General features: G+C 70.3%; 73 protein-coding genes and 5 pseudogenes (2 of these 78 cut by a window edge). 37 read left to right on the forward strand and 41 right to left on the reverse strand.

Annotated elements, in window-relative coordinates; genetic code table 11:
* From FRAAL_RS11110 to FRAAL_RS11150, 9 genes are all read left to right on the forward strand, one after another.
* Positions 1–489: the 3' end of an amino acid adenylation domain-containing protein gene (locus FRAAL_RS11110; RefSeq protein ID WP_041939149.1), read on the forward strand. It extends 1,098 nt beyond the left edge of the window; 489 of the gene's 1,587 nt are visible here — the last part of the coding sequence; the start codon falls outside the window, past its left edge; its stop codon occupies positions 487–489.
* Between the two features lie 30 nt (positions 490–519).
* The gene (locus FRAAL_RS11115) at positions 520–753 is read left to right on the forward strand and encodes a phosphopantetheine-binding protein (protein WP_083866762.1); all 234 of its coding nucleotides are present in this window, start codon (positions 520–522) and stop codon (positions 751–753) included.
* A 110-nt stretch (positions 754–863) separates the two neighbouring features.
* Complete coding sequence (locus FRAAL_RS11120) at positions 864–2,051, forward strand: NAD(P)/FAD-dependent oxidoreductase (protein WP_041939150.1); 1,188 nt, start codon at positions 864–866, stop codon at positions 2,049–2,051.
* Between the two features lie 44 nt (positions 2,052–2,095).
* Positions 2,096–9,865 carry a non-ribosomal peptide synthetase gene (locus FRAAL_RS11125; protein WP_041939151.1) on the forward strand — a complete coding sequence of 2,590 codons (7,770 nt, stop codon included), beginning with the start codon at positions 2,096–2,098 and terminating at the stop codon, positions 9,863–9,865.
* A gap of 5 nt (positions 9,866–9,870) precedes the next feature.
* On the forward strand, positions 9,871–17,769 hold the full coding sequence (locus FRAAL_RS11130; RefSeq protein WP_011603703.1) for a non-ribosomal peptide synthetase: 7,899 nt from the start codon (positions 9,871–9,873) through the stop codon (positions 17,767–17,769).
* A gap of 5 nt (positions 17,770–17,774) precedes the next feature.
* Positions 17,775–22,736: a non-ribosomal peptide synthetase gene (locus FRAAL_RS11135; protein ID WP_041939152.1), complete on the forward strand. Its 4,962-nt coding sequence runs from the start codon at positions 17,775–17,777 to the stop codon at positions 22,734–22,736.
* Positions 22,737–22,834: 98 nt separating this feature from the next.
* Positions 22,835–23,596 (forward strand): thioesterase II family protein, encoded by a 762-nt coding sequence (locus FRAAL_RS11140; RefSeq protein ID WP_231861698.1) that lies wholly within the window; start codon positions 22,835–22,837, stop codon positions 23,594–23,596.
* Between the two features lie 85 nt (positions 23,597–23,681).
* Complete coding sequence (locus tag FRAAL_RS11145; RefSeq protein WP_041939153.1) at positions 23,682–24,620, forward strand: daunorubicin resistance protein DrrA family ABC transporter ATP-binding protein; 939 nt, start codon at positions 23,682–23,684, stop codon at positions 24,618–24,620.
* Positions 24,617–25,378 (forward strand): ABC transporter permease, encoded by a 762-nt coding sequence (locus FRAAL_RS11150; protein ID WP_011603707.1) that lies wholly within the window; start codon positions 24,617–24,619, stop codon positions 25,376–25,378. The genes FRAAL_RS11145 and FRAAL_RS11150 overlap by 4 nt, the downstream gene beginning before the upstream one ends.
* 487 nt (positions 25,379–25,865) lie before the next feature.
* On the opposite strand, the gene FRAAL_RS11160 is transcribed toward FRAAL_RS11150, so the two are convergent.
* The 3 genes from FRAAL_RS11160 to FRAAL_RS11170 form a co-directional block, all read right to left on the reverse strand.
* Positions 25,866–26,129 carry a hypothetical protein gene (locus FRAAL_RS11160; protein ID WP_041939155.1) on the reverse strand — a complete coding sequence of 88 codons (264 nt, stop codon included), beginning with the start codon at positions 26,127–26,129 and terminating at the stop codon, positions 25,866–25,868.
* A 710-nt stretch (positions 26,130–26,839) separates the two neighbouring features.
* Positions 26,840–27,766, reverse strand: a complete 927-nt coding sequence (locus FRAAL_RS11165) for a phytanoyl-CoA dioxygenase family protein (protein WP_011603711.1) — start codon at positions 27,764–27,766, stop codon at positions 26,840–26,842.
* A 76-nt stretch (positions 27,767–27,842) separates the two neighbouring features.
* On the reverse strand, positions 27,843–28,679 hold the full coding sequence (locus tag FRAAL_RS11170) for a putative nonproteinogenic amino acid hydroxylase (protein ID WP_011603712.1): 837 nt from the start codon (positions 28,677–28,679) through the stop codon (positions 27,843–27,845).
* 369 nt (positions 28,680–29,048) lie between these two features.
* Here FRAAL_RS11170 and FRAAL_RS11175 point away from each other — a divergent pair, with 369 nt between their 5' ends.
* The 11 genes from FRAAL_RS11175 to FRAAL_RS11225 all read left to right on the forward strand — a co-directional run bounded on the left by FRAAL_RS11175 (position 29,049) and on the right by FRAAL_RS11225 (position 58,093).
* The gene (locus FRAAL_RS11175; RefSeq protein WP_041939156.1) at positions 29,049–29,366 is read left to right on the forward strand and encodes a phosphopantetheine-binding protein; all 318 of its coding nucleotides are present in this window, start codon (positions 29,049–29,051) and stop codon (positions 29,364–29,366) included.
* Positions 29,357–30,604 (forward strand): cytochrome P450, encoded by a 1,248-nt coding sequence (locus tag FRAAL_RS11180; RefSeq protein WP_011603715.1) that lies wholly within the window; start codon positions 29,357–29,359, stop codon positions 30,602–30,604. Before FRAAL_RS11175 ends, FRAAL_RS11180 begins: the two co-directional genes overlap by 10 nt.
* Complete coding sequence (locus FRAAL_RS11185; protein ID WP_041939157.1) at positions 30,601–31,356, forward strand: thioesterase II family protein; 756 nt, start codon at positions 30,601–30,603, stop codon at positions 31,354–31,356. Before FRAAL_RS11180 ends, FRAAL_RS11185 begins: the two co-directional genes overlap by 4 nt.
* Before the next feature lie 46 nt (positions 31,357–31,402).
* Positions 31,403–34,606: a type I polyketide synthase gene (locus tag FRAAL_RS11190; RefSeq protein ID WP_011603717.1), complete on the forward strand. Its 3,204-nt coding sequence runs from the start codon at positions 31,403–31,405 to the stop codon at positions 34,604–34,606.
* A gap of 95 nt (positions 34,607–34,701) precedes the next feature.
* Complete coding sequence (locus FRAAL_RS11195) at positions 34,702–40,368, forward strand: type I polyketide synthase (protein WP_041940411.1); 5,667 nt, start codon at positions 34,702–34,704, stop codon at positions 40,366–40,368.
* A gap of 9 nt (positions 40,369–40,377) precedes the next feature.
* Positions 40,378–47,145 carry a type I polyketide synthase gene (locus FRAAL_RS11200; RefSeq protein WP_011603719.1) on the forward strand — a complete coding sequence of 2,256 codons (6,768 nt, stop codon included), beginning with the start codon at positions 40,378–40,380 and terminating at the stop codon, positions 47,143–47,145.
* Between the two features lies 1 nt (position 47,146).
* Positions 47,147–50,305 carry a type I polyketide synthase gene (locus FRAAL_RS11205; RefSeq protein ID WP_011603720.1) on the forward strand — a complete coding sequence of 1,053 codons (3,159 nt, stop codon included), beginning with the start codon at positions 47,147–47,149 and terminating at the stop codon, positions 50,303–50,305.
* Between the two features lie 210 nt (positions 50,306–50,515).
* Positions 50,516–53,866: an AMP-binding protein gene (locus FRAAL_RS11210; RefSeq protein WP_157892047.1), complete on the forward strand. Its 3,351-nt coding sequence runs from the start codon at positions 50,516–50,518 to the stop codon at positions 53,864–53,866.
* A 58-nt stretch (positions 53,867–53,924) separates the two neighbouring features.
* The gene (locus tag FRAAL_RS11215; RefSeq protein WP_011603722.1) at positions 53,925–55,505 is read left to right on the forward strand and encodes an FAD-dependent monooxygenase; all 1,581 of its coding nucleotides are present in this window, start codon (positions 53,925–53,927) and stop codon (positions 55,503–55,505) included.
* Positions 55,506–55,799: 294 nt separating this feature from the next.
* The gene (locus FRAAL_RS11220; protein WP_011603723.1) at positions 55,800–57,131 is read left to right on the forward strand and encodes a lysine N(6)-hydroxylase/L-ornithine N(5)-oxygenase family protein; all 1,332 of its coding nucleotides are present in this window, start codon (positions 55,800–55,802) and stop codon (positions 57,129–57,131) included.
* Between the two features lie 119 nt (positions 57,132–57,250).
* Positions 57,251–58,093: a DUF4097 family beta strand repeat-containing protein gene (locus FRAAL_RS11225; RefSeq protein ID WP_011603724.1), complete on the forward strand. Its 843-nt coding sequence runs from the start codon at positions 57,251–57,253 to the stop codon at positions 58,091–58,093.
* 237 nt (positions 58,094–58,330) lie between these two features.
* Here the strand turns inward: FRAAL_RS11225 and FRAAL_RS11230 are convergent, their stop codons facing one another.
* The 8 genes and pseudogenes from FRAAL_RS11230 to FRAAL_RS11260 all read right to left on the reverse strand — a co-directional run bounded on the left by FRAAL_RS11230 (position 58,331) and on the right by FRAAL_RS11260 (position 63,760).
* On the reverse strand, positions 58,331–59,128 hold the full coding sequence (locus FRAAL_RS11230) for an alpha/beta fold hydrolase (protein ID WP_011603725.1): 798 nt from the start codon (positions 59,126–59,128) through the stop codon (positions 58,331–58,333).
* 58 nt (positions 59,129–59,186) lie between these two features.
* Positions 59,187–60,044: a pentapeptide repeat-containing protein gene (locus FRAAL_RS11235; RefSeq protein ID WP_011603726.1), complete on the reverse strand. Its 858-nt coding sequence runs from the start codon at positions 60,042–60,044 to the stop codon at positions 59,187–59,189.
* 14 nt (positions 60,045–60,058) lie between these two features.
* Entirely contained in the window at positions 60,059–60,388 is a 330-nt protein-coding gene (locus FRAAL_RS11240; protein WP_011603727.1) for a PadR family transcriptional regulator, read from the reverse strand.
* A 331-nt stretch (positions 60,389–60,719) separates the two neighbouring features.
* Positions 60,720–61,166: pseudogene (locus FRAAL_RS11250) on the reverse strand (prephenate dehydrogenase); the annotation flags it as partial.
* Between the two features lie 678 nt (positions 61,167–61,844).
* Positions 61,845–62,003 carry a hypothetical protein gene (locus FRAAL_RS33525; protein ID WP_162137443.1) on the reverse strand — a complete coding sequence of 53 codons (159 nt, stop codon included), beginning with the start codon at positions 62,001–62,003 and terminating at the stop codon, positions 61,845–61,847.
* Positions 62,004–62,067: 64 nt separating this feature from the next.
* Positions 62,068–62,280 (reverse strand): annotated as a pseudogene (locus FRAAL_RS31580) (IS6 family transposase); the annotation flags it as partial.
* Positions 62,280–62,717: a recombinase family protein gene (locus FRAAL_RS34800; RefSeq protein ID WP_011603733.1), complete on the reverse strand. Its 438-nt coding sequence runs from the start codon at positions 62,715–62,717 to the stop codon at positions 62,280–62,282. The pseudogene FRAAL_RS31580 and the gene FRAAL_RS34800, both read right to left, overlap by 1 nt.
* Positions 62,718–62,995: 278 nt before the next feature.
* The gene (locus FRAAL_RS11260) at positions 62,996–63,760 is read right to left on the reverse strand and encodes a hypothetical protein (protein ID WP_041939160.1); all 765 of its coding nucleotides are present in this window, start codon (positions 63,758–63,760) and stop codon (positions 62,996–62,998) included.
* Positions 63,761–64,611: 851 nt separating this feature from the next.
* Here FRAAL_RS11260 and FRAAL_RS31590 point away from each other — a divergent pair.
* A pseudogene (locus FRAAL_RS31590) lies at positions 64,612–65,170 on the forward strand (potassium-transporting ATPase subunit KdpA).
* Between the two features lie 201 nt (positions 65,171–65,371).
* Here FRAAL_RS31590 and mftF read toward each other — a convergent pair.
* The 4 genes from mftF to FRAAL_RS11280 all read right to left on the reverse strand — a co-directional run bounded on the left by mftF (position 65,372) and on the right by FRAAL_RS11280 (position 69,786).
* Positions 65,372–66,790, reverse strand: coding sequence for a mycofactocin biosynthesis glycosyltransferase MftF (gene mftF / locus FRAAL_RS11265; protein ID WP_050997085.1), 1,419 nt, complete (start codon positions 66,788–66,790; stop codon positions 65,372–65,374).
* A gap of 103 nt (positions 66,791–66,893) precedes the next feature.
* Complete coding sequence (locus FRAAL_RS11270; protein WP_050997086.1) at positions 66,894–67,580, reverse strand: class I SAM-dependent methyltransferase; 687 nt, start codon at positions 67,578–67,580, stop codon at positions 66,894–66,896.
* A 96-nt stretch (positions 67,581–67,676) separates the two neighbouring features.
* Entirely contained in the window at positions 67,677–68,516 is an 840-nt protein-coding gene (locus FRAAL_RS11275) for an NAD-dependent epimerase/dehydratase family protein (protein WP_041939161.1), read from the reverse strand.
* Between the two features lie 61 nt (positions 68,517–68,577).
* Entirely contained in the window at positions 68,578–69,786 is a 1,209-nt protein-coding gene (locus FRAAL_RS11280; RefSeq protein WP_041939162.1) for a radical SAM protein, read from the reverse strand.
* A 1,027-nt stretch (positions 69,787–70,813) separates the two neighbouring features.
* Between FRAAL_RS11280 and FRAAL_RS11285 the strand changes: the two genes are divergently transcribed.
* From FRAAL_RS11285 to FRAAL_RS11295, 4 genes are all read left to right on the forward strand, one after another.
* Positions 70,814–72,160 carry a KR domain-containing protein gene (locus tag FRAAL_RS11285; RefSeq protein WP_157892049.1) on the forward strand — a complete coding sequence of 449 codons (1,347 nt, stop codon included), beginning with the start codon at positions 70,814–70,816 and terminating at the stop codon, positions 72,158–72,160.
* Entirely contained in the window at positions 72,157–72,948 is a 792-nt protein-coding gene (locus tag FRAAL_RS11290; RefSeq protein WP_011603742.1) for a hypothetical protein, read from the forward strand. The genes FRAAL_RS11285 and FRAAL_RS11290 overlap by 4 nt, the downstream gene beginning before the upstream one ends.
* Before the next feature lie 271 nt (positions 72,949–73,219).
* Entirely contained in the window at positions 73,220–74,416 is a 1,197-nt protein-coding gene (locus FRAAL_RS32915) for a hypothetical protein (RefSeq protein WP_157892050.1), read from the forward strand.
* Positions 74,413–75,267 (forward strand): glycosyltransferase, encoded by an 855-nt coding sequence (locus FRAAL_RS11295; RefSeq protein ID WP_011603744.1) that lies wholly within the window; start codon positions 74,413–74,415, stop codon positions 75,265–75,267. The genes FRAAL_RS32915 and FRAAL_RS11295 overlap by 4 nt, the downstream gene beginning before the upstream one ends.
* A gap of 188 nt (positions 75,268–75,455) precedes the next feature.
* On the opposite strand, the gene FRAAL_RS30345 is transcribed toward FRAAL_RS11295, so the two are convergent.
* The 5 genes from FRAAL_RS30345 to FRAAL_RS36330 all read right to left on the reverse strand — a co-directional run bounded on the left by FRAAL_RS30345 (position 75,456) and on the right by FRAAL_RS36330 (position 78,719).
* Positions 75,456–76,088, reverse strand: a complete 633-nt coding sequence (locus tag FRAAL_RS30345; protein ID WP_050997087.1) for a helix-turn-helix transcriptional regulator — start codon at positions 76,086–76,088, stop codon at positions 75,456–75,458.
* 138 nt (positions 76,089–76,226) lie between these two features.
* Positions 76,227–76,601, reverse strand: coding sequence for a hypothetical protein (locus FRAAL_RS35790; RefSeq protein WP_011603746.1), 375 nt, complete (start codon positions 76,599–76,601; stop codon positions 76,227–76,229).
* On the reverse strand, positions 76,571–76,864 hold the full coding sequence (locus tag FRAAL_RS35795) for a Rossmann-fold NAD(P)-binding domain-containing protein (RefSeq protein WP_011603747.1): 294 nt from the start codon (positions 76,862–76,864) through the stop codon (positions 76,571–76,573). Before FRAAL_RS35795 ends, FRAAL_RS35790 begins: the two co-directional genes overlap by 31 nt.
* A 395-nt stretch (positions 76,865–77,259) precedes the next feature.
* The gene (locus tag FRAAL_RS36325) at positions 77,260–78,495 is read right to left on the reverse strand and encodes an epoxide hydrolase family protein (RefSeq protein ID WP_011603748.1); all 1,236 of its coding nucleotides are present in this window, start codon (positions 78,493–78,495) and stop codon (positions 77,260–77,262) included.
* A complete protein-coding gene (locus tag FRAAL_RS36330; protein WP_011603749.1) occupies positions 78,492–78,719 on the reverse strand; it encodes an SDR family NAD(P)-dependent oxidoreductase in 228 nt (75 codons plus the stop codon). The genes FRAAL_RS36325 and FRAAL_RS36330 overlap by 4 nt, the downstream gene beginning before the upstream one ends.
* 451 nt (positions 78,720–79,170) lie before the next feature.
* On the opposite strand from FRAAL_RS36330, the gene FRAAL_RS30350 reads away from it, so the two are divergent.
* Both FRAAL_RS30350 and FRAAL_RS36070 read left to right on the forward strand, forming a co-directional pair.
* Positions 79,171–79,809, forward strand: a complete 639-nt coding sequence (locus tag FRAAL_RS30350; protein WP_011603751.1) for a MarR family winged helix-turn-helix transcriptional regulator — start codon at positions 79,171–79,173, stop codon at positions 79,807–79,809.
* Positions 79,721–79,984, forward strand: coding sequence for a transposase (locus tag FRAAL_RS36070; protein WP_162137467.1), 264 nt, complete (start codon positions 79,721–79,723; stop codon positions 79,982–79,984). The genes FRAAL_RS30350 and FRAAL_RS36070 overlap by 89 nt, the downstream gene beginning before the upstream one ends.
* Here FRAAL_RS36070 and FRAAL_RS36075 read toward each other — a convergent pair.
* The 9 genes from FRAAL_RS36075 to FRAAL_RS11365 form a co-directional block, all read right to left on the reverse strand.
* Positions 79,921–80,400, reverse strand: a complete 480-nt coding sequence (locus FRAAL_RS36075) for a helix-turn-helix domain-containing protein (RefSeq protein ID WP_083866766.1) — start codon at positions 80,398–80,400, stop codon at positions 79,921–79,923. The genes FRAAL_RS36070 and FRAAL_RS36075 overlap by 64 nt on opposite strands.
* Complete coding sequence (gene clpB / locus FRAAL_RS11330) at positions 80,397–83,024, reverse strand: ATP-dependent chaperone ClpB (RefSeq protein WP_041939163.1); 2,628 nt, start codon at positions 83,022–83,024, stop codon at positions 80,397–80,399. The genes FRAAL_RS36075 and clpB overlap by 4 nt, the downstream gene beginning before the upstream one ends.
* Entirely contained in the window at positions 83,015–83,338 is a 324-nt protein-coding gene (locus tag FRAAL_RS11335) for a chaperone modulator CbpM (RefSeq protein WP_011603755.1), read from the reverse strand. The genes clpB and FRAAL_RS11335 overlap by 10 nt, the downstream gene beginning before the upstream one ends.
* Positions 83,335–84,309, reverse strand: a complete 975-nt coding sequence (locus tag FRAAL_RS11340; RefSeq protein ID WP_011603756.1) for a DnaJ C-terminal domain-containing protein — start codon at positions 84,307–84,309, stop codon at positions 83,335–83,337. Before FRAAL_RS11340 ends, FRAAL_RS11335 begins: the two co-directional genes overlap by 4 nt.
* 1 nt (position 84,310) lies before the next feature.
* Positions 84,311–84,925, reverse strand: coding sequence for a nucleotide exchange factor GrpE (locus FRAAL_RS11345; protein ID WP_041939164.1), 615 nt, complete (start codon positions 84,923–84,925; stop codon positions 84,311–84,313).
* Positions 84,918–86,858 (reverse strand): molecular chaperone DnaK, encoded by a 1,941-nt coding sequence (gene dnaK / locus FRAAL_RS11350; RefSeq protein ID WP_041939165.1) that lies wholly within the window; start codon positions 86,856–86,858, stop codon positions 84,918–84,920. Before dnaK ends, FRAAL_RS11345 begins: the two co-directional genes overlap by 8 nt.
* Positions 86,859–87,048: 190 nt before the next feature.
* Entirely contained in the window at positions 87,049–87,519 is a 471-nt protein-coding gene (locus FRAAL_RS11355) for a YflT domain-containing protein (protein WP_011603759.1), read from the reverse strand.
* Between the two features lie 470 nt (positions 87,520–87,989).
* Complete coding sequence (locus tag FRAAL_RS11360) at positions 87,990–88,430, reverse strand: DUF1931 family protein (protein WP_231861611.1); 441 nt, start codon at positions 88,428–88,430, stop codon at positions 87,990–87,992.
* Between the two features lie 46 nt (positions 88,431–88,476).
* A complete protein-coding gene (locus FRAAL_RS11365; RefSeq protein WP_011603761.1) occupies positions 88,477–88,833 on the reverse strand; it encodes a hypothetical protein in 357 nt (118 codons plus the stop codon).
* A gap of 404 nt (positions 88,834–89,237) precedes the next feature.
* On the opposite strand from FRAAL_RS11365, the gene FRAAL_RS11370 reads away from it, so the two are divergent.
* Positions 89,238–91,169 (forward strand): FAD-dependent oxidoreductase, encoded by a 1,932-nt coding sequence (locus FRAAL_RS11370; protein WP_157892051.1) that lies wholly within the window; start codon positions 89,238–89,240, stop codon positions 91,167–91,169.
* A 132-nt stretch (positions 91,170–91,301) separates the two neighbouring features.
* Positions 91,302–91,727, forward strand: a pseudogene (locus tag FRAAL_RS31610) (SDR family oxidoreductase); the annotation flags it as partial.
* Between the two features lie 166 nt (positions 91,728–91,893).
* Here FRAAL_RS31610 and FRAAL_RS11380 read toward each other — a convergent pair.
* Entirely contained in the window at positions 91,894–93,543 is a 1,650-nt protein-coding gene (locus FRAAL_RS11380) for an AMP-binding protein (RefSeq protein ID WP_063822630.1), read from the reverse strand.
* 403 nt (positions 93,544–93,946) lie between these two features.
* Between FRAAL_RS11380 and FRAAL_RS31615 the strand changes: the two are divergent.
* From FRAAL_RS31615 to FRAAL_RS35545, 3 genes and pseudogenes are all read left to right on the forward strand, one after another.
* A pseudogene (locus tag FRAAL_RS31615) lies at positions 93,947–94,480 on the forward strand (CoA transferase).
* Positions 94,465–94,800, forward strand: a complete 336-nt coding sequence (locus FRAAL_RS35540; RefSeq protein WP_505474303.1) for a CoA transferase — start codon at positions 94,465–94,467, stop codon at positions 94,798–94,800. Before FRAAL_RS31615 ends, FRAAL_RS35540 begins: the two are co-directional and overlap by 16 nt.
* Positions 94,797–95,180, forward strand: coding sequence for a CoA transferase (locus tag FRAAL_RS35545; RefSeq protein WP_256789106.1), 384 nt, complete (start codon positions 94,797–94,799; stop codon positions 95,178–95,180). The genes FRAAL_RS35540 and FRAAL_RS35545 overlap by 4 nt, the downstream gene beginning before the upstream one ends.
* Positions 95,181–95,267: 87 nt before the next feature.
* Here the strand turns inward: FRAAL_RS35545 and FRAAL_RS11395 are convergent, their stop codons facing one another.
* The 11 genes from FRAAL_RS11395 to FRAAL_RS30385 form a co-directional block, all read right to left on the reverse strand.
* Positions 95,268–96,929 (reverse strand): AMP-binding protein, encoded by a 1,662-nt coding sequence (locus tag FRAAL_RS11395; protein WP_011603770.1) that lies wholly within the window; start codon positions 96,927–96,929, stop codon positions 95,268–95,270.
* The gene (locus FRAAL_RS11400; protein ID WP_011603771.1) at positions 96,926–98,131 is read right to left on the reverse strand and encodes an amidohydrolase family protein; all 1,206 of its coding nucleotides are present in this window, start codon (positions 98,129–98,131) and stop codon (positions 96,926–96,928) included. The genes FRAAL_RS11395 and FRAAL_RS11400 overlap by 4 nt, the downstream gene beginning before the upstream one ends.
* Positions 98,132–98,158: 27 nt before the next feature.
* A complete protein-coding gene (locus FRAAL_RS11405; RefSeq protein ID WP_011603772.1) occupies positions 98,159–99,364 on the reverse strand; it encodes a thiolase family protein in 1,206 nt (401 codons plus the stop codon).
* A 23-nt stretch (positions 99,365–99,387) separates the two neighbouring features.
* Positions 99,388–100,503 (reverse strand): serine hydrolase domain-containing protein, encoded by a 1,116-nt coding sequence (locus FRAAL_RS11410; RefSeq protein ID WP_157892052.1) that lies wholly within the window; start codon positions 100,501–100,503, stop codon positions 99,388–99,390.
* The gene (locus FRAAL_RS30375) at positions 100,500–101,405 is read right to left on the reverse strand and encodes an acyl-CoA dehydrogenase family protein (RefSeq protein ID WP_050997091.1); all 906 of its coding nucleotides are present in this window, start codon (positions 101,403–101,405) and stop codon (positions 100,500–100,502) included. Before FRAAL_RS30375 ends, FRAAL_RS11410 begins: the two co-directional genes overlap by 4 nt.
* A gap of 1 nt (position 101,406) precedes the next feature.
* Positions 101,407–102,549 (reverse strand): acyl-CoA dehydrogenase family protein, encoded by a 1,143-nt coding sequence (locus tag FRAAL_RS11420; protein WP_011603775.1) that lies wholly within the window; start codon positions 102,547–102,549, stop codon positions 101,407–101,409.
* 76 nt (positions 102,550–102,625) lie between these two features.
* Complete coding sequence (locus FRAAL_RS11425) at positions 102,626–103,384, reverse strand: ABC transporter ATP-binding protein (RefSeq protein WP_011603776.1); 759 nt, start codon at positions 103,382–103,384, stop codon at positions 102,626–102,628.
* Positions 103,381–106,161 carry a branched-chain amino acid ABC transporter permease/ATP-binding protein gene (locus tag FRAAL_RS11430; RefSeq protein WP_011603777.1) on the reverse strand — a complete coding sequence of 927 codons (2,781 nt, stop codon included), beginning with the start codon at positions 106,159–106,161 and terminating at the stop codon, positions 103,381–103,383. The genes FRAAL_RS11425 and FRAAL_RS11430 overlap by 4 nt, the downstream gene beginning before the upstream one ends.
* A gap of 98 nt (positions 106,162–106,259) precedes the next feature.
* The gene (locus tag FRAAL_RS11435; protein WP_011603778.1) at positions 106,260–107,513 is read right to left on the reverse strand and encodes an ABC transporter substrate-binding protein; all 1,254 of its coding nucleotides are present in this window, start codon (positions 107,511–107,513) and stop codon (positions 106,260–106,262) included.
* Positions 107,514–107,919: 406 nt separating this feature from the next.
* Positions 107,920–109,062 carry an acyl-CoA dehydrogenase family protein gene (locus tag FRAAL_RS11440; RefSeq protein WP_011603779.1) on the reverse strand — a complete coding sequence of 381 codons (1,143 nt, stop codon included), beginning with the start codon at positions 109,060–109,062 and terminating at the stop codon, positions 107,920–107,922.
* Positions 109,063–109,159: 97 nt separating this feature from the next.
* Positions 109,160–109,771 carry a TetR/AcrR family transcriptional regulator gene (locus tag FRAAL_RS30385; protein WP_011603780.1) on the reverse strand — a complete coding sequence of 204 codons (612 nt, stop codon included), beginning with the start codon at positions 109,769–109,771 and terminating at the stop codon, positions 109,160–109,162.
* Positions 109,772–109,859: 88 nt separating this feature from the next.
* On the opposite strand from FRAAL_RS30385, the gene FRAAL_RS11450 reads away from it, so the two are divergent.
* From FRAAL_RS11450 to FRAAL_RS11470, 5 genes are all read left to right on the forward strand, one after another.
* A complete protein-coding gene (locus tag FRAAL_RS11450) occupies positions 109,860–110,684 on the forward strand; it encodes an enoyl-CoA hydratase/isomerase family protein (RefSeq protein ID WP_011603781.1) in 825 nt (274 codons plus the stop codon).
* A gap of 195 nt (positions 110,685–110,879) precedes the next feature.
* Positions 110,880–111,326, forward strand: coding sequence for a Zn-ribbon domain-containing OB-fold protein (locus tag FRAAL_RS11455; protein WP_011603782.1), 447 nt, complete (start codon positions 110,880–110,882; stop codon positions 111,324–111,326).
* A complete protein-coding gene (locus FRAAL_RS11460; RefSeq protein WP_011603783.1) occupies positions 111,326–112,474 on the forward strand; it encodes a thiolase family protein in 1,149 nt (382 codons plus the stop codon). The genes FRAAL_RS11455 and FRAAL_RS11460 overlap by 1 nt, the downstream gene beginning before the upstream one ends.
* A complete protein-coding gene (locus tag FRAAL_RS11465) occupies positions 112,471–114,138 on the forward strand; it encodes an AMP-binding protein (protein WP_011603784.1) in 1,668 nt (555 codons plus the stop codon). The genes FRAAL_RS11460 and FRAAL_RS11465 overlap by 4 nt, the downstream gene beginning before the upstream one ends.
* Positions 114,139–114,230: 92 nt before the next feature.
* Positions 114,231–115,343, forward strand: partial view of an aldehyde dehydrogenase family protein gene (locus tag FRAAL_RS11470; protein ID WP_041939169.1) — the 5' portion only. It continues 366 nt past the right edge of the window; 1,113 of the gene's 1,479 nt are visible here — the first part of the coding sequence; the start codon lies at positions 114,231–114,233; its stop codon lies off the right edge, out of view.

A 115,343-nucleotide genomic window follows, 5' to 3' on the forward strand; every position in this document is an offset into this window, starting at 1 on the left:
GGAACGAGCGTGGGTGCCGGCTACCTGGGTGGTACCGGCCCCGAGTCGGAGCGCTTCACGACCGTCGAGGTCGACGGTGTGGCCCACCGGCTGTACCGCACGGGTGACCGCGGCTATGTGACCGGAGCGGGGGAGCTGGTCGTCGCCGGCCGGTTGGACGCGCAGGTGAAGGTGCGCGGTATGCGCATCGACCCGACCGACATCGAACGTGCGCTCGGCCGGCTGGCCGACGTCAGGCAGGCGGCCGTGGTGGTGGACCGGACCGGTTTGGGTGAGCCCGAGCTGATCGCGTTCATCGTTTCGGAGCGAGACGGTCTCGCCGAGGACGAGGTGCGTGCCCAACTACTCGGGAAACTTCCCAGGAACATGGTGCCCGCCCGGTTCCTCAGCGTCGCGGGTATTCCCCTGAGCCCGCACGGAAAAGTCGACCGGCGGGCGCTGGCGGAGCAGCTCCGGAACGAGCGCGCCGACAACGGCGTGCCGGCGTAGTCGCCGAAGCCGATGAGTGTGAAGGGATCCATGATGATCTCCGACAGCGTGCGCGCCATCTGGTGCCGCGAACTTCGCCTCGATGACCTCTCGGTGGACGACGACTTCTTCTCGCTGGGTGGCCAGTCCGTGATCATGGCCAGGATCCAGGGCGCCTTCATGGAAGAGCTCGGCATCGAGGTCCCGGTCGATCAGATGTTCCTCAACCCGACGGTTGCCTCGATTTCCGCGTACATCGAGTCCATGGACGTGACTGCCGGTTAGGACCGGGCGGCTGCCGGCCTCCCGTGGGCGTCCGGCGGCTTTCTCGACCGCCGGGCGACGCCCGGTCGAGACCATGTCGCGAACCATTAGTGTCTGCTAGGAGAGGCGCCATGTACGACCTCATTGTCATAGGTGCCCGTTGCGCGGGCGCGCCGGCGGCCATGCTGTTCGCCCGGCAGGGATACCGGGTCCTGCTGCTGGAGAAGGCGCAGTTCCCGCGGGACACCCTTTCCTCGCACTACATCCACCAGCCGGGCGTGGCACTGCTCGACCGGTGGGGGCTGCTGGGTGACCTGCGGGACGCGGGCTGCCAGCCGATCGACCAGCAGAGCTACACCGCGCCGGGCGTGCGCCTGGCCGGTTTCTCCCTGCCGGTCGACGGCAACCGGACCACCTACGCCCCCAGGCGGTTCGTGCTCGACCCGATCCTGGCGGCGGGCGCGGTGGCGGCCGGAGTGGAGTTCCGGGAATCCTGCGAGGTCACGGACCTGCTCTTCGACGGCGACCGGGTGGTCGGCGTGCAGTACACCACGCCCGGCGGGGCGGTGGCGACGGACCGGGCCTGGCTGGTCGTCGGCGCGGACGGGATGCGGTCCGTGGTGGCCCGCCGGGCCGGCGCGGGCAACGTCATCGAGCATCCGCGGATGACCTGCACGTACTACAGCTACTGGGCCGGAGTGCCCGCGCACTTCGAGCTGTACGAGCGGCCGGGACGCTGGATCGGTGTGATCCCGACCAACGACGATCTCACCCTGGTCATGACCTATTTCCCGCAGGCGGAGTTCACCAGGGTACGCACCCGGGTGGAGGCGGCCTACCTCGAAGCGGTCCGTGCGACGGCGCCCGCGTTGTACGAGCGTATGGCGGCGGGCCGCCGAGTGGAGCGACTGTACGGCACCGGCCAGCAGGAGAACTACTTCCGCAAGGCTTTCGGCCCCGGCTGGGTACTGCTCGGCGACGCGGTGCACCACAAGGATTCCATTACCGCCCGCGGCATCACCGACGCCTTCATCCAGGCCCGTCTTCTCACCGAGCGCATCGGCCAGGGACTGCACGACGAGGCGGCCCTCGAGGTCGCCCTGAAAGCCTACGAGGAAGATCTGCGCGACGAGTTCCTGAACCTCTACCAGGGTGTGTTGAACGTGGCCGAGCTCAGGCCCGAGGGGCGCACGGAACTGCTGGGAAAACTGGTCGGCCACCAGGAGCTGATCGACCGGTACTTCTCGACGGTGTCGGGCGCGTGCTCCCTCGACGACTTCTACAACGACGAACTCCTCGCCGTGCTCGACCAGAGCTGACTTCCGGGTCACCCTCCGGGTTGACCTGCCGATTTGGAGACACGATGATCCCGTTGTCGTTCGCGCAGCGTCGGCTGTGGTTCGTGGACCGGTTCGAAGGACCGTCGGCGACCTACAACGGCGCTTTTGCCCTCCGACTGACTGGTGACCTGAACGCGGATGCGCTGCAGGCGGCGCTGCGGGATGTCATCGACCGGCACGAGGTTCTCCGTACGGTGATCGTCGAGGGCGACGACGGCGTGCCGCACCAGAGGATCCTTTCCCCCGGCGAGAACCGGTTCGACCTGCCCGTCGCCGAGGTCACCGAACAGCAGCGGGCGGCGGCGGTCGAACAGGTGGCCACCGCGCACTTCGACCTGGCCGCCGACGCCCCGATCCGCGCGAAGCTGCTGCGGTGCGGACCGCGCGAGCACACGCTCGTGCTGGTGGTGCACCACATTGCGCTGGACGGGGAGTCCCTCGGGCCGCTGCTGCGCGACCTCACCACCGCCTACGCAGCCCGCCGGCAGGGCGCGGCCCCCGCGTGGGAGCCGCTTCCGGTGCAGTACGCGGACTATGCGCTGTGGCAGCGGGACGTGCTCGGCGACGAGTCCGACCCGGACAGTCTGGCGGCCCGGCAGCTTGCCTACTGGCGCGAGGCCCTGGCCGATCTCGCCCAGCCGCTGGCCATCCCGACGGATCGGGCGCGTCCCCGGTCGATGACGTCCCGGGGTGGACTGGTCGAGTTCTCCCTCGACGCCGGCCTGACCCGCCTGGTGGAGACGCTGGCGGCCGAGCAGGACACCACGGTGTCGATGGTGATGCAGTCGGCGCTGGCTGTGCTTTTGTACCACCTGGGATGCGGCGACGACGTGCCCCTGGGCGCGCCGATCGCGGGGCGCACCGACGAGGAGCTGCGGGACCTCGTCGGCTTCTTCGTCAACACCTGGGTGCTGCGCGTCGACCTGTCCGGGAATCCGACCTTCCACCAGCTGCTCCAGCGTGTGCGGGAGCGGGCGCTGGCCGCCTACGACAACCAGGACATGCCCTTCGAGCGGCTGGTGGAGCTGCTCAACCCGGACCGCTCCACCGCCTACCACCCGCTCTTCCAGGTGATGCTCGCCTGGCAGGAGCCGCTGGGCCGGCTGGAGTTCGCCGGCCTGGACGTCACGAACGAGACGCTCGAGACCGCGACGGCGAAGTTCGACCTGTTCTTCAACATGATCCCGAACGCCGAGGGCGGGGCGGGCTGCCGCCTGGAGTACTCGACGGACCTGTTCGACCGGGAGACGGTCGAGGATCTCGCGAGCCGGTTCGTCCGGGTGCTGCGTGAGCTCACCGCCGACCCGCGCCGCCGGATCGGCGGCATCGACGTGCTCCACGAGACCGAGTGGGAGCAACTGCGTGCCGGGCTCGACGACAGCGCCGACGCGGCTCGCGACCTCACGATCCCGGCGCTGTTCGAGGCGCAGGTGGCCCGGACCCCCGACGCCGCGGCGGTCGTGTGCGAGGAGCGGACCCTGACCTACCGGCAGCTGGACGAGCGCGCCACCCGCGTCGCCCGTGAGCTCGTCCGGCGCGGCGCCGGGCCGGAGGACCTGGTGATCCTGGCGCTGCCGCGCACCGAGGACCTGGTGGTCGGCCTGCTCGGCATCCTCAAGTCCGGCGCCGGATACCTGCCGCTGGACCCGAAGTACCTGACCGGACGCGTCGACGTCGTGCTGTCCGATGCCGCCGCCCGGTTCGCGGTCACCGACGTCGCGACCTGGCAGGCCCTGCCGCCCAACGACCTCTCGGTCCTCACCCTCGACGACCGCGACGGCTGGGACTCCCGCGGTGACGGTGCGGACGGCGCGGGCCGCGTCCCGCCGCTCGGCCCGGACAACCTGGCGTACGTGATGTACACGTCCGGTTCCACGGGCAGGCCGAAGGCGGTGGCCATCACCCACCGCAGTGTCGTCAACGGGGTGCGGGAACTGGCCCGCGTGCTCAGCCCGTCCGCCGGCTGGCGGATGCTGGCCGGCACCTCGGTGAACTTCGACGTCTCGGTCTTCGAGCTGCTGACCGCCCTGTCCACCGGCGGCACGGCCGAGGTCGTACCGAGCGCCCTGGTCCTGGGCGAGCGCGAGGGCTGGCACGGCCAGGTGATCAGCGCGGTCCCGTCGGTGCTCGGGGAACTGGTCGACCACCTGCCGAGCACGTCTGGCGTGCGTTCGGTGGTCCTCGCCGGCGACCTGCTGCCGACCCGGCTGGTCCGGCAGGTACGCGAGGCCCTTCCCGACGCCCGGATCGTGAACTGCTACGGGCAGAGCGAGAGCTTCTACGCCACGACGTTCTCCCTCGCGGCGTCCGAGCCGTCGCCCCAGGCCGAGGTCGCGCCGATCGGCACCCCGCTGGGAAACATGCGTGCCTACGTGCTGGGCCCGGGACTGGCTCCGGTCCCGCCGGGCGTGGTCGGTGAACTGTACGTGGCGGGACGCTGCCTCGGCCGCGGCTACCACGGCCAGCCGGGCCTGACCGCCGTGCGGTTCGTGGCGAACCCGTGGTGTCACCCGGGCGAGCGCATGTACCGCACGGGTGACCTGGCGCGTCGCGACGCCGACGGCCGGCTGGAGTGCGTCGGTCGCGGCGATGGTCAGGTGAAGGTACGCGGCTTCCGTATCGAGACGGCCGAGGTCGAGGCCGTGTGCGAGCTGCACCTGGGCATCAGCCGGGCGGTGGTGGTCGGCCGGGAGGCGCCCTCGGGTGGCCGGCGGCTGGTCGCGTACGTGGTGCACACCGGCGAGGGTGCCGTCGGTGACGACGGCGCGGGCGGTATCGGCGACGTGGACATGCAGTCCGGGGCGTCGGCGGCGGAACTGCGGCGCTTCCTCGCCGCCCGGCTGCCCGACTACATGGTGCCCTCGGCGTTCGTGGTCGTGGGCGAGCTGCCGTACGGCCCGACCGGCAAGCTCGACCGCTCGGCCCTGCCGGAGCCGGAGTTCGTGGAGGAGGCCTACCGCGCGCCGCGCACCGAGGCGGAGGGGATCATCGCCGCGGCCTACGCGGACGTGCTCGGCGTGGAGCGGGTTGGTATCGACGACGACTTCTTCGCGGCGGGCGGTGACAGCCTGCGGTCGATCCAGGTGGTGGCGCGGGCCCGCGCCCGCGGCCTGGAGGTCACCACGCGGGAGATCTTCGAGGCCCGGACGGCGGCCAGACTCGCGGAGACGGCCCGGGTCCGCGGAGCGCGGGTGCCCGTGCTCGCGGAGGAGCCGGGCGGCGGGATCGGACCGATGCCGCTGCCGCCGGTGGCGCGGCATGTCTTCGGCCACGGCGGTGGGATGAATCGCTTCGCCATGGCGATGGCGCTGGAACTGCCCGCCGACATCGACGCGAGTGAACTGGCCACGACGCTGGACGCCGTGCTCAACCGGCACGACCTGCTGCGCGCGCGGCTGATCGGTGACGACGACCCGACCCTCGTCGTGCCGGCGACCGGCACCGCGCGGGCGGCGGATCTGATCCACCGGGTTGCCTGCGACGGCCGGTGGGACGAGCCGGCGCTGCTGGCGGTGGCGAAGGCCGAGCTGGACGACGCGGTCGGGCGGCTCGACCCGCGGGCCGGGATCATGGCCGCCTTCGTCTGGTTCACCGCGGCGTCGGGTGCGGGTCGGCTGCTCGTGGTGCTGCACCACCTCGTGGTGGACGGGGTGTCGTGGCGCATCCTGATGTCCGACCTCGCCGAGAGCTGGCAGCAGTCGCGTCGCGGCGGCACGTCCGCCCTGCCCCCGGTCGGGACGTCCGCCCGCCGCTGGCTGTCGGCGCTGCAGGCCGAGGCGCTGCGCCCGGCGCGCGCGGCGGAACTCGCCCACTGGCAGGACGTGCTCGCCGTGCCGAACCCCCCGCTCGGCGCGCGGGCGTTCGACCCGGCCGTGGACGTGATGGCCACGGTCGACAGCGTGCGGGTGCGGCTGTCCCCGGAGGTGACCGAGGCGGTTCTGACCACCCTGCCGGCGACGTTCCGGGGCACCGGGACCGACGTGCTGCTGGCGGCGCTCGCCCTCGCGGTGGACAGGTGGCGCGGCGCGCAGCGCGCGACGCTGGTCCGGCTCGAGGGGCATGGCCGCGAGGAGAGCGTGGTGCCCGGGGCGGACCTTTCCCGGACCGTCGGCTGGTTCACCAGCATGTACCCGGCCCGGGTCGACGTGCGCGGGCTGGACCTGGCCGACGTGCTCGCGGGTGGTGCCACCGCCGGCAGGGCGATCAAGCTGGTGAAGGAGCAGCTGCGGGCCATTCCGGACCGGGGGGTGGGATTCGGCCTGCTGCGGTATCTGAACCCGGACACCGCCGCGGCGCTCGCCAACCGTCCGGCGCCGCAGATCGGGTTCAACTACCTGGGCCGCATCTCCGACGCCGACGTGCCCGAGCACCTGCGGGCAGTCGGCTGGGGGCCGGCGTCCTGGTCCACCGAGCTGGTCCCGCAGCCGGATCCGGACCTGCCGGCGCTGTCCGCGCTGGAGGTCAACGCGGTCGCCACGGACGCCGCCGAGGGCAGCCAGTTGCAGGCCGTGCTCATGTTCCCCACCGGGCTGCTGTCCCGGGAACGGGTCGCCGAGCTGGCGCAGCTGTGGGTCGAGGTGCTGCGCGGCATGGCCGCGTACGCCGCCGGCCCCCGGGTGGGCGGGCTGACGCCGTCCGACACCCCGCTGGTCGCGGTGCGCCAGGACGATCTGGAGACCTGGGAGGCACGTTACGGCCGGCTCGCCGGGGTCTGGCCGTTGCCGCCGGCGCAGTCCGGGATCCTCTTCCAGGCGGAGCTCGCCGAGGGCTCCTTCGACGTCTACCACATGCAGTTCGTGCTGCACCTTTCCGGACACGTCGACCCGGCGCGCATGCGCGGGGCCGGGCAGGCTCTCCTGGAGCGCCACCCGAACCTGCGCGCGGCCTTCGTCACCGGGGCCGGCGGCGACCCGGTACAGGTGGTGCCGGAGCACGTCGACATGCCCTGGCAGCACCTCGACCTGACCGGCCGCACCGACGCCGAGCAGGAGGCGGCGCTCGAGCGCTACCTCGCCGAGGACCGCGCCGACCGGCTGGCTCCGACCCGTCCGCCCCTGACCCGGCTGGCGCTGCTCACCACCGGGCCGCAGCGGGCGAAGCTGGTCATCACGGCGCACCACGCCCTGTTCGACGGCTGGTCCTCACCGCTGGTGATCGAGGACCTGATCCGGCTCTACGCGGGTGCGCGGGACCTGCCCCCGGCCCGCGACTACGGCGACTACCTGGCCTGGCTGTCCGCGCAGGACCGGCAGGCCTCCGCCACGGTCTGGGCTGCGGAGCTCGCCGACCTCGACCAGCCGACCCTGGTGGCCGCCCACACCCCCACGCGGGAGACGCCGTCCGCGCTGGGTCGGGTCGAGGTTCCGCTGTCGATCGACAAGGGTCGCGAGCTGGCCAAGCGCGCCGCGGAACTCGGGGTCACGCTGAACACGCTGCTGCAGGCTGCCTGGGCGGTTCTGCTGTCGAAACTGACCGGGCAGAAGGACGTCGTGTTCGGCGCCGCCGTCAACGGTCGCCCCGCGGACCTGCCGGGCTCGGACGCGATGGTCGGCCTGTTCATCAACACCCTGCCGGTCAGGGTGCTGTGCCGGCCGGACCTCAGCCTGGCCGACGTCGTCATCGAGCTGCAGCAGCGGCAGACCGCGCTGCTCGACCACCATCACTACGGGCTCGCCGACATCCAGCGGGGTGTCGGGCTGCCGGCGCTGTTCGACACGATCGTGGTGTTCGAGTCCTTCCCGATCGACCGCGAGGGTCTCGTCGAGGCGAACGACGCCGCCGGATTCACGATTGACGGCATCCGGCCGTTCGCGGGCTCCCACTATCCGCTCACCCTCAATTCCGCCGACCCCTATCTGCGCCTTTCCCTGGACTACCAGAACCACCTCTACGACCGGGTGACGGCGGAGGGGATCGCGGCTCGGTTGGTGCGGGTGTTGGAGGCGTTGGTTGTTGATCCTGGTGTGCGGGTGGGTGCGGTGGATGTGCTGGGGGCTGGGGAGTGGGAGTGGTTGGTGGGTGGGGTTAATGAGACGGGTCGTGGGGTGGTGGGGGGGACGTTGCCGGACGTGTTTGAGGCGCGGGTGGCGTCGGCTCCGGATCGGGTGGCGGTTGTTGGTGAGGGTGTGCGGTTGAGTTATGGGGAGTTGGATCGGCGGGCGAATCAGTTGGCGCATTGGTTGGTGGAGCGGGGTGCGGGTCCGGATCGGGTGGTGGCGGTTCGGGTTCCTCGTTCGGTGGATTTGGTGGTGGCGGTGTATGCGGTGGTGAAGGCGGGGGCTGCGTATGTGCCGGTGGAGGTGGATGCGCCGGTGGATCGGGTTCGGCAGGTGTTGGCGGGTGCGGCGCCGGTGGTTGTGTTGGAGGGGGTGCTTCCGGATGTGTCGGGGTATCCGGTGGTGGCGCCGGAGCGGAGGTTGTTGCCGGATCATGCGGCGTATGTGATTTATACGTCGGGGTCGACGGGTGGGCCGAAGGGTGTGGTGGTGTCGCATCGGTCGATCATGAATCGGTTGGCGTGGGGTGTGGAGTATTTCGGGGTGGGTCCGGATGATCGGGTGTTGTTGAGTACGTCGGCGAGTTTTGATGTGTCGGTGCCGGAGTTCTTTGCGCCGTTGCAGGTGGGTGCGGCTGTGGTGGTGGCGCGTCCGGATGGGCGGCGGGATCCGGGGTATCTGGTGGATTTGGTGCGTCGGGAGGGGGTGACGGGGGCTGATTTTGTTCCGTCGCTGTTGGAGGCATTTGTGGCGGAGCCGGCGGCGCGGGAGTGTGTGAGTCTGCGGTGGGTGGAGGTGGCGGGGGAGGCTTTTGGTGCGGGGTTGGCGAACCGGGTGGTGGAGGTGTTGCCGGGGTGTGGTGTGTTCAATTTGTACGGGCCGACGGAGGCGGCGGTGGAGGTGACGTCGTGGCGGCATGTGGTGGGTGCGGATCGGGTGCCGATCGGGGTGCCGATCTGGAATATGCGGGTGTATGTGCTGGATGCGGGGTTGCGTCCGGTGCCGCCGGGTGTGCCGGGTGAGTTGTATCTGGCGGGCGTGGGGTTGGCGCGGGGTTATCTGGGTCAGGTGGGTTTGACGGCGGGTCGGTTTGTGGCGTGTCCGTTCGGTGGTGTGGGTGAGCGCATGTACCGGACCGGGGATGTGGTGCGGTGGAACTCGGCGGGGCAGGTGGAGTATCTGGGCCGGTCGGATTTCCAGGTGAAGGTTCGTGGGTTCCGTATCGAGCTCGGTGAGATCGAACAGGCCCTGACCTCGCAGCCGGGCATCGGCGGTGCGGTGGCCATCGTCCGGGAGGACCAGGCCGGTAACCAACGCCTGGTCGCCTACGTGGTGGCGGAGGACCAGGCGTCCGTCGGCCAGCCCGACATCGAGGAGGTGACCGACCGGCTCCGCCGGCAGCTGCCGGAGTACATGGTCCCGTCAGTGATCGTGCCGCTCACGGAGTTCCCGACGACACCGAGCGGCAAGGTCGACCGTGCGGCGCTGCCCGCACCCGACCAGTCCGAGGCCGCCGTCGGCCGGGGACCCCGCAACCACAACGAGGAAGTCCTCTGCCGGCTGTTCGCGGAGCTCCTCGGCGTGGCCGAGATAGGTATCGACGCCGATTTCTTCAGCCAGGGCGGATATTCACTGCTCGCCACCAAACTGATCGGTCGCATTCGCAACGAACTCAATGTCGACGTCAAGGTCACCATGGTCTTCAACAATCCGACCGTCGCCGAGCTGGCGACGCGCATCGAGGACCTGGCCACGTCGAAGCGCCCCCGGCTGCGCCAGCTTACCGTACAGGAGTAACGTCGATGATTCCGTTGTCCTTTGCTCAGCGACGGCTTTGGTTTCTCCACCGACTTGAAGGCCCTTCCGCCACCTACAACATCCCGTTCGTGCTTCGGCTGGACGGGTCACTGGATCTGCCCGCCCTGTCCGCGGCGGTGACGGACGTTGTCGCCCGGCACGAGAGCCTGCGCACTCTGATCGTGGAGAGCGCCGACGGCGCACCGGAGCAGCGGGTGCTGCCGCCGGAGCAGGCCGGGCTGACGGTCCGGGTGGTGGACGTCGCCGCGGACGCGGTGGACGCCGCGATCCACGGGGTCGCGTGCGAGGGTTTCGACCTCGACACGGACCTTCCCCTGCGGGCGGTGCTGCTCCGGGTCGCCGCCCAGCACCACGTGCTGGTGTTCGTGTTCCATCACATCGCGGCGGACGGGGCCTCGATGGCGCCGTTCATGCAGGATCTGGTCCGCGCGTACTCCGCCCGTCAGCGCGGGGACGCGCCGGGCTGGACGCCACTTCCGGTGCAGTACAAGGACTACACGCTGTGGCAGCGGCAGCTGCTGGGGGACGAGGCGGACCCCGACAGCATCGCCGCGGCGCAGCTGGCCTACTGGCGGGAGGAACTGGCCGGGGCACCGCAGCCCGTGGTGCTGCCGCTCGACCGGCCGCGACCGACGGCGGCCAGCCATCGCGGCGGTCACGTGTCCTTCGAGCTGGAGCCCGAGCTGCTCACCGGGCTCGGCAAGCTCGCCGCGGAACACGGCGCGACCCCGCCGATGCTCGCCCAGGCGGCGCTCGCCGTGCTGCTGCACCACCTCGGCGCCGGCAACAATCTGACGATCGGCAGTCCGATCGAGGGCCGTGCCGACGAGCAGCTCGGTGATCTGATCGGGTTCTTCGCCAACACCTGGGTGCTGCGTGCCGACCTGTCGCGCAATCCGGCGTTCGGCGAGGTGCTGGACCAGGTCCGGACCCGGGCTCTCGCCGCCTACGACAACCAGGACTATCCGTTCGAGCGGCTGGTCGAACTGCTCAACCCGGACCGCTCCACCGCCTACTCCCCGCTGTTCCAGGTGATGCTGGCCTGGCAGTTCGTGTGGCCGGGCATCGAGATGCCCGGCCTGCGGGTCACACCGGTCCCGACCGGTACCGGCACCGCCAAGTTCGATCTGTTCTTCAACATCGTTCCGCATGCGACCGGGGGCGCGCACGGGCGGTTGGAGTACGCGGCGGAGCTGTTCGACCACGCCACCGCCCAGGCCATCGCGAACCGCTTCGTACGCGTGCTGCGACAGGTGGTCGCGGATCCCGCAGTGCGCGTGGGTGGGGTGAGCGTGCTCACCGACGCCGAGCGGGACCTGCTGGTCGCGAGCGACGAGCCGGCCCGCGAGGGAGCCGCGTCGACGGTGCCGGAACTGCTGCGGGCCCAGGCGTTGCGGACACCGGACGCGACCGCGGTGGTGGCCGGCGACACCATGCTGACCTACCGCGAGCTGGACGTGCGTGCCAGCCGGCTGGCCTCGGTTCTGCGCGAGCGGGGGATCGGGCCGGACGTCCTGGTCGCCGTGGCGTTGCCGCGCTCGGCGGACCTGGTGGTGGCGCTGCTGGGCGTGCTGAGGGCCGGCGGGGCGTACCTGCCGATCGACCCCGCCTACCCGGCCGCGCGCATCGAGCTCCTGCTGACGGCGGGCGAGCCCGCGATGGTGCTGACGAGCGGCGCCGGGGCGGCGGACCTGCCGGCCCACGGCCTGCCGGAGCTGCGGCTGGACGAGCTGCGGCTGGACGAGCCGGGCTTCGCCGAGGCCGGCGCCGCGGCCCAGGGCCCGCACCCACAGCCGGAGAACCTGGCCTACGTGATGTTCACGTCGGGGTCAACCGGCACTCCCCGCGGCGTCGCCGTGACGCACGCCAGTGTGGTCAACGGGGTGCGGGAGCTGCGCCGGGCGGTGGGGGTCGGCCCCGGCTCACGCATGCTCGCCGCGACCTCGGTGAGCTTCGACGTCTCCGTGTTCGAGGTGTTCACCGCGCTCGCCGCGGGCGCGAGCATCGAGATCGTCCGCGACGTGCTCGAACTCGCCGAACGCGACAACTGGTCGGGCAGCACCGTCAGCGCGGTGCCGACGGTGTTCTCGGTCCTGCTGGAGCAGCTCGCCGCCGACGGTCGGCCAGCCCGCCGGCTCGACGTGCAGACCGTGGTGTTCGCCGGGGAACCGCTGTCGACCGACCTGGTCCGACGGCTGCAGGAGGTTCTGCCGCAGGCCCGGGTCGTCAACGCCTACGGGCAGACCGAGAGCTTCTACGCCACGACGTACACGCTCCCGGACCACCCGTCGCTGCTACCCGACCTGGCCGAGGGCGAGGCGACGCCGGTCGGGCGGGCGCTCGCCGGCATGCGCGCCTACGTCCTGGGCCCGGAACTGGCACCCGTGCCGCCCGGCGTGACGGGCGAGCTGTACGTCGGTGGTCTTCTCGCCCGCGGCTACCACCGCGCCGCCGCCGCGACCGCGGCGCGTTTCGTGCCCTGTCCCTTCGGCCCGGCCGGCGCCCGCATGTACCGCACCGGCGACCTGGCCCGGTGGGACCGCGAGGGCCAGCTGACGTACGCGGGGCGTGCCGACACCCAGACGAAGGTCAACGGCATCCGGATCGAGCCGACCGAGATCGAGGCCGTGCTCGCCCGGCATCCCGCGGTCGGCCGCGCGGCGGTGGCCGTACGCGAGGACGCCGCCGGCACCCGACGGCTCGTCGGCTACCTGACGCCGGTCGGCACCACCACCGGCGCGGACGCCGGCGCCGACGCTGGGAACGCGGCCGGCAACGGCGACCTGTGGGCCGGCGCGTCGGCGGCGGAGCTGCGGCGGTTCGTGGCCGAGCGCCTGCCGGACTACCTGGTCCCCGCGCTGTTCGTCGTGCTGGACCGGCTGCCGCTGACCGCGAACGGAAAGCTGGACCGGGCGGCGCTGCCGGAGCCGGAGTTCGCCGGCGCCGAGTACCGCGCGCCCCGCGGCGCGGCGGAACAGGTGCTGGCCCAGGTGTACGCCGAAGTGCTCGACACCGAGCGGATCGGCGTGGATGACGACTTCTTCGCCAGCGGCGGGGACAGCATCCGCTCCATCCAGGTGGTCGCCCGGGCGCGGGCCCGCGGCGTCGAGATCACCACCCGGGAGATCTTCGACAACCGCACGGTCGCCCGGCTTGCGGAGCTGGTCGAGGGACGGGCGGAGCAGGAGCGTCCGACGCTCGCGGAGCTGCCGGGCGGCGGCATCGGGTGGGCGCCGCTGCAGCCGACCGCCGCGCACGTCCTCGCCCTCGGCAGCAGCATCAGCCGGTTCTGCATGTCCGGCCTGGTGCGGATGCCCGCGGGCGTGAACCGCGCGAGTCTGGTCGCGACCCTGCGGGCGGTCGTCCAGCGGCACGACGTGCTACGTGCCCGCCTGGATCGGGTCCGGCCGGGTCTGTGGATCGAGCCCGCGGACAGCGTCGACGTCGACGCCCTGCTGAGGGAGGTCCCCGGCGACGCCGAGGCGGCGGCCGAGCTGGACGCAGCCGCCGGCCGGCTGGACCCGGAGAACGGCGTCATGGCGCAGTTTGTGTGGTTCACCGCAGACGCCGACGCGCACGCGGAGGCGCACGCGGACCGGTTGCTGATCGTGCTGCACCATCTCGTCGTCGACGGCGTGTCGTGGCGCATCCTGCTCCCGGACCTGGCCGCTGCCTGGCAGCGGGTTCGGGACGGCCGCGCCCCGGCCGCGACCGCGGTGGGTACCTCCGTGCGCCGGTGGGCGCACGCGCTGGTCGACGAGGCGGCCACCGCGCGGCGGGTGGCGGAACTGCCGGCGTGGCAGGCCGTGGCGCGCGGGAACGAACCGACGCTCGGTGCGCGGGAGCTGGACCGGGCCCGCGATGTCGCCGCCACCGTCGACACGGTGCGGGTCCAGATACCGGCAGCGGTGACGGAAGTCCTGCTGACCACGGTGCCCACGCTCTTCCGCGGCGGCGTCGACGACGGCCTGCTCGCCGGGTTGGCCCTGGCGCTGGCTTGCTGGCGCCGGTCTCGGGGCGTCGCCGCGTCCTCGACGCTGGTCCGTCTCGAGGGGCACGGCCGCGACGAGCAGATGGTGCCGGGCGCGGACCTGGCCAGCACGATCGGCTGGTTCACCGCGATGTACCCGGTGCGCCTCGACCTCGCCGGCATCGACGTCGCGCAGGCCCTCGCCGGCGGCCCGGCCGCCGGCGCGGCGATCAAGGCGGTCAAGGAGCAGGTACGCGCGGTGCCCGCAGGCGGAATCGGTTACGGCCTGCTGCGCCACCTCAACCCCGACACGGCCGCCGTGCTGGCGGGGGAGCCCGAACCGCAGATCGGCTTCAACTACCTGGGCCGGACCTCCGCCGCGGACGTCCCCGCGGACCTGCGCTCCCTGGGCTGGTCACCGGACACGACCCACCCCGACCTGATCGCCGCGCCCGACGGGGACATGCCGGTGCTGTCCGCGTTGGAGATCAACGCGGTGGCGACCACCACCCCCGCCGGCAGTGAACTGACGGCCTACTTCGGCTTCCCCACCGGCGTGCTCTCCCGGGACGAGGTGACCGAGCTCGCCGGGCTGTGGGTGGACGCGCTGGGCGCCCTGGCTCGGCACGCCGCGACCCCCGACGCGGGTGGGCTGACGCCGACGGACGTGCCTCTGGTCAGCCTGGACCAGCGGGAGATCGACACCTGGGAGAGCCGCTTCGGCCGGCTGGCCGCGGTGTGGCCGGTGACCCCGGCACAGTCGGGGATTCTCTTCCACGTTCTCCTGGCCGGCGGGTCGTTCGACCCGTACCACATCCAGCTGGTGTTCCACCTGGCCGGCAAGGTCGACCCGGCGCGGATGCACCGGGCCGGGCAGGCGCTGCTGGACCGCCATCCGAGCCTGCGCGCGGCGTTCGTCCGGCGGCCGGACGGCGACGTCGTGCAGGTCGTGCCGGAGACGGTGGTGCTGCCCTGGCAGTACCTCGACCTGACCGAGGCCGACCCGGCGAGCCAGAAGGAGACGTTCGCGCGCTTCCTGGCGCAGGACCAGACCACCCACTTCGACGCGGATGACCCGCCGCTGTTCCGGCTGGCGCTCGCGGTCCTCGACCCGGAGCGACCCGAGCTCGTGCTGACCGCCCACCACGTCCTGTACGACGGCTGGTCGACCCCCCTGCTCATGCGGGACCTGCTGCTGCTCTACGCCGCCGACGGCGACCCGTCGGCGTTGCCCGCCACCCGCGACCAGGGCGACTTCTATGCCTGGCTCGGTCGGCAGGACGCGCAGAGCGCGGCCCGGGAGTGGGCGGCGGAGTTCGACGGGTTCGAGACGCCGACGCTGCTCGCGCCCGAGTCCGCCGCCGACACGTCGGACGAGACGGCGGGCGTGGCGGGCGGGGCGGACGACGACGGCGCCCGGGACGAGATCGACGTCGAGCTGGCCGACGACGACGCGCACGCCCTGCGTCGCCTCGCCGCCACCTGGGGCATCACCCTCAACAGCCTGGTCCAGGGCGCCTGGGCGCTCCTGCTCGGCCAGCTCACCGACAGCCAGGACGTGGTGTTCGGCGCCACCGTCTCCGGGCGCCCGCCCGAGCTGTCGCAGGTCGAGTCGATGGTCGGGATGTTCATCAACACCGTGCCCGTGCGGGTCCGGTTCGCACCCGGGGAATCCCTCGCCGAGGTGTTCACCCGACTCGCGCGCCGGCAGGCCGCCCTGGCCGAGCACCACCATCACGGCCTGACGGAGATCACGCGGTCGGTCGGCCTGCAGTCGCTGTTCGACACCCTGGTCGTCTTCGAGTCGTATCCGATCGACCGGGACGCCCTCGACGCCGCCACGGAAGCCGCGGACGGCATCGCCTTCACCGGCCTGCAGCCCTTCGCCGGCAACCACTACCCGCTGTGCCTGCTGGCGGCGGCCGACCCGGAGCTGCAGCTGGTCCTGCAGTACGCGCGCAGCGCCTTCGACGAGGCGACGGTGCGGGGCTACGCGGCCCGGCTCGGCCGCCTCCTGCGGCAGCTGGCGAGCACCCCGGACCTGCTGGTCGCCCAGGTCGACACCCTCGCGCCGGACGAACGCGAACGGCTGCTGACCTGGTTCGACGAGCCGGGTGCCGTGGCCAGCGACGCCACCCTCACCGAGCTCGTCGACGCGCAGGTCGCGCGGACCCCGGACGCCATCGCCCTGGTCGCCGGGGACGAGACGCTGACCTACGCCCAGCTGGACGCGCGGGCCCGGCGGCTCGCCCGCGAGCTGACCGACCGCGGGGTGGGGCCGGAGACCGTGGTGGTCGTGATCCTTCCGCGTACCGCGAACGTGGTCGTGGCCCTGCTGGCCGTGCTGCGGGCGGGTGCCGCCTACCTTCCCGTCCACCCCGGTCACGCCGCCAGCGGCCGGCTGCGGCAGATCCTCGACGGCGCCCGGCCGCACCTGGTGGTGGTTGACGCCGACACCCGCACGCTGTTGCCCTCCGCCGAGATCCCCCGCCTCGTCCTCGACGATGCGCACACGCACCGCGAACCGACGGCCGCGGACCCCGTCCCGGCTACCGGCGCCCGGCCGGCGGCCGGCCCCGACAACCTCGCCTACGTCGTGTACACCTCGGGCTCCACTGGCGTGCCCAAGGGCGTGGGGATCACCCAGCGCACCGTCGTCAACGCCGTGCGGGCTCTGGCCACGCAGGCCGGGATGCGACTCGGACAGCGGGTGCTGCTCGCGGCCTCGGTCGGCTTCGACGTCGCCACCTTCGAGCTGTTCTGCGCGCTCACCACAGGCGGCAGCGTCGAGATCGTGCGCGACGTGCTGTCGCTGGTCGAACGCGACACCTGGGACGTCGACGTGATCTGCTTGGTGCCTTCGGCGCTGGCCGAGCTCGTCGACCAGCTCGGCGGTCGCGTCCGGCCGACGGCCCTCAACATCTCCGGGGAGGTGCTGACCCCCGCTCTGGTGCGGCGGGTGCGCGAGCTCTGGCCGACGGCCCGGCTCATCAACAGCTACGGTCCCAGCGAGACCTTCTACGCCACCGGACATCTGCTCGACCCGGGCCGGTCGTACGCCACCGGCGTGCCCATCGGCGGCCCGTTCCCCGGGCTGCGCGCCTACATCCTCGGCCCGGGCCTCACCCTGCTGCCTGCGGGCACGGCGGGCGAGCTCTACCTGGCCGGAGCCGGTCGTGGCTACCACCGCCGGCCCGCCCTGACCGCGGAACGGTTCGTCGCCGACCCCTACGGCCCGCCCGGCTCCAGGATGTACCGCACCGGTGACCTCGCGCTGCTCACGGCGGACGGCGACCTGCACCACATGGGCCGTATCGACACTCAGGTCAAGATCCGCGGCTACCGCGTCGAGCCGGGCGAGATCGAGGCCGCGCTGACCGCGCATCCCCACCTGCTCCAGGCCGCCGTCGTGGCTCGACGCACCGGCGACACCCACCTGCTGACCGCCTACCTGGTGCCCGCTCCCGGCAAGACCGTCCCGAGCCCCGCCGAGCTGCGTGACCACCTGGGAGAGCGGCTGCCCGACTACATGATTCCCGGCGCCTACGTACCGCTCGACCGGCTGCCCCTGTCGCCCAACGGCAAGCTCGACCACAGGGCGCTGCCCGCACCCGACCTCACGCCCGCCACCGCGTTCCGGGCACCCCGGACAGCCCGCGAGGAGGGCCTGGCACGGGTGTTCGCCGACGTGCTCGGCGTGCCGCGGGTCGGCATCGACGACAGCTTCTTCGCGCTCGGCGGGCACTCCCTGCTCGCCACCCGGCTCATCGGCCGGGCCCGCGCCGAGCTGGGGATCGAGCTACCCATCCGCAAGATCTTCGATCTGCCGACGGTCTCCGCGCTCGCCGCCTGGTCGCAGGAATCGGCCGCGCCGCGTCGCCCCGGTCTCCGCAGAATGCCCGTAGAGGAGTGAGAGCAGTGATTCCGCTGTCGTTTGCGCAACGCCGTATGTGGCTCACGCACCAACTGGAAGGGGGAGCGGAGACCTACAACATCTCGCCGGCGTTCCGGCTGACCGGTCCGCTGGACGCCGACGCCCTCGCCGCGGCGATCCGTGACGTGGTCGACCGGCACGAGATCCTGCGCACCATCTACGTGACGGACGACGACGACGAGCCCGGCCAGTGCATCCTGCCGCTGTCCGAGGCCGAGGTGCGGGTGCCGACCGTCGACGTGGCGCCCGAGGACCTGGCCGACGCCATCGACGAGGTCATCGCCCACCGCTTCGACCTGGCGGTCGAGATCCCGCTGCGGGCCCAGCTGTTTCGCTGCTCCCCACAGGAACACGTCCTGGTCCTCGTCATCCACCACATCGCCTCCGACGGCGTGTCGGGCGCGCCGCTGGCCCGGGACATCGCCCGCGCCTACACCGCCCGCCGGGGTGGCCAGGCTCCGCGGTGGGAGCCACTGCCCGTCCAGTACAAGGACTACGCGCTGTGGCAGCGCGAGCTGCTCGGCGACGCGGCGGATCCGGACAGCCTCGCCGCGACGCAGGTCGAGTACTGGCGCCAGCAGCTGGCTGAGGTGCCGCAGCCGCTGAACCTGCCGCTGGACCGCCCGCGGCCGGTGGAGCGGAACTCGGAGGGCGACACCGTCGACATCCGGGTGGACGCCACGGTCGCGGCCGGACTCCAGCGACTGGCCGACGAGCGCGGCATGACAATGTCGATGGTCATGCAGGCCGCGCTGGCGGTGCTGCTGGCCAGGCTGGGCGCCGGGGACGACGTGACGATCGGCGGTCCGATCGCCGGGCGCACCGACGAGGCGCTGGCCGACCTGGTCGGCTTCTTCGTCAACACCCTCGTGCTGCGGGTGGACCTCTCCGGCGACCCGTCGTTTACCGACCTGCTCGCGCAGGTACGGGAGAAGGCGCTGGCGGGTTACGAACACCAGGACGTGCCGTTCGAAATGCTGGTCGAGCTCATCAATCCTGACCGCTCGGCCGCGTACCAGCCGCTGTTCCAGGTCATGTTCGCCTGGCAGAACTTCGCCAGCCAGGAACTCGAGCTGCCGGGTCTGCGGGTGGAGTTCGAACAGCATCTCACCTCGACCGCGCTGTTCGACCTGTTCTTCAGCATGACCATGGACGACACCGGCGTGCTGCGGGGCGACCTGCAGTACTCGACGCAGCTTTTCGACCGGGTGACGGCGGAGGGGATCGCGGCTCGGTTGGTGCGGGTGTTGGAGGCGTTGGTTGTTGATCCTGGTGTGCGGGTGGGTGCGGTGGATGTGCTGGGGGCTGGGGAGTGGGAGTGGTTGGTGGGTGGGGTTAATGAGACGGGTCGTGGGGTGGTGGGGGGGACGTTGCCGGACGTGTTTGAGGCGCGGGTGGCGTCGGCTCCGGATCGGGTGGCGGTTGTTGGTGAGGGTGTGCGGTTGAGTTATGGGGAGTTGGATCGGCGGGCGAATCAGTTGGCGCATTGGTTGGTGGAGCGGGGTGCGGGTCCGGATCGGGTGGTGGCGGTTCGGGTTCCTCGTTCGGTGGATTTGGTGGTGGCGGTGTATGCGGTGGTGAAGGCGGGGGCTGCGTATGTGCCGGTGGAGGTGGATGCGCCGGTGGATCGGGTTCGGCAGGTGTTGGCGGGTGCGGCGCCGGTGGTTGTGTTGGAGGGGGTGCTTCCGGATGTGTCGGGGTATCCGGTGGTGGCGCCGGAGCGGAGGTTGTTGCCGGATCATGCGGCGTATGTGATTTATACGTCGGGGTCGACGGGTGGGCCGAAGGGTGTGGTGGTGTCGCATCGGTCGATCATGAATCGGTTGGCGTGGGGTGTGGAGTATTTCGGGGTGGGTCCGGATGATCGGGTGTTGTTGAGTACGTCGGCGAGTTTTGATGTGTCGGTGCCGGAGTTCTTTGCGCCGTTGCAGGTGGGTGCGGCTGTGGTGGTGGCGCGTCCGGATGGGCGGCGGGATCCGGGGTATCTGGTGGATTTGGTGCGTCGGGAGGGGGTGACGGGGGCTGATTTTGTTCCGTCGCTGTTGGAGGCATTTGTGGCGGAGCCGGCGGCGCGGGAGTGTGTGAGTCTGCGGTGGGTGGAGGTGGCGGGGGAGGCTTTTGGTGCGGGGTTGGCGAACCGGGTGGTGGAGGTGTTGCCGGGGTGTGGTGTGTTCAATTTGTACGGGCCGACGGAGGCGGCGGTGGAGGTGACGTCGTGGCGGCATGTGGTGGGTGCGGATCGGGTGCCGATCGGGGTGCCGATCTGGAATATGCGGGTGTATGTGCTGGATGCGGGGTTGCGTCCGGTGCCGCCGGGTGTGCCGGGTGAGTTGTATCTGGCGGGCGTGGGGTTGGCGCGGGGTTATCTGGGTCAGGTGGGTTTGACGGCGGGTCGGTTTGTGGCGTGTCCGTTCGGTGGTGTGGGTGAGCGCATGTACCGGACCGGGGATGTGGTGCGGTGGAACTCGGCGGGGCAGGTGGAGTATCTGGGCCGGTCGGATTTCCAGGTGAAGGTTCGTGGGTTCCGTATCGAGCTCGGTGAGATCGAACAGGCCCTGACCTCGCATCCCGGTGTGGCGCAGGCGGCGGTCGTGGTGCGGGAGAACCAGCAGGGCGACAAGCGACTGGTGGGGTACGTCGTGCCCGATCGGAACGCCGCCGTGGCGGACGCCGGCACGCAGGTCGACGAGTGGCGTCAGGTCTACGACGACACGTACGCCGAGTCCGCCGACGAGGAACTCGGCGCGGACTTCCAGCAGTGGGTCTCCACCTACGACGGTGCGCCGATCGCCACCGAGCAGATGCTCCAGTGGCAGGACGCGGCGGTGGCCCAGGTGCTGCGGTTCGCGCCGCGACGGGTACTGGAGATCGGGGTGGGTACCGGTCTGCTGCTCGCCAGGATCGTCCCCGAGGTCGAGGAGTACTGGGGCACCGACATCTCGGCCACGGTCGTCGACCGGGTCCGGGCGCAGGCCGAGCAGGCCGGCTACGGCGACCGTGTGCGGCTCAGCGCGCAGCCCGCCGACGACCTCTCCGGGTTGCCGCGGGCCCGTTTCGACACCGTCGTGCTCAACTCGGTCGTGCAGTACTTCCCGAGCGCCGAGTACCTCGACGAGGTGCTGCGCGCGGCCCTGACGCTGCTGGCGCCGGGCGGTCGGCTGATCCTCGGCGACGTCCGCAACGCGGCGACGCTGCGCCTGCTGCAGACCGCGGTGGCGCAGCACGCGCAGCCGAACGCCGGACCGGCGCAGGTGCGGGCGTTGGTGGAGCAGGCACTGCTCGCCGAGCGGGAGCTCCTGGTCTCTCCGGAGTGGTTCGTCGCGTGGGCGGCGGACCAGCCCGTCCGGGTGGACATCCGCCTGAAGCCGGGACAGGCCCACAACGAGCTGACACGGCACCGCTACGAGGTCGTCCTGCACACCGAACCGGTCGACGTGCTCGACCTGGCCGAGGTGCCGACGGTGCCGTGGGGTCACCAGGTTTCGGATCTCTCCGCCCTGGCCGATCATGTCGCGCGGGCGTGCGGCCCGGTGCGGGTGACCGGAATTCCCAACGCGCGACTCGTGCGGGAGGCCGCCCTGGCGACCTCGGCCGGCGTGCTGAACGAGGCCGTACCCAGTGGGGCGCCGGTCGATCCGCACGAGCTGGCCGCCTGCGCGCAGCGGCACGGCTGGCGGGCGGTCATCACCTGGTCGGGCGAGACCGTCCAGGCCTTCGACGCGATCGTGGTGCCGCGGGGACCGGTCGACTGCGAGGGGTTCGTCTTCAGTAGCCTGACCGGGCGGATCCAGGTCAACGCCCCGGCGCTGGCCACCTCGATCGGCCCGCTGCTGGCAGCCCTTCCCGAGTACCTGCGGCAGCGCCTCCCGGACTACATGGTCCCGGCCGCGGTGGTGCCGCTCTCGGAACTTCCGCTGACTCCCAGCGGCAAGCTCGACCGGCGGGCGCTGCCTTTGGACCACACCACCACGGTGGGCCACCGCGAACCCCGCAACTCCCACGAGGAGAAGCTCTGCGCGCTGTTCTGCGAGCTGCTGGGCCTAGAGCGGGTCGGCATCGACGACGACTTCTTCGTGCTCGGTGGGCACTCGCTGCTGGCCACCCGCCTCAGCGCCCGCATCCGCCGGCACTTCGAGGTCGACATGCCGCTGCGGACAGTCATCCAGTACCCCACCGTGGCCGAACTGGCCGCCCTGGTGCTCATCGGCGGGATCCCTGACGACCACGCCGACTCGCTGGCGGTCGTGCTGCCGCTCAACCGTGACCCCGGCACGGGAAAGCCGCCGGTGTGGTTCTTCCACGGCGGCGGCGGGCTGGGCTGGGCGTACTTCACGTTCGCCCCGTACCTGCGTGACCGGCGGGCCTACGCTCTGCAGTCCCGCGGCTCCAACGGCACGGACGAGGTGGCGGGGTCCGTCGAGGAGATGGTCGAGGACTACCTGAGCCAGATCCGCGCGATCCAGCCGGAGGGTCCTTACCACCTGGTCGGATGGTCCTACGGCGGTCCGCTCGCGCATGCCGTCGCGGAGGCGCTGGACCGACGCGGCTGCGAGGTCGGCCTGGTGGCCATCCTGGACTCCCAGCCGGCGAGCGGGTTCGACCAGCTGGCCGGCTACCAGCCGGTGGCCTACCGCGAGGACGTCGAAGAGATCTTCGGCCAGTTCATGAACACCGACAACATGGAGAGCTTCCTGACCAACATGTCGAAGGTGGGGGCCAACAACCTCTCGAAGATGGCCGAGTTCACCTCGCCCGTCTACCGCGGGGACGTCATCTTCTTCAATGCGAAGCTGGACAAGCCGGAGGGTTCTTGGGGGCCGATGTGGCGGCCGCACGTCCTCGGTTCCATCGAATCGCATGACCTCGACGCCACGCACCACGACCTGCACATGCCGAAGCCCGTGGCCCAGATCTTCGAGGTTCTCGCCGGCAAGTTGACGCAGTGACGCGGCGGTGCCGAGCGGCACCTGACGTCGGATCCACAGATGGTTCGGAACACCTGGTTTGCCGAGCCGTTCACATACTCTGATTGGGGTTGACCGAGGTGAGTGCACCTGACATCTCCGGGCCGGAAACCGGTCGGTCCGCGCTGCTGTGCGTACCGTTCGCGGGCGCTGGTCCTGCCTTTTTCCATCCGTGGCGGGCGCTGACCGCCGACCGGTGGCGAGTGGTTCCGGTCGAACTACCCGGCCGGGAAAGGCGTATTATGGAACCGCCTTTTCGGAATGTCGTCGAGGCGGCCAGGAAGTCGATGGACGACGTCGCCGCGGCGCTCGGCGGCCAGGCCGGCACCGTGGTGTTCGGGCACAGTCTGGGCGCAGTTCTCGCGTACGAGCTGGTGCACCTGCTGAGTGCCCGTGGCGTGCACGTGGAGCGCCTCGTCGTCAGTGGGTCTCCGGGGCCGTGGACGCAGCGCGAGCAACGCGCGACCGGGCTGGACGGCGACGAGTTCCTCGCGCGGGTCGAGGAGTTCGCGGGCTTCCGGCACGAGGCGCTCGACCACCCCGAGATGCGCGAGCTGATTCTTCCCGTCCTGCAGGCCGACTGCGAGATGCACGAGAACTATGTCCCGAGCACCGACGAACCGGTATCGGTGCCCATTCTTTCGATTCGGGGAGGCTCGGACGGCCTGGTCAGCGCGGGACAGGCCCAGGAATGGCAGAAGGCGACCACCGGTGAATTCAGCTACGCGGAGCTGCCGGGCGACCACATGTATCTGGTCGACCAGGCCCGGGCGGTGCTTGACCTCATCGGCGCGGAATCGTTCGGCCGCGCCCCGCGAGGCGGTACTCCGGTCACCTGCTGACCGGGTCGCCACCCCGGCAGCTGTGTCAGTTTTCATGATCGTGCCGTGACGCGTGGATGTCAGGGCAGTGAGGAACGGTGCACCCATGGGAAAAACAGCGATTGCGGTCGCGGGACTCAGCAAGTCCTATGGCGACAAGGTCGTACTCGACGGCATCGACTTCGAGGTCGCCGCGGGCTCGGTCTTCTCGATGCTCGGCCCGAACGGGGCGGGCAAGACGACGACCGTGAACATCCTGGCGACATTGATGAAGGCCGACGCCGGATCGGTGCGCGTCGGCGGGCATGACGTGCTCACCGCGACCCGGCAGGTGCGTTCGGTCATCGGCGTCACCGGCCAGTTCGCCGCGGTGGACGAGCTGCTCTCCGGCCGGGAGAACCTGCAGCTGGTGGCCGACCTGAAGCGGGTGCGGTCCAGCGGCCAGGTGGTCACCCGGCTGCTGGAGCGCTTCGACCTGGTCGACGCGGCCGACAAGCTGGCGGCGACCTACTCCGGCGGCATGCGCCGACGCCTGGACCTCGCGATGACGCTGGTCGGCGACCCGCAGATCATCTTCCTGGACGAACCGACGACCGGCCTGGACCCCCGCAGCCGACGCGCGATGTGGGGGATCGTCCGCGAGATGGTGGCCGACGGGGTCACCATCTTCCTCACCACGCAGTACCTCGACGAGGCCGACCAGCTCGCCGACCAGGTCGTGGTGCTCGATCACGGGCGCATGGTCGCCGCGGGCACGCCGGCCGAGCTCAAGCGCCGTGTCCCCGGCACCCACGTCCGCCTGCGCTTCGACACGCTCGCCGCGCTCGACGGGGCGGCGCGGCTGCTGTCCGGGTCTGTGCGGGACGACCAGGAACTCACCCTGCGGGTGCCCAGCGACGGCGGGTCGCGGTCGCTGCGGGCCCTGCTCGAGAAGCTCGACGAAAACCTGATCAACGCCGAGGAGTTCTCCGTGCACACGCCGGACCTCGACGACGTCTTTCTCGCCCTGACCGGGCGGCCGAAGGTGGAGGCAGTCGCAACATGAGCACACTCTCGATGCCGTTGACCGATTCGACGATCATGCTGCGCCGGAACCTGAAGCACACGCTGCGCAACCCCGTCGTGGTGTTCCAGGCCGTGCTGTTCCCCGCGGTGATCATGTTTCTCTTCGTCCACGTCTTCGGCGGCGCGTTCGACGTCGGTGGGAAGTACATCGACTACGCGACGCCCGGCGTGCTGGTGATGGCCTGCAGCTACGGCCTGGGATCCACCGCGGCGGCCGTGAACTCCGACATGACGAAGGGCATCATCAACCGCTTCAAGGCCATGGACGTGTCCCGCGGGTCGGTGCTCACCGGGCACGTCGTCATCACCACGGTGCGGAGCCTGATGGCGGTCGCGGTCGTCATCGGCGTCGCCTTCGCCATGGGGTTCCGCTCGTCCGCGAGTGCGCTGGACTGGCTCGGCGTGCTCGGCCTTGCCGTTCTGCTCAGCCTGGCCGCCGGCTGGTTCACCGTCGGCCTGGGGCTGGCCGCGAAGACCGCGGAGTCGGCGGGCCTGGCCTCCGTGCCGCTGGTCATGCTGCCCTACATCAGCAGTGCGTTCGTCCCCGCGCACTCGATGGGTGTCGGGGTGCGGCAGTTCGCGCAGTACCAGCCCTTCACTCCCATCATCGAGACGCTGCGGGGGCTGCTGGAGGGCAACCCGTCCAGCAGCCACGCGATCGCGGCCGTCGCCTGGTGCGTCGGATTCGCCCTGATCGGCTACGTGTGGGCCGTCACCACCTTCAACAAGCGAGCATGACCAGCGCGAGATGAGACCAGCTGGTCCGCATCCTCTCCAGAGCCGCCTCGGCGACCCACGGGTTGCCGAGGCGGTGTGCGGTCCGCTCGATCCGGATTGCGTCCGGATGGGAACGGTCCGCCAGCCCAGACATCTCACCGCCCGCCGTGGGGAGTGCCCGAGGTCCGCCGAGGTCCCGGGCGAGACGACGCGGCAGATCACGGCACACCGTACGCAGGGTGGCCGGCCGCGGGCCGGCGCTCGTCAGGGTCGGGGCGGCGCGCGGCGGACGGTGGTGTGGCATCCCGGCGTCGCCAGTTCGTGGGCCCAGGTGCGCGCTGCGCATCGCCCCGCCGAGGCGGTCGTGCTCGGCTCGGCGAGGCGCCGGCAGGGGCCGCCCGAGCCGGCTGCGGCGGTCGGCATGCGCCTGGCGCACTGCGGCGTCCTCCTGCGGAGCGGCGTCCGGGGCCCGCGAGTGTTCCGCACCCACCCCTGCGCCGGCCTCGACTCACCCGGCCGTGTCCGTGCTCGCCCCGCCGGTGACTACCAGGAGCCGCTTCGGCACGGGCGGCACCGTCTCGGCCCGGTCCCGTCGGAGCCGGCCGGCGGGCGTGGACTCCGTCTCGACGCGGCCGCCGGAGCAGGTCGGTGGCGGTACCTGCGGTGTGAGCCGCCCCTGCGCCGCACCGGTGATGCCCGGCTGCCCCTGGCTCGTCGCCGGGATCCACTGTCGCCGGCGCGGCCCGAGCATCTGGAGGGCGGACCATGCCACCGGGGCGGTCAGCCGCGCGCGACGGCCCCCGCCACAGCGGCGTCGTCCGCTTCCGGACCGCGGCCGTGAGCCGTTCCCTCGGTGTCGCGTGCGGGGCTCGGCCGGGCAGGGCGTCGCGCGGATGGATGCCGGTACGGGGGGTCCCGCTGGCCCCGCTGACGGCGGCGAGTGCGCGGCCGGGTGCTCCCAGGGCGCGCAGCAGGCCGTCCACGAGCCGTGCCCGGGTCGGTGGGGCGACCAACCTGGTCGGTTCCGCGGCCAGCTCCGCATCGAGGTCGGGGGCGGTTCCGGCGCCCGAAGCCCTGGGCTGTGACGGGCAGGCGCAGCCCCTCGACGTCGACCACGGGGCTGCCGGGCAGACCAATGACCTGCAGCGCAGCACTGCGCTACAGGTCAGCGGCATTGCACGGCGGAGAAGGTGGCGAACCAGTGTCCGTGGCATGGGCCTGGGCCGCGCGGACGCGGCACGAGACGACCCGGCCTGGCGGCGGCGTGAGACCGGCGAGAAGGTTGCGGGGCCACGGACCCGGCGCCCCGGCCAGTCCGCAGTCGTCCGCGCGCCAGGAACGACGCACGACGCGGACCGCGCGACGGGTGACGCGCGGCCGGGACGGCGGGCGCAGCCGGTCGGCGACGCCCGTCACGCACTCGGCGGCCGGCCGATGACACCGCGTCCCACGGCACGGCGCCGTGGGACCGCGGATCCTCGGTCAGCGTTTGACGGTGCCGTCGCGAAGTCGATCGATCATGTGTCGCGTTGTTTCGATCGGGCTCCGTCCGGGAAGGTCCCGCGCCCGCGGTCGCAGTTTCTCGTTCAGAGCGACCAGATGCTCGTCCCACTCGTCCCGACCGCGAAACGGAATGGTCTCGTCCGGGTGGTAGGGCGGAAAGAGCCGGTAGTTGTTGACACCGCTGTCGGCGGCGCCTCGTACGAGCAGCGGATCGAGGTAGACGCCCTCACTGCTGATACGGGTGCTGGTCGATATGTAGCCGATGTCGAGACCGCACCGCCGCCGGGGGGAAGTGTTTGCCTCGGAGCAGTGCAGCAGGTTCGGGTGGTGAATGGAGACGTCGCCGGGCTGGAGCTCGATGTCCACGACTCCACGCTCCTGGCTCCATTCCCGCACCAGGTCCTCGTTGCAGATGGAGAAGAGCATGTTTGGCTCGTCCGTGCGTGCCGTCGGCTTGTGCAGGGGAAGTACGTGGCTACCGGGGATCATGCGGAGGCAGCCGTTCTTCGTGTTGCTCTCGTCGACGGCCAGCCAGACCGTCAGGGCCTCCATCGGGGACAGCGACCAGTAGGCCCCGTCCTGGTGCCATAGCACGGGCTGGCCGTCGTACGGGGGTTTGCAGATGTAATGGGCGGTGAAGCACGCCAGGTCGGGGCCGAGGAAGTACTCGGCGATGTCCACGAGGAGGGGGTATGAGACCAGGCGGGCCCAGAAGGCGTCGTTGCGGATGAGGGGGTGGTGGAAGTGCTCGGGACGCAGGTCCGGATAGCGCCGGGAGAGCCATTCGACGTGGTCGGCAACCTCGCCCAGGAGATCCTGTGGCACCACGTTGCGGAAAACGGCGAATCCTTGTTCGGCGTACTGGACCGCGGCCTTTTCCAGAACGCCGTCGTCGAGTGCGTCCATGAGTCAGCTCCCTGTGAAGAGTTTCTGGTTCGTGTTTCCGGTCTGGACCTGCGTGGCTGTCGCGGTGCCACGCCGCTCACCAGGCGAACGCCTCGCCGTAGCTCCGCTTCTCGATGCAGTAGGTGCGAAATGCCCGGGCCTTCGCGACGGCGGCCGGGTCGCCGGTGCGTGCGGCGGCCTGCTCGAACCAGTCGAACGCCGCGGCGGCATGCGCGCGCCGGGCGAAGTGCAGCGCGGCGAACCGGCGGAAGTCGTGGCGCATGGAGCCCGTTGCCAGGGCGTTTCCGCAGGTCAGAAGCTCTTCGAGCTCCGTCTCGGTGGGCGCTGGCCGGTCCACGATGTGAATGGGCTCGGTCGCGGGAACGTCGCCGCGGATCTTCACGGGCTCGTCGGAGCCCGCGAAGTCGAGGCACAGCGAGAGCCGCGGGGCGCCGGCGGCGCTGAGGGCCGAGTGCGGATCGGTCGTGTGGATCTGCCATACCTCGCCGCGCCGCAGGTGGTAGACGACGTCGTTCTCGGAGTGCAGGGACTCGGCGGTGGTGCGCAGCGGAATCTGCAGCCTGGTGCCCGGCCGGGCGAACTCGAGAAAGTCGACATGCGGGGCGATGATGCCGTCGCGAAGGCTGAAGATGCGGACCCACTGCAGCCGATCGAGTGGAAAGTGATCGGTCACCAGGGCCATGATCCCGGGTAGCCGGCTGCCTAGTTCCGTGCGGGTCAGCCGGTCGCTGTGTGGGCGGAAGCTGAGGTCGTACTCCGCCCCGCTGCCGTTGGCCAGCGCATGGGCCGACCACGTTCCGAAGGTGAACGCGTCATATTCTCCCTGGTAGTTGTGCTGATCGACGATCGACAGCTCGGAATCAAGGTCGTACGAGTCGATGGGTAGGGTCGCCAGGCGTTGCGACTTAAGCAAGGGATCTCCCTCGATGTCATTCTGGGATCGCGTCCGGGGTGCCGGCAGCCGGCGCTGGTGACCGGTTTGGGGTGGCCGACGTTTCGTCTGGTCGGCTGGCCGGCTCGATTTCTTCCGAGATAGGTCAACCATAGGGCGGGCGACCCCGCCCTACGAGTCGAACGGGGCCGTGCTCGCGCGGCCCTCCTTCATGGGTTGGCAGTGCGCTCGAATGATGTACGTGCCGGCCGTGGCAATGGGATGTGTCTCGCCGGCGGGACACCCGGAGAACCCGGTTCCCGCCGGCTGTGATGGCGGCGAGGATCTGAGCGTGGCCCGCCGAGAGGGTGGGCGGTGACTCCCCTTCGGCGGAGGAAGGAATGACTGAGGATGGAACTGTCGCCGCAGGCCCGTGGAGCGGGCAGGAAGAGTGATGAAGTCATGACGCACACCGCGCACGCGGACGGGATGACGCCCCTGGCAGCGCAGGTCTCGGCGCTGTGGTCGGAATATCTCGACGGTCGTGAGGTGACGGCCGACGATGATTTCTTCGCACTGGGCGGAAACTCGCTCATCGGAATCCGGATTCTCGACCGGGTGACCGTGGACTTCGGCGTGGAGCTGTCCGTGCGCGCCTTCTACATGGCGCAGACGCCCGCGCGGGTCGCCGCGCTCATCGAGCAGGAGAGGAGGCAACCATGCGGCTGAGCCCGGGCGCCGCCAGCGACGTCGACCTCGACCGGCTCGACCTGTTCGACCTCGACCTCTACTCCTCGGGCGATCCGCACGCGATCTGGGAGGTGATGCGGGCCCAGGCGCCGCTGCACCACCAGGTGCTGGCGGACGGCCGGGCGTTCTGGTCGGTGACCCGCTACGACGATGTCCGCGCGGTGCTCGGCGACCACCGCCGATTCACCTCCGAGCGCGGCACCGTCGTCACCCATCTCGGCGAGGACGACCTCACCGCCGGCAAGCTGATGACCTCCACCGACCCGCCGCGGCACACCCAGGTGCGCCGGGCGATCGGCACCCGGCTCACGGCCCGGGCGGTGGCCAGCCGGCAGAACCAGATCCGGCAGGCGATCGTGCGTTTCCTCGAACCTCTCCTCGACGGCGGCACCGACGACCTGGCGGAGCGCGCGCTGCGCCTACCGATGGTCGTCGCGGGCCCGTTGCTGGGGATCCCGGAACGGGACTGGGACGAGCTGGTCCAGTTGACGGCGATGGTGACGGCTCCCTCGGATCCGCACTTCCAGTGCGGCGGCCGGGCCGCGACGCTGGCCATCGCCCACCACGAGATCGTCACCTACGTCACCGACTGGGTGCGGCGGCGGCGCTCTTCGGGGGAGCGGGACGGCAGCCTGCTCGACCATCTGATGAGCGTGCGGGCGGGCGACGCGCCGCTGACGGACGAGGAGATCGCCTACGACGGCTACAGCCTGCTGCTGGGAGCCAACGTCACGACGCCCCACACCATCTCGGGCACGGTGCTCGCGCTCGTCGAGCTGCCCGAGCAGTTCGACAAGGCGCAGGCCGACCCGACGCTGGTGCCCTCGCTGGTGGAGGAGGGCCTGCGATGGACCTCGGCCGCATGCAACTTCATGCGGTACGCGGCGTGCGACACCGAGATCGGCGGCGGCACGGTCCGCAGGGGTGACGCGGTCGTCGCGTGGATCGCGTCGGCGAACCGGGACGAGTCGCGGTTCGCCGACCCGCACGAGTTCGACCTCACCCGCGACGCCAACCGTCATGTCGCCTTCGGGGTCGGGCCGCACTACTGCATCGGTGCGCCGCTGGCACGGCTGACGGCGCAGATCTTCTTCGACGAGCTGCTGGACCGGTGCGCGTCGATCGAGCTCGGCGGCGCGCCCGAGCACCTGCGGTCCTACTTCATCGCCGGGATGACGCACCTTCCCGTCGTCGCGCGGAAGCGGAGGTCGTCATGACATCCGGCGGCACCGCGGCAGTGTCCGCCAGGTCCGTCCCGTCCCGGTGGTTCGTCCGTGGGCCGTCCACCGAGCACGCCTCCCGACTGTTCTGCTTCCCCTACTCCGGCACCGGTGCGTCGGCGTTCAGTTCCTGGCCGGCCGCGCTGGCGCAGGTTGAGGTGTGCCCGCTGCAGTTTCCCGGCCGGGAGAACCGACTGGGTGAACCGCATTACGGCACCTACGAGAACCTGGTCGCCGACCTGGTCAAGGCGTTGCGACAGCGGCTGGACCGACCGTTCGCGTTCTTCGGGCACTGTGCGGGAGCGGTGGTCGCCTACGAGACCGCGCTTCGCCTCGCCGACCTGGGGCTGCCCACACCGGCCTGCCTGTTCGTCTCGGGCCAGGCGGCGCCGCACGAGGTCCCGCGCGACCGGATGCTCGACATGACCGACGACGAGCTGCGCGCCGAGCTGGCGCAGTTCGTGCGCGGCCGGGGGATCGAGCCACGGCCGGACATGATCGAGGTCGGCCTGTCCGTCCTCCTGGGGGATCTCGCGGCCGCACGCGCCTACCGGCGGGACAGGCCGGTCGCCGTGCGCAGCCCCGTCGTCGTCCTGCACTGGCGGGATGACCCGGAGGTGACCCTCGACGAGCTCCAGAGCTGGCACCAGTACTCGGATGCGGTCGACATCCGCATCGTCGACGGCGGTCATCACGATTTCACTCATGCGCCCGACGAACTGCGCTCCCTGCTGACCCGATGGCGATGAGCGCAGTGCTGAGGGCAGCGCCGTCAAGGAGCGGGGAGGAATTCGAATGAGTGGCGCAGCCACCGATATCGCGGTTGTCGGAATGTCCTGCCGTTTCCCCGGTGTGCGTAATCCGGCCGAGTTCTGGCGCCTGCTGGTCGACGGCGGGTCGACGATCGGGCGTCTGCCCGAGCGCCGGGCCCCTGGCCCACAGGCCGGGTCGCACCCGGATGCCGTCACCGTCACCTCGGGGTCGTTCCTCGACTCCGTCGACACCTTCGACGCCGAGTTCTTCTCGATCGGGTCGGCGGAGGCGGCGGCGATGGACCCCGTGCAGCGACTGGGACTGGAGCTCGCCTGGGAGGCCGTGGAGGACGCCCGGATCGCGGCGCCCAACCTCGCCGGCCGGGAGATCGACGTCCTGGTCGGCGCCGCGTCCTCCGGGTACGACGTCCTGCGCCGGCTGACCGGCAGCGACCGGGACGACCACTACGCCGCGATCGGTTCCAGCGGCGCGCTGATCGCGAACCGTATCTCGGGCCTGCTTGACCTGCGCGGCCTGAGTCTCTGCGCGGACTCGGGTCAGTCCTCGTCGCTGGTGTCGTTGGCGTTGGCCTGCGACCGGATCCGCGGTGGTGCGACCGACGCGGCGCTCGTCGGCGGTGTGAACCTGATCGTCGACCCGGAGGCGGGCCTGGGGATTGCGAACCTGGGCGTCCTGTCGCCCGAGGGGCGCTGCAGCCCCTTCGACGAGCGGGCCGGCGGCTACGTCCGGGGTGAGGGCGGGGTCTTCGTGCTGCTGAAGCGGCTCGACCTCGCGCTGGCCGACGGTGATCGCATCTACGCCACGGTCCGCGGCTGGGGAGTCGGCAACGGTGGCGCGTCGGCGCGGATGCCGGATCCAAGCCCGCAGGGTCAGGCGGCGGCCGTGCTGTCCGCCCTGCGCAGCGCGGACGTCGCGTTCGACGGCATCGACTACGTCGAGGCACACGGCACCGGCACCCGACGCGGAGATCCGGCGGAGCTTGCCGGTCTGCGCGAGGTGTTTCGGCAGACCGGCCGCGGGCGCCCGCTGGTGATCGGGTCGGCGAAGGCGAACGTCGGCCACCTGGAGCCGGCCGCGGGCATCGTGGGCTTCGTCAAGGCGGTGCTCTGCCTGCGTCACGCCCACCTGGTCCCGACGCCGAACTTCCGGTCGCCGAACCCGGACGTGGCGGACTTCGACCGGGACTTCGAGGTCCTGTGCGCGGCGCGGCCCTGGCCGGAGGAGGCGGGTCGGCCCAGACGGGCAGGGGTGTCGGCGTTCGGAATGGGCGGCACGGTCGCCCATGTGGTTCTCGACGAGGCGTGCGGGGCGGAGACGACGCCCGGCGGGCCGCGGCCCAGCGGGCAGGTGCCGGACGCGCGCGCCGCGGTCGCCGGTCCGGCCGGCGTGCAGCGGGGCGGGGTGCTGCCCTGGGTGCTCTCGGCCCGGTCGGAACCGGCGCTGCGCGAGCAGGCGGCGCGGCTGCGCGCCTTCGTGGCGGCGGACTCGTCCCTGTCGGACGTCGACGTGGCCGCGTCCCTGGTGTCGACGCGCGCGTTGTTCGAGCACCGGGCGGTGGTGCTCGGCGGCGACCGAGCCCAGCTGCTGGCCGGCCTGGACGGACTGGCCGCGGGCGAGGACTCGGCGTGGGTGGTGCGCGGGGTGGCCGACGCCGCGGCGGGGCCGGTCGTCCTGGTGTTTCCCGGCCAGGGGTCGCAGTGGGAGGGCATGGGCCGGCGGCTGTACGCCGAGTCGAAGGTCTTCGCGCAGGGAATCGACGACTGTGCGCAGGCACTGGCGCCCTGGGTCGACTGGTCGCTGGTGGATGTGGTGACCGGCGCGGACTCCACGCCGTGGCTGGACCGGGTGGACGTCGTCCAGCCGATGCTGTTCGCGCTGATGGTGTCGCTGGCACGGGTGTGGCAGTCCTGGGGAGTGGTGCCCGACGTCGTGGCGGGGCACTCCCAGGGTGAGATGGCGGCCGCGTGCGTCGCGGGTGCGATCCCGCTGGCGGACGCGGCCCGGCTCGTCGTGCTGCGCAGTCAGGCGCTGCGCGTGCTGTCCGGTCTGCGCGGCGGGATGTGCGCGGTCTCGGCGCCCCTGGAGTGGGTGCGCGGCCGGCTGGAGCGGTGGCCCGGTCGGCTCGGCGTGGGCGCGGTGAACGGGCCGTCGTCGGTGGTGGTCTCCGGGGACGGCGCGGCGTTGGACGAGTTCGCCGCCCTGGCCGCCGCCGAGGGCGTGCGGGCGGGGCGGGTCAGGATCGACTACGCGTCGCACTCCCACCATGTGGACAGCGTCCGTGATCAGATGCTGGCGGACACCGCGACTCTGGTGCCCCGCGCCACTGCCGTGGAGTTCCACTCCACGGTGACCGGCGGGCCGCTCGACACGCAAGCCCTCGACGGCTCGTACTGGTACGACAACCTGCGTTCACCAGTGCTGTTCGGTGCGGTGATCGAGCGGCTGATGCGTGAACGCGGCGGCGTGTTCGTCGAGGTCGGCCCGCATCCCCTGCTGACGGTGGCGATGGCGGAGACCGCGGACGCGCTGGTCGCCGCCCCACCCGTGGTGGCCACCCTGCACAAGGACGACCCGGGGGTGAGCCGGATCCTGGAGTCGCTGGCCGAGCTGCACGTGCGGGGAGTGCCGGTGAACTGGGACGCGGTGATCGCCGCGGATCGGCCGCGCCGCGTCGACCTGCCGACCTACCCGTTCCAGCGACGACGTCACTGGCTCACGGCGGGCGAGGACGCCGGCGCCGCCCCTTGCAGCGCCGCAGCTGTCGCCGTGTTCGTGGGCGCGGCGGCGTCCCCGTCGCCGTCCGGGCCGGCGACGCCGGAGCGCTCCGCCGCGGCGGCGGGGCTCGACTCCGAGTCGGCGGTGCTCAGGCTCGTGTGCGCGGAGACGGCGGCGGTACTGGGCCGCCGGGGAGCGGGCCCGACCGGCGCCGAGCTCGCGGCGAGGGCGACGGACACCTTCAAGGATCTCGGGTTCGACTCCGCGATGGCGGTGCGGCTGCGTAACCGGCTCACCGCGGCGGCCGGGGTCCGGCTGTCCGCGACCGCGGCGTTCTCCCATCCCACTCCGCACCTGCTTGGCCGGCACATTCACGCCCTCCTCCAGCCCGCGGAGCCGGACCTCCCGGAAACGCCGCGGGGAGATATCCCGGAAACGGAGGCGGGAGATGTCTCGGAGGCGTGCCGGGACAGTGACCTCTACGAACTGATTGACCGCGGATACGTCTAGTGCCGGTGCCGCGCGCGTGAAGACGGGTGCGCCACCTCTTCGTCAGACACCTCAATTCCTGTCATCTGTTCGTCCTGACCGTCAGGGAGACCGACGTGGAGGAAGTCGACAAGATCCGGTCCTATCTTCGCCGTGCCGTCGGCGACGCGCAGGCGCTGCGCCGACGGGTACACGAACTGGAGGAGGCCGCCCGCGAGCCGATCGCGGTCGTGGGGGTGGGCTGCCGGTTCCCGGGCGGGGTGGCCTCGCCCGAGGACCTGTGGCGCCTGGTGGCCGACGGGGTGGACGCGATGGGTGGCTTCCCACTCGACCGTGGCTGGGACGTCGACGCCGTGTACGACCCGGATCCCGAGGCCCTGGGCAGGACCTACACCCGCTGCGGCGGATTCCTGGCCGACCTCGCGGAGTTCGACGCGGAGTTCTTCGGGATCAGTCCGCGTGAGGCGCTGGCCATGGATCCGCAGCAGCGGCTGATGCTGGAGACGTCGTGGGAGGCGCTGGAGCGGGCGGGGATCGACCCGGCCGCGTTGCGGGGCTCGAACACCGGCGTGTTCACCGGGATCTACGCCGTCGACTACGGCCCGCGGATGGGCGGCGGGGCGGCCGGCGAGGTCGAGGGTTTCGCGATCTCGGGAACGTTCACGAGCGTGGCCTCCGGTCGGGTGGCCTACGTCCTGGGCCTGGAGGGACCCGCGGTGTCGGTGGACACCGCGTGCTCGTCGTCGTTGGTGGCCGTGCACCAGGCCGTGCGGTCCCTGCGTGCGGGGGAGTGCGGGCTGGCACTGGCCGGTGGGGTGTCGGTGCTGCCGACGCCCGGCATGTTCGTGGAACTCGCCCGCCAGCGTGGCCTGTCGGTCGACGGGCGTTGCAAGTCCTTCGCGCAGGCCGCCGACGGAACGGGCTGGGGTGAGGGCGCGGGTGTGCTGGTGCTGGAACGGCTCTCGGACGCCCGGCGGCACGGTCGTCACGTCTGGGCGGTGATCCGGGGTTCGGCGATCAACCAGGACGGGGCTTCCAACGGGCTGACCGCGCCCAGCGAACTGGCGCAGCGGCGGGTCATCCGCGCGGCGCTGGCCGACGCGGGCCTGTCCGGCGCGGACGTGGACGTGGTGGAGGCGCACGGGACGGGCACCGTGCTGGGCGACCCCATCGAGGCGGAGGCGCTGCTGGCCACGTACGGGGAGGACCACGACCGCGCCCGCCCGCTGTGGCTGGGGTCGCTGAAGTCGAACATCGGCCACACGCAGGCGGCCGCCGGCGTCGGCGGAATGATCAAGATGATCATGGCGATGCGCCACGAGGTGCTGCCCAGGACGCTGCACGTCGACCGTCCGACCCCGCACGTGGACTGGTCGACGGGCGTGGTGGAGCTGCTGACCGACGCGCGGAGGTGGCCCGGCGAGTCAGGACGGCCCCGCCGGGCGGGAGTGTCGTCCTTCGGCGTCAGCGGCACCAACGCGCACCTCATCCTCGAACAGCCCCCCGAGCCCGAGCACGTCGCGGCGGGCGTCGAGGCCGGGGCGGGCCCGGTGGCCGCTCCCGCGCAGGTGCCGTGGGTGCTCTCGGCGCGCTCGGAGCAGGCGATGCGCGCGCAGGCACGGCGGCTGCGGGACAGCGTGGCCGCGGGAACGCAGCTGTCGGTCGCGGCGGTGGGGTACTCGCTGGCCACGACGAGAGCCCGCTTCGACCACCGCCAGGTGGTGATCGGCGCGAACCGGGAGGAGCTGCTCGCCGGCCTCACCGCCCTCGCCGAGCACGGCCCGGACGGCGCCACCGCCGCGGCGTCCGCGGTCGCGTCGCCGACGGCCAGGACGGTGTTCGTCTTCCCCGGTCAGGGATCGCAGTGGCTGGGCATGGGCGCGGAGCTCTACGCGTCGTCTCCGGTGTTCGCCGAGCAGATCCGCGCGTGCGCGCAGGCGCTGGGGCCCTGGGTCGACTGGTCGTTGATCGACACCGTGTGCGGTGGGCCGCAGGCCGCCGACCTGGACCGCGTCGACGTCGTCCAGCCGACGCTGTTCGCGGTGATGGTGTCGCTGGACCGCGTCTGGCGGTCGCTGGGCGTGGAACCCGACGCGGTGATCGGTCACTCCCAGGGCGAGATCGCCGCCGCCCACGCCGCGGGCGCCCTGAGCCTCGCGGACGCGACCAGGATCGTCGCGCTGCGTTCCCGCATGTTGGCGAAGGTCGCCGGCGCCGGTGGCATGGCGGGGATCCTGCTGCCCGAACAGCGGGTGCGGAAGCTGCTCGACCGGTGGGATGACCGGATCGTGATCGGCGCCGTCAACGGGCCGAACTCCACCACGGTCTCGGGCGAGGCCGGCGCGGTGCGGGAGCTGGTCGCGCTCTGCGAGGCGCAGGGCGTGCGCGCGCGGTGGATCCCGGCGAGCGTCCCCGGACACTCGCCCCTGGTGGACCAGTTCGCCGACCAGCTCCGTGCCGAGCTCGCCGGGATCACCCCGCTGCCGACGTCGGTGACCTTCCACTCGACGGTCACCGGCGGACCGCACGACACCCGGGAACTCGACGCCGACTACTGGTTTCGCAACCTGCGCGAGCCGGTGCGCTTCCAGTCCACCATGGCCCGTCTGCTGGACGGGGAACGCAGCGCGGTCCTCGAGATCAGCCCCCACCCGCTGCTCGCGCTGAACATCCAGGAGATCCTCGACACCTCGCCCGCGACCGCGGGTCTGGTGGTGGGCACGCTACGCCGGGGCGAGGGTGGGCTGGCGCGGCTGTACCGGTCGGCGGCCGAGGCCTTCGCCGCCGGGGTTCCGGTGGCGTGGGAGGCGGCCTTCGCGGGCTGGGACGGCGGATGGGTGGACCTGCCCACCTACGCCTTCCAACGACGGCGCTACTGGCTGACCACCCCGTCCGAGACCACCGCCCGCGACACCTCGGACCATCCTCTGCTCGACGCGGTGATCGATCTGCCCGGTGACGCGGCGGGCGGCGCCCTGGTGGGCAGCGGACGCCTGTCGCCGCAGCAGCACGCCTGGCTCGCCGACAACCCTGTCCACGGCGCCCTGGTGGTGCCGGCGACGGTGGTGATGGAGCTTGCGCTCTGGGCGGCACGTCGGGCGGGCGCCGAGGTCGTCGACGAGCTCACCCTGGAGGCTCCGCTCGTGCTGTCCCGCGCCGCCGAGCGGGAACTGCGGGTCGTCGTCGACGACGCGGGGGCGTTCAGCGTGCACTCGCGGGCCGAGGGCGAGACCGTGTGGACCCGCAACGCCGTCGGGGTCCTCGGCGCCCCCGGGCCCGGAACCGGCCCGGACCGCGGTGCGGCCGACCTCGCTTCCTGGCCTCCGGCCGGTGCCGTCGAGATGCCCGTGGACGACGCGTTCGCAACGTCGGTCGCGTCGGGCGTGGACGCCGGGGCACGCGGTGTGCGGCGGGCCTGGCAGCGCGGGGACACCGTGTTCGCCGAGGTGGAGCTGCCCCCGCCGCCCTCCACCGGGCAGGGTCGGTTCCAGATCCATCCGGCGCTGCTGCACGCGGCGCTGCTGGCGACCGGCCTCGGACGCCTCGTCGAGGGGTCCGCCGCCGACGGCTGGCTACCAGCGCGCTGTGCGGGGCTTCGCCTGCACGCGGGTGGTCCGGACACGGCCGGTTCGACGGTCCTGCGCGTGCGCCTCGCTCCCACGGGGCAGGCCGGCGACAACCAGCTGTCGGTGGACCTCGCGGACGAGCACGGCGCCGCCGTGGGCGGTGTCGACGCGTTGACCGTGCAACCGGTGGATCGCGACCAGCTGACCGCGTTGAGCTTCGACCGTCGGGACTCCCTGTTCCGGGTCGACTGGTCACCGCTTCCGGTTCCGGTTCCGCCGGCGTCCGCGTCGGCGGGAAACCGGTACGCGGTAGTGGGGGCGCCGCAGCCGGGCGCCGCCTGGCCGCCGCCTGGCGGGGTCCGCGACGCGCAGGCCTACGCCAGCCTCGCGGAGCTCGCCGCGGCCGGCCGGGAGGTGCCCCCCGTCGTCCTGGCGAGCGCGGCGGGTGTGGCCGGCGCCGACGACGCGGGCGACACGCCCGCGGCCGTCGGGCGGGCCGTTCACCAGGTGCTGCGGTGGGTGCAGGACTGGCTCGCTGACGACCGGTTCGCCGATTCGCGCCTGGTCGTCGTGACGCGCGCCGCCATCCAGGACGAGCAGGTGTCCTCTGTCGATCCGGCGGCGACAGCGGTCTGGGGGCTCGTCCGCTCGGCGCAGACCGAGAACCCGGGGCGTTTCGCGCTGGTGGACACGGACGACTCGCCCGCCTCGTGGGCGTGCCTACCGGCGGCGGCCGCCACCGGAGAGCCCCAGCTCAGGATCCGCGCGGGCGCACTGAGCCGCCCCCGTCTGGCGCAGGTGCACCGCGGCACCCAGCCCGGTGGCAGCCGGGACGGGTCGGGCGAGCAGGCCGTCGACGGGCCCGACCTCACGTCCGGGACGGTGTTGATCACCGGTGGCACCAGTGGGTTGGGCGCGCTGCTGGCGCGGCACCTCGTGCGGCGCCACGGAGTGCGCCGGCTGGTGCTGACCAGCCGGCGCGGGCAGCGGGCTCCCGGCGCGAGCGCCCTGCGCGACGAGCTGGTCGGGGCGGGGGCGCACGTCGAGATCGTGGCGTGCGACGTCACGAGTCGGCAGGCCGTCGCCGAGCTGATCGCGGCGGCGCCGCCCGAGTCTCCGTGGACAGCGGTCGTGCACTGCGCGGGCGTGCTGGGCGACGGGGTCGTCGCGGCGCTGACCGGGCAGCAGGTGGACGCGGTGCTGGCGCCGAAGGTGCATGGAGCCTGGCACCTGCACGAGGCGACCCGGCATCTCGACCTGTCGGCGTTCGTGCTGTTCTCCTCGATCGCGGGGGTGCTCGGCACGGCGGGACAGGCCAACTACGCGGCCGCCAACGCGTTCCTCGACGGGCTGGCCCAGGCCCGACGGGCCGAGGGGCTGGCGGCCAGCTCGCTGTGCTGGGGTTTCTGGGCCCAGCGCAGCGAGATGAGCGCCGAACTCGACGAGGTGGACGTCGAACGCCTGGCACGGCAGGGCGTCCTGCCGATGGCCTCGCACGAGGGTCTCGCGTTGTTCGACGCCGCGCTCGCCCTCGACGAGCCGGTTCTGGTACCCGCCCGGCTGCACCTGTCTCCGTCGGATGCGGCGCGGACCGGCGGCGGGCCGCCGCTGCTGCGCGACCTGCTGGGCAGCCCCGGTGCCGGTGCTGGCACCGGCACCGGCGGTCCTGGCGAGCGCGGACCGGCCGACGCCGGCCTGGCCCAGCGGCTGGGCGCGCTGCCGATGGCCGACGCGGAAGCCCCGCTACGCGATGCCGTGCGGGAGCAGACCGCGCTCGTTCTCGGCCACGCCGACGCCGGGCGGATCGGCCCCACCATGGCCTTCAAGGAGCTCGGGATCGACTCACTCACGGCCCTGGAACTGCGGAACCGGCTGATGGCGATCACCGGCCTGACGCTGCCCGCCACGCTTGCCTTCGATCATCCAACCCCGAACGCGGTCGCCGAGTTCCTCAACGTCGGCCTGCATCCGGGCTCCGAGCGGGAGACCGCGGCCGAGAGCCTGGCCCGGGAGATCGAGCATCTCGGCGCCCGGCTGTGGGGCGTCTTCGAAGATCTCGCACCACCTGACCGGACCACCATCACCACCGCGCTCGGTGAGCTGCAGAGCCGGCTGCGCGCGAAGGTCGCCGACTCGTCACCGGTCGGGGTCGTCGACCGGATCAGTTCGGCGTCCGCCCATGAACTGCTCGCGCTGCTCGACCACGAGCTCGGCTAGGGGAGAACGATGACACACGACAACAACGGCGAGGTTCTCGACTACCTCCGGCGAACATCGATCGAGCTGGTCGAGACCCGTCGACGGCTGGGGGAGCTGACGCGGGCCGCCGCCGAACCCATCGCGGTGGTGGGAGTCGCCTGCCGCTTCCCCGGCGCGGTGAACTCACCGGAGGCGCTGTGGAACCTGGTGGCGGCCGGCGAGGACGCGGTGGGGGACTTCCCCGAGGACCGCGGCTGGGACCTGGAGGGGATGTACGACCCGGATCCGAACCGGCCGAACACCTGCTACACCCGCTCCGGCGGGTTCCTGCCCGACGCCGGTGACTTCGACGCGGAGTTCTTCGGGATCAACCCGCGCGAGGCGCTGGCCGCGGACCCGCAGCACCGGCTGCTGCTGGAGACCTCGTGGGAGTCCCTGGAACGCGCGGGTATCGACCCGCACTCGCTGCGGGGAAGCAGCACCGGTGTCTTCGCCGGGCTGGCGTACTTCGGCTATGGAAACCACTTCTTCACGCCTGAGATCATCTCGGGCTACGGGCAGACCGGTTCGCTGCTGAGCGTGGCGTCGGGTCGCATCTCGTACGCGCTCGGCCTGGAGGGACCGGCGGTGTCGACCGACACGGCCTGCTCCTCGTCGCTGGTGGCGGTGCACCAGGCGGTGCAGTCGCTGCGTCAGGGCGAGTGCACGCTCGCTCTGGCCGGGGGTGTCACGGTCGTGGGCACCCCCCAGGTGTTCCGGGAACTCTCGCGTCACCGGGGACTGGCGGTGGACGGCCGGTGCAAGGCCTTCGCCGACGCCGCGGACGGCGCCGGGTTCTCGGAGGGCGTCGGGGTTCTGGTCCTGGAGCGGCTGTCCGACGCGCAGCGCAACGGTCACCGCGTCTGGGCGGTGATCCGCGGGTCGGCGGTCAACCAGGACGGGGCGTCGAACGGCCTGACCGCACCGAACGGTCCGTCGCAGCAACGGGTGATCCGGGCGGCGCTGGCGAACGCCCGGTTGCGAGCCGCGGACGTCGACGTGGTGGAGGCGCACGGGACCGGGACGACGCTCGGCGACCCGATCGAGGCGCAGGCGATCCTGGCGACCTACGGGCAGGACCGGGACGCGGCCGACCCGCTGTGGCTGGGGTCGCTGAAGTCGAACATCGGTCACGCGCAGGCCGCCGCCGGCGTGGGCGGCATCATCAAGATGATCATGGCGATGCGGCACGGGACGATGCCCGCGACCCTGCACGTGGATCGCCCGACGACCCACGTCGACTGGTCGGCCGGTGCCGTGGAGCTGCTGACCGAGGCCAGGCCGTGGCCGAGCACCGACGAGCGGCCCCGGCGGGCGGGTGTCTCCGCCTTCGGCATCAGCGGAACCAACGCGCACGTGATCCTGGAACAGGCCCCCGCGGAGCCCACCGCGCCCACCGCGCCCGACGCGGCCACCCGGCCGGCGGCCGGTCCGGCGCTCGGCGGGGTGGTGCCCTGGGTGGTGTCGGCGCGCTCGGAGCAGGCGCTGCGGGCCCAGGCGGACAAGCTGCGCGACCTCGCCGTGACCCGGCCTGACCTGGACGTCGCCGATGTCGGATGGTCGCTGGTGTCCGGCCGCGCAGGCCTCGACCACCGCGCGGTGGTGCTCGGACGTGACCGCGAGGAGCTGGCCGACGCCCTGCGGTCCCTCGCCGAGGGCACGCCGTCCACCACGGCCGTCCGCGGTGTCGCCGGCGGCCTCGGCGACACCGTGTTCCTTTTCCCGGGGCAGGGGACACGGTGGGCCGGGGCGGCCCGGCCGCTGTACGACACGTTCGACGTCTTCGCCTTCGCCCTCGACGAGGTGTGCGCGCGTTTCGACTCGCACCTGCCCTTCGACCTGCGGTCCCTGCTGCTCGCCGACGAGTGCGCGCCCGAGCTCGCCGGCCGGACCGACCTCGCGCAGCCGGCGTTGTTCGCGCTGCAGGTCAGCCTCTACCGGCTCCTGGTGACCTTCCTCGGGACGCCGGACCGGCTCGTCGGCCACTCGATCGGGGAGATCGCCGCCGCGCACGTGGCCGGAGCCCTGGACCTCGACGACGCGGCGCGACTCGTGGCCGCCCGCGGCCGGATCATGCAGACGCTCGACGAGCAGGGCGCGATGGTGGCGGTGCGTCTCTCCGAGGCCGCGGCGAGCGCCCTGCTCGACGGGTACTGCCGGGTGGGCATCGCCGCCGTGAACGGTCCGGAGTCCGTGGTGCTCTCGGGCAGCCGCGCCGAGGTCGTCGAGCTGCGGGAGCGGCTCGTCGCCGGCGGCACGTCGGCGACGCTGCTCGGCGTCGACCATGCGTTCCACTCGCCGCTCATGGAACCGATCATGGCCACGTTCGAGGCGTCGATCGGCACGCTGCGCCCGGGCAGCCTCTCGATCCCGGTCGTCTCATCCCGCACGGGCCGCGAGATCACGGCGCAGGAGCTGACGTCCCCCGAGCACTGGGTGCGCCACGTGCGGGAACCCGTGCGCTTCTTCGACGCGGTCGAACGCGCCCGCACGGCCGGAGCAGACGTCTTCGTCGACGTCGGCCCCGGTTCGACGGTCGCGGGCATCGTCCGGGAGGCCTGCACCAGCGCCGGCGTGGACGGCGCGGTGGTCCTGTCCACGTCGCGGCGGGACCGCGGCGCGGTGGCGGCGCTCGTCGGCGCGCTGGCCGAGCTGCATGTCCGGGGCGGGGTGGTGGACTGGGCGGCCTGGTTCGGGTCGCGCTGCCAGGTGGACCTCCCGACGTACGCGTTCCAGCGGCGGCGGTACTGGCTGGACTTCCAGGCCGGCGCGGGCACGGCCGACGTCACCGACGCGGGGCTCGACGCGGCCCGGCACCCGCTCCTGGGAGCGGTGGTGGAACACCCCGGCACCGGTGAGGTGGTGTGCACCGACCGGTGGTCCCTGCGCACCCACGGCTGGCTGGCCGATCACGCCGTGTTCGGCGCCGTCGTCCTTCCGGCGACGGCCCACCTGGACCTGGCGCTGTGGGTGGGCGACCTCGTCGGCTGCGCGACGGTGGAGGACCTTTTGCTGGAGGTCCCGTTGCTGCTTCCCGCCACGGGAGACGTGCAGGTGCGGGTCGTCGCCGGTGCGGCGGACGAGGACGGACGCCGCGAGGTGCGGGTGTACTCGCGTGCCGGCACGCAGGCCGGGACGGAGGGCGGCTGGACCCGGCACGCGACGGGGAACCTGGCACCGGCCGCGCCGCCGGGCACCGAGTGGACGCGGGACGCGCGAGCCCTGGCCGTGTGGCCACCGGTCGGCGCGCGGCCGCTCGACATCGACGGACTGCACGACAGCTTCGCGGCCGCGGGCTTCGACTACGGTCCGGCGTTCCGCGGACTACGGGAGGTGTGGCGGCGCGACGACGACCTGTTCGCGACGGCCACGCTGCCGGCGGACGCCGACGGCGCGGCCACCGGCGTCGCCGCCGGTGGGTCGACGGGCGGCCCGGACGGCCAGGGGTTCGTGCTGCATCCGGCACTCATCGACGCGGCACTGCAGACGGTGGTGGCCGGCGGGGTCGTCGAGGTGGGCGAGGAACGGGGATCCATGCCGTTCCAGTGGTCCGGGGTGGAACTGGCAGGACCGTGCGGCCCGCACGTGCGGGTCCGCGTTCGCCCGCTCGGGGAGGGGGCCGTGTCCGTCGTGATCGCAGACGAGCACGGTCGCCCGGTCGCGCACGTCGCGGCGCTGACCTTTCGCCCGGCGGTTGCCGAGCAGGTCCGTGCGGTGCGCGGCGGGCAGGACCGCGCGCTGTTCGCCTTGCAGTGGCGGCCGGTGGAGCCGGCCGAGCCGGCGGCGACCGACCGCGAGCGGTGGGCTGTCGTCGGGGCGAGGCACGGGTTGGCCTCCCGGCTTGTCGGGACGGGTGACGCGCAGGTTGTGTTCCACGAGTCGGTCGACGACCTCCTCGCGCAGCCGGTGGTGCCCCGCCACGTCGTCCTGTGCCTGGACGACCAGCTCGGCGGCCCCCCGGACGTCGGCCTGGACGTCGGCCTGGACGTCGGCCTGGACGTCGGCTCGCGGGTCGGCCGGGACGGAGTCCTGGCCGGCGACCCGGATCCCCTCGCCGCCGTGACGGCCGCGGGCACCCAGGTGCTCGGCTGGGTCCAGCGCTTCCTCGCCGAGGAGTCGCTCGCCGCGTCCACGCTTGTGGTCCTGACCCGGTTCGCCCAGCTCGCCGGCGGATCCCGCGGTGTGGAGAGCCTTCCCGGCGCGTCCGTGTGGGGTCTGCTGCGTTCCGCCCAGACGGAGCATCCCGGCCGGTTCCGACTGGTGGACATCGACGACGCGCCGGCGTCCTGGGAAGGTTTCCCGGACGTGCTGGCCCGCGGTGAGGACCAGCTGGCGGTGCGGGACGGGCGCTGCCTCGCCCCGCACCTGACGTCGGCCGCGCCGCCCACCGGTCTGCTTGAGCCGCCGCCGGCCGGAGCCTGCCGACTGGGCATCACCGACAGGGGGACGCTGGAGAACCTGACCTGGGTGCCCGCGCCCGAGGCGCAGGCCGCGCTGACGAGCGGCCAGGTGCGTCTCGCCGTGCACACCGCCGGGCTCAACTTCCGCGACGTCACGATCGCACTGGGCCTGGTCGACAGGACCGCCCTCGACGCCGGGCTCGGCAGCGAGGGCGCCGGCACGGTGCTGGAGGTCGCGGACGACGTCCGCGACCTCGCGCCCGGCGACCGGGTGATGGGCATCTTCCCCGGTGCGTTCGGCCGGGTCGCCGTGGCGGACCACCGCCTGCTCATGCCGATCCCCGAGGGGTGGAGCTACGCCGAGGCGGCGTCCGTGCCGGGTGCCTTCCTCACCGCCTACTACGCGCTGTTCGAGCTGACCCACCTCACCCGGGGGCAGCGCCTTCTCGTGCACGCCGCGGCGGGCGGGGTCGGGATGGCCGCGGTAGCGCTGGCGAAACACGTCCGTGCCGAGATCTACGCGACTGCGAGCCCGGCCAAGTGGCCCACCCTGCGTGCCCTCGGCCTGGACGACGAGCACCTGGCCTCGTCCCGGGACCTGGCCTTCGTGGACCGGTTCCTGTCGGCCACGGACGGCGCCGGCGTCGACGTCGTCCTGAACTCGCTCGCGCACCACTTCGTCGACGCGTCGCTGCGCGTGCTGCCGGGTGGCGGGCGCTTCCTCGAGATGGGCAAGACCGACATCCGTGCTCCCCACCAGGTGGCCGCCGATCACCCCGGCGTCGGCTACCAGGCGTTCGACCTCTACGAGGCCGGCCCGGACCTGATCCACAAGATGTTCCGGGCCGTCATGGACCTGTTCGCCGACGGACTGGTGCAGCGGGGACCGATCTCCGTCTGGAACATCCGCGACGCCCGCCGGGCGATGCGCGAGATGAGCCAGGGCCGCACCATCGGAAAGGTCGTCTTCGAGGTGGGCGACGGCTTCGGCGGCGGGACGGTCCTGGTCACCGGCGGCACCGGCGGAGTGGGCTCGCTGCTGGCGCGGCACCTCGTCGCCGACCACGGCGTCCGCAGCCTGGTGCTGGCGAGCCGTCGCGGCATGGCGGCCGACGGGGCGGCCGAGCTGGTGGCGGACCTGCGCGGCGCCGGGGCGCTCGTCCAGGTCGCGCGGTGCGACGTGGCGGACCGGGACGAGATGGCGGCGGTGCTCGCCGGCATGCCCCCCGGCTACCCGCTGACGGCGGTCGTGCACGCGGCCGGTGAACTGGCGGACGGCACCGTCGAGTCGCTGTCCGCCCGCGGCCTCGAACGCGCGCTGCGGGCGAAGGTCGGCGGGGCGGTCACTCTGCACGAGCTGGTCCAGGGGCGTCCCCTGTCGGCGTTCGTCCTGTTCTCCGCGCTGGCGGGCACGCTCGGCGTCGCCGGGCAGGCCAACTACGCGGCGGCGAACGGGTTCCTGGACGGCCTGGCCGCGCGACGCCGGGCCGCGGGACTCGTCGCAGTCTCGTTGTGCTGGGGCTGGTGGGAGCAGCGCAGCGGCATGACCGGGGGACTGGGCCAGGCCGACTTCGCCCGCATCCAGCGTCTGGGTGTCGCCGCGATGCCGACGGCGCAGGCACTGGCGTTGTTCGACGCCGCCAGCACCCACGACAACCCGGTCCTCGTCCCGGCCCGGCTGGACGTCGCGGCGCTGCGCGAACGGCCCGACGGTGAGGTGCCGGCGCTGCTGCGACACCTCGTCGAGGCCAGCCGGCCGTCGCGTGGCCGCACCGCCGGGACCGGCAGGAGCCAGCCGCCCGCCGCGCTCGCCCTGACGGCCAGGTTGAGCACGCTTCCGGACGACGAGGGCCGCGCCGCCGTGCTGGACTGGGTCCGCGAGGAGGTCGCCGTCGTCCTCGGACATGCCGGCGGGACGGCCGTCGCCGCCGACCAGGCGTTCACCGATCTCGGGTTCGACTCGCTGACGTCGATCGAACTGTGCAACCGCCTGTCCGCCACGACCGGCCTGCGCCTGCCCTCGACCCTCGTCTTCAACTATCCGACGCCGCGTGAGCTGGGCGAGGAGGTCCTCGGCAGGGTGCGCGACGCGCAGGGCGCCCATCCGGGTGCGCAGCGGGCCGCGGACCCGAGCCCGACCTCGCCGGCGGACGAGGAGATCCGTGCGGTGCTGCGCACCGTCCCGATCGACCGGCTGCGCGAGGCCGGCGTCCTGGACCTGGTTCTCGAATGCGCGGACCCGGTTCGGACGGGCGCGGCCGACCCGACGACGCAGGCGTCCACCGACCCGGAGGGACGTGGGGCGATGTCCCTGGCGGCTCTCGTCGACCTGGTGCTAGAGGAAGGCAACGCGTGACATGAGCGACTCCACGCAACAGACGACGGACGACGCCCGGCGGGTCGAGCGGGCGCTGCGCACGCTGCTGGTGGAACGGGACCGTCTGCGCCAGGAGAACGAAGCCCTGCGCGCCGCGAGCACCGAGCCGATCGCCGTGGTGGCCATGGCCTGCCGCTATCCGGGCGGCGTCACCTCCCCCGAGCAGCTGTGGGAGATGGTCCGTGACGGACGCGACGTCGTGGGCGAGTTCCCGACCGACCGCGGCTGGCCGGACGTCTACAACCCGGATCCCGACGCCCCCGGCGGTTCGTACGTGCGTCAGGGCGGATTCCTGTCCGACGTCGCCGACTTCGACTCCGACTTCTTCGGTCTCACTCCGCGGGAGGCGCTGGCGACCGATCCGCAGCAGCGGCTGCTGCTGGCGACCTCCTGGGAGGTCCTCGAACGGGCCGGTATCGTCCCCGCGGACCTGCGCGGAGCCGAGGTCGGCGTCTTCGCCGGGGTCAGCTCCTCCGAGTACGGCGCCCGGTTCGCGGCGGCGAACGGGCACGAACTGGAGGGCTACCTGCTGCGCGGCAGCGCGCCCAGCGTCGCCTCCGGTCGGGTGGCGTACCACCTGGGGCTGACCGGGCCGGCGGTGACGGTGGACACGGCGTGTTCGTCGTCGCTGGTGGCGCTGCACCTGGCCGTGCGGTCACTGCGCGCGGGAGAGTGCTCGCTCGCGCTGGCCGGGGGTGTGTCCATCATGGCGACCCCGGCGATCTTCGTGGAGTTCTCCCGCCAGCGCGCCCTGTCCCCGGACGGCCGGTGCCGGTCCTTCGCGCAGGGCGCGGACGGGACCGGGTGGGCCGAGGGAGCGGGTGTCCTGCTGCTGGAACGGCTGTCCGACGCGCGCCGGGCCGGCCATCCCGTGCTGGCGGTCGTCCGCGGCTCGGCGGTGAACTCCGACGGGGCCAGCAACGGCCTGAGCGCCCCGAACGGCCTGGCCCAGGAGAAGGTGATCCGCCAGGCACTGGCGGACGCCGGGGTCGCGGCGGCGACGGTGGACATGGTGGAGGCGCACGGCACCGGCACCTCGTTGGGCGACCCTATCGAGGCGGCGGCGCTGCTGGCGACCTACGGTCAGAGCCGCACGTCCGACCGGCACTCGCGCCGGCCGCTGTGGCTGGGGTCCATGAAGTCGAACATGGGCCATGCCCAGGCCGCCGCCGGGGTCGCCGGGGTGATCAAGACGGTGATGGCCATGCGGCACGGGCACCTGCCGCGGACCCTGCATGTCCAGGAGCCCTCCCGGTTCGTCGACTGGTCCACCGGGGCCGTCGAGCTGCTGGTCCAGGGCCGCGAGTGGGCCCGCGGCGACGATCCGCGGCGCGCCGCGGTGTCGTCGTTCGGGGTCAGCGGAACCAACGCCCACGTGATCCTGGAGGAGGAACCGCCGCCGGACCGCGGTGCCGAGATCGCCGCCACGGCAGATCCAGGTGGGGCGGACGGCGCGGACGTCGCGGCGCTCGGCGGATGGGTGCCGTGGGTGCTGTCCGGTCGGGGCGCGTCGGCCCTCGCCCGGCAGGCGGACAGGCTGCGCGACGTCGCCACCGACCTGGAGGACGACGTCGCTGACGTCGGGTGGTCGTTGGCGTCGCTCCGGTCGGCCTTCGAGCACCGCGCGGTGGTGCTCGGGCGTGATCGTGGCGAGCTGCGGGACGCCCTCACCTCGCTGCGTGACGGCGCGGAGTCGGCGCGGGTCGTGCGTGGTGTCGCCATGGAGAACAACGGGGTGGTGTTCGTCTTCCCGGGCCAGGGCTCGCAGTGGGCCGGGATGGGACGCGAGCTGTACGACAGCTTTCCCGCGTTCGCGCGGACCTTCGACGCGTGCGCGGCCGCGCTGGCGGAACGGGTCGACTGGTCGCTGCACGACGTGCTGCGCGGGGTGGCGGGAGCACCCGGCCTGGACCGCGTGGACGTGGTGCAGCCGGCGCTGTTCGCGGTGATGGTGTCCCTGGCCGACCTGTGGCGATCGTGGGGGGTGAGACCGGCCGCGGTGGTCGGCCACAGCCAGGGCGAGATCGCCGCCGCCTACGTGTGTGGCGCGCTGTCGCTGCGCGACGCCATGAAGGTCGTGGTGCTGCGCAGCAGGGCGCTGGTGGGCCTGGTCGGACGCGGCGGGATGGCCTCGGTCGCGCTGCCGGCGGACCTCGTGGCGCAGCGGCTGCGGCAATGGCAGGCCCAGCTGGGTGTCGGCGTCGTCAACGGGCCCCGTTCCGTGGTGGTGTCCGGCGAGTCCGACGCGCTCACCGAGTTTCTGGAGAAGGTGAAGGCCGACAGGATCGGGGCGCGGCAAATAGCCGTCGACTACGCATCCCATTCGCCGATGGTGGCCGACGTGCGTGCCGAGGTGCTCGAGGCGCTGGCAGGTCTTCGGCCCGAGACGTCGACGGTTCCGCTTTATTCGACCCTGCGGGGAGAAGTCATTGACACGGCCGAGATGGATGGTGCCTACTGGTATGACAACCTGCGGGAGAAGGTGCTCTTCTCCGCATCGGTCGGGCGCCTGATCGAGGATGGCTTCCGGGTCTTCCTCGAGGTGAGTCCCCACCCCGTCCTGGCCGTCCCGGTCCAGGAGATGATCGAGGAACGCGACGACGCGGTGGTACTGGCGTCGTCCCGGCGGGACCGCGACGCGGCGGAGACGCTGCTGGGCTCGCTGGCCCAGCTGTACGTCCGCGGCACGAGCGTCGACTGGAGGGCGCTGTTCGGGACGCGCCGGCGGGTGGATCTTCCGACGTACGCGTTCCAGCAGCAGCGGTACTGGCTGGACTCCTCGTCCGCACCCGCACCGGTGGTCTCGCCCGTGACCTCGCCGTCCACCGACGAGGAGCGGCTCGTTTCCTTCCCGGAGCGGCTCGTCTCGCTCTCGGCGGGCGAGGCGTCGCAGGTCGTGCTGGAGCATGTGCTGCACACGATCGCCGTCGTCCGGGGGCAGCCGAGCGGGGAGGTGGTCGGACCGGACCAGGACTTCCGGGATCTCGGGTTCGACTCCCTGCTCTCGGTGGAGCTGAGCAAGCGGCTGGCGGCGTCGACCGGGCTGCGCCTGCGCGCGAACCTGGCGCTGCGCCACCCGACGCCGAACCTGATCGCCGGCCACATCATGTCCTCGATCGCCGACCGCGGCAGGGGGTGACCGCACCGCGTCCCGCGGCGCCAGCGCGCGCTGGTCGAGAACCACGTTCATGCCGGTCCGTTCGTCCACCGAGATCCTGATCCCTCGTCCCGTCGTTCCGTCATCGCCTTCCTCCTTCGTCCGTTCGCACCTTCGTTCCCAGTTCGGAAAGGCGGCGGAAGCCTGCCGTGAAGTCGGCCCCCAGGATTTCTTCTCTAGGAGATGATCTGTATGCGAAGCTTCGACGCGACCGCCGCCCAGAAGGGACTGTGGCTGGCCGAGAACATGGCCCCCGAAACGCTGAACCACGCGCTGTTCATGTGGGATGTGGACGGCGAACTGGACGCGGCGGCCATGGCATCCGCGTTCCGCCACGTGCTGGACGAGGCGGAGGTGCTGCGGGTCACCTTCGTCGACGACGGCGGCGACGGGCTGCGGCAGGTGGCCCGGGAGCTCGGAGACTGGCAATCGTTCTTCCTGGATCTGAGCACCGAGCCCGATCCGCCGGACGCCGCCCGAGCGGCCCTGGCCGACGTGGTGGGGCGGCCCTTCGATCTGGAGCGGGATCTGCTGGTCCGGCTGGGCGTGATCCGACTGGCGCCAGCCCGCTCGCTGGTGGTGATCGCCTATCACCATCTCGTGTCCGACGGGTACGGCGCGGGGGGCCTGTTCTCGCGCCGCCTCGCCGAGGTGTACACGGCGCTGGTGCGCGGCACGCGGGTCCCCGGACTGCCGCGCCGGTGGGACGTCGAGACGCTGGCGGCCGAGGAGGCGGCCTACCGGGCCTCGCCGGCGTTCCGCGAGGACACCGACTTCTGGCGTGAGTACCTGGCCGCCCCGGTGCCGGTCGCCAGGGTGCCGCGCGTCGCCCTGTCCGAGCCGATGCGCCACGCGTTGTCCGAGCCGATGAGCGAGGCCGACCGCTGGTCGCCCGTGGCCGAGTCCATCGGCATGGTGAGCCGGACGCTGAGCGTCGCGCGGGCCGAGGCCGACGAGTGGGCCGCGACGGCGAGATCCCTGGGCGTGTGGATGTCGTCGCTGCTGGCCGCGGCCGCGGCGGTGTACTTCCGGCACCGGCTCGACCAGCCCGAGTTCCACTTCTCGCTGGCCGTGGGCAACCGGACCGGCGCCATGGGCACGACTCCCGCCCTGGCGGTCAACGTCGTGCCGTTGCGCGCGCGGGTGTCGCTCGACGCCACGTTCGCGCAGGTCGCCGACGCGATGGTCGACGAGACCTACGAGATCTCCGGGCACACCGCCTGCCACTACTCGGAGATCCAGCGTGCGGGCGGACGCGGTCCGACCGACCGCGGCAGTTTCGGCGCCGTCCTCAACGTCGTCGAATTCGTGGAACAACCCCGGTTCGGTGACAGCCCGGCGCGCTACGTCGGGGTGACGACCGGCGCCTTCGGCGAGCTGTCGATCGGCATCTACTCCGACGGCAGTGCCGACGGCGACCTGCTCCTGCGGCTGGACGCGCCGGCGAGCCTGTACAGCGCCGGGGAGCTCGGCTTCATGGGCGCGGAGCTGCTCGGGTACCTGCGCGCCGTCCTGGCCGCCGACGCGGAGCAGCCGATCGGCACGCTCAACCCGGTCGGCGTCCTCGATCCGGTCGGCGAGCCCGCGTCCGGATCCCCCCCGGCCTCCGTCGCCGGGCACCGGCAGCAGCCGACGGCGTCGGGCACGCCGGCCACGGCGCCGGCAGCACCGCGGCGGGCGCCGACGGTGGTGGACCTGTTCGCCCGGCAGGTCGAGCGGACGCCGGACGCCGTCGCGGTGGTGTCCGCGGACCGCAGCGTCACCTACCGGGAACTGGACGAGTCCTCCAGCCGTGTCGCCGCGGCCTTGCGACGTCGGCGGGTCGAGCCCGAGACGACCGTGGCGGTGGCGATGCCCCGGTCGGCGGACCTGGTCGTCGCCCTGCTCGCCGTGGTGAAGGCGGGCGGTGCGTACCTGGCGATCGACCCGACCGCCAGCGCGGCGCGGATCAGGTCGGTGGCCGGCGGAGTCCCGGTGGGTCTGCTGATCGCTGACGCGGGGACGGCCGACGCGCCGCGCGCCGTCCTGGACGTGCCGGCGGTCTCGCTGGACGACCTTCGCGGTGGTGGCGCCGGCGACGACAGCCGCGGCGGGCGCGACGATCTGGAGCGGGGCGGCGACGGCACGCCGGTCCGGTCGTGGCCGGACGCCCTGGTGACCGTGCTGCATGGCAGCGGCACGGACGGCACGAGCACCGGCGTCGCCGTCACGCACCGCAACCTTGCTGCTCTGGTCCAGGACGGGCGCTGGCGCGAGGGTGCCCGCGGCGCCGTGCTCTGGCAGGCCCCGCCGGACGTCGACGCGTTCGCGCTCCAGCTGTGGGCTCCGCTCGTCGGCGGCGGCCGGGTGGTCGTGGCCCCGCCTGGCGAGCTGGACGCCGACGCCCTGGTCACCGCGCGCGCGGCGGCCCAGGTTCACACGGTGCCGCTGGCGGCGGACCTGCTCCCCACGATCGCGGCGCGGCGACCCGCCTGCCTCGCCGACGTGCGTGAGGTGTGGACGGGAGGCGATCGGGTGCCCGCGGCCGCGGTCGAACGAGCCCGGGCCGGCTGCCCCGAGCTGACGATCGTCACCGGATTCGGGCCGCCGGAGACGACCGGGCTCGCCGCCGGCCGCCGGCTCACGCCGGACGATCCGCCCGTGGCCGCGGGCGACGTCGGCCATCCCGTCGACCACGTCACGCTCTACGTGCTGGGACCGGGGCTGGTCCCCGTTCCCCCCGGGGTGACCGGGGAGCTGTACGTGGCGGGGCCCGGCGTGACCCGCGGCTATCCCGGGCAGTCGGGGCGGACGGCGACGAGGTTCGTGCCCTGCCCCTTCGGCCCCCGCGGCGCACGCATGTACCGAACGGCGGACCGAGTGCGCTGGGCAGCCGGCGGCGGCCTCGAGTACATGGGCCCGGCCAACGGCCAGATCTGGATTCGTGGTGACACCGTCGAGCCGGCGGAGGTCGAGGAGGCGCTGGCGGCGCATCCCGACCTGGCCCAGGCGGTCGTGGTCGCGAGGAGGGACGGCGCCGGGGAGCAGCGGCTGGTGGCCTATCTGGTCCCGGCGCAGAGCGGAGCGGCCCTCGGCCCGGACTCGTCCGTCGCGGTGGCCGGCCCGTCCTCGGACGACCTGCGTCGCTTCGCCGCGCAACGGCTCACGGCGTCCGCCGTGCCGTCGGTGTTCGTGTGGGTGGATCGCCTGCCTGTGGCCGCCAACGGCCGGGTCGACCAGACGTCCCTGCCGGAACCCGACTTCGGGCACGGGACGTACCGGGCCCCCCGCAACGACACCGAGCGCACCCTGGCCAGGGCGTTCGCCGAGGTCCTCGAGCTGGAACGGGTGAGCATCGACGCCGACTTCTTCGATCTGGGGGGCAACTCGCTGCGCGCGGTCCGACTGGTGGGTCTGATCCGGGCCGAGCTGAACCTCGAGGTGTCCATCCGGACGTTGTTCGCGACCCGCACGATCGTCGGCCTCTCGGACAAGTGGGAGGGCCTGGCGCGGTCGAGCCGACCGGCTCTGCGCAGAAGGACCAGGGCGGGAGCGCTGCTGTGAGCACGGTCCGTCAGAGGCGGGACGTAGTGATCCACATGGATGGGAAAGGTGCGGTGACATGAGTAACGGCGACATGCGGGACGCGGGTGTCGACACCGACGTCGTGATCGCGGGTGCCGGGCCGACGGGTCTGATGCTCGCCTGTGAGCTGCGGCTGGCCGGCGTCGACGTGGTCCTGCTCGACCGGCTCGCGGGGCGCACGGGTGAGTCGCGAGCCGGCGGTATGCACTCCCGTACGCTGGAGGTGCTCGACCAGCGCGGGGTGCTGGACCGCTTCCTGGAGGCCGGCGAAGTGCAGTCGGTGGGCCACTTCTCGGGGCTGTGGCTGGACTTCGACGCCTCGGAGTCCAGGTACGCCCAGCCGCTGATGGTGCTGCAGTCCGTCATCGAGCGACTCCTGGAAGAGTGGGCCGCCGAGCTCGGCGTCCGGGTGCGCTGGTCATCCGAGGTCTGTGGGTTCCGCGAGGACAGTGACGGCGTGACGGTGGAGTGGGGAACGGCACCGGCGGCCCCCACGACGCTGCGCGCCCGTTACCTGGTGGGCTGCGACGGCGGGCGCAGCGCGGTGCGCAAGCTGGCCGGCATCGAGTTCCCCGGCACACCGGCGACCATGACCGCGCTGCTCGGCGACGTCGAGCTACCCGACCTGCCGGAGGACTACATCTTCATGCGGCGCTGCGAAGGCGGCCACTTCTCGGCGATCGCCTTCGAAGCCGGCTGGTACCGGGTCATCACCTCGGAGTACGACCGGGTCGCGGAGAACGGCGAGCCGGCGACGTTCGAGCAGCTGCGCGAGTCGCTGATCAGACTCGCCGGGACTGACTACGGCATGCGGGCCCCCCGGTGGATCTCACGGTTCAGCGACGCGGCCCGCCAGGCCGCCCAGTACCGCAAGGGCCGGGCACTGCTCGCCGGCGACGCGGCGCACATTCACTATCCGGCTGGCGGGCAGGGGCTCAACATCGGTGTACAGGACGCGGTCAATCTCGGCTGGAAACTCGCCTCGGTAGTGCGTGGCGGGGCTCCGTCCGAACTACTGGACAGCTATCACGCCGAGCGTCATCCGGTCGCGGAGCGGGTCCTGCGCAACACCCGGGCGCAGTCGGCCCTGGCACGTCCCGGTCCGCAGATGGACGCCCTGCGTGACGTGTTCAGTTCACTCATCGTGTTCGACGATGTCAACCGGCAGCTGAGCGGAATGCTGACGGCCCTCGACGTCCGGTATCCGGTCGGTGGCGGTCATCCGCTGGCGGGACTGCGCGTTCCCGACGCCGATCTCAAGACCTCCGAGGGCGAGACCAGCGTGCACCTGCTGCTGCACGCCGCCCGCGGCGTGCTGCTCGACCTGCAGGGCAGCGCGGAACTGGCGGCGGCTGCCCACGGCTGGGCGGACCGCGTCGATCTGGTCGAGGCACGCAGCGAGGACGCGTTCTGGCCGGTGCCCGTCGTCGGCGAGATCAGCGCCCCCGCCGCGCTGCTCATCCGCCCCGATGGCCACGTCGCTTGGGTGGCTGGCGCCGGCGACGCGGCTGACCTCGCCGCGCTGCGCACCGCTCTCCACACCTGGTTCGGCCCAGCCCGGTCAGGAGTCGCGGCCGCAGGGCCCGGGCGAGGCCCCGGGCGCACGACGTCGTCCTGATCGGGGCGTGGTTCCGGTGCGGCTGATCGCGGTCGTCGTTCTGTCCCGGCGACGGGACAGAACGACGACCGCTGTCGGGCCCCGGCCGCGTCAGCTCCTCGGACGCATCGGCTGACGCAGCCGCGGATGCGAACAGCTCTGCCGTGCTTGAAGGGCCCGGCGCGTGGGTCTATCTTTGCCGAATCGGCCGATGGAAATGCAGACATGCTCGGGTGCCGCTTATCTGGGTGTGGAGCAGTCCGATCAGTAGTGTGAATCACGTAGTTTCTTTCCAGGTCGGCGGGAGAATGTTCCATGAGTGCTCGCGAGTTCGACATCTACGATGTGGTCGGAATTGGTTTCGGACCTTCCAATCTTTCTCTTGCCGTCGCCCTGGATGAGTTCCGGGTCAATGGAATGGGGAACGTGTTCAGCAACATCTTCTTCGAGCGGCGGTCCTCCTTCGCCTGGCATCCCAGCATGCTGCTGCCCTCGGCGACCATGCAGATCTCCTTCCTCAAGGACCTCGTCACCTTCCGGAACCCGACGTCGAGTTTCAGCTTCGTCGCCTATCTGCACGAGTCGGGCCGGCTGCCGAGGTTCGTGAACAACCAGGACTTCTTCCCCACCCGTGAGGAGTTCCACCAGTACCTGGAGTGGGCGCAGGCACGGGTCGCCCATCGCGTGGCGTACGGCTCGGAGGCGAGGTCGCTGCGGCTGCCGGCCGGCGTCGGACCGGAGCGGGCGGACCGGCTGTGCCTCCAGGTCGCGGACGCCGCCAGCGGAACCAGCCGGATGGTCGAGGCCCGCAACGTGGTGATTTCCACGGGCCTGGTGCCGACGATGCCCACGGGAGTTGAGCGGGGCGAGCGGGTCTGGCACAGCTCCGAGTTCCTGGAGAGGTTCCGCCGGACGAGCCCCGCGCGGATACGCCGGGTCGCGGTGGTCGGCGCGGGACAGAGCGCTGCCGAGATCACCCGCTTCCTGTACGACGAGCTGCCCCACGCCGAGGTGTCGGCGATCATCCCGTCATACGGCTACTGCGTCGCGGACGACACCCCCTTCGCCAACGAGGTCTTCGACCCGGAGGCGATCGACGACTACTACTACGCCACCGAGCGGACGCGGGAGGCGCTCTGGCGGTACCACAGCAACACGAACTACTCCGTCGTCGATGACAGCGTGATCAGGGACCTCTATCGCCGCTCCTACGAGGACGACCTGCGCGACGTCGGGCGTCTTCGGTTCCTCCGCCTGACGAGAGTTGCCGGGGTGCGTTCCGTGGGTGCGCAGACCCGGGTCTCCCTCCGGGCGGGCATCGACGGAGACCTTCGCGACCTCGACGTGGACGTCCTCGTCTGCGCCACCGGCTACGCCGCCATGGAACCCACGGGTCTGCTCGGCGACCTCGACCAGTACTGCCTGCGCGACGAGGCGGGTCGGTACCGGATCGAGCGGGACTACCGCATCGTCACCGCGCCGGAGATGCAGTGCGGCATCTACCTGCAGGGCGGCACCGAACACACCCACGGCCTGTCCTCCTCGCTGCTGTCGAACATCGCCGTGCGAAGCGGCGAGATCATCGATTCGATCGTCGCCCGGAGCGCGGAGCGCACCGCGCCGTGCGCGGTTCTCGCCGAGGCCTGACCAGCTCGGACCCGACCGTGGGTTCCACGGGTACCGCGGTGCCCCCGACAGCCATCCCGATTCTGTTCCGATGGCACCGGCAGCGGGCCGCGCCATCGGCATTCACGTGAGGACTACCCATGTCTGTCTTCGACACCCCGTCTCGCATCGTCGCCACCCTGGAGCTTGTCACCGGCAACGCGCGCATCATCGCGACCAGCCGCGGGGACACGGTCGTCGACGTCCGTCCGACCAACCCGAACGACGACTCGGATGTCCAGGCCGCCAGCCAGACCCGCGTCGACTACGCCGACGGCGCGCTGCTGGTGCGGGGCCCGCGGACCCACTGGCTGGACTTCTCGCGCCGGACCAGGTCCGTCGACGTGACCATCGAGCTTCCGGTCGGGTCGCGGGTGGCGTGCGATGCATCCCTCGCGGACGTGACCAGCGTCGGTGAGCTGGGAGAATGCCAGGTCAAGACCTCCGTCGGGGCCATCCGGCTGGAGCGGTGCGGGCCGGTGCGGCTGCACACCGGGGGCGGCCATGTCGCGGTCGACAGCGTCGCGGGCAACGCCGACGTCAGCACCGGCATCGGCTCGGTGCGCATCGGTGCGGTCGACGGCGACGCGGTGGTACGCAACTCCAACGGCGCCACCCAGATCGGTGCGGCCGCCGGCCGCGTCGAGGTCCGCAACTCCAACGGCGACATCGACATCGATCGCGCGGTCGCCGGGGTCAACGCCCAGACGGCCAACGGCAGCATCCGGGTGGGCGGAGTCGTCGACGGCACGGTCTCGCTGCGCACCTCCACCGGGGACGTCGAGGTGGGTGTCGCCGCCGGCACCGCCGCCCGGCTGGACGTCCACACCGGACACGGCCACGTGCGCGACGAGCTGGGTGGCGCCGAGGCAGGCAAGGCCGATCGCCGGGCCGAGATCCGGGCGCGCACGTCCTTCGGCGACATCAGGGTGCACCGCGCCTGAGCGGCAGCGGGCAGCGGGCAGGGGCAGTCGATCGCCGCGGCGTCATCGTCGCGGCGTCGTCGCGCCGTCGCCGATCCACCGCGCCGGAGACCCGCCGGGCGGCCAGCGACGAGGCAGGCCCGGCGTCCCCGGGCCGCTGGACCGTACGAAGGGTCCAGAGCAGGCCCGGGTACGGGGCAGGTGCTCGTCTGGTGGCCTCCCGGCACGACGTGCGTCCGGTGGTTGTCGGAGGCTCCGCTAGCCGACCGAGTGGTCGCGCGGGACGGTGCAGCGGCGGATCACCCCGGCCACGGCGGGGGAGTCCTTCTGCAGGATCTTGCTGTGGTTGCTCGTCACCCTCGCGCCCACCTGCAGGTTGGGGTTGCGGGCGAGGACCGGGTCGAGCGCGGCCCGCGCCTCGCCCATCTCCTCCTCCTCCGCGCCGAGGTGAGCGCCGGTGGCCAGGATGTACCACATGGGGCAGGACACGCGATCAAGGACCGGCGCGAGGACCGCCGACATCTCGTTGCACTCGATGTTGACGTCCGCGTGCTGGTCGGCGCTCATCCGCGCGGCCAGACCCAGCCGGGCGGCGATGGGAAACAGCAGTCGCATCCGACGGAACAGCTTCCGGATCCGTTCCTCGGACTCCGCGCCGGTCAGGCCGTAGGGGATGGCGCCGTCCACGGCCACCACCGCCTCGACGCGGCCCGGATACCGGGCGGCCCAGTGCGCCGCGAGCATCGCCCCGTACGACCAGCCCACGAGGATCGGCCGCTCCACGCCCCTCGCGCGCAGGACGGCGTCAAGGTCCCGGACGCACGCCTCGAACGAGTAGTCGGCCGAGCGCTTCGACCTGCCGCGGGCGCGCTCGTCGTAGGTGATGTGCCGGTACTCGCCGCCCAGTTCCGAGATGACCTTCTGCCAGTGCTTCTGGTTCGCGTAGGAACCGTTGAGATACACCAGGGTGCGACCGGATCCACCGGTGTCGGCCACGTACAGGGTCGTGTCGTCGACCGGCACCATGCCGGTCCATGCGGGGTGCTTGGCAGACATGGCTGCCTCCTGTGTCAGGTCCAGTGGTGTGCGGGGGTGGCTGCGTGCGCGTCCTTGTTCACGCAACCTGCGCGTTGTCCACGTTCGCGCCGAGTCCCTTGAGGCCGGCGTAGGTCAGCTTGTCGATGCGTGCCCCGTCGAAGTTCACGGTGCGAATGGCATTGCGGTACTTCCGGCTGGTGCCCCGGAAGGACACGTCCCGCAGCGTCGCGCCGCGGAACGACACGTCCTCCAGCGCCGCCATGTCGAACCGCACGCTTATGAACGTGCCGCCGTCGAGGTTGAGGCCGCGCAGGTCGGCGTAGGAGAAGTCCACGCCGGTGAAGGTGCAGTGCGTCAGGGTAGTGCGCCTCAGGTAGGCCTTCTGGAAGCTGACGTCTGTGAGGGCGGCGTCGGTGAACCTCGTCTCCGCGAGCCCTGACGTGCTGAAGTCGGTGCGGACCAGCTGCGATCCGTGGAAGCTGGCCCGGGTGAAGTCGGCCATCGTGAGGTTCGCGTCGGTCAGGTTGGCGCCATCGAAGTTCGCCTCGGTGAGATCGCTGCTCCGGAACGAGCTTCCGGTGAGATCGGCGTGGGAGAAGTCCGAGCCGCGCAGCGCGCTCCGCTCGAACCGCCCGCCGCGCCCGGAGACGCCGGAGAAGTCGCTCTTCCGCAGGTCGCTCGCGTCGAACCGCGTCACCATCTTCCGCTCGAGCTGGCGGGACAGACTGGACATCTCCTGCACCGTGTTCTCGATGTCGCCGATGCTGTCGACGGTGAGTTCGAATGCTGCGTGCTCGTCCTTGCCCTCGGCGCGGAGCTCACGGAAACGCTCCTGGAGGTCTGCAAGGAGATCTGCCTTCAGTTCACTGAGGCTCTTCGTGTCCTCGTAGGGCGCGAAGATGCCGTCCACGTACTCGCGGATCCCGTCGTTCATGGGGTTCTCTCTCCTTACAGCAATGTGTCCAGGACACGCTTCGCGTGATCCCAGTTCGCCTTGTTGCGCAGGTAGGTCTGTCGGCCCTTCTCGGTGATCCGGAAGTACTTGCGTCGGCCCCCCTGTGTCTCGTCGCCCCAATACCAGGTGATGTCGCCATCCGCTTCCAGGCGCCGGACACTGGAGTACATCGTGGCTTCCTTGAGCTCGTACTCGCCCTGAGACCGTTCGGCGATCAACTTCACGATCTCGTAGCCGTAACGATCCGACTCCGAGAGTAGCCGCAAGATCATCGTGTCCGTGTTTCCGCGTAGTAGGTCGGATGTGACCTTGCGGTCGCTCATGTCGGTACCTCCATGAACACTGTCGCACGAGGTACTGTGTCTGTCAAGGTACTTGGGTGAGAGAGGTACTGTCAGGTTCGAGGGCTGCCGCCCGTCGGCGTCGGCCCGGCGCGGGGTGTGTCGCCGGGCCGACGAGCTGGAGGCCCTCGCGGCCTCGAAGGGCTACGTCCCCGCCGACACCCCGACAGTGCGATGCCCCCGCGCCCTCGCCGCCTGCCGGCCTCAGGGCCCGTTGACCCGCATGGTCAGGTCATCGCCGGGCAGCCTCGCGGCGGACGCGCTCGCCGCCCGGGCCGAGCGGGGCGAGGGGAGCGCGAACCCCTGACGCGCATCAGGATCGTCGGTATGCCGTCCATCCGGTGGCTGTGAGCCGGTCGACGAGACTGTCCGCGACCGCCGGATCGACGGCGAGTTCGACGATGCCGGCCGGTGCGTCCAGGCTGTGCTCGAACGGACCGACGTCCTCGATGTTGACGTCCCACCTGCTGATGAGGCCGACGATCGCGGCGAGCTGCCCGGGCCGGTCGTCGAGCACCACGCCGACCCAGCCCCACGACCGCGCCGTGGCGCCGGCCTTACGCGGCAGCAGCGCGCGCCCCGCGTGCCCGTCCCGCATGAGCCGGGTGACCGCCGTGGTGACATCGTCGGCACCGGCGGCGTCGAGGACGTCGGCCAGGGCCGTCAGCCGGGAGCCGAGGTCGCGCACCCGCCGGGCGATCGGCCCCCGGTTGCCCTCGACGATCCCCGCCCACAGCTCGGCGTCGCTGTCGGCGAGCCGGAGTCGAGCCCCCGGGCCGCGTTCTCGCAAAAGCGCGGCCAGGGGGCTCGACGCCAGACCTCGGATCTCCTATCGACCCAGATTCCTACTGGTCACTCCGTGAATACCTGCCACGGTCGTATGGGCCCGTCGACTGGACACACCCACCATGCCTGCTCCTGATGTATCTGCGGCCGCGTCGAGTGCCGGTGACCGGGGCATGGCGGCACGGGATCTGAGGTGCCTCCGTCGGCAATGACATCCTGCAACCATTCGGCTATGCTGATCATTAGCTCTGCTGGCTGGGTCGCCGGAAGTGCCGACAGGACGGACTCACCTGCATGTCCCCGCACGGAGACGGGCCACTTGCTCACCCAGCCGACAAGCTCCGACTCCGACACTGGAAGTCCCAGCCGACGGCCGACGTCGGCAGCGGTGAGCTGACCTTTTCTCCAGGCGAGTCCGCGCGCGATCCAGCTCGCTGTCGTGCGGCGAACCAACCGCAACAGAGATCCACTGAGATGTTGGTCGTAGTTCCTCCAGCGCTGCGGCCACTGCCGCGGTCACCCGTCGGCGGGCGGGCAGCAGGCCCGGGGCGGCCTTGGTTCCCGAGCCAAGGGCAGCCGCGACATCGGGTATGGGAACGTCGGACGCGAAAACCCACGCTACGGACGGCCGTTCGGCCTCATCTTGCTCCACCTAGAGAACATAGTCCGCGTAGACGTTGATCTGACGGACGGAGCGGGGTCCGATCTGAAATTGCACGCTCACCCACAGGCTGAGTGGCATCCCGATCCTCCCCCGTAGGTAGTGGGTCATCGGGAAGACCGTGTCGTCGGCGTAGGTGTACTTGGACATGCTCGAATGAAACGTGTAATCGCAGGACGTGTTGGAATGGGTGTCCTGGTAGCGGGTCTGGCGCTTGAACCAGCAAGGGCGTGAAGCGCTGCACCCACCGATACACCGTGACGTGATCAACCTCGAGGTCGCGTTCGGCGAGCAGCTCCTCGACGTCCCGGTAGGACGGCGCTTACCGCAGGTACCAGCGGACCGCGAGGACGATCACCTCCGGTGAGAACCGGAACCCCGCGAACTCCGACGTCGGAACCGGTGAACAGGCACGACGTCGACGCATCACTCGAGCATGACTGATCGGCAGCCGCCGGACAGCGGACTCCGCCAATGCAACAAAGCCGTCTCGGCTTTGTGCTGTTTGTTCCAGACCTGATAGCCGGTGTAGCGCGGGTTCGCCAGGATGGCTTGCACTGCGCCCTTGGACCAGGCGATTCCGGTGCGGTGTCGGTTGCGGGCTCGGTCGTAGGCCGACGGGGACAGTACACCTTCGTCGGTGAGTGTCTGGGCGATCAGGAAGACACCCATGCCGTTGAGGTACCGGTGGAAGATTCGCTCGACGACCGGTGCGGTGATCGGGTCTTTCGCCAGAACGTGGAGACGCTTGCCGTCGGCGGCTTTCGCCGGGTTGGGATGGGGCAGGTAACCGCGTCCGAGCGATGACGCTCTACCGCGACTTCGACGGCTCGACGATCCAGGTTGAGCGATGTGGAGCGTCAACTGCGGCTGCGTCGACGAGACTGCGTCGGTCGGAGGACACGGACACAGGGTGGCGCGGCAGGCGCGGAGGGCCAGGTCGACACGGGCGGGCGGCTGGGCGGGCCCGTTCTCAGCCGGTGGACTCGGGGCACACGGCCACCGGCGATCTCCACGAGTCGTCCAACCCGCGACGACCGGCCGGTGGCCGCATCGCCCGCGACCGCCACGCGGCGCAGGCCGAGCGGAGCACCGCCACGCAGGCGCCCCACTCGGCCGACTACCCAACAGCGGTTGCCGTACTAGCCAGCGATGCCGACGCCCTCCGTGTCATCCGCGAGACCGTTTGAGCCTGGATCGTGCTGCTCCCACCTGTCGTCCCACTTCTTGTGGTGGTCCTTCTTGTCGAACCAGGTCACCCGCTCGAAGGTCGCCTTCTCCTTCTTCTTGACGACGTCCCGCTTCTTGTGATCCCAGTTGCCCTTGTCCTGGTCCCACGCCACGAGGGAAGCCGGATCCCCTACGTCCGATCCCGGGTCGTCGTCGTTCCATGTCGGGTCGTCACCCGGCTTCGTCTCGTCGTCCCAGTTGTCGTCCCACTTCTTGTGGTGGTCCTTCTTGTCGAACCAGGTCACGTGCTCGAAGGTCGCCTTCTCCTTCTTCTTGACGACGTCCCGCTTCTTGTGATCCCAGTTGCCCTTGTCCGGGTCCCACGCCGCGAGGGCCGCCGGATCCCCTACGTCCGATCCCGGGTCGTCGTCGTTCCATGTCGGGTCGTCACCCGGCTTCGTCTCGTCGTCCCAGTTGTCGTCCCACTTCTTGTGGTGGTCCTTCTTGTCGAACCAGGTCACCCGCTCGAAGGTCGCCTTCTCCTTCTTCTTGACGACGTCCCGCTTCTTGTGATCCCACTTGTCCGCATCCCACCGCCAGGAGGCCGGGAACAACGGGTCCTGGATGCCGGCGGCCTCGGCAGCTCCAGCGGGGGGAGCAGCCACGGTCGGCTCCGCGGCCTGTGCCATGGCCACGCCCGGACCGAGCAGGACGGCGCCGGTCGCGACACCAGACATCGTGAGAAGAGCGGCGTAACGTCCGGTCCTCTTCTTCATTCCGTACCCTTTCTCGCAAATTTCATTGACCCCACTACTGCGAGCCACAACCTAGCTGGTCAGTCCGTTGAATCGGCGCAGCCGGCCGTGCGGGTTACCCGCGGGATAGTTGACGGAGTCGAAGCTCCAGAGAAATCAGAAGGTTAACTCTTTGGCCTCTCAACCGCCGGAGTTCCGGTTTTGGGTCCAGGTGCAAAGCATCGGAAGGCTTCCCAGAAGATGGAAATAGACGGCGACGCGCCACCAGGTCAACGGCGTGCCGACGAGTCAGAAGCAAGATCTGCGGCCTGGGTACGGCGCTTCATCGCGGCATCAGCTAAAGGCACACCTTCCCCGAATGATGCGCAATGCTATCGGTTGCCGGCGGCCCGGTGAGGAAATCCGGTTTACAACAGGTTATGTGATCACGCGGATACCGGCGAGGATGTCCGGCGGATCGCCCAGGGAACGATGCCGAGAGCCCAGGTCGCCCCCGTCAGCCTGGGTGGGGCTCCAGAACCCCGATTTGGGTGGTTACCTGCACGTTCACCTGCCGGATCGGGCCAGTGTCAGGCAGGCTGGTGAGCCGTGGGGGACTCGAACCTGGTGGGCCTGACGCACCACAATAAGAACCGTCTGAGGCGCTGCCGACGAGGTCCAGCGGTGCCATCCAGTTCCAGCCGGAGAGGCCGTCATCGCCCTTGTTCACCATCCTGGTGAACGCGTTCGTGTTGACCCCGATGAATGCGGTCAACGCCTGGTCGTAGTCATGGAAGAGGGCATTGGATTTCTAGATGGGCACGAATGCCGCGGGCGTCGTCTTCATCGTCTCGATGGTGCTGGCCCTCGCGCTGACCTATCGACCGCTGGGTGACTACGTGGCCCGGGTGTACACGAGCAGGAAGCACCTGCGGGTCGAGCGGGGTATTTACCGGCTGGTCGGAGTGGACCCGGACGCCGAGCAGCGCTGGGCGGTGTACGCCCGCAGCGTGCGGTCAAGCCGGCGCTCGCCTGGAACACGGCGATCAGTCTCACCACCAACACGAACTGGCAGGCATACTCCGGCGAGTCGACGATGGGTCATCTGGTCCAGATGGCCGGGCTGGGTGTGCAGAACTGCGTCTCCGCCGCGGTGGGTATCGCGGTGGTGATCGCACTGGTGCGCGGGTTCGCCCGGAAGAACACCGACCAGCTGGGCAACTTCGGGTCGATCTGGTCCGCACCATCGTGCGCATACTGCTGCCGATCTGCGTGCTGATGGCCATCGTGCTGATCGCCGGCGGCGCGATCCAGAACCTCCACGGCAACCGCGACGTGACGACCCTGACCGGCGGCCGTCCAGCCCAGGCCACCCTCGTGATCCTCCACGTGGAGCACCACCGCACCACCTGACACCAGCACCGACACACCCCGCTGCGACTACCCACCGCAACAAATCGTTTTTGGGAAAGGCTCGGTGTCCCGTAGTGACCACCAGTACAGTAGGCACACCGGTCACTTTCATGGTAGCCCTCCCTCATCTTCCGGCAATGGCGAACTCTTTCACGCGACCCGTGAGAACCGTGTTCATCTGCGACGGAAGACGCTTGAGGGTCAGGGCTGGATGGCGGGCAGCAACGGCCGGGCCGAGCGACCCGCGAGCGTGCCTGCCCAGAGCCCCGCGCCGTAGGCGAGGTCGTCGAGGCGACGGGCCACCAGGAACCGCGCCGCGCCGAGGTTCGGAGGGACGCGGCGATACTGGAGTGCGCTGTCCGTGAGGGCGGCCAGCAGGACGGCTCGACGGGCGCGCCGGGAGGCCAGCGCGGCGGCCAGGCTGACCGGCCACCAGTGACGCATCATGAGTCGGTTGGTCTGCCTGACGGCGGCGGCCAGGTCGTGCCCGGCGAGCTCGGCCGCGAGCAGGGCCGGGTGGTCCGAGCGGTTGGTGAGCCTCCTCAGGCGAACGGTGAGCACGGCGGACGCGACGGCGGCGGCGGGCAGGGACCACCGTCGCTGGGCCAGGAGCGCCCCGACGAAGGCGGCCCCGGCGGGGGTGAGGACAGCGGGCGCCGCCGCGGCGCCGTGGCGCTCGGCCAGAGCGCGCCCCCCGCTGCCGTAGAAGGCCTTACGGCGTAGCCACGGGATCAGCCGCACCCGATGATCATGCCAGGCGGTCGCGGAGGGTTCGTAGCGCACGTGCCATCCCTGGGCAGCCAGCCGCCAGACCAGATCAACATCCTCGGCAACCTGCATGCCGTCGGTGAAGCCGGTGCCGAGGGCGTCGACGCGGGCCACAAGACAGGCGCTGGGTAGCCAGGCCACCGGCGAGCGTGGGTGCACCAGAGCGGGCGCCGGCCCGCGATCCAGGGACGACCGAGCATCCTCGTAACGGGAGATCCAGTTCGATCGGCCGGGCTGGGCGCGCCCGAGGATCCGGGGAGCGACGGCGGCGACCCGGGGATGATGGAAGTGGCGCAGCAGGGCGGCGATCGTGTCCGGGCCGACGGTGACGTCGGAGTCGACGAAGGCGACGAACGGGGTGGTCACCCGCTCCAGCCCGGCGTTACGGGCGCCAGCCGGGCCGCGGTGGCGGGGCAGCACCACCAGTTCGGCGCGGTGGCGGGTCGCGACCTCGGCGACGGGACGCGGTTCGCGGGAGCAGTCGTCGACCACGATCGTTCGGATTCGGTCGCCAAGGCCGCTCATCAGCGCATCGAGTGACGGGGCCCGGTCGCGGACCGGGATCACCACCGTGACCTCGGCCAGCTCGGTCGGCGGGAGCCGATCGATGACCGGGTGGGCCGCGCCGCTGGCCAGCATCTGCATGGCGAGCCGCTCGGAGGTGGGACCGGTCACCCGTAGTCGGCGGCCGGTCAGCTGGGCGGCCGCCTCCGCGCGCGGATGAAGCAGCCGGGCGGGAGCCCCCCAGACCAGGGTGCGGCCGCCGTCGCGCACCCGGACGTCACGGCCGAGCTCGACGACGAGGCCGCCGGGCGGCAGGGCCGCCGCGGGGCCGCCGATCGGGGAGGTCATCCGTTGAACCCGCCTTCCGCACTGGCCGGCCCCGGCCCGCTGACGATCAGGGCGGGAGAGGATCGCGGACCGGTAGGCCATGCGCCGGGACGGCCGGTCCGGTTCACGCCCGTCGGCCCGGCGCGTCGGCGCGGCGGGCGATCACCGCGGTGATCAGCGGCGGTCTCCCGGTCGCCGGGTGGCTCCGACGGGTCCGCAGCCGCATCAGCGGGTCCAGATCGAGCGCCGGGGCCCAGCCCTGAACCCACAACCCGGCCGCGGCCATCATGTCCGCAATCTCTCGCCGCGTATGCATCCGGTGTCGGCGTCGTGCGAGGGTGAAGAACGGCCGCAGGAAGCCGACCGCGTGGAAGTCCGCCAGGACAAACACTCCCCCCGGGGCCAGTACCCGCCCGACTTCGGCCACCCCTGCGCGCTGATCGGCCCAGTGATGGAAGGACAGCGTGCTGGTCACCAGATCGAACTCCGCGTCAGAAAACGGCAGTGCCGCGGCGCCAGCCCGCGCCAAGGTGGCCGGCACCCCGGACCGACTGGCCACGCTGATCATGCCGGGTGCCGGGTCGACGCCCGCCAGCGTCGCGGCGGGATAGTGACGCTTCATCAGCGTCAACAGGCTGCCCGTGCCGCAGCCGACATCGAGCACCCGCCGTGGGGAGACACCCAGACCGTCCACCAGCGTGAGTGTCCGCTCGTGGACCGGCCGGAACAAACGCTCCTGCATCGGGCTACGGTCATAGTCCGGCGCCCACCGGTCGAACTGGGCTACGTCCTTGTCGGCTTCCCGGCCCACCCCACACTCCTCCCGTGGTTGCATGACCCGTCTCCACCGCGATTTTCGCGGATGTCTCTCACCAGCCGGTTCACGCGGAATCGCTCTCGCAACTATTCAGGTGCTTTTTGGTTCCACTTTGGGGTGCCGGGCCTGGACCTGATGGCCCAGATCGTATTCGGCGCCGCAGAATTCGCCGCCAAGCAGCCGTTCTTCGACACTCTCGAGGTCCGGCTCGCCGACGACGTCAAGATAGTCTTCGGCATCATCGGCCGGCTCGAATCCAATGCTCCTTGCTTCGTCCAGGGTGAACCAGGCCCTCGTGTTGGCCGATACTCCCCAGACCACGCGATATCCTGGTTCGTTTACACTGATTGCTGCTTCGAAAAGGCTTCCCGCATCGTCGGGAGACAGCCATGTCGCGAGCATCCTCGAGTTGTGCGGCTTCTCGAAGCAGCATTGTATGCGAAGACAGATCACGTCCATTCCATAGCGGCTGCTGTAGAGCGAGCCGAGCGCCTCGCCAGCCGCCTTGCTGACGCCGTAATAGGTGTCAGGCATCGGAAAGAGATAGTCTGGAGCGGGCGCCTTCGATCGCGGATAGAACCCCACCGCGTGATTACTCGAGGCGAAGATCACCCGTGGAACCCCTTGCCTTCGAGCGGCCTCGAAAACGGTGTACGTACCGTTGATGTTGGTGTCCAGGATTTTTTCCCAAGCGGTCTCTTCGGCTATCGCGCCCAAGTGAATCACGACGTCGACGCCCGCGCAGGCCTGCTCCATGACGGCCAGGTCCGTCACCGATCCACAATGAAATTCTTCAGCCTCGCCGAGTCCCTCGACAGGGCGAATATCGAGCAGCCGCAGTGTTCGGCCAGGTCGCGTCAGCCTCGGTCGCAGCATCTGGCCGATGCGGCCGGCAGCACCCGTGACAAGAATCCTCTCGGTTTCCACCATGTTTTCCCCGCTACTCTTCTGTCGGCGCCGCCGAGCCAGAGCTCGTCCACCAGGTGGACGCTCACGGTGTCGCCTCCACTGTGGGCGCCTGGCCGTCGGGAATTCCGGTCAGAAGGTAGCGCTCCAGGCGCGGCTCGAACAGGTCCTCGAAGTCGACATTGCGATGCGCGTAGCATTGGGTGCAGGGACCGTACCGCTGGTCGTCCGGCAGATGGCCCGCCCCATGCCACTGCCGGAGATCCCGCCACGGCTTGCCATTCCATATCTGGGTGAAGCCCTCGACGGTCATATCACCCATACATGAGTACTGCATCATCGGTCCGATGAGATAGTCACAGTAACCCACGCTGCCGTCGTAGCCGACCGTCACGTACGACCAGGGGTGCATGCAGAACGGGATGTCCTTCTTGATGCCGACCCGTCGGCCGAACCGTGAGCCCGCGTACAGCTCCACCCCGAGGCGCGCGGCCTCCCGAGCCGCCTCCATGATCGTCGCATCTACCTGGTCGTCCAGGCCGGTGAGAGCGTTGGGGTCGTCGGCGCTCAGCGTGACCGCATGGAGCACGATCGGAATTCCGCCCAAGTCGGCCGAGTAGCGCACGAGGTCGTTCAGGCCCGCCAGCGTGGCCCGCTGGACGGTCGCAGTGATCCGCAGCGACCCGTGCCCGGCGGCACTGGAGTAACGGCCGGCCAGTCGGCGGAGATTACGGTCGATGGCCGAGAAGCGTGCGCCCTGGCGGACGACGCCCAGGACATCCTGGTGTACCGAGTCGAGGGACACGTCCACCATTGCGCCCACGTCGGCCAGAAGATCGAGAGTTGCGGGTCGGTTGAACGAGAGGTTGGTGACGACGCGGCACTGGGAGCGATGCGCGTCCACTGCCCTGATCACGTCGTCAATTTCGGGGGCGAGCAGGCTCTCGCCCCAGCCGCGGATGTCCACCATCTGGGCGGTGGGAAACAAGACCTCGACCACCTCGGCGAGGAAGCTTCGTGGCATTTCACGTTCGCGGTAGCCGATGGCATGGGATCTGCACATGGGGCAGCGGAGGTTGCAGCCCTGGGTCAGCTCGACCAGAACATAACGTGGCATGCTGCGGAGCTCGATCTCTCCGGCCCGCATCTCGGCGAGATTCAGCTCGGCGTTCCGCCTCTTCAGCTCGGCATAGTACGCCGGACTCCGGGCCGCTGTCCTCGCTGGCCGCACACCGGCCGGCACCGATTCCGCCTGACCGGTCGATGTGCCATGATCTTCGATGCCACGCGACATATTGATCCTTTGCGTATCGTGAGTGCGCGGTAACACGCGATGGGCGACGGGCCGGAGACCTGCGCCGAATGAGGTCCAGCCTTCCTTCTGTCCGGCCTTGGTCTGCAGACGACAATTCGCTGCTGGACGAGGCTCCGGTCGAGCCGGCTGAGTCGCTCGGAGAGCTCACGATCCTCGACAACGATGTCCCGCCAGCGCGCCGGAATCTCGGTCGGCGCCACAGCGCGACCAGGCGCTGCTCCCGGGTAAGGCGGTAGACGCACCGTACCGCGCCAACGAGTCGCGTCGGTCAACTGTGGTATTTCACTTTCGTGTTACAACTTTAGTGACAACCGGTGGACAGGTCCCGTCGTCCCTGCCGGTGTTAGGGTGAGAAGAATTCTCGTCGCCTGCGGACGGAGTCATAACGTTGGCTCACGACAATCAGCTCGACAGTCTCGTGTTCACGCTGGTCCCGGAGAATCGCGACGTGGTGGCTGTCGGCCAGACGGCGGTGCAAGCCGGCCTCGCTGGTTTGACGCCGTCAAGTCTGCGACGTGCATCCCGGTCGACGCCACCATCGGCCACGCTGAGGACTTCGCGCGCGTGACGATCAGCGACGACGACCGCTGGCTACTCAGCTACTACCGGAGCTCGCCGGTTCCGCCAGGCGGATCGGTTCTACGGCGACGGGTCTCGTGATCCCGGATCTGACCCCGAGCGTCTCGTCGGTCGATATTCGGTTCGCGTGCCGTGAGACGTTTATGAGCATATTGGAGATGCGACGATGTCATGGTTCGACGCCGGACCCCGGGAGGCGGATGTCGCGCTCGCTTTCCATCTGTGCACCCCGGTGTCAGTCCGGTGCCTGCCCTTCGGGGGCGCACCGTGGGCCGGCGCATCCGTGGTGGTGGCCACCGCCCGCGTGGGTCCGCTCGCGGCGCGGTTCGCCCGGGAACTGTCCGCGGCTGGGGCACGTACGCGGATCGTGGAGGTGGCCGAGCTCACTGGCGGTGAAGGCGCGAGCCCGATAGGAGAAGTGGCCCGGATGTTGCGTGAGCAGCCGGGCCCGCGGTGGCTGGTCTGGGTGTCGGTGCCCGCGGTCACGCCGGCGGCGGTGAGCAGCGTCCACGGGGCTCGCACCATGGCCGAGCTGGCCTGCCTGCGGGCTGCGGCCCGTGGGCTGGTGGAAGGCTGGGAGGAACACGGCCTCGGCGGTATGATCGTGGTCGTCGGATCGGGCGGTGGCCTGGATGAACTGGGCGACCCGGGTAACGGGGCGCTCACCGGCTTCGCGAGCGCGCTGGGCCAGGAGTACCCGGAGTCCGGGATCGCCGTGGTCGACGTCGGGGACCAGAGATCCGCGGCGCTCGCGAGCCGAATCGTCGGCTTGGGGCGCCCGCCCGCCGGTCACCACGAGCTCGGCCTGAGCGGAGCCGGCTACCTGGCGACGGACCTTGTGCCCGTGCGGTCGTCGGTCGTGGACGCCGGTTCGGCCCCGCCCGGCACGGGTGTGCTGGACGCTCTGCGGGAGCCGGACGCCGCCGTGGTGGTATCCGGCGATGTGAGCGGCATCGTCGCCCGCATCGTGTGCTCCGCCGCCGAAGGGCTGGCCGGTCCGGCGCCCGGACAACTCTTCCTGCTCGGTCCGACTTCCCCCGTCGGCGGCCCGTCGCGCCGGGCGCTGGACGCGGTGGAGGTCCAGGCGATGGTGACCCGCCTCCGGGCCGCCGGCATCCGGGTACACCACGTCGGGGTGGATGTCCGCGCTGCCCGGGGGATGCGCGAGTTCGGCGAACGGCTCCGCCTCGACGCGGTGACGGTCCGCACCGTGGTTCACATCGCGGGCAGCGGACGGTCCGGCGGGATCGCCGACACGCCCGTCGGAGAGTGGGAAGCGGCCGTGGCAGCGGAGGTCGTGGGCTTCGACAACCTGCTGTCCGCCGCCGGGGACGGCGTCCGCCTGGTCATCGCGCACGGTTCGCCGGTCGCCATGCTGGGCCCGCCGGCTGGCACGGGGCGTTCGGCCGCCAACGAGTATCTCGCCCGATCCGTGTCGCGGCTGCGGGCGGAGCGCCCCGGGGTTGTGGCCCAGTACGTCGAATGGCCGCTGTGGGAGGGCCTCGAGGTCGACGACGCCGCGGCGGGCACCACCCGGTTCGCGGGCGCGAGCCTGGACCGTCTTCCCGTGGATCGCGGGGTGGCGTGGGCCTCCGTGCTCGCCGGACAGGCGGCCACGCTTCCGGCACGCCTGGCCGTGCTTCCCGCCCCCGTTCCGCCGCTCGCCCGGGTCGCGCTCAGCGGCCCTTCGGACCGACGCGGCGTAGGAGCGACTACCGGGCCCGTGCCGGGGCGCTGTGATGTGGCCGACGCAGGCGAAGGAGAACGGACGTGAAGGAAGGCCCGATGACGACCGGCAGCGCCTGCTCGTTGCCCGAAGCGGCCCCGCAGGCCCCGCAGGCCCCGCACGAGCCGAACACGGCACCTCTCCCCGAACCCGCGTCCCGGGTATGGGCGGCCAGGGTCTTCCCGGTGGAGCCGTCCCCGGTCGAGCTGCCCGCGCTGTGGGGACGGCCCCTGGACATGGCGCTCCACATCATCGAATGGGTGCACCGGCACGTACGGAAGGCCGAGGTGGACGAGCGGTGGCTGCGTGAGCGGTTCCTGCGCCGCACGCCGGCGGAGATCCTTTCCGAGGGGATCACCTTCGGTGTGCGGCCGTGCCCGGAGCGTACGGTCGTCGCCTCCACCGCGCTGTGCGTGAACGACATTCCCCACACGGTGGTCGCGCATGAGTTCCAGTCGTCAAAGACCGAACCGCCGCTCCTGCATTTTGCGATCGAACTGGATACGGACGACGGTTCATACTTCTTTGACTTCGGCTGGGAGACGATGTTCATCCGCGGCTCCTACACCGTCGGCGAGGGGCCCAAACGGATGATCGGCCTGCAACGCATTCCGATGCCACCCGGCTCCGGGCCCCTCCTGCTGAACGCCCGGCCGCTGGAGCTTCTCCACCTGGTGTCGAGCAAGGAATTCGATGTAGACGAGATGATCGACCGACAGGTCGCCGACCTCGGCCGCGGGATCAGCCCGCGCCTGCTCGAGGAACGCCTCATCTTCAACCATGCGGCCAGTATGTTCAATGCCGAGGCAAGCCGCCAGGGCAATGCCGGGCGTTGAAGCGACCGGGGATCTACGCGATCCGTGACCACCTGCTGTGACCCGGTGGGGCCCCGTCGAGGGAGTGAAATCGTGGCGATCAGCGACAACGACCGCTGGCTATGCAGCTGCCACCGGAGCTCGGAGATACACGGCGCGCTGCTCCGCGAGCTGGCGTGTCGGCACGAAATCCGCGGGGAGTCGATCGATTTCACGCTGTAAACTTCCTGCCATCCGCGCCTGCCTTGGAGGCAAATTGACGCGCCAATCTGTTCGGCTATCGACGGTCGTGATGACCCATCCGCGGCGGGATGAGGCGGCCCGCCGGCTGCAGAGTCAGTATCCGGAACTGGAGATGCGGATCGTACATGATCCGGATCCTTCCGGGCCGCCGGCCACATTGCGGACCGCGAGGCTGGCATGGAAGACGGTCGCCGAGAGCGCGACGCATCATCTGGTGCTGCAGGACGACGTGGAGCTATGCGACGAGTTCGCCGCGGCAGCATATCAGGCGATCGCCTCAGGGCCATCCGGGCCGCTGTCGTTCTTTGCCAACTGGGCATCTCGCTCTGGTCAGCTGGTACGGCTGGCAGCTCTGAGCGGTGCGTCCTGGGCCCCGGTGATGGATCCCTACATTCCCACCCAAGCGCTGTTGCTGCCGGCTCCGCTGGCCCTTGAGTTTGCGGAGTTCGCAGAGACCCTTCCGTCCACCGTCCCCGACAATCAGGCCATGGCCCACTTTCTTCGGAGTAAGGAGATGACCGCCAGTGTGTGTTGCCCCAACTTGGTCGAGCATGCGGATGCGGACAGCCTGCTGCTACACGATGTCATGTTCGGGGTGCGCAGATCGGTAGTCTTTCCACGTAATGGTGAGCAAGTGTCCGGAGCCCTCGAAAGCGGAACGGTGGAGTCGCGATGCATCCCTCACTTCGAGAGCCTCTCCGGCTTCTCCATTGTCTTCTTCAGGGAGGGTCGGGGAGATGAATCGACATGGAGCATGACGTCTCACGAAGTACTCGGCGATTGTGGAATGTCCAAGTCCGACATCGTCGGAAAATTCCGCGAGGACCTGGCGAAGAATCCGCAGGCAGCGCCGCCGGTGTCAGGTCTCAGTCACCCTTTCGTCTTTCAGTTGTGGATAACCTCATTCATTCTCGGGGCAGTCGCGTCACAACTTCTCGGCGGTCCCGATCGCGACGTCCTGGACATAGGATTGAAGCGCCCCTGGGCACGTCAGGCGTTGGAGACCATACCGGCCGGAAAGCTGCGAAGATTCGTACCCGCGGAGCAGCTTGCAGAGGCCTCCGCACGACTGCTGGGACTCTGTACGGATGCTCTTGGAGCCGGCTTCGTGGCGCCCGCCCAATGGCCAGAACTACTTGACATTCCCTTCCGCTTCAAGGAACCCGAACATCATAAAAGGCGAGGCTCTGCGTACCCTGACACTAGGTCGACAGGGCTGAGTCGAGCAGGCGGGAATGGTTCATGAATGGGCGGCTACTCTGTAGCGTCATTGTCCCGACATACAATCGAGCAAGGTTACTCGACTACACGTTGGCATCGCTTCTTAGACAGAGCATCAACGTACAGCAATTCGAGGTTCTGGTTGTCGATGACGGCTCCAGCGACTCGACGCCTGACGTGGTCGAACAATACAGCTCCTACCTCACGCTCCGCTACTTCACGCAGCAGGACGCGGGGTACCGTGCGGCCAAGGCCCGTAATGTCGGTATAGCCAACGCGAGCTCGGACATCTGCGTCTTCCTCGACTGCGGTGTAATTGCGCATTCCGAATGCCTGCGCGCCCATGTGAATGTCCATGCCGCTCAATCCTGTTCGACGGCCGTCTGCGGATACGTCTACGGACTGAGCTTCGATGATCACGATGCCGATGCGATCCGCAAGGGAATCGATCTGACCCGTCTGGACGAAGAATTGGCCGGACTCTCCCTCGCGTCCAGATGGGAGGATCCGCGCGAGACGTTCTACCGGAAATATTCGGACTCCTTCGGTGGTCTGCCCGCGCCCTGGGTCGTCTACTGGACCTGCAACGCGTCGGCCAGAACGAGTCAGCTCTGCGAGGTCGGAATGTTCGACGAGGCGTACCGATCCTGGGGGGCCGAGGACATCGATCTCGGCTACCGGTTGCATCGAGCGGGCACGCGATTTGTCCTCAGCCGCGAGGCGGCATCGCTGCACTGGCCACATCCGAAGGACCGTGCCGCCAACACCGCCTCGGTCATGGATAACTACGCCTACTTCAGGTTGACCTACGACGACCCCGCGGTGCGGTTGGTGGGCCGCGTTCCCTTGTTCGAACTCAACGACCTGCTCCTGTGATCGTGACCGGCACTCGCCGAGGAGTGCTTACCGACGATCCTCACCTCACCTCACCTCACCCCGCTCCGCCCCCGCCGCAGCACTCGACCGCATCCTGCGCTGGTCCCGGTAGCGGTGCCGCCACCGGGCCAACACCCAGGACCAGCCACTGCCGGCGCAGGGGCCATCAATGCGCAGAGGCCACCAGATCAAGCTGGCCTGCTGTCGTTGTTCGGGTGGGCGGCGCCCGGCCGACGCGGGGATGATACCGCAGAAGAAGTTATTCCGAGGGGGATTCCCGCCTTTTTCACGGCATCGAGTCGCGACACCGCCCCCAGCTTCATCAGAATATTGCTGACATGACGTTTGACCGTGTCCTCGGTGATTCCGAGCCGACGCGCAATCTGCATGTTCGTCGCGGCCTCAGCCACAATCTCTATGACCTCCATCTCTCGCTTGGAGAGTACTTCGCGCACGCCCGGCAGCGCCTCTCCCTCGTCGTCGCGAGGCAGGATGACGACCTTGGAATCCTGGTCGTTCAGAAGCAGCCAGACGGTGGCGAGCAGGTGGTCCCGGCGGGTCGCGATCGGCAGGTAAGCACTCGCCCCGCGGCGAAGAAAGGCCTGGGCTGTCGACATGTTGCTGTCCCGCCCGAGCACCAGGACCCGAGAATGCGGATATGCAGCAATCGCCTGATCAACCCGTGTCACATCCGTCTCGAAGGGGCCGCTGGCGTCGACAATCGTCACCTGGACGTTCGCGATGCCCTCTCCGAGTGCAGGGAGGATGTGACCATCGTCCACCGTAGCGGCAACAAAAGCGTAGTCGGCTGACTCGATCATTCTTGCGAGACCGTCGCGCAGCAATGCATTACCGCTGATTAGAAGTGTCCCAGCGCGTACCGTTTCGTCGCGGTGCACCCACTCCTCCAAAGATCGATCACGCCGTGCGCTCTCCAGGAAACGATCTTGTGCAACGTGCTATGAGGATTCATTGTCGCCGAGCCCGGCCGGCCGCCCCTCTGGGCAGTGGACCAGCAAGCCGGAGGAGCACCGCGCGGACTTTCCATGCGACTGGTGCCGGCCGCCGGCGTGGAGGCGCAGGTTAAGGCCGGTGATGTGCTTGGCGTCGTCGGAGGCGAGGAAAAGGAACAGCGCCAGCGAGCCGACGGCGCTCGGCTCGATGTGCGGAATCGGCATCGTCTCCAAAGCCGCAAACGCCTTCTCGGCGCCCTCGCGGGTGGTTTTCTCCAGGCTGGGGCGGAACGACCTGCAGATGGGGTCGTTCTGCAGCAGGCCGATCGCGCCGGCGTTTGCCGCGCCGATCAGGTCGACATCAGTTCCATCGACGAACACGCCCGCCAGCGAAAGGTCGTGCCACGGGCAGAAGCCCGCCTACCCGAGTACGATTTCCAGCCCCGACCGAGTGCGTCGATCACCTTGACGATCTGCGCGAGAATCTCCGGCGTCGCCCGCGGAAAGGGAACGCTCGCGATCGGCTCACAGAGGTCCACCGCGATGACGTCCGCGCCCGCGATCGTCAGCCGCACCGCGTGGCTGAGGCCCTGGCCACCCGCGGTTCCGGTGATCAACGAGACCCTGCCGTCGAGCTTGCCCATAGTGAATCCTTCCGGGGTCGTTCGGGTTGACGGTGCGGCCCGCTCGGCGGCGGGCCGGCCGGCGACGACTCGCGACGGGTCGGCATAAAAAGTCCACGACTTTTCGGTGATCTCGGTGACGACGCTCCATGCCGACGAGATCGCCCTTGTTGATCACGGACGACGACGCCTTGACGACGACTGACAAGGTGACACCGGTGGCCGCGCCAGCTCGCGTAGTCGGCGAGTGCCAGGTTCCGCACTCGACAGGTGATCTCCGACATCAGCCAGCCTGTTCCCGGCGTCCGATCTGGTTATCGTGGTGACTCCGATCATCTCGTCCGGTCGGCCTGCGCTGGCCGATCACCGTCATTGGTCCGACTGACTACGAAAATAGAATGAAACGGGTTTTACGGTCAACCGGCCAGCGTGGCGACAGGGCAGCCGCCGAGCGCCGAAAGTCCTCGGCCCCGCGAGGCCCAGGGGCCGCTGCCTGGGCAAAACCAGCCTGCCCCGAGCCGGCTGTGCTGGCGAGCGACGACTCGAAGTCTTTCCGGCGGGCGCGCTACCTCGGCGGCGGCCCCTCGGCATTGCCGAGGGACTGTCAGACGGTGCGACGGCCGCTGGGGCGGGCCGCATGGAGAGGACGGACGGGCACCGGCTTCAGCCAGACGAGGTGTCCGCCGGCACTGACGCACGGGTGACGTCAACGGAGAAGGATCTCGGGGCACGAGTTCGCTCGTCACGCGCAGCAGCATCAGTCCGAGAGCGTCGCGCGTCAGGGTGTAAACGACCACACCATAACCATCCGGCCCGCCCGACATGGGCACTGCCCGGCAGATAGACGCGCAGGTCACCGCCCAAATCGGGGTCTGGAGCCCCACAGGGTTCGGTGAAGAGCGGCTCGGCGACATCACGGACAGCCGTCCCGGTGCGTAGACTCTCATCGCTGCGCGCGCATGAGGCTGACGGCTTTGCGTACTTCCGCCGTGAAGAGGTCGGGTTCCTCCCAGGCGGCGAAGTGGCCGCCGCGGGAACGTCGCGAAGTTGAGGTGGATACCCTCAAGTCCGGCGGGCTGCAGCGCGGCGATCTCTTCGGTGACGGCGGCGCCGAGGTTGCCGCCCTGCGCGTACCAGTGGTGGTAGCCGTGCCGTTCCATGAGGGTGCTCCAGGCCCGCGCGGTGCGCTTGAAGTCCCATCCCGGTTCCGTGGGGGGCTGGGAGAAACCGAAGCCGGGCAGGCTGGGAATGACCAGGTGGAAGGCATCGCTGACGGCCCCGCCGTGGTCCTGGGGGTGGGTCAGTGGGGCGATCACGTGCCGGAATTCCAGGACGGAACCCGGCCAGCCATGGGTCATGAGCAGCGGAGTGGCGTCCGCGTGGGGTGAGCGGATGTGGAGGAAGGCGATGTCCAGGCCGTCGATCTGGGTGGTGGAGTGGTTGTAGGAGTTGAGGAGTTGTTCGGCCAGGCGCCAGTCGTAGCTGGTGCACCAGTACTTCACGAGACTTTTGATCCTGGCAAGCTGGGGGCCCTGGCTGGTGTCTGTGACGGTCTCGGGGGCCGGCCAGCGCGTGCGGTCCAGACGGAGGTGCAGGTCTTGCAGGTCCGCCTCGGGAACGGCGATCGGGGAGGGGACGACGGGGTGGGTCATGGTGTGCTCCGGTCGACGGTGATGGTGGTGCCGGAGATGTGCCGGCCTCCTTCGCCGGCGAGGTGTGCGACGGTTGCCGCGATGTCCGAGAGGTCCGAGGGGTCCGCTGCCGCGATGTCCGAGGGGTCCGCGTAGCGGCCGAGCGGTGTGGCATCGCGGAAGATTGCGGCCATGGGGCCGTCTGCCGGGTTGGCCTCGGTGTCGGTCGAGCCGGGCTGGACCATTACCGCGGTGATGCCCTGGGGCCGACCTCACGGGCCATTGCTCGCGTCAGGCCGCCCAGCGCGGATTTGCTCGCCGTGTCCACGACGGCGCCGGGGATGGGGACACGGTCGGCGAAGTTCGGCCGCACTGTTCACGGCGCCGGACAGGGCTTCGGCGTCAGCGCTGTCCGCCGGCAGCCCGATCGCGGAACGTCCCAGCTCCTGGAGCTCCTCGGCCGGCGCTGCCGCCTGCTCGTGAGAGTTGGTGTAGGTGAAAGCGACGTCGGCGCCCTCCTGGTCCCAGCCTTCGCACGGTTGCGGCACCGATGCCGCTGCTTCCCCCGTGACCAGAGCGGCCTGGCCGGACGGTTTGTCATCGTGCCCTCCAGCTTCTTCCTGTCACTTTCCTTGCCTAAGCAAGTGTTATCCTAGTTTCCTTGCTTAGGCAAGTTATCTCGGGCAAGATGGCAGAGTGGCCGAGCCCATCCCGCTGAGCCCGCAGGAAGAGCAGCTCGTGCGCCAGATCGGGCGCCTGGTGCATGGTTTGCCACGCTTCCTCGAAGATGACATGGCCGGTGCGGCCGGGATCGCCATGACCGACTTCGCGGTGCTGATCGTCCTGGCGGAGGCGCCGGGCCAGCGCCTGCGCATGGCCGATCTGGCGTGGCAGGTGGGACTCACCCCCAGCCGTATCACCCGCGTCGTCGACGGCCTGCGCACGCGGGATCTCGTCACGAAGGGGCGTGACCCCGGCGACGCGAGAAGCAACGTCGCGGCCCTCACGGCCACAGGACGCATCGCGGCCCGCGAAGCTCAGCCTCACTACGTGGCGAGCGTGCGCCATCGCATCCTGACCCACATCCCGCCCGAGACCATGGCCGCAACCATCGAGGGCATCAGCCGCGTCACCGACGCACTGCTTTCTGACTACGGTCCGCGGCGCGAGCGGGGCCTGACCCAGGAGTCTGGACACCGGAGTGACCCGGATCCTGATGGCGCAGGAGAGCGGAGTCCCCGTGGGGATGAAGTACTACCCCGCCGAGGTCAAGGCGGACGTGGTCGCGCTGTGCCGGTCCCGTCCGGGAGCGACGATCAAGTCGGTCGCTGCTGATCTCGGCGTGAACACCGAGACGATCCGGACCCGGATCCGGGCCGCCGACGGTCGCCGGTCCGGTGCTCACTTCGCACCGCCGGCGGCGCCGCGGCCTGGTGATGACGCGGTTCAGGCGGACGCAAACGCCGCTCCGCCGCCGGCGTCGGCGCCGGCGTGGTGGGATTCTTCGTGACGGCGGATCCGGGTCCGCCCCGCAAGGGCATCACTCCCGGTGGGCCACAAGTCGGCCATGAGCACCCGAAAGATCGCGGTCCTGTTCGCGAAGCACCGATAGACCGACGTACCGGTGCGCCCGGACGCTTCGCCGAACGCCTCTACTGTGACCCCGTGGTAGCCCCGCGCACCGAACAGCGCACGAGCCGCCTCGATGATCTCGGCCTGGACGCGGTTGCCGTGACGGCCCAGAGCGAGGGCATCATCCTGCGGAACGCGGTGGACCGGGATGGGCCCCACCAGACGCCACGGCCAGATCCTACGAGTTACCAACACCCGGTAATGGTGGTTCGGCGGTGCCGTAGGCGGAGTCGCCGAGGACCTCGCCGGGGGTGTCCACCCGCGGCTGAGTACCGCGCCCGCCGCGGCCGTCATCCCCCTTGCATCGCGGGCACGTCATGCGTGACAGTGAGACGGCCCTCGATCAGGTCGACGGTGACGCGGGAGCCGTCGGTGACGTCGCCGGCGACCAGTGCCCGGGCGATCCGGGTCTCGACCTCGCGTTGGAGGAACCGCCGCAGCGGCCTGGCGCCGAAGACCGGGTCGAACCCCTCCCGGGCGATGAACAACCGGGCCGGCTCGGTGATCTCCAGGGTGATCCGGCGGTCCGCGAGCCGCCGGCGCAGGTCCTCCACCAGCAGGTCGACGACCTGTTCGATCTCGGCCAGGGTCAGCGGCTTGAACAGGACGATCTCATCGAGCCGGTTGAGGAACTCGGGGCGGAAACGTTCTCGCAGCTCGGCCATCACCCGGGCCCGCGCCTCGGGTTCGATCTTGCCGTCGGGCGTCACCGCGTCCATCAGCCACTGCGAGCCGATGTTCGACGTCATGATGATCACCGTGTTGGTGAAGTTCACGGTGCGGCCCCGCGCGTCGGTCAGCCGGCCGTCGTCGAGGACCTGCAGGAGCGTGTTGAACACATCCGGATGCGCCTTTTCGATCTCGTCGAAGAGGACCACGGAGTACGGCTTGCGGCGCACCGCCTCGGTGAGCTGCCCGCCCTCCTCGTAACCGACATAGCCCGGAGGAGAGCCGATCAGCCGGCTGACCGTGTGGCGCTCCTGGTACTCGCTCATGTCGATGCGGATCATCGCCTCCTCGGCGTCGAACAGCGCCTCGGAGAGCGTGCGCGCGAGCTCGGTCTTCCCCACGCCGGTCGGTCCCAGGAAGATGAACGACCCGACCGGGCGCCGGGGATCCCTGATACCGGAGCGCGCGCGGATGACGGCGTCCGCCACCAGGCCGACGGCCTCGTCCTGGCCGACCACCCGCTGATGCAGGATGTCGTCCAGGCGCAGCAGCTTCTCGCGCTCGCCCTCGACGAGCCGGGTGACGGGGATGCCGGTCCAGCGGGACACGATGTCGGCGATCTCCTCCTCGGTCACCAGTTCACGCAGCAGCGGTTGCCCGTGCTGGCGGCCGGCCAGTCGTTCCTCCTCGGCGGCCAGCCGGCGTTCCAGCTCCGGGAGTTGGCCGTGGCGCAGCTCGGCGGCGGTGTTGAGGTCGTAGGCCCGCTCGGCTTCGTCCGCGCGCCGGCGGACGTGCTCGATCTCCTCGCGCAGCTCCTGAACCTTGCGGATGGCCTGGCGCTCGGATTCCCACTGGGCGCGCATCGCGTCGGCCTCCGCGCGCAGGTCGGCGAGTTCCTTGCGGAGCTGGTCGAGCCGGGCGACGCTGGCCGGGTCGCTCTCCTTCGCCAGCGCGGCCTCCTCGATCTCCAGCCGGGTGACCTTGCGGGTGGTCTCGTCGAGCGCGGTGGGCATCGAGTCGATGTCGGTGCGGAGCATGGCGCACGCCTCGTCGACGAGGTCGATCGCCTTGTCGGGCAGGAACCGGTCGGAGATGTAGCGGTGCGACAGCACGGCCGCGGCGACCAACGCACCGTCCTGGATCCGCACGCCGTGGAAGATCTCGAACCGTTCGCGCAGTCCGCGCAGGATGGAGATGGTGTCCTCCACCGACGGTTCGTCGACCAGCACCGGCTGGAAGCGGCGTTCGAACGCGGCGTCGGATTCGATGTGCTTGCGGTACTCCTCGACGGTGGTGGCGCCGATGAGGTGCAGTTCGCCGCGGGCGAGCATCGGCTTGAGCATGTTCCCGGCGTCCATCGATCCCTCGGCGGCACCGGCGCCCACGACGGTGTGCAGCTCGTCGACGAACAGCAGGATCCGGCCTTCGGCCGCCCTGACCTCGCCGAGGACGGCCTTGAGCCGCTCCTCGAACTCGCCCCGGTACTTGGCTCCGGCGACCAGCGCCGCCAGGTCGAGCTGGAACACCGTCCGGTCGCGCAGTCCCTCAGGTACATCGCCCCGGTGGATGCGCTGGGCGAGGCCCTCGACGATCGCCGTCTTGCCGACCCCGGGGTCGCCGAGCAGCACCGGATTGTTCTTCGTCTTGCGGGAGAGGATCTGCACGATCCGGCGGATCTCGGAGTCGCGGCCGATGACCGGGTCGAGCCGATCGTCGCGGGCCTCCGCGACCAGGTCGCGGCCGTACTTCTCGAGCGCCTCGTAGGTGGCCTCGGGGTTCGCGGACGTCACCCGCTGGTTCCCGCGCACCTCGGTCAGGGCGGCGAGCAGCTTCTCCCTGGTGAGGCCGTTCTGGGCGAGGATCCGGCCGGCGGCGCCGGACTGTCCCTCGTCGACGAGGGCGAGCAGGAGGTGCTCGACCGACACGTACTCGTCCTTGAGCCGACCGGCCTCCCTGCTGGCGGCGTCCAGCAGGCGGGACAGCCGCTGGGTCACGTACACCTCGCCGGGTCGCGCGCCGGGTCCGGACACCCTGGGCCGGCGCCGCAGTTCGTTCTCGACCGCTTCGGCGACCGCGGCCGGATCTCCGCCCGAGGCGATCAGCAGGCGGCGCACCAGTCCCTCGGGTGGTTCGAGCAGCGCGGCCAGCAGGTGCTCGCCGTCCACCTCGACCTGGCCGAGGCGCACCGCTCGTGCCTGCGCGGCGTCAAGAGCCTCGCGGGACTTCTCGGTCAGCTTGTTCATGTCCATGGATGCACCTCGCCTCGGGCGGGTCGGGCACGGAGGAGCCGTTCGAGTTCGTCGATCCGGTCGAGCAGGTCGAGCACGACCCCGGTCGCCGTGTAGGTGATGCCGAGGTCGCGGCGCAGCCGTTCGATCCGGCCGGCGCGTGCCACCGCCGTCATCGCGAGTGTGTAGTGGCCGGCGGGGTCGATCTCCGCGTCGAGGAGACCCAGCGTCACCAGCCGTCGGACGAGGTCGGGATGCAGGTGCGCCGCGCCACAGAACGCGTCGAGGTCGAGGCCCTGGGTACGGGCGCCGGCGCGCACGAGCAGCGTCGTCATGACCTCTCCCTGGGGTTGAAGGACGAGACCTCCGCGAGCTCGCGGAACAGCTCCGTCTCCCGCGCGGTGGGGTTGGCCGGGACCATGATTCGGGCGTGCGCGTAGAGGTCGCCGGCGCGGTCACCGCGCCTCGAACCACGCGCCGGGCGGGGCAGGCCCTTGCCGCGCAGGCGGAGCTTGCGGCCGGTGGAGGTGCCGGGCTGGACGGTGACGGTCACCTGCTCGCCGTCCGGGATGGTGATGGCGACCTTCGTGCCGAGCACGCCCTCCCATGGCGCGAGGGGCAGATCGGTGTGCACGTCCCGGCCTTCGACCCAGAATCGGGGGCCGGGCACCAGCCGCACCACGAGGTAGAGGTCGCCCGGATCCCCGCCGTCCCGGCCGCGGCCGCCTTGGCCCGCGAGCCGCAGCCGCTGCCCGTGCATCACTCCGGGCGGGATGGTGACCTGGACCTCGCGAGGTCCGGTCGGGCCCGCCAGGGTGACCCTGCGCCGACCGCCTTGGTAGGCCTCGGCGAGGGTGACGTCGATCTCGGCTTCCTGGTCGGCACCGGACACCGGTCCCGCCCGGCCTCGGCCGCGGAAGAAGCCGCCGCCCGTGCCGCCGAACAGGTCCTCGAAGTCGAACCCCTCGAACCCCTCGAACCGGAAGCCCGGGCCACCGGCGCCGGCACGCGCCCCGGCACCCGCGCCTGCGCCCGCCCATCGTTCGGCGCCTTCGGGCATCCGGCGGAAATCCCGGCCGAACCGGTCGTAGCGCGCCCGGGTGTCGGGATCGGAGAGCACGTCATACGCCTCCGACAGGTCCTTGAACCGCTCCTCGGCCCCAGGATCGGAGTTGACGTCGGGGTGGTACTGGCGGGCGAGTTTCCGGTACGCCCGCTGGATCGCGTCGGCGTCGGCGTTCCGGGGAACCCCGAGGATCTCGTAGAAGTCCTCGTTGGCCCGATTCGTGGTCTGGCCGCTGCTCATGTCACGATGCTTCCGACTCGGTATCCGGTTCTGGTCCCTTTCCTGGTTCCGACCCGGTATCCCGCCTTGGCCCGTCGTTCGATTTTTCTCCGTTGTTCGATTCTGGTCCGTTGTTCGGTTTCGGTCCGGCGCTCACGGCCACGGACGCGGGGCGCAGTACACGGCCGTCGGCCTGGTAGCCCGGGCGGAGTACCTCCACGACGGTGCCCGCCGGGGGAGGACGGGACGTCGAGCCGCTGTCGACGACGGCGCCGACCTCGTGACGGGTCGGGTCGAAGGCGCCGGTCTCGTCGTCGAGCCGAGTGACCCCGGAGTTCCGCAGCGCGCCCAGAGCGAGCTGGCGTACCCCGCGTACCCCGTCGACGAGCGAGTCCGGGTCGGCGTCCGCGTGCGAGAGGGCGAGCTCAAGGTGATCCAGCACCGGCACCCACGCGAGAACCACACGATCCCGCTCGGCTGCCTTCGCGGCGCCGATCTCGCGTCCGGTCCGCCGACGGTAGTTGTCGAAGTCGGCGAGGGTACGCAGGTGGCTGGCCTGGCACTGCTCGAGCTTCGCGGCGAGGTCGGGTGCCGGGGTGGTCTCGGGCCGCTCGGCATCCGATCGGTTCTCACCCATCGTCATGCGTGGTGAAGTCGGCGTCGATGACGTCGTCCCCACCGGCCGAGGTCTCGCCCGGTCCACCGGCTCCAGCTCCGCCGCCTCCAGCTCCGGCTCCGGCTCCGGCGCCGCCGCTGGCCGTCGGTGCCGCCTCGCGCTGCGCTACGGCCGGGAGGCCGTAGAGGACCTGCTGGAGATCGTTGATGATCGGCCGGACGCGGTCGACGTCGGCGTGCTCCTCCAGCGCGCGGCGGGCGTCGGCGATGAGCTGTTCGGCGCGGGCCTTCTCGTGCACGGGGACCTGGTCGCCGAGTTCGGTGAGCCGCTGCTCGACCTGGTAGACGATCGTGTCGAGCTGGTTGCGGGCGTCGGCGTTCTCGCGCAGCCGGGCGTCCTCGGCCCGGTTGCGCTCGGCGTCGGCGACCATGCGCTGGATCTCGTCCTGCGGCAGGTTGGTGTTGTCCGAGATGGTGATCTGCTGTTCGGCGCCGGTGCCCTTGTCCTTCGCGGTGACGTTGAGGATGCCGTTGGCGTCGATGTCGTAGGTGACGTCGACCTGTGCCTGGCCGCGCGGGGCGGGTCGGATGCCCTCGAGCCGGAACCGGCCCAGCGTCCGGTTGTCGGCGGCCATCTCACGTTCGCCCTGGAGCACCACGATGTCGACGGCCGACTGGTTGTCCTCCGCCGTCGAGAACGTCTCGCTCCGGCGCGCGGGGATGGTGGTGTTGCGGTCGATCACCTTCGTGCTCACGCCACCGAGCGTCTCGACACCGAGGGAGAGCGGGGTGACGTCCAGCAGCAGCACGTCGGAGACCTCGCCCTTGATGACCGCGGCCTGGATGGCGGCGCCGACGGCGACGACCTCGTCCGGGTTGACCGTCATGTTCGGTTCCTTGCCGGCGGTCAGCCGGCGCACCAGGGCCTGCACGGCCGGCATGCGGGTGGCGCCGCCGACGAGGATCACCTCGTCGAGGTCCTGCTCGGAGACCTTCGCGTCCGCCATCGCCTGGCGCAGCGGCGGCAGGCATCGCTCGAGCAGATCGGCCGTGATCTTCTCGAACTGCGAGCGGGTGATGGTGGTGTTGAGGTGTCTCGGGCCGTTCGCGTCGGCGGTGATGAACGGCAGGTTGATCTGGGTCTGGGAGACAGTCGAGAGCTCGACCTTCGCCTTCTCGGCGGCTTCGAAGAGCCGCTGCAGTGCCTGCGGATCGTTGCGCAGGTCGATGCCGGTCTGGTTCCGGAACTCGTCGGCGAGGAAGTCGACGAGGCGGCGGTCCCAGTCGTTGCCGCCGAGATGGGTGTCGCCGGCGGTCGCCCGCACCTCGACGATGCCGTCGCCCACGTCGAGGACGGACACGTCGAAGGTGCCGCCGCCCAGGTCGAAGACCAGTACGGTCTCGTGCGACCTCTTGTCCATCCCGTAGGCCAGCGCGGCGGCGGTGGGCTCGTTGATGATGCGCAGCACGTCCAGGCCGGCGATCCGGCCGGCGTCCTTGGTCGACTGCCGTTGCGCGTCGTTGAAGTACGCCGGCACCGTGATCACGGCTTCGGTGACCTTTTCGCCGAGGAACTTGGCGGCGTCGTCGGCCAGTTTCCGGAGCACCATCGCCGAGATCTCCTCGGGGGCGTACTCGCGCCCGCGAACGACGATCCTTACTGCGTCTTCCTTTCCGGCGGTGATGTCGTACGTGACCGTCTTCAGCTCGCTGGTGACCTCGCTGTACCGGCGGCCGATGAACCGCTTGACCGCGGTGATCGTGCCTTTGGGATTGAGCACCGCCTGACGGCGGGCGAGTTCACCCACCAGCCGCTCGCCGCTCTCCGTGAAAGCAACGACCGAAGGCGTCGTGCGCGAGCCCTCAATATTGGGGACAACTGTCGGCTGGCCGCCCTCGACAACGGCGATGACCGAGTTCGTCGTCCCCAGGTCTATTCCTACTGCCTTACCCACGATGACCTCCCGGTGGGAGCCTTCTGGTGGAAGTGGCGGGGCCCCGGCAGTCCTCACGACCACGGTAGGACCGGCCGGACGAAGACCGCAACATGCCGCCACCCGGCGAACCAGTGCAAGACGGCGGAGCAGAGGCCGACACGTCCGCACGACGCGCCACCGCGCGCGCCGGGCCGGCGGACGATCAATGTCAGCTTCGGCTGCTCCCGGCGGACGAGAGCCGGCCGAACTCGGTCTGCGCCAGAAGCCGGGCCGCCTCGTGCGCCACGTCGGCATCGACGAGCAGGTCGTAGCGATCGGCACTCAGCGCCGACACGGAGACGAAATCCCGCCGGCCCCGGCTGAACGCGTACATGAGCAGGCCCATCAGAGCACCGAGGACTGCGCCGAAGATGGCTCCGTAGAGCGCGAGCAGCGCCGCTGCCTGGACAGGATTGATCCAGTTGAACAGGCCGAAGATCCAGCCGATCAGTGCGCCCGTGACGGCACCGGCGAGCGCCGACCGGCCTGCCGCGGACGCCCAGGTCAGCCGGCCCGTGACCTTCTCGACCGTGTGCAGGTCGCGGCCGACGATGGCGGTCCTTTCCACCGGGAAGTGAAGGTCGGCAAGTCGGTCGACGGCCCGTTCGGCATCGGCGTAGGTACTGAAGGTGGCGACCACTTGCTGCGACCCGACCGTGTGGCCGGTCCCGTCCGCACGGTCCGTTCCCCGCTCGCTGCGAGCATCATCGGGGCCCGGGTCGTCGCGGTGGAGAACCCCTGCTCGAGGAGCACCGGCTCCAAGGTCATTCGACCGTGAGCCGCGGGCACTGCCCCCATCTGTCGCGAAATTGCCATCACCATGTGACATATCGATCGCCCCCACCCGACGTGGGTCGTGATTGCACCACCGCGCAGGGCATCCAAGATGTTTCCCCGAACGACGCGGTCGTTCTGGAGAGCCTGCCCGCGTGCCGGGTACCCAACCGAGTGTGCCCAAGATCCCCGGGGGCCACCACATCGAGATCTCCGAGCCCTCGGCGACGCGGAGCGGCCGGGCGATCGAGGATGTTTCGGCCCGGGCTGACCTCACCACGCCTTCCCTTCCTCGCGTGCCTTCCCCCAGGTGTTCAAGGGAGGTTCACCGGCGGCTTAAAGGAGGAGGTCGAAGATGCGGCTGACGCGTTCCCATTCGCTGGGTCCGGGATTCTTGAGCTCCGGTTCGATGATCGTGAAGGCTCTGGCGAGTGCGAGGCTCAGTCCGCCGACGATGAGGGGAAGGCGGGCCGCGGTGTCGTCGCTCAGGGCAAGGTCCAGCGGGGGACGAGCCGCGATCTGTTCCAGGATGGGACGCAGCTCGATCTCCTCGTCGAGATCCCGGAAATGATGTATGCTCTCCTGGAGGCCCTTGGTGATGGGCAGGTCCCAGGGTTCTATCACATCTCGGACGTTTGCCTTCGCGGTCGCCTGCGCCATGAGCAGCAGATCGTAGACCTTGTTGTTGACGAAATCGCCGTAACGCTTCACGTCGTTCTTGTCCATGTCCAGACCCGCGGCGATCCGGAAGAATCGCTCGAATCTGGTCACGCCCATAACCGGCATGGTGGTCCTCCCTCGGCTGGTCGTCGCGTGCGCGCCGCTATCCGGCGCGTACAACGTCAAGCATTCCATGCAGGTGGGCGGCGGCCTGTTCAACGTCGAAATGCTTGTACTGCCCGGCTCTCGACTCGGCAGACAGGACCCCGCACCGGTGCACGTTTTCGAAGTCACCGTAGGGGAACTTGTACCGCGTCCTCCGGCCCTCGCCGACCTTGTCGTCGATCCCCAGGTACCACCTCTGGTACTCACCGAGGCCATGCTCCTCGACGAACCTTCTCTCCCGCTGAGCTGACGGCTGATGCTCGCTCCAGTCGTCCCGCTCGTCCAGCATGACCTTCCTGTCCTCGATCAGCTTCCGGGCATGGTCATAGGCCTTTCTGTTCAGTCTCACCGCCATGATCTCCCTCGATCCTCATTGCTACGTTTCTACCCGGGTCCACTCTGCCCACGTCCACGTAGCCAGAGTGGAACGGGTGGGCTGGTTCCGCAAGAGATCAGTTCTCGAGCTCACATGAACGCTATCTCAGTAATGTCGCCGCATGCTCCCATGCCTCTGCGCGGGGCCGCGGGAGCCTGGGAAGGCCGCGGGAGCCTGGGAAGACAGCCGCGAACCGGCGATGTGTTTTCTGTTGGCCGCGGTGGGGCATCACGCCATTTTGGTCGCCGAGCAGGCAGGATAGAGGGTCATGTCCAATAACCGCGTGTTTCGTGACCGTAGGCTGGGGTGCGGGCCAGGAGGAACTGGCGATGGGCGCGATCGCCGGCGGCGGGGTGCTGGTTCAGGCCACTTCGAGGAGTCGTATGTCTGAGCGGCGCTCGACCACCGACCAGAACCTTCGACGGGAGCACGGCGCAACGGACGGGGAGGGACCGGCCGCCGCAGCCACGCCGACCTCCGCACGTAGGGACGCGTTCGACCCGACCGAGACTCCTGATCGGACCGAGACTCCTGATCTGACCGAGACACCCGACCTGTACGGGGCGTATCCCAGGCTGTCCGACGATCAGATCGCGACCCTGGCCGCCCGCGGGGAACGGCGCCAGGTCCGGGCCGGCGAGGTGCTGGTCCGGGAGGGCGAACGGACCGAGGAGTTCCTGGTCATCCTGCGTGGCAAGGTACTTGTGATCACCGGGTACGGCACCGACGAGGAACGGGTGGTCCGGGTGCACGGACCCGGTCGTTACCTCGGTGAGCTGGGTTTGCTGGAGGGCCAGGTCTCCTTCTTCACTGCGATCGCCGGCGAGGACGGCGAGATACTTGCGGTGCCGCTGGACGTCCTGCGGGAGGTGACAAACCGCGACGCCGGTCTCGGCGACGAGATCGTGCGGACCTGCTTCCAGCGCCGATCGATGCTGATCGGCCTGGGCGCCGGATTCCGGATCATCGGCTCCCGCTACAGCCCGGACAGCCGGCGGCTGCGGGAGTTCGCCGCGCGCAACCGGATGCCGCACCGGTTCGTGGACCTGGAACAGGACCGCGAGGCAGAGCAGGTGCTGCGCGCCGTCGGCCTGACGCCCCAGGACACCCCGGTGGTGATCTGGCGGGACACCCTGGTGCTGCGCAATCCGAGCAACATCGAGCTGGCCCAGGCCATCGGCCTGCCAGTGGGCCGATCGGACACGTCGGTGCGGGACGTGCTGGTCATCGGGGCCGGTCCCGGCGGGCTCGCGGCGGCTGTCTACGCCGCCTCGGAGGGGATGGCCACCACCGTGTTCGATTCCGTCGCCACCGGCGGGCAGGCGGGCACATCGTCCCGGATCGAGAACTACCTGGGCTTCCCCGCGGGGATCTCCGGGGCGGAACTCGCCGACCGCGCGGCCATCCAGGCGCACAAGTTCGGCGCCGAGATCAACGTGCCGGCCGAGGCGGTGGCGCTGGTACCGGACGGTGACCTGTACGTGGTCCGGTGCGACACCGGCGGCTCTCACACCGAGATCGTCAGCCGGACCGTAGTGATCGCCACCGGCGCGCGGTACCGCCGGCTGGACGTGCCCGGCATCGACAGGTTCGAGGGGACCGACGTCCACTACGCCGCGACGGTGATGGAGGCCCGCCTGTGCGCCAGCCGCCCGGTCGCGGTGGTCGGCGGTGGCAACTCCGCCGGGCAGGCCACGATCTTCCTGGCCGACATCGCGCCGGTCGTCCACCTGGTGGTCCGGGAGGACGACCTGGCCGCGAACATGTCGCGGTACCTGATCGACCGGATCATGCGGCATCCCCGGATTTTCGTCGTGCCGCACACGGAGGTCCAGCAGGTGCAGGGAGACGACTCGCTGCGAGCTGTCGTACTGCGTGACAAGCACACCGGTGAACAGCGCACGGTCCCGGCCGAGGCCCTGTTCGTCTTCATCGGCGCGAAGCCCTGCACCGGGTGGCTCGCGGACACCGTCGCGCTGGACGACCGCGGTTTCGTGCTCACCGGCACGGACGCGGAAGAAGCCATGACCAGGACCACCACCGCGACCAGTGCGGCAGGCAACGCCACGACCGCCGCCACGACCGCCGCCACGACGACGCGGGACGGCGCGCCGCGGCGTCCCGACTGCCGCACGAACATGCTGGAGACCAGTCAACCCGGCGTCTTCGCCGTGGGTGACGTGCGCAGCGGCACCGTCCGCCGAGTCGCCTCAGCCGTCGGCGAGGGCGCCACCGCCATCCGCATGTTGTACGCATACCTCGAAAGCACCGGCAGCCCGGCATCGGTGACCTTCAGAAGGAGCCGAGGCGGTTGAGGTCGTTCTCGGAGGCGGTGGTGGAGTTCCAGCCGGGGGAGGCGGCCCGGCGGCCTTCCGCACAGCGGCGGCTGGTGGCCTCGGCGAAGGTATGGAACGCGGCGGACGCCCACAAATTGGGCCATAAGTTCCGTGAACGGGCCGAGCACCGCTTCGTCGAAGAGGTCCGCGATGGTCACGGCCGGCAACGGCGGGTCGATCGTCTGTACCAGCTCGGGTGCGGGCGCGAAGTACGTGCAGAACCTCGCCGACTACAACCCCTCCAAGGCGGGCGTCATCGCCCTCGGTAGGACACTGGCCAACGAGCTTGCCGCCCAGCAGATCCGAGTCAACGTGCTGTGCCCCGGCACCGTGAACACCCCGCTCGTCACCGAGAACGCCGGCACGTTCAAGCTGTTCCGGCCCGATCTCGAGAACCCGACGATCGAGGACGCCAGGCCGGTCTTCGCCTCGATCATGCGGATGGGCCAGCCGTGGATCGAGCCGGTCGACGTCTCCAACGCCGTCGTCTTCCTCGCCAGCGACGAGGCGCGTTACATCACCGGCACGGTCATCCCGGTGGACCAGGGCTCGATGAACCGGGCTGTCGGACATGACTCGAGCACCACGGGATCCGGGTTGATGCCAGCCGCCCGGCCGCCCGTATCCGCCCGACGCGCAGTATTCACCAAAGTTCACCTCCCTGCCGGATCTCTCCCGGCACGGCGCGGGAGTGCGGGGCGGCTCATCGGTCCTCCGATGTCGGTTCGAGAAACGACGAGAGATCGCGGCGGAGCAGGAACTTCTGCACTTTCCCCGACGGCGTCCGCGGAAACTCCGTCGCGATGTGCAACCCTTCGGGCCACTTTACCTTGGTCAGGCCGGCGCCGAGCAGATGACGCCGCACCTGTTCCAGGTCCGGCCGTGTCGCTCCCGGCCGCAGCCGCAGCACGGCGTGCGCGCGTTCCCCTGTGCTTTCGTCGGGCATGCCGATCACAGCGGCTTCCACCACGCCGGGGAGGGCGAGCAGCACATTCTCGATCTCGCCTGGGCTGATGTTCACGCCGTTGCGGATGATGAGATCCTTGCTGCGACCGGTGATCGTCAACCAGCCTTCCGCATCGAGGAAGCCGATGTCGCCGGTCCGCAACCAGCCGTCGGCGTCGAACAGCTCCGCGTTCAGCTCGGGATCGAGGTAGCCGGTCATCAGGTCGGGACCGCGGGCGCAGACCTCGCCGGCCTCACCGGGCGCCGCCGTCTCGCCCGAATCCCGGAGAATCTTCAGCTCCACGCCGGGCAGCGGCCTGCCGTCCGTTGTCTCACGTTTGTCGGCCGGGTCGGTGACGGCGGCTCCGGTGATCGTGGGATGTTCGGTCAACCCGTAGCTGCGAACGACGTCGATGCCCAGCTGGCCGGCGCGTCTGGCGAGGGAGGTGGGCACGGGGGAGGCACCGAGCACGACGGAGTCGATCTGTGCCAGTCGTCCGGGGGTCAGGTCGGGAGAGTCAAGCAGGCTGGCCAGAAAATACACCGCCCCGGTGCCCGCGGAAAGGCCCGTGGCATCCATGGCAGCGAAGACGTCGGCGGGATCCCAGGTATCCATGAGGTTCACGGGCTGGCCGCGGTGAATCGGCAGCAGGAGGCCCAGCAGCATTCCCGCGGCATGGGAGATCGGGCCGCCGGTGAGCTGTGGCCGGCTCGAGGACGGGACCAGAATGGGTAGATGCGACCGGACTTCGGCGCACAGCGATCTGTGCGTGTGGACGACGCCTTTCGGCGCCGATCCGGTCCCGGAGGTGAATGCCAGCAGTGCGATCTGGTCGGGGTCCGTCCGTATCGGTTCGCTCGCGATCGGTTCGCTCGCGCGGTGCGCGACGAAGGCATCGAAGCCTTCGCAGCCGGTGGGCACCGGTCCACCCACGACGACGATGTGCTCAACCGAGGGTGCTGTCGACCTCAACGCTGTCACGACGTCGGAGCATCGGGCGGGATCGGCGCCTGAGGTGATAACGACTCGGGCCCGACTCAGTCGCGCGATTTTCCCCAGATCCGACCCGCTGACGTAGTGGGGAACAGGGACGGCCACCGCGCCCGCGAACGCCAGGCCGGCGAACGAGACGGCGGCCTCCAGCCAGTTGGGGAGGTGAAAGATGACCGGGTCGCCCGGTCGCACGTTGCGGTGGTGCAGGGAACCGGCCACTCGGGTGGCCAGATCCCGCACATCCCGATAGGTGCCGGAGTATGGCCGAGTTCGGGACCAGACGCGGAAGACCGTGTCCGGCCGGCCGGTGAGACCATGATCAATTAATTGTCCCAGGGTGGTGTCGTCCCACCAGCCCCGGCGGAGATAGTACTGGCGGCGTGACGCCTGGACCATCGAATCCTGACGGGTCATCCTGGCGCCCACCTTCTCGTGACATCGCTGCAACCGAATGATTTATGGACTATAGTACAGAAATTATCTCCAGGTAAAGCCCCAGCTGCGGGACCTGGCGGCCGAGTGGGTGCGGAAGTGCGGCGCCGACGGCGCCGGCGGCGCCCGGAGAAGATCTTGGTGGCTGTGTGGCCCGGGTCGCCGTGAATTGGCCTCCGGAACGCGTGGGCGAGCGAGTCCGCCTGATCGTCCGCCCGCAACCTGGAGCAAGGTTGGGAAATCTGAGCTGACCGCGCGGTGGAACGCGTCGGTCGCATCAGCCGGCGTGAGGTGAGCCCGCCAGGAAGAGGAGCTGATGCCAGGACCCTTACAGGATCTCCGGGTGCTCGAACTCGGCGGGATCGGCCCGGGGCCGCATGCCGCCATGCTGCTGGCCGATCTGGGGGCGGATGTCGTCCGGGTGGAGCGGCCGGCCAGTGGTCTGCAGGTACTGCCCGAAGAGGCAGAGGCCTGGATGCTGCGCGGCCGTAGTTCTGTTTCGGCGAATCTGAAGGAATCGCGCGGCCGTGATATCGTACTCGCGCTTGCCGGGCGCGCGGACGTGCTGATCGAGGGATAGCGCCCGGGCGTGACAGAGCGGCTCGGCGTGGGGCCCGACAACTGCCTCGAGCGCAACCCGCGCCTCATCTATGCGCGTGTGACCGGATGGGGCCAGGACGGGCCGCTGGCCCTGTGGGCGGGACACGACATCAACTTCATCTCGCTCACGGGAGTGCTCAACGCGATCGGGACCGAGGGCGCGCGGCCCACGCCGCCGCTCAACCTTGTCGGCGACTTCGGGGGCGGCTCGCTCTATCTGGTAATGGGTGTTCTGGCCGCCCTGTATGAGCGGGAACGGTCCGGCGAAAGACAGGTTCTCGACGCGGCAGTCGTCGACGGGACGTGCTCGCTCGCGTAGATGATGTGGGCGGGACGCGCGGGGGTGGCTGGTCGGACGAACCGGCGAGCAACCTGCTCGACTCCGAGGCTCCGTACTATGACACCTACAGCCTCGGGATGTTCCTCGCCGATCTCGATGCAGATGTGATCAAGGTTGAGGCGCCACCGCGGGGCGATTATCTGCGCTACTTTCTCGGCCAGCTCGAACCCGGTTACAGCGTGCCGCATCTGCAGGTGAACAAGAACAAGCGCTCAATCGCGCTGGACGTGCGCGCCGACGCTGGCCGGGAGGTGTTCTGGCGCCTGCTGGACGGTGCGGAGAGCTTCCTCGACGGATAGCCTTCGGGGCGAACGGGCCGTACCGTGGTATCCCGGCGCACGGGATGATGATGGGCGCGGTGGCCGGGGCGCACCTGCTGGCCCGCGGCGACGACGGGCTGCTGCACCCGCGGGAGCCGACCACGGCAGGCACCGAGATGGCCGACGAGGCAACGGTGGTGGGGGCGATGCAGGCTGCCCTCTACGCCTGCGCCGCCCTCATCCGGGCCCGCGAAACACGGATCTACAACCGCACCGGCGCCCCGCTCCTCGGCCAGCACAACACCGAGATCCTGCGCGACCTGCTCGGCCTCTCCGACGAAGCAGTCAAGACTCTCGAAGCCAACGGCGTCATCGGCACGGAACCCAGGACCGGTGGTCGTAGTCGTGGCATGCGGTAGCACGCACCGCGCCGGCCGAGGCCCATCAGCGCACAAATCAGCGCTGTTGTGCGTTGCGGGGAGACGGCGCAGGCCGGCCCAGGAGCGTCAGGTCTGGTCGCGCAGCGCCCGGCGCAGGAGCTTCCCGCTGGTCGTCTTCGGAATGTCGTCGACCAGCTCGAGCAGCCGCGGGTACTTGTACGCCGCCATCCGTTCCCGGGCGAAGGCGATGAGTTCCTGCGCGGTGGCGTTCGCTCCCGGCACGAGCGAGACGTACGCCTTCACGGTCTCGCCGCGGTAGTCGTCGGCGACGCCGACGACGGCTGCTTCTCGTACCGCCGGATGCTCGTAGAGTACGTCCTCGACCTCGCGCGGCCAGACCTTGTAGCCGCCCGCGTTGATCTGATCCTTCTTGCGATCCACGAGATAGAACCAGCCGTGCTCGTCCATGAAGCCGACGTCGCCGGTCCGCAGCTCGCCGGCGACGAAGGCCTGGGCGGTCTCCGCGGGTTTGCGCCAGTAGCCCGCGCAGACCTGAGGTCCCGATACCGCGATCTCCCCGATCGTGCCGGGAGCGCAGGGCGCGCCCGCCTCGTCGAGGATCCGCACGGTCGTGTCGAAGACCGGTATGCCGACGGCGAGCGCACCGCTCACGGGATCGACAGGCGCCTCGACCCCGAACGGCACGCCCATCGCCGGAGAGGTCGTCTCGGTCAGGCCGTAGATGTTGTGGATGTAGATCCCGAAGCGCTGCTGGAAGGCCCGCGCCGTGGCGGGGGCGATCGGCGCGCCGCCGGAGTAGAGGGCTCGCAGCGAGGTGAGCGCGTCGGGATCCGTGTCGGCGGCGTTCATCAGCGCGATGAAGACCGTGATGGACCCGACCATGAAGGTCGCCCGCTCGTCGCGGACGGTGCGCAGCAGGTCCGACACGTCGAACCGGTAGGTCAGCACCAGCGGTGCCCCGATCAGCAGCGACACCGCGATGTGGGCGATGAGACCGGTGATGTGGAACAGCGGCGCAACACCGAGAACGACGTCGTCACCGTTCAGCCCGACCCAGTCGCGGAAGGTCTGGGCGTTGAACACGGCGTTGCCGTGCGTCGTCATGGCCCCCTTCGGGGGCCCGGTGGTCCCCGAGGTGTACGTAAGAAGGGCGACGTCCGAACCCTGCAACGCCGGGCGGACCGGACGTTCGCCGTCGTGCTCGCCGACGAGCTCGAGCAGGTCGTGCGTCCCCTCCGCCCGGGTGCGCACGATGCCCGTGAGCAGCGAAGACTCGTCGGCCGCGAGGTCGAGCTCCGAGGTCGTCAACACCGTCCGGACGGCCGTGCTCCGCACCACCGCGGCCGCGACGTCGCGGTACAACGATTCGAGGCTGACCAGCACGGTCGCTCCGGAGTCGTGCAGGATCTCCGCGAGCTCCCGCGCCTTGTACATCGGGTTGGCCGACACCGCAACGCCGCCTGCCTTCCACACCGCCACCTGCGCGATGACGAACTGCGGCACGTTCTGCAGGTAGAGCACGGCACGGTCGCCCGCCGCGAAGCCCAGCGCCAGCAATCCGCTCGCCAACGCATCGCTCATCCGGTCGAGCTCGGCAAAGGTGATCGAGCGGCCGAAATAGCGGATGGCCGGCCGGTCCGGCACCCGCCGTACCGACGCCTCGATCATGTCGAGGATCGAGGCGAATTCCGGCTCGATGTGCGTCGGTAGTGTCGACGGGTAGAGGGAGTGCCACGCCTCGGTGGGTGTGGCGGCTTCGCTCGTCACAGCGCGCGTAGCAGCCGGAGGCCGTTGTCGCGCAGGAACGCCCGCCGGCGTTCGTCCCCGAGTGCGCTGACCCTGTCGAAGAAGTCCGCCGGCTCGCGCATGCCCTCGGCGTGCGGCCAGTCCGAGCCCATGAGCAGGCTGTCCGTGGTGCCGAGCCGGTCGGCGAGTGCCACCACGTCGTCCTCCGGATACGGGACCACCCGGACGAACTGCTGGAAGATCGTGCTCGGGCGTTCGGTGAGCGGGCCGCCCAGCCACGGACCATTGCGCCCCATGCCGCGGCTTTTGTCCATGTGCTTGACGAAGTGCGGCACCCACTCGGCGCCGAACTCGCTGACCAGGACCCGGATGTTCGGGAAGCGCCCGAACAGGTTGTCAAAGATGAGCGCCGACAGGGTGTCGGTGATCGGCCGCTCGCCGTAGGTGTTCTGCCACTGCCAGGCGGAGAACTGGAACGGCGGGACCAGACCCCAGCCCCACGGGGAGGCGACGTTGTCCTGGTAGAAGAACTCTGTGATGTGATAAGCCAGCACGGCTCCGGCCTCGTTCATCCGCTTCCAGAACGGGTCGAAGTAGGGGTCGCCCGGCGTCCGCCCGTAGGCCGGGCCGGTCGGCAGCATGATGAAGCGAGCCCCGGCCGCCAGCACCCGGTCGAGCTCCGCGACGGCCCGGTCGAGGTCCCGCAGAGACAGCAGCGCCGGCGCGTAGGACCGGTCCTTGTAGTTGAATCCCCAGTCCTCGTCGATCCAGCGATTGAACGACTCGAGATTGTCGTACAGCGGGCCCACGCCCTGGAGGTAGGCCTCCGCCATCAGCGCCCAGCCACCCGGGTACATGATCGAGCGCTCGACCTGCTGTTCGTCCATCTGCTTGAGCCGCACGTCCCGGTCGAGGTACTCCGGCTGCAACGGCTGCCAGAAGCGCTCGGCGTCGGCGGCCTCCCCGGAGGCGCGTTGGCGCAGCATCTCCGCCAACGAGCCGGGAACGTAGACCTGGTCGAGGTCGTTCTCGAGGGCGGTGACGATCCGGTCGCCGGCCAGCAGCACCTTCTTGCCGCTCGGCGCGACGATCGGCGCCACCGCGCTGTCGATCCTGGACTTGGGCATGTGCCGGGTGAAGCAGTCCTCGGCCTCGTAGGAGTGCTGGTCGAAGTCCACGAGCTGGTAGGGCAGTCGCCCGACGGTGTTCTCGATCATGGCCATCAGAGGTAGTCCTTCGTCATGCTGGTGTCAGGAACGGGAAGTGGGCGCGGGCACGTCGAGCACGATCGCGGATCCCATGCCCCCACCCGCGCATAGCGCCGCGACGCCGGTCCCCCCACCACGCCGTCGCAGCTCATGGACGAGCGTCGTAATCATGCGGGCGCCACTGGCCGCGATGGGGTGACCGAGGCTGCAGCCGGACCCGTTGACGTTCACGGTCGCCGGGTCGATGTCGAGGGCCCGGGTCGTGGCCACGCACATCGAGGCGAAGGCCTCGTTGATCTCGAACAGGTCGACGTCGCCCAGCGCCGTCCCCGAACGTGCGAGCGCCATCATGATGGCCTCGACGGGAGCGAGCCCCGTACGCACCGGGTCGACTCCCACCGAGGCCCAGCCGCGCACGAGCGCGAGCGCCTCGACCCCCTCCTGCCGGGCGAGGTCGTCCGCGAGGAGGGCCATCGCCGCCGCCCCGTCATTGAGGCCGGAGGAGTTCCCCGCGGTGATCGAGAAGCCCTCGATCTCGGGGTGCAGCACCTTGAGCCCGGCGAGCTTCTCCGCGGTCGTGTCCCGGCGGGGGTGCTCGTCAACGCCGAAGACGACCTCGGTCCCGTCGACCCGGGTCACCTTGACCGGGACGATCTCGTCCTCGAACCGGCCGCCGTCGATGGCCGCGACCGCCTTGCGGTGGGACTCCGCCGCCCACGCGTCCATCTCCTCGCGGGAGACGCCCGCGATCTGCGCGGTGTTCCAGCCGACCGTGATCGACATGTCGATCGCAGGCGCCGTCTCCGTGGGCTGGTGGGACGGCGACATCCACCGCGCGGGATCGAAGTCACGGGTGCCCGGGATGCGCTGATGCACACTCGGCGTGAGTGACAGCGACTCCGTGCCACCTGCGATGACCGCCCGCCCCATGCCGGCGCGGATGTCCGCCGCCGCCGTGATCACCGCGGACAGACCCGAGGCGCACTGCCGGTTCTGGGCGAGCCCCGGCACCGAGGTCATGCCGAGGCGGACCGCCGTGTGGCGCGCGATGTTGCCGCCGCCCTGCATGACCTCGCCCAGCACGACGTCGTCGTACGCCTCGGACGGCAGCCCGCTGCGCTCGAGCGCGGCGGCTACCACGTGCTCGGCGAGATCGAAGGCGGAGGTCGCTGCAAGAGTGCCCTTGTTCGCGGTACCGATGGCGGTACGGGCCGCGGAGACAATCACTGCATCGGGTCGGACCGGCATGGCTGTCCATCTCCTTGGTTGCGTCAGGGCACCAGATCGGCGGCGAGGTTGGCGACGTTGGTGAGGAAGGCGGTGCCGCTGCGCGTGTAGTCGTAGCCGCGAAGCGGATAGCCGTTGCTGAGCAGCGCGAACGAGACGTCCGTCTCGGGGTCGTAGAACGCCAGCTGGTATGCGGCGCCGCCGTGCCCCCAGGTGCGCGGTGACCCTGTCGTCGGCATCCAGTTCCCGCCGGTCGCACCGCTGACCGTGACGAACAGGCCCATGTTCACTGGCGTCGCGGAGCCGCCGTAGAGCTGGTCACCCGCGGGTATTGCGCTCAGCCGGATCCGCGTGGCATCGTCCACGACCGCTGCGTCCCACCGGCCGGAGTGGGCTACCGCCTGGTAGAACAGCGCCATGTCGGTCGCCGATCCGACCATCGAGTGGCTCGGCTCACCGGCGGCCAGCACCTCGGGCCGGGCGAGGAACCAGGGACCCCACGGATCGACGTCCTGGTCGGCGGACGTCCGGTCCACGGCGACCATCGGCGCCACGGTCGATGCCTGCTCCTCAACCGGCACACCCAGCTGGAGCGACAGGCCCAGGGGTTCGCTGATCTCCGCCGCGAGGTACTGCCCTGCTGTGCGGCCCGTCCGGCGCTCGATGATTTCCGCGAGCAGCCACGCGGCCGACGTGAGGTGGAACTGGAGCGCGCTGCCGGGTGCATAGTCGAGCCGCCACCGGCCGAACGCCTCAAGCCGTTGTGCGCGGTCCAGCATGCGTGGAAAACCCAGCGGTGCGAACGGGAAGCCCGCCGTGTGCAGGAGGACTTGTTCGACGGTGACCTCCGCCTTGCCGTTCGCCCCGAACTCGGGGATCACGTCGGCCACCCGCTCCTCGGCGGACAGCAGCCCGTCTCCGATGAGCCGCCAGACGAGCGAGGCCAGCACCGGTCGGCCGACCGACTGCAGCACGTACCGGGTGGCGGTGGTCGCCGTACCGAAGTTCTCCGACGCGACGAGCACGCCGTCCTGCGCGACGGCGACCTGGGCCGAAGGGAGCGGACCGTGCGTGGGGCCAAGGGCGATCCGCGCGAGTAGCAGATCGACCCGACGGCGGTCGATGTGACCGCGCACAGCAGTCGTGTCGGTCGCGGTCACGGTGTTATCGCCCCGTCGACGAGCCGGCGGCCCAGTCTCTCCTCGAGGAAGCCGGACTCGCCTGCGAGCGCGTCAAGCGACGCGGCCCGCCGGACATAGCCGTGGAGCTTGTGCTCCCACGTGAGGCCGATGGCGCCGAAGACCTGCATGGCTGTCCGCATGGTGTGGTCCGCGGCGCGACCGGCGGCGGCCTTGGCGAGGCAGGCATCGTCCGCATCGCCCGAGTTCCAGGCGGCCCCGACCAGCTCCTGCGCGGCCGTGAGGTGCACGTGGGCCTCGGCCAGCCGGTGACGGACGGCCTGGAAGCTGCCGATCGGTCGACCGAACTGGGTGCGCTGCGACACGTACGTTATGGCCAGGGCCAGCGCTTCCAGGCCCACGCCGACCAGTTCGGAGGCAAGCGAGCGTCGCGCCGCGGTCAGGGCCGCGGACCAGGCCGCACCGTCGACCGGACGGCCGGACGCATCCGCACGGAGCACGACCCGGCGGGCGCCGAGCGTCGTGTCCAGCAGCCCGATGCCGTGCGGGCCGATGTCGTGCGGGTCGATGTCGGACTTCGTGAGGAAGACCGCGGACCGCAGGTCCCCGACGACCAGCTTCTCCGGGATGACATCGGTGAGGAGGATCGCCAGGTCACCGGACCTGGCACGAACGGGGATCGTCACGCCCGTCCCGACGTCGACGCCGAGCGCCTCGCAGAGGGAGGTGTTCAGGACATCGCTGGCCGCGAGCGCCCTGCCCTGTTCCTCGAAGAAGGCGACGTCCGTCCGCGCGGGGTCGTCGTGGCGCGCGTCGTCCCAGCCGAGGTCCGCGAGGTCCTTGTTGACGACGGAGGGGTCGGCGCCGGCGGCGAAGACCCTGCGCAGCGTCAGGCGGAGCTCGTTGAGCGTGTCGGCGTCCATGTCAGGCCTTCCCCTCACTGGGGAGCTTCAGCACGTGGTCGGCCAGAATCGACCGCTGTACCTCGGCGGAGCCGCCGTAGATGGAGGCTGCGCGGGTGTAGAACCACTCGGAGCGGGCGTCGTCGAGGTCCTCGGTGGCGAAGGTGAATGCGGCCAGGTCGACGGCCCGAGCGGCATCGGCGACCGCCTGCTCGGCCGTTGCCAGCAGAACCTTGTCGACGGACGTCTCCGGGCCGGGCGTCTCGCCCTCGGCCAGGCGCGCGATGGTGTGCCAGGTCCGGGCGCGCAGGGCGCGCTGGGCGGCGAGAGCCCGGCCGACCTCCCGGCAGCCGATCGGATCGGCGGGGTCGACTCGCCGGGCGAGCCGTGCCAGCCGTCCGCGCAGGCGCGCCATGCGCAGCCACGCATACATCCCCCGCTCGAACTGCAGGAGATACATCGCCACGGACCAGCCTTTGTCAACCTCCCCGATGAGCGAACTCCCGGCGACCGGCGCATCGTCGAAGAAGACTTCCGAGAGTTCCTCTTCTCCGTTGGCCAGCCGGATGGGCCGGCGCGTGATGCCGGGACCCGACAGGTCAACCATCAGCATCGTGAGGCCGCGATGCCGACTCTCGGCACTTCCGGTTCGGACGAGCGCCACCATGCGGTCGGCAAGGTGCCCGTAGCTGCTCCAGATCTTCTGGCCGGAGACGAGGAAGCCGCCCCCGGTGGCCACGGCACGACAGCGCAGGGAGGCCAGGTCGCTGCCGGCTTCGGGCTCCGAGAAGCCCTGGCACCACAGCTCCTCTCCGCGCAGGTACGGCAGCAGCAGCTCCTTCGCCAGCGTGGGGGCGAACCGGATGACCGCGGGCCCCACCGTCTCGATGACCGTGAACTGCTCCGGCACACCGATCCCGGCACCCTCGAGCTGGTCGTAGAGGACCGCCCGCTCGCGGATGTCCCCCCCGCTGCCCCCGACGTCCTCCGGCCAGCCGCGCAGGCTCCAACCGTCGGCCGCCAGCAGGGCCATCAGGCCGCGTCCCAGCTCGAGCCGGTCGGACACGGATGAGGGGTGCTCGTGGCGGAAGACAGCGAGCTCGGCCGCGCGCTCGTCGGTCCAGGCATGGAACTGCGCCGCCAGCGAGGTCAGATCTGCAGCCATCGTTCTCCTTCCACTGCAACGTGGAACCCTGGCTTATTTATGGACTGTAGTACGAAAAATAGACGGCCGCAAGCAGTCAGGCGGTCAGCTCGGCTCCCAGATAGGCACCCAGCAGCTGCTGTTCGTCGACGTCGGAGGCCGAGCCGCTGTAGACGACCTCGCCGTGGTCGAGGAGGAGGACATGGGGGGCGAGAGCCAGTGCGCGCTGCACGAACTGCTCGACGATCACGAGCGCGCACCCCGCAGCGGCCAGCGAGGCGAGGGCCTCGAAGAGCTCGTCGACCAGACGCGGCGCGAGCCCCATGCTCACCTCGTCGACGAGCACCAGCTTCGGTTCGGCGACGAAGGCTCGGGCGAGCGCCAGCATCTGCTGCTGGCCGCCGCTGAGGCTGCCCGCCCGCTGGTCGAGACGCCCGCGCAGGTCGGGGAATGCGGCGAGGGCGGCGTCCCACGATCCGGACGGCGACCACGGCGGCACGGCGAGCCGGAGGTTGTCGCGAACGTCGAGGTTGCGGAACACACCCCGGCCGTCGGGGATGCTGCACAGTCCGGCCCGGGCCCGCCGGTGCGGGGCGGCGGCGGTCACGTCGACACCGTCGAGCTCGATCGTCCCCGAGGCCGCGCGCAGGGCGCCGGAGAGCGTTCTGAGCAGCGTCGTCTTGCCGGCCCCGTTCGCGCCGAGCACCGCGACGGTGGCCCCGGCGTCAAGGGACAGCGAGACGTCCCGCAGCACCGTGGTCCGGCCGTAGCCGGCGGTGATCCCGCGGGCGGAGAGCAGCGGGCGCGTGTCCGCCATCCCCGCTGCGTGCCCGGGGCCTTCCTGCGGTTGCGTCATCGGGTCACCTTCTCCGTGTCGGCGGGCGACTGCTCGTCCGGCGAGGTCGCTGGTTCGGCGACCGAACCGCCGAGGTACGCCTCTCGGACGGCGGCCGAGGCGACGACGTCCGCCGGCGGGCCGTCGAAGATCTGCCGGCCGAAGTCCAGGACGTAGATGTGGTCGCAGACCCTCGTCACGAGTCCCATGTCGTGCTCGACCAGCAGGATCCCGACCCCACGGGCACCGACGACCTCGAGCAGCGTGTCGCCGAAGCGCACGGTCTCCGCCCGGTCGAGGCCGGACGAGGGTTCGTCCAGGAGCAGGACCTTGGTATGTCCGGCCAGTGCCCGCGCGAGGTCGACGAGGCGGCGCTGTCCGGTCGACAGAGCACCGGCGGGTCGCGCCGCGAGGTCCGTGATGCCGCAGAGCTCCATTGCTTCATCCGCGGCGCGTCGCACCTCGCGCATCTGCGCGCGGGTCCCCGAGAGCTGGCGCAGCGCACTGCTCCCGGCGAACCGGGCCTCGGCGCCCATCGCCACGTTGTCGTACACCGGTAGCGAGTCGAACAGCTGCATCTGCTGGAAGGTGCGTCCCAGGCCGAGGCGCGCCCGGGCGGCCGGTCCGCGACGCGTGACGTCGCGCCCGTCCAGCTCGACCCGGCCCTGCGCCGGTCGGAGCAGACCGGAGCAGGCGTTGAAGGTGGTCGTCTTGCCGGCGCCGTTGGGCCCGATGAGTCCGGTGATGCGGCCGACCGGCGCCGACAGCGACACGCCGTCGACGGCCACGACACCGCCGAAGCGGACGGTGAGTTCGTGGGTGTCGAGGCTGCCCGAGGCGAGTCGCGGCGGCGTCCTCGAGCCTGCGTGCCCGGCGGCGACCGACGCTGTCGACGGGAGGATCACCGACGGCCCTGTGGAGGTCTCTCCCTTCCAGCGAGCCGGGAGCGCCGCGGGCAACCGCTCGCTCAGTCGCTCGCTCACCTGGCGGAACAACCGGTCGCTCAGGGGGAGGAGCAGAGCGGCCGCACCGAACAGGAGCTGCAGACAAGTGGCCGTCGTCGCCCCCGAGAACGCGGCGAGGGCGGGAATCAGGATCAGGCCGAAGGAGGCGAACAGCGCATACCAGGGGTCACGCCCGGGAACGATCATGATCAGCGCGAAGAACGTCAGGGACAGCAGCGGGCTGTAGGCGTCCCCGCTCACCTGCTGCGCGGAGACGCCCTGCAGGGCGCCGGCCTCGGCCGCGAGGAACGCGCTCAGGCAGAAGACGAGGATGCGGGTGACGTTGATGGAGCTGCCCGACGTCGCCAGTCCCACCGGGCTGTCGGCCAGGGCGCGCAGCAGGCGTCCGAGTCGACTACGGGTGATCATCAGCGTCGTGGCCGCGGCGGCGGCGGCGAGCACCAGGACGAGGTAGTAGTAACCCTTGTCCGAGGAGACGGACAACCAGCTCACGGCGGGCCGGGACAGCGTGAGTCCGACGCCGCTCTCGCCGAACATGTAGTGCTCTGTGTAGAACATGTACTGCAACAGGATTCCGAAGCCGAACGTCGCGAGGGCCAGGTAGAGCCCCGAGAGCCGGATCGCCGGAATCGCGAGCACCGCACCCACCGGAATCGCGATCAGACCCGAGACGATGAGTGCGAGGAGCCAGGGCAGGTGCTCGCTCTGGGTCAGGTGGCTCATCGCGCTGACACCGATGGCCATGAAACTCACATGGCACAACGACACCTGTCCGGACGTACGGACGAGCAGGCCGAGCGACAGAAACAGGATCACGTAGGACAGCGCGTTGGTCCAGTCGGTCAGATGGAGCGTGTCGATCTGGGGGATGAAGGCGAGCAGCACCAGAACTGCCGCCCCTCCCACGCCCTGCACCGGCCACGGGACGACGAGGGCACGGCTACGCGGAACGATCCGGGAATCATCGGAGAGGCGTCGGCGCGACGAGATCAGCAACACGACGAACAGGACCAGGAAGGGCAGGGCCGGCGCCAGACCGGTCAGGACTCCGGTGGTGAACTGCTTGGTGCACAGTTGCTGCGCGACGCCGATGACCAGGCCACCGCCATAGGTGAGCGGAAGACTGCTGAACCTGCCGATCGCCGCGGCGCCGAAGGCGGTCACCACGAGGAAGGTCAGGTTGAGCGGATTGAGCTCCGCAAGCAGCGGAGCCAGGAGCACTCCCGAGGTTGCCGCGAAGGTCGCGCCGATGATCCACGACCAGCGCCGAACCGAGAGGGCCGAGGTGCCTGCGGCGTCCAGCAACGGGCCGTCGTCGACGACGGCCCTCATCGCCGCACCCAGCCTCGCCCGGCGGAAGAACACGGCGAGGGCCGCGGTCGCGGTGACACCCAGGACCGCGATGATCACCTGGGCGGCCGTGATCGGGGTGCTGCCGAGGTGAAAGCTCGACTGAGGGAGGTATTGCGGGACCACGCGGGTGGTCGTGCTGTCGTAGCGCAACGACACGATCGACACGACGACGAGTAGAAAGCCGATCGTGGACGCGATGCGCACGCTCAGACCGGTCGAGCCGAGAGAACGTGCGATCAGCTCGAAGACCAGTCCGAGGACCGGGCCGCCGACCAGTACGCAGATCGCCGCCGCTAATCCCCAGGGCAGGTTCGCGTGGACGTTTAGCTCGTAGAAAAGGTACGCGGCAACGGTCGCCAGGGCCCCGTGGCCGAGGTTGAAAAGCCCGGACGTCTTGTAGGTGAGGACGAGGCCCGTCGCGGCGAGCCCGTAAACGGAGCCGGTGACCAAACCGGCGATGAGATAGGGGAGGTAGGTCATGCGCTCGAGTCCTCAGATCGATGTGGCGGCGGAGCGGGCGCACCCGGGACGGGGCTGGCGGTGCCCCGGCCCCGGTGCGTTTCCGGCGAGCGTCAGCCCTACGACTTACCGATCTGTGAAACGATCCCGGCTACAAGCGCGTCCGGGGCACAGGTCGTCTTGCTGCCGTTCGGCTGGGTGAACTTCCCGCCGTCGATGCCCATCGTGAAGTAGCAGTTCACGAGCGGTGCCTTGCCCTGGGTGAAGGTCAGCGGTGGCGTCAGTCCGTCGAGAGTCTCGCCCTTGAGCCCGTACAGAGCTGTCTTGAGCGAGCTGGCGGTGATGTCGCTGCCCGCGGTCGCGGCGGATCTGGCGGCCTTCTCGAAGAGCCTTCCGGCGGCGAAGGCGTACAGGCTGGCCGGGCCGTTGCTGTTACCCAGCTTCGGGAGGTACTTGGCGAGCAGCGCCTGGTAGGCCTGTCCGCCCGGCGTCGTCGTGTCGATGAAGGGCAGGGCCGCCTCGGCGAAGCGCGCCCCGTCGAGACTGGGCTCGGTCGCCCAGGCCGGCGAGGGTGTCCCGTCGTCGCTGAGCGGTTCGGCCTTGAGACCAAGCTGGCTGCATGCCCGGGAGACACGGATCACCACCGCGGAGGCGCTGGCAACCGAGTAGCTCTGGACGCCGGCGTCCTTCAGCTGCTGGCATACCCCGGTGTAGTCGGGAGCTGTCGCCGAGACCTTGCTGGCCACCGGCACCTGAACTCCGATGGCGCTGGCGATGCCCTTCACCAGGGGAACGGAGCTCGCGCACTGCGGCGCCTCGGCGCAGTAGAGGAACCCGAACTTGTTTCCCACCTGCTTCGCCAGTGCCAGCTCCCCGTAGAGCAGCGCGAAGGCGTTGGTCCCCGCCGGGAAGAAGTCGGCGTTCGTGGCAAAGGGAATGTTGATCGGCAGGCCACCGATGACTGGCACGCCGGTGCTCGCGATGTACGAGGCCCAGGTCGTGTCGGCGTTGTCCTGTTCGCCGACGATCGCGACGACCTTCTCTCGCTGAACGAGCTCCTTGGCCGCCGCCAGGCCCCCCGTGACGTTGTTCCCCAGGTCCTTGATGACGAGGTCGACGGGGTGCCCGGCAATGCCGCCGCCGTCATTGACCGACTGCGCCCACGCCTTGAGCACTTCAACGGAGCCGCCCTCGGACGACGCCTGGCTGCCGCTGAACGACCCGATGCTGCCAATCTTGATCGGTGTGCCCTTGAGTGTCGATAACGCCTTGGGGCTCGACGTACTCGACGTACTCGACGAGCCACACGCGCCGGTTATGAACAGAACGACGAACGCGACGGCCGCTGACGCGACCACCCGCTTCCTGAGCATGGGGGCTCCCTTGTCCCTGGTGTCAAGTTGAGCGCGACGTCCGAGTGATCCGTCGTCGGCCAGGCCGCACACCCGGTCCGGCGGAAGCCGGAGGCACAGGTACGCGGACCAGGAGTGCCGCGCTCCGGTGAGCGCGGCATCCGGTGATCGGTGGATCTCCGTCAGCCCGGAAGTTGTGCACGTGGCCTCGGTGCCTGCCCCATCGCGGGGACTCCCGTGCCACTCGCGTACCCGGCCCGAGCCGCCGGGCTGATCCAACGTCGGCCGTCGCCGGGCGTCATTATTGGACCAGGGAGCGAAAAATAGCAAGACTTGTCACAGATTTCCTTGCGCTACAGCCGCACCGCCGACGCGCGAGTCGGGTCCGTGGACCGGCGGCCGGACCTCGCCGCTTCGGGGTCCCGGGTCAGAAGCCCAGCGAACGCCCGATGAGGTCCTTCATGATCTCGTTGGTGCCGCCGTACAGTCGCTGCACGCGCGAGTCGCGCCACAGCCGGGCGATCTCGTACTCGTTCATGTAGCCGTAGCCGCCGTGGAGCTGCAGGCAGCGGTCGAGGATCTCCCACTGCGTCTCGGTCGCCCAGTACTTCGCGCCGGCGGCCTCCGCAGCCGTCAGCTCGCCGGCGTTCACGGCCTCGATACACCGGTCGACGTAGGTCTGCATGACGTCGACCTTCACCGACATCTCGGCGATGGCGTGGCGGTTGACCTGGAAGGTGCCGATCGGCTGGCCGAAGGCGCTGCGGTCGGAGGCGTACTGCTTGGTCAGCTCGACCGCGCGCCGAGCCTGGCTGACCGCGTTGATCGCGATGCCCAGGCGTTCCGCCGGGAGGTTGCTCATGAGGTGGTAGAAGCCTCGGTTCTCCTCGCCGATGAGGTTCTCGACCGGCACCTTCACCTCGTTGAAGACGAGCTCCGCGGTGTCGGCCGACTTCTGCCCGATCTTGTCGAGGTTGCGGCCCCGCTCGAAGCCCTCCATACCGCGCTCGATCGCGAGCAGGCTGATGCCCTTGCGGCCCGCGGCGGGATCGGTCTTGACGACGGTCACGACGAGGTCGCTCAGGAGCCCGTTGCTGATGAAGGTCTTCGAGCCGTTGACGACGTAGTGGTCTCCCGCGCGCCGGGCGGAGGTCTTGACGCCCGCCAGGTCGGACCCCGCCCCGGGCTCCGACATCGCGATGGCAGTGATCAACTCTCCGTTGACGAAGCCGGGGAGCCACCGCTCCTTCTGCTCGTCCGTCGTCATGTCCACGAGATACGACGCCATGATGTCGTTCTGCAGCCCGATGCCGATGCCGACCGTGCCGGTCGCGTACATCTCCTCCGTCATGATCGCGTTGTACCGGAAGTCCTTGATGCCCTGGCCGCCGAAGGCTTCGGGGGCTTCCCAGCCGATGAGTCCCATCGCTCCCGCGACGAGCCAGGGCTCGCGGGCGGTGACGCCGGCCTTCTCCCACTCGGCGGAGTGGGGGGCGCACTCCTTGTCGTAGAAGGCGCGAGCGATCTCGCGGAAGGCCCTGTGCTCGTCGGTGAACAGCTCGCGCTTCATGCCGGCTCCCGTCGTCGCGCCGCCCGCGGCCGCAGGGGCAATTAGTGGACGACGGTACGATAACCTCGGAGTGGCGGCAAGGACGAGCCTCGCGGCGTCAGGCGTGGACGAGCCCGGCGACGAACAGGTCGACCACGTTTTTGATCATTTTCTGGTCGGGGGTGGAGGTCTTGGTCCCCAGCAGCGCGTTCATGAGCAGGGCACCCATGAACGCGCTCGCGGCCGTGTCGAGGTTGATGTTCCGGCCGATCTCGCCCCGCTCGCGGGCCAGCAGGAAGATCTCCTTGCCGCGGGCGATGCCAAGTGCCATGTCGTAGCTCTGAAACCGCCGGTAGACCCCCGGAGCCGCGGCTCCCATCGCGACGAAATGCATGTGCAGTTCCAACAGCGGCGTCACCATCGAGACCCGGACGACCTGCTCGCCGAGCTGGAGGAGATCGGCGCGCAGGTCGCCCTTCGAGGGCAGCAGCTTGAACTGGGAGACCTCGACGAGTGCCTCCGCGAGCAGGTCCATCACGCTCGGCCACCGCAGGTAGACGGTGCTCTTGGCGACCCCGGCGCGCCGCGCGATCGACGCCAGCGTCACCTCATAGGTCCCGAGCTCCGCGACTTCCTCGCGCGCCGCCGTGCGGACACGCTGCGCGAGCTCCTCGTCGCGGGGGCGGCCCGGCCCCCGCCTTGCGGTCGATTCCTGCCGCGCGACCGTCACAGAACCCAGAGTAGAACGCCCCCGCCAGGTCCGACAGCGCATGCCGGCGTGATCTCCGTGACGCGCCGCCAGGAAAGCGAGACAACACATGTCCGGCGATGATCTGTTCGACGAGTACGCGACGGTGCGATGGGAGGACGCGGCCCCCAACGTCGTGCGCCTCTGGCTGGACCGGCCGGACCGGATGAACGCCTACAACAGCCAGATGTGCGCCGACCTGCGGGCGGCGATCGATCGCTTCGACCGGGACGACACCGTGAGGGTCCTCGTCCTGACCGGTGCCGGGCGGGGGTTCTGCGCGGGAGGAGACATCGGCGGTGACGACCCGAGGCTCGCCGCCGAGCTCGCCGGCCAGCTCGGCCGGGCGCAGAACCTGAAGCACGACCTGCACGCGGTGGTGCGCGACCTGCTCGCCCTCGACAAGCCCGTCATCGCGGCCGTGAACGGAGCCGCGGTGGCGGGCGGGCTCACCCTGGCGCTTACCGCGGACCTGCGTGTCGCGGGCGAGTCGGCGAAGCTCGGCGACACCAGCTCTCGCGTGGGGCTGCTGCCCGACGAGGGCGGCGCCTGGCTGTTCCCGCGCGTCATGGGCCACGGCGCCGCCTACCGCATGGTCGCCCTCGGCGAGGTCTACGGCGCGGCGCGGGCGCGCGAGCTGGGACTGGTGGACGAGGTGGTACCCGACGGCGAGCTCGCGCAGGTCGCGCTCGACCTCGCGAGCGCCTTCGCCGCCCGGTCCCCGCTCGCGCTTCGGGTCGCGAAGCGGCTGCTGCGCGACGGGGCGACGAGCACCCTGGAACAGTCGTTCTCCGACGCCGCCCTCGCCGTCATGTTCGTGAACACGAGCGAGGATGCCCAGGAGGGTCTGCGTGCCTTCCGGGAGAAGCGCGCCCCGGACTTCACCGGGCACTGAGACCCGCACCGGACCGGAGGAGATCACGCGCCGAGCCCTGGACCGGCGCCTGTCACCCCACCCTCAATCCGAACGGAAAGTAGTTGTATGACTGCTTTCAGTCATCGAACAAAGTCCTACCAGCGCATTGCTCCGACAGCCTCCGGCGGGTTACTGTTCCCGAGTCCAATAATCCCGGACGTGAAGGACTGAGCGGTGAGCGCACCGATCCCCCTGGCCGAAGGCCTGTTCACGTGGCCCGCGGACGAGCCCGAGCTGATCGCGGGAAGGGTGCCCGGCACTGACCGCGTCCTGTTCCCGCGACCGGAGCACGTGATGGCTGACGACGGCAGCCTCGTCGAGACCGAGGAGATTCGGCTACCTCGGCGCGGAAACCTCTGGACGTTCACCACCCAGCGGTTCCGCCCACCGGCCTCGAAGGACTCCACCACGGCGTTCAGCGAGGAGAACTTCAGGCCGTTCACCGTGGGCTACATCGAGCTGCCGGGCTTCCTGAAGATCCAGACGCGGATCACCGAAGCGGACCCCGACAGGCTCCGGATCGGTCAGGAGATGGAGCTCGTCATGGAGCCCTTCGGTCAGGACACGCAGGGCCGGGATGTCGTGACGTTCGCCTTTTCCCCCGTCGAGGAGGTCTCCTGATGTCGGACGTGTCGATCATCGGTACGGGGCTGTTCCCCTTCGGTCGGTACGCCGAACTCAGCGCGCTCGACCTGGGAGCCGAGGCGGCACGGCGGGCCCTCGTCGACGCCGGGGCCAGGTGGTCCGACGTGGGAGCGATGTTCACCGGTTCACTCGAGGTCGACTGCCCGGAGGCTCTGGTCGCCAGGCTGGGTCTCACCGGCGTGCCCGCTCGATCGGTCTTCAACGGGTGCGCTACCGGCAACACCGCGCTGTATGCCGCCGTCTCCGCGGTCGAGCGCGGCGAATGCGACCTGGCCCTGGCGGTCGGACTCGACAAGCACCCGCGCGGCGCCTTCGTGGCCGATCCCTCCGTCTCTGGACTACCAGCGTGGTACGGCCAGGCCGGCCTGTACCTCACCACGCAGTTTTTCGGGATGAAGGCAACCCGCTACCTGCACCTGTACGGCGTGACTGCGAGGACGCTGGCACGGGTGGCCGCCAAGAGCTTCCGCAACGGTGCCCGCAACCCCGACGCCTGGCGGCGCAAGCCGCTCTCGGAGGACGAGATCCTGGGCTCCGAGCTGCTGAACTCCCCGCTCACCCAGTACATGTACTGCGGGCCCAACGAGGGCGCGGCGGCCGTACTCGTCACGCGGAGCAGCAGTGCGAGCAGCTACTCGGGCACCCCGATCAGGGTCCTCTCCACGGCGTTGCGCAGCCGCCGCGAAGGTGCCTTCGAGATCATGAGCACCTCGTTGCCGCTCGCCGAGGTCGAGAGCGTGACGGTCGACGCCTCACGCGAGGCGTACGAGAAGGCGGGTATCGGCCCCTCCGAGGTCGACGTGGCCCAGCTTCAGGACACCGACGCCGGGTCCGAAGTCATCCACATGGCCGAGAACGGCTTCTGCGAGCACGGCGACCAGGAGAAGCTCGTCGCCACGGGCTGGACCGAGATCGACGGTGGCCTCCCGGTCAACACCGACGGCGGGCTACTCGCGAACGGCGAGCCGGTCGGCGCGTCGGGTCTCCGCCAGATCCACGAGCTTGTGACCCAGCTGCGCGGCCGGGCCGGCAAGCGGCAGGTGCCGAACGAGCCGCGGATCGGCTATGCGCATCTCTACGGTGCTCCTGGTACCGCCGCGATCACGATCCTCGCTCGGCCATGAGTGGGAGCCGCTTACCGGCCTGGACGGTCCCGCCCGAGCTGCGGCGCCACTACCGCGAGGCAGGGTGGTGGGACGGCCGCACGCTGGTGGATGTCGCGGTCCAGGGGTTCGGCGGCTCGCCCCGCAGTGTCGTGCGCACGCATTCGGCGACCCATCCGTCCTGCCTGACCTACGCGGAGGTGCTCGACGGTGGGCGAGCCCTCGCCGCCCACCTGGAGTCCGTGGGCGTGCGCCAGGGCGATGCCCTTGCGTTCCAACTGCCGAACTGGTCGGAGGCGCTGGTCTGCTTCGTCGGCGCCCTTCTGCGCGGCGCGGTGCTCGTGCCGATCGCGCCGTACTACCGCGAGCACGAGTTGACCGGGATCCTGCGACGAAGCGAGGCCCGCTGCCTGGTCGTGGCCGAACAGGTGCGCGGCCGGCGTCCCATCGACGAGGTCGCCGGGCTGCGCGAGCAGCTTCCCGCACTTGGCGAGGTGATCGTTGTGGGCGACGGTCCCATCCCCTCGTGGGCGACGCCGTACGCCGGCGCCGTGGGGCACTCGAAGCGAGCCGGGGACCTGCCCCGCATCGATCCCGAGGCGCCGGCGGCCGTCACCTGGACCAGCGGGACGACCGCGGAGCCGAAGGGCGTCGTCCTCAGCCATCAGGCGCTCGCCTTCGAGGTTCGCTTCCACATGGCACCGTCCCTACCGTCCGGCGCCCGGCTGGCGGCAGCTCCGCTGTCCCATGTCACGGGCATGCTCGCCACCGCTCTCGTCCCACCCGTCCGCGGCGAGGACATCCATCTCCTCGACGTCTGGTCTCCCCCCTCGGTCGTGGCGCTGATGGACGAGCTAAAGCTGCCGCCGGCGCTGTACGCGCCGGTGTTCGCGACGTCGCTGCTGGACGAGCCGAGCCTGAGGCCGGACCACCTCCGTCTCATGGACACGGCGAGCCTCGGCGGGGCCCCGGTGTCCAGGGCGCTCGCCGAACGGCTCGAGAGCGCGGGTGTCGCCGTGACACGGGGCTATGGGTGCACGGAACATCCGTCGATCAGCCTGTCCGCGAGTTCGGACGGCAGTCGAGCGCGGTTGACGACCGACGGGCGCATCCTCCCCGGGGTCGAGCTGCGGCTTCTCGACGACGATGGCGCGCTCGTGGCCGTCGGAGCGCAGGGCGAGATCCACAGCCGCGGCCCCGATCTGTTCAGCGGTTACCTCGGAGCCGCGGGCAGCGCGACGAACGAGGACGGCTACTTCGCGACCGGTGACATCGGGGTCGTCGAGGAGGATGCAAGCGGCCGCTGGCTCCGGCTTGTGGACCGCAAGAAAGACATCGTCATCCGCGCCGGGATCAACATCAGCGCCGCCGAGGTGGAGGCCGCGCTCGACGGGCTTCCCGGGGCCCGGGAACTCTCGGTCATCGGCGTGCCCGATGCGCGGACCGGCGAGCGGGTGTGCGTCGCCGTCGTACCGGTCGCCGGTCGTGAGGTGACGCTCGAGGACGTCCGACGCCATCTCGACGCAGCGAGGGTGGCCAGGCAGAAGTGGCCCGAGTCCGTCCTGCTCGTCGACGAGGCGCTGCCCCGCACTCCGTCCGGCAAGGTGCGCAAGCCCGACCTCTGCCTGCAGTGGTCGCGAAGGTCGGGTGGACCGCTTAGGTCGGGCGGACATGGTGGCGACTGAGGTCGGCGGGCGACCCGCCGACCGGCCTTCGGGCGGCCGGTGGCAGCGCTGCGGATGCCTGTTCCGTACACCGTGCAAAGTTGGGAGACGACGTGGCTCACGATGAGTACGAGGGTCGGCTGTTCATCGGCGGATCCTTCCGCGAGGCCCGCTCTGGCCGGCGTTTCGACGTCGTGGATCCTTGCGACGAGTCGGTCGTCGCCACCGCGGCCGACGCGGACGCCGAGGACGTCTCTGACGCGGTGGCCGCCGCACGCGACGCCGCCGACACCACGTCGTGGGCGACCGACCACGAGCTGCGGCAGCGGTGCCTGCAGCAACTCCAGGTCGGTCTGCGCAAGGAGACGCAGGAGATCCGGGCCCTCCAGATGGCGGAGGCGGGCATCTGCTCGAGCGTGCTCGACTCCCACGTGGAGGCCCAGATCGAGAACATGTCGTGGTTCAACGACCTGATCGGCCGCTTTCCCTGGGAGACCGACTTCCCGGCCTTCTCGTTGCTGGGCATGCAGAGCCTTCGCCGGGTGCGGTACGAGCCGTACGGCGTCGTCGGAGCCATCACGCCCTGGAACGCGCCCTTCATGACCGACCTGTGGAAGGTCGACCACGCGCTCGCGACCGGGAACACCGTGGTGCTCAAGACGGCGCCCGACACCCCGCTGTCGGGCGCTGCCCTCGCCCGGATCGTGGCGGAGCACACCGAGATCCCGGCGGGCGTGGTGAACGTGATCAGCTCCGCCGACAAGGCCATCGCCGGCGAGGCGCTGACGGCAGATCCCCGCGTCGACATGTTCCACTTCACCGGCTCGCCCGCGGTCGGACGGCGCATCGCCGAGCGGGCCGCGGTCGGCATCCGTAAGGCGTGTCTCGAACTGGGCGGGAAGTCGGCCAACCTCATCCTCGACGACGCCGACCTCGATCAGGCCACCGGTCTCGGCGTCGCGATGTGCATGAGTTCGAGCGGTCAGGGTTGCGCGCTGGCGACCCGCATGGTCGTGCACGCCTCCGTGTACGACGAGGTGCTCGAGCGCCTCGCGGCGATCGTCGGCGTCCTGCCGTGGGGTGATCCCCGTGACTCGGGCAACGTGGTCGGACCGATCATCCGCCGGGAACAGCTCGACCGGATGGCCGCGCTGGTGGACCGGGCGCGCGACGCCGGGGCGCGCGTGCTCGTCGGCGGTGAGCGCGGTGACCGGGGCGGGAAGGGA

This window comes from Frankia alni ACN14a, from assembly GCF_000058485.1.
Classification (GTDB): Bacteria; Actinomycetota; Actinomycetes; order Frankiales; family Frankiaceae; genus Frankia; species Frankia alni.

Bases quoted from the DNA above. Each gene is read 5' to 3' on its own strand.
- FRAAL_RS11115 (WP_083866762.1), top strand. From the start codon at position 520: ATGATGATCTCCGACAGCGTGCGCGCCATCTGGTGCCGCGAACTTCGC.
- FRAAL_RS11120 (WP_041939150.1), top strand. From the start codon at position 864: ATGTACGACCTCATTGTCATAGGTGCCCGTTGCGCGGGCGCGCCGGCG.
- FRAAL_RS11125 (WP_041939151.1), top strand. From the start codon at position 2,096: ATGATCCCGTTGTCGTTCGCGCAGCGTCGGCTGTGGTTCGTGGACCGG.
- FRAAL_RS11130 (WP_011603703.1), top strand. From the start codon at position 9,871: ATGATTCCGTTGTCCTTTGCTCAGCGACGGCTTTGGTTTCTCCACCGA.
- FRAAL_RS11145 (WP_041939153.1), top strand. From the start codon at position 23,682: ATGGGAAAAACAGCGATTGCGGTCGCGGGACTCAGCAAGTCCTATGGC.
- FRAAL_RS11150 (WP_011603707.1), top strand. From the start codon at position 24,617: ATGAGCACACTCTCGATGCCGTTGACCGATTCGACGATCATGCTGCGC.
- FRAAL_RS11165 (WP_011603711.1), bottom strand. From the start codon at position 27,766: ATGGACGCACTCGACGACGGCGTTCTGGAAAAGGCCGCGGTCCAGTAC.
- FRAAL_RS11175 (WP_041939156.1), top strand. From the start codon at position 29,049: ATGGAACTGTCGCCGCAGGCCCGTGGAGCGGGCAGGAAGAGTGATGAA.
- FRAAL_RS11180 (WP_011603715.1), top strand. From the start codon at position 29,357: ATGCGGCTGAGCCCGGGCGCCGCCAGCGACGTCGACCTCGACCGGCTC.
- FRAAL_RS11185 (WP_041939157.1), top strand. From the start codon at position 30,601: ATGACATCCGGCGGCACCGCGGCAGTGTCCGCCAGGTCCGTCCCGTCC.
- FRAAL_RS11190 (WP_011603717.1), top strand. From the start codon at position 31,403: ATGAGTGGCGCAGCCACCGATATCGCGGTTGTCGGAATGTCCTGCCGT.
- FRAAL_RS11200 (WP_011603719.1), top strand. From the start codon at position 40,378: ATGACACACGACAACAACGGCGAGGTTCTCGACTACCTCCGGCGAACA.
- FRAAL_RS11205 (WP_011603720.1), top strand. From the start codon at position 47,147: ATGAGCGACTCCACGCAACAGACGACGGACGACGCCCGGCGGGTCGAG.
- FRAAL_RS11210 (WP_157892047.1), top strand. From the start codon at position 50,516: ATGCGAAGCTTCGACGCGACCGCCGCCCAGAAGGGACTGTGGCTGGCC.
- FRAAL_RS11215 (WP_011603722.1), top strand. From the start codon at position 53,925: ATGAGTAACGGCGACATGCGGGACGCGGGTGTCGACACCGACGTCGTG.
- FRAAL_RS11220 (WP_011603723.1), top strand. From the start codon at position 55,800: ATGAGTGCTCGCGAGTTCGACATCTACGATGTGGTCGGAATTGGTTTC.
- FRAAL_RS11225 (WP_011603724.1), top strand. From the start codon at position 57,251: ATGTCTGTCTTCGACACCCCGTCTCGCATCGTCGCCACCCTGGAGCTT.
- FRAAL_RS11230 (WP_011603725.1), bottom strand. From the start codon at position 59,128: ATGTCTGCCAAGCACCCCGCATGGACCGGCATGGTGCCGGTCGACGAC.
- FRAAL_RS11235 (WP_011603726.1), bottom strand. From the start codon at position 60,044: ATGAACGACGGGATCCGCGAGTACGTGGACGGCATCTTCGCGCCCTAC.
- FRAAL_RS11240 (WP_011603727.1), bottom strand. From the start codon at position 60,388: ATGAGCGACCGCAAGGTCACATCCGACCTACTACGCGGAAACACGGAC.
- FRAAL_RS33525 (WP_162137443.1), bottom strand. From the start codon at position 62,003: ATGTCCAAGTACACCTACGCCGACGACACGGTCTTCCCGATGACCCAC.
- FRAAL_RS11260 (WP_041939160.1), bottom strand. From the start codon at position 63,760: ATGTCTGGTGTCGCGACCGGCGCCGTCCTGCTCGGTCCGGGCGTGGCC.
- mftF (WP_050997085.1), bottom strand. From the start codon at position 66,790: ATGACCTCCCCGATCGGCGGCCCCGCGGCGGCCCTGCCGCCCGGCGGC.
- FRAAL_RS11275 (WP_041939161.1), bottom strand. From the start codon at position 68,516: ATGGTGGAAACCGAGAGGATTCTTGTCACGGGTGCTGCCGGCCGCATC.
- FRAAL_RS11280 (WP_041939162.1), bottom strand. From the start codon at position 69,786: ATGTCGCGTGGCATCGAAGATCATGGCACATCGACCGGTCAGGCGGAA.
- FRAAL_RS11285 (WP_157892049.1), top strand. From the start codon at position 70,814: ATGTTGCGTGAGCAGCCGGGCCCGCGGTGGCTGGTCTGGGTGTCGGTG.
- FRAAL_RS32915 (WP_157892050.1), top strand. From the start codon at position 73,220: ATGACCCATCCGCGGCGGGATGAGGCGGCCCGCCGGCTGCAGAGTCAG.
- FRAAL_RS11295 (WP_011603744.1), top strand. From the start codon at position 74,413: ATGAATGGGCGGCTACTCTGTAGCGTCATTGTCCCGACATACAATCGA.
- FRAAL_RS30345 (WP_050997087.1), bottom strand. From the start codon at position 76,088: ATGATCGAGTCAGCCGACTACGCTTTTGTTGCCGCTACGGTGGACGAT.
- FRAAL_RS35795 (WP_011603747.1), bottom strand. From the start codon at position 76,864: ATGGGCAAGCTCGACGGCAGGGTCTCGTTGATCACCGGAACCGCGGGT.
- FRAAL_RS36325 (WP_011603748.1), bottom strand. From the start codon at position 78,495: ATGACCCACCCCGTCGTCCCCTCCCCGATCGCCGTTCCCGAGGCGGAC.
- FRAAL_RS36330 (WP_011603749.1), bottom strand. From the start codon at position 78,719: ATGGTCCAGCCCGGCTCGACCGACACCGAGGCCAACCCGGCAGACGGC.
- FRAAL_RS36070 (WP_162137467.1), top strand. From the start codon at position 79,721: ATGAAGTACTACCCCGCCGAGGTCAAGGCGGACGTGGTCGCGCTGTGC.
- FRAAL_RS36075 (WP_083866766.1), bottom strand. From the start codon at position 80,400: ATGACGGCCGCGGCGGGCGCGGTACTCAGCCGCGGGTGGACACCCCCG.
- clpB (WP_041939163.1), bottom strand. From the start codon at position 83,024: ATGGACATGAACAAGCTGACCGAGAAGTCCCGCGAGGCTCTTGACGCC.
- FRAAL_RS11335 (WP_011603755.1), bottom strand. From the start codon at position 83,338: ATGACGACGCTGCTCGTGCGCGCCGGCGCCCGTACCCAGGGCCTCGAC.
- FRAAL_RS11340 (WP_011603756.1), bottom strand. From the start codon at position 84,309: ATGAGCAGCGGCCAGACCACGAATCGGGCCAACGAGGACTTCTACGAG.
- FRAAL_RS11345 (WP_041939164.1), bottom strand. From the start codon at position 84,925: ATGGGTGAGAACCGATCGGATGCCGAGCGGCCCGAGACCACCCCGGCA.
- FRAAL_RS11360 (WP_231861611.1), bottom strand. From the start codon at position 88,430: ATGGGCGTGACCAGATTCGAGCGATTCTTCCGGATCGCCGCGGGTCTG.
- FRAAL_RS11365 (WP_011603761.1), bottom strand. From the start codon at position 88,833: ATGGCGGTGAGACTGAACAGAAAGGCCTATGACCATGCCCGGAAGCTG.
- FRAAL_RS11370 (WP_157892051.1), top strand. From the start codon at position 89,238: ATGTCTGAGCGGCGCTCGACCACCGACCAGAACCTTCGACGGGAGCAC.
- FRAAL_RS11380 (WP_063822630.1), bottom strand. From the start codon at position 93,543: ATGACCCGTCAGGATTCGATGGTCCAGGCGTCACGCCGCCAGTACTAT.
- FRAAL_RS11400 (WP_011603771.1), bottom strand. From the start codon at position 98,131: ATGGCCATGATCGAGAACACCGTCGGGCGACTGCCCTACCAGCTCGTG.
- FRAAL_RS11405 (WP_011603772.1), bottom strand. From the start codon at position 99,364: ATGCCGGTCCGACCCGATGCAGTGATTGTCTCCGCGGCCCGTACCGCC.
- FRAAL_RS30375 (WP_050997091.1), bottom strand. From the start codon at position 101,405: ATGGACGCCGACACGCTCAACGAGCTCCGCCTGACGCTGCGCAGGGTC.
- FRAAL_RS11420 (WP_011603775.1), bottom strand. From the start codon at position 102,549: ATGGCTGCAGATCTGACCTCGCTGGCGGCGCAGTTCCATGCCTGGACC.
- FRAAL_RS11425 (WP_011603776.1), bottom strand. From the start codon at position 103,384: ATGACGCAACCGCAGGAAGGCCCCGGGCACGCAGCGGGGATGGCGGAC.
- FRAAL_RS11430 (WP_011603777.1), bottom strand. From the start codon at position 106,161: ATGACCTACCTCCCCTATCTCATCGCCGGTTTGGTCACCGGCTCCGTT.
- FRAAL_RS11435 (WP_011603778.1), bottom strand. From the start codon at position 107,513: ATGCTCAGGAAGCGGGTGGTCGCGTCAGCGGCCGTCGCGTTCGTCGTT.
- FRAAL_RS11440 (WP_011603779.1), bottom strand. From the start codon at position 109,062: ATGAAGCGCGAGCTGTTCACCGACGAGCACAGGGCCTTCCGCGAGATC.
- FRAAL_RS11450 (WP_011603781.1), top strand. From the start codon at position 109,860: ATGTCCGGCGATGATCTGTTCGACGAGTACGCGACGGTGCGATGGGAG.
- FRAAL_RS11460 (WP_011603783.1), top strand. From the start codon at position 111,326: ATGTCGGACGTGTCGATCATCGGTACGGGGCTGTTCCCCTTCGGTCGG.
- FRAAL_RS11465 (WP_011603784.1), top strand. From the start codon at position 112,471: ATGAGTGGGAGCCGCTTACCGGCCTGGACGGTCCCGCCCGAGCTGCGG.